This is a genomic window from Paenibacillus sp. VTT E-133280 (assembly GCF_002264385.1).
GTDB lineage: Bacteria > Bacillota > Bacilli > Paenibacillales > Paenibacillaceae > Paenibacillus_AQ > Paenibacillus_AQ nitricinens.
In genome coordinates this window covers 1-115,343 of the sequence record NZ_NFUX01000007.1, presented here as the reverse complement: position 1 = coordinate 115,343, position 115,343 = coordinate 1, and the positions used below count along the sequence as shown (strand labels likewise).

At 45.5% G+C, this 115,343-nt stretch carries 110 protein-coding genes and 1 pseudogene (1 of these 111 running past the window's edge); 73 read left to right on the top strand and 38 right to left on the bottom strand.

The window, feature by feature from the left end; translation table 11 throughout:
* The 16 genes from CA600_RS05355 to CA600_RS05280 form a co-directional block, all read left to right on the top strand.
* Window positions 1-862 carry the 3' portion of a DUF916 domain-containing protein gene (locus CA600_RS05355; protein WP_094869237.1) on the top strand. 83 nt of this gene lie to the left of the window's left edge, so 862 of the gene's 945 nt are visible here — the last part of the coding sequence; its start codon lies beyond the left edge, outside the window; the stop codon is at window positions 860-862.
* 112 nt (window positions 863-974) lie between these two features.
* Window positions 975-2,087, top strand: a complete 1,113-nt coding sequence (locus tag CA600_RS05350) for a copper amine oxidase N-terminal domain-containing protein (protein WP_094869236.1) — start codon at window positions 975-977, stop codon at window positions 2,085-2,087.
* Complete coding sequence (locus tag CA600_RS05345; RefSeq protein ID WP_256989741.1) at window positions 2,088-5,912, top strand: DUF5704 domain-containing protein; 3,825 nt, start codon at window positions 2,088-2,090, stop codon at window positions 5,910-5,912.
* Between the two features lie 30 nt (window positions 5,913-5,942).
* Entirely contained in the window at window positions 5,943-6,428 is a 486-nt protein-coding gene (locus CA600_RS05340; protein ID WP_094869235.1) for a hypothetical protein, read from the top strand.
* Window positions 6,429-6,442: 14 nt separating this feature from the next.
* Window positions 6,443-6,709, top strand: a complete 267-nt coding sequence (locus tag CA600_RS05335) for a helix-turn-helix domain-containing protein (RefSeq protein WP_094869234.1) — start codon at window positions 6,443-6,445, stop codon at window positions 6,707-6,709.
* Between the two features lie 13 nt (window positions 6,710-6,722).
* Window positions 6,723-13,964: a helicase-related protein gene (locus CA600_RS32080; protein WP_441339149.1), complete on the top strand. Its 7,242-nt coding sequence runs from the start codon at window positions 6,723-6,725 to the stop codon at window positions 13,962-13,964.
* Window positions 13,965-14,037: 73 nt separating this feature from the next.
* On the top strand, window positions 14,038-14,322 hold the full coding sequence (locus CA600_RS05325; RefSeq protein WP_094869233.1) for a hypothetical protein: 285 nt from the start codon (window positions 14,038-14,040) through the stop codon (window positions 14,320-14,322).
* Window positions 14,319-15,266, top strand: a complete 948-nt coding sequence (locus tag CA600_RS05320) for a DUF3991 and TOPRIM domain-containing protein (protein ID WP_094869232.1) — start codon at window positions 14,319-14,321, stop codon at window positions 15,264-15,266. Before CA600_RS05325 ends, CA600_RS05320 begins: the two co-directional genes overlap by 4 nt.
* 270 nt (window positions 15,267-15,536) lie before the next feature.
* Complete coding sequence (locus CA600_RS05315) at window positions 15,537-15,902, top strand: plasmid mobilization protein (protein WP_256989739.1); 366 nt, start codon at window positions 15,537-15,539, stop codon at window positions 15,900-15,902.
* Window positions 15,903-15,916: 14 nt separating this feature from the next.
* Complete coding sequence (locus tag CA600_RS05310; protein ID WP_049868198.1) at window positions 15,917-17,308, top strand: relaxase/mobilization nuclease domain-containing protein; 1,392 nt, start codon at window positions 15,917-15,919, stop codon at window positions 17,306-17,308.
* On the top strand, window positions 17,250-18,212 hold the full coding sequence (locus CA600_RS05305; RefSeq protein WP_049868197.1) for a PcfB family protein: 963 nt from the start codon (window positions 17,250-17,252) through the stop codon (window positions 18,210-18,212). The genes CA600_RS05310 and CA600_RS05305 overlap by 59 nt, the downstream gene beginning before the upstream one ends.
* Entirely contained in the window at window positions 18,209-19,123 is a 915-nt protein-coding gene (locus CA600_RS05300) for a hypothetical protein (protein ID WP_049868196.1), read from the top strand. The genes CA600_RS05305 and CA600_RS05300 overlap by 4 nt, the downstream gene beginning before the upstream one ends.
* A gap of 46 nt (window positions 19,124-19,169) precedes the next feature.
* Complete coding sequence (locus tag CA600_RS05295) at window positions 19,170-19,361, top strand: hypothetical protein (RefSeq protein ID WP_021877380.1); 192 nt, start codon at window positions 19,170-19,172, stop codon at window positions 19,359-19,361.
* Window positions 19,348-21,117, top strand: a complete 1,770-nt coding sequence (locus CA600_RS05290; protein ID WP_094869231.1) for a VirD4-like conjugal transfer protein, CD1115 family — start codon at window positions 19,348-19,350, stop codon at window positions 21,115-21,117. Before CA600_RS05295 ends, CA600_RS05290 begins: the two co-directional genes overlap by 14 nt.
* Window positions 21,118-21,128: 11 nt before the next feature.
* Window positions 21,129-21,422, top strand: a complete 294-nt coding sequence (locus CA600_RS05285; RefSeq protein ID WP_256715116.1) for a glutamyl-tRNA amidotransferase — start codon at window positions 21,129-21,131, stop codon at window positions 21,420-21,422.
* Between the two features lie 66 nt (window positions 21,423-21,488).
* A complete protein-coding gene (locus CA600_RS05280; protein WP_094869230.1) occupies window positions 21,489-22,328 on the top strand; it encodes a hypothetical protein in 840 nt (279 codons plus the stop codon).
* Window positions 22,329-22,349: 21 nt separating this feature from the next.
* Here CA600_RS05280 and CA600_RS05275 read toward each other — a convergent pair whose 3' ends face one another.
* Window positions 22,350-22,685, bottom strand: a complete 336-nt coding sequence (locus CA600_RS05275; RefSeq protein ID WP_094869229.1) for a helix-turn-helix domain-containing protein — start codon at window positions 22,683-22,685, stop codon at window positions 22,350-22,352.
* 164 nt (window positions 22,686-22,849) lie between these two features.
* Here CA600_RS05275 and CA600_RS05270 point away from each other — a divergent pair, with 164 nt between their 5' ends.
* The 8 genes from CA600_RS05270 (at window position 22,850) to CA600_RS05235 (ending at window position 30,200) form a co-directional block, all read left to right on the top strand.
* Window positions 22,850-23,035, top strand: coding sequence for a hypothetical protein (locus tag CA600_RS05270; protein ID WP_094869228.1), 186 nt, complete (start codon window positions 22,850-22,852; stop codon window positions 23,033-23,035).
* A 25-nt stretch (window positions 23,036-23,060) separates the two neighbouring features.
* Complete coding sequence (locus tag CA600_RS05265; RefSeq protein WP_094869227.1) at window positions 23,061-23,390, top strand: hypothetical protein; 330 nt, start codon at window positions 23,061-23,063, stop codon at window positions 23,388-23,390.
* Between the two features lie 24 nt (window positions 23,391-23,414).
* Window positions 23,415-23,780, top strand: coding sequence for a PrgI family protein (locus tag CA600_RS05260; RefSeq protein ID WP_076119666.1), 366 nt, complete (start codon window positions 23,415-23,417; stop codon window positions 23,778-23,780).
* The gene (locus CA600_RS05255) at window positions 23,773-26,106 is read left to right on the top strand and encodes a VirB4-like conjugal transfer ATPase, CD1110 family (protein WP_049868192.1); all 2,334 of its coding nucleotides are present in this window, start codon (window positions 23,773-23,775) and stop codon (window positions 26,104-26,106) included. The genes CA600_RS05260 and CA600_RS05255 overlap by 8 nt, the downstream gene beginning before the upstream one ends.
* A 375-nt stretch (window positions 26,107-26,481) precedes the next feature.
* Window positions 26,482-26,997, top strand: coding sequence for a C40 family peptidase (locus CA600_RS05250; RefSeq protein WP_049868191.1), 516 nt, complete (start codon window positions 26,482-26,484; stop codon window positions 26,995-26,997).
* Window positions 26,998-27,263: 266 nt separating this feature from the next.
* Window positions 27,264-28,211 carry a prolipoprotein diacylglyceryl transferase gene (gene lgt / locus CA600_RS05245; protein ID WP_049868190.1) on the top strand — a complete coding sequence of 316 codons (948 nt, stop codon included), beginning with the start codon at window positions 27,264-27,266 and terminating at the stop codon, window positions 28,209-28,211.
* A gap of 221 nt (window positions 28,212-28,432) precedes the next feature.
* Window positions 28,433-29,119, top strand: coding sequence for a response regulator transcription factor (locus tag CA600_RS05240; protein ID WP_049868189.1), 687 nt, complete (start codon window positions 28,433-28,435; stop codon window positions 29,117-29,119).
* Window positions 29,106-30,200 (top strand): sensor histidine kinase, encoded by a 1,095-nt coding sequence (locus CA600_RS05235; RefSeq protein WP_049868188.1) that lies wholly within the window; start codon window positions 29,106-29,108, stop codon window positions 30,198-30,200. The genes CA600_RS05240 and CA600_RS05235 overlap by 14 nt, the downstream gene beginning before the upstream one ends.
* A gap of 42 nt (window positions 30,201-30,242) precedes the next feature.
* On the opposite strand, the gene CA600_RS05230 is transcribed toward CA600_RS05235, so the two are convergent.
* Window positions 30,243-31,676 (bottom strand): bifunctional metallophosphatase/5'-nucleotidase, encoded by a 1,434-nt coding sequence (locus CA600_RS05230; protein WP_049868187.1) that lies wholly within the window; start codon window positions 31,674-31,676, stop codon window positions 30,243-30,245.
* A 136-nt stretch (window positions 31,677-31,812) separates the two neighbouring features.
* Here CA600_RS05230 and CA600_RS05225 point away from each other — a divergent pair, with 136 nt between their 5' ends.
* Entirely contained in the window at window positions 31,813-32,049 is a 237-nt protein-coding gene (locus tag CA600_RS05225) for a hypothetical protein (RefSeq protein ID WP_049868186.1), read from the top strand.
* 18 nt (window positions 32,050-32,067) lie between these two features.
* Here the strand turns inward: CA600_RS05225 and CA600_RS05220 are convergent, their stop codons facing one another.
* On the bottom strand, window positions 32,068-32,829 hold the full coding sequence (locus CA600_RS05220; protein WP_232316914.1) for a C40 family peptidase: 762 nt from the start codon (window positions 32,827-32,829) through the stop codon (window positions 32,068-32,070).
* A 177-nt stretch (window positions 32,830-33,006) separates the two neighbouring features.
* On the opposite strand from CA600_RS05220, the gene CA600_RS05215 reads away from it, so the two are divergent.
* The 16 genes from CA600_RS05215 (at window position 33,007) to CA600_RS05140 (ending at window position 42,518) form a co-directional block, all read left to right on the top strand.
* Entirely contained in the window at window positions 33,007-33,687 is a 681-nt protein-coding gene (locus CA600_RS05215; protein ID WP_049868185.1) for a hypothetical protein, read from the top strand.
* Window positions 33,680-34,402, top strand: coding sequence for a cytochrome c biogenesis CcdA family protein (locus CA600_RS05210; RefSeq protein WP_049868184.1), 723 nt, complete (start codon window positions 33,680-33,682; stop codon window positions 34,400-34,402). The genes CA600_RS05215 and CA600_RS05210 overlap by 8 nt, the downstream gene beginning before the upstream one ends.
* Before the next feature lie 18 nt (window positions 34,403-34,420).
* Window positions 34,421-34,978 carry a TlpA disulfide reductase family protein gene (locus tag CA600_RS05205; protein ID WP_049868183.1) on the top strand — a complete coding sequence of 186 codons (558 nt, stop codon included), beginning with the start codon at window positions 34,421-34,423 and terminating at the stop codon, window positions 34,976-34,978.
* Window positions 34,979-34,997: 19 nt separating this feature from the next.
* Window positions 34,998-35,657, top strand: a complete 660-nt coding sequence (locus CA600_RS05200) for a hypothetical protein (protein ID WP_049868182.1) — start codon at window positions 34,998-35,000, stop codon at window positions 35,655-35,657.
* Between the two features lie 155 nt (window positions 35,658-35,812).
* Window positions 35,813-36,394 (top strand): sulfurtransferase TusA family protein, encoded by a 582-nt coding sequence (locus CA600_RS05195; RefSeq protein WP_084781446.1) that lies wholly within the window; start codon window positions 35,813-35,815, stop codon window positions 36,392-36,394.
* Window positions 36,395-36,419: 25 nt separating this feature from the next.
* Complete coding sequence (locus tag CA600_RS05190) at window positions 36,420-36,815, top strand: DsrE/DsrF/DrsH-like family protein (protein ID WP_049868181.1); 396 nt, start codon at window positions 36,420-36,422, stop codon at window positions 36,813-36,815.
* A gap of 49 nt (window positions 36,816-36,864) precedes the next feature.
* A complete protein-coding gene (locus CA600_RS05185) occupies window positions 36,865-37,986 on the top strand; it encodes an MBL fold metallo-hydrolase (RefSeq protein WP_049869724.1) in 1,122 nt (373 codons plus the stop codon).
* Window positions 37,987-38,000: 14 nt separating this feature from the next.
* Window positions 38,001-38,228 carry a sulfurtransferase TusA family protein gene (locus CA600_RS05180; protein ID WP_084781444.1) on the top strand — a complete coding sequence of 76 codons (228 nt, stop codon included), beginning with the start codon at window positions 38,001-38,003 and terminating at the stop codon, window positions 38,226-38,228.
* 297 nt (window positions 38,229-38,525) lie between these two features.
* Window positions 38,526-39,317 (top strand): sulfite exporter TauE/SafE family protein, encoded by a 792-nt coding sequence (locus CA600_RS05175; protein ID WP_049868180.1) that lies wholly within the window; start codon window positions 38,526-38,528, stop codon window positions 39,315-39,317.
* 124 nt (window positions 39,318-39,441) lie between these two features.
* Entirely contained in the window at window positions 39,442-39,918 is a 477-nt protein-coding gene (locus CA600_RS05170; RefSeq protein ID WP_372490924.1) for a DsrE/DsrF/DrsH-like family protein, read from the top strand.
* A 69-nt stretch (window positions 39,919-39,987) separates the two neighbouring features.
* Window positions 39,988-40,254 (top strand): metal-sensitive transcriptional regulator, encoded by a 267-nt coding sequence (locus tag CA600_RS05165; protein WP_049868178.1) that lies wholly within the window; start codon window positions 39,988-39,990, stop codon window positions 40,252-40,254.
* 33 nt (window positions 40,255-40,287) lie between these two features.
* The gene (locus CA600_RS05160) at window positions 40,288-40,599 is read left to right on the top strand and encodes a rhodanese-like domain-containing protein (protein ID WP_049868177.1); all 312 of its coding nucleotides are present in this window, start codon (window positions 40,288-40,290) and stop codon (window positions 40,597-40,599) included.
* Between the two features lie 80 nt (window positions 40,600-40,679).
* A complete protein-coding gene (locus CA600_RS05155) occupies window positions 40,680-41,096 on the top strand; it encodes a rhodanese-like domain-containing protein (RefSeq protein WP_084781442.1) in 417 nt (138 codons plus the stop codon).
* A complete protein-coding gene (locus CA600_RS05150; RefSeq protein ID WP_310735628.1) occupies window positions 41,065-41,463 on the top strand; it encodes a rhodanese-like domain-containing protein in 399 nt (132 codons plus the stop codon). The genes CA600_RS05155 and CA600_RS05150 overlap by 32 nt, the downstream gene beginning before the upstream one ends.
* Before the next feature lie 75 nt (window positions 41,464-41,538).
* Complete coding sequence (locus CA600_RS05145; RefSeq protein ID WP_049868175.1) at window positions 41,539-42,114, top strand: class I SAM-dependent methyltransferase; 576 nt, start codon at window positions 41,539-41,541, stop codon at window positions 42,112-42,114.
* Window positions 42,115-42,134: 20 nt separating this feature from the next.
* A complete protein-coding gene (locus CA600_RS05140) occupies window positions 42,135-42,518 on the top strand; it encodes a DUF302 domain-containing protein (protein WP_049868174.1) in 384 nt (127 codons plus the stop codon).
* Window positions 42,519-42,702: 184 nt separating this feature from the next.
* Here CA600_RS05140 and CA600_RS30820 read toward each other — a convergent pair whose 3' ends face one another.
* From CA600_RS30820 to CA600_RS31130, 6 genes are all read right to left on the bottom strand, one after another.
* Window positions 42,703-43,026, bottom strand: a complete 324-nt coding sequence (locus CA600_RS30820) for a hypothetical protein (protein ID WP_143812100.1) — start codon at window positions 43,024-43,026, stop codon at window positions 42,703-42,705.
* Between the two features lie 359 nt (window positions 43,027-43,385).
* The gene (locus CA600_RS05135; RefSeq protein ID WP_049868173.1) at window positions 43,386-44,402 is read right to left on the bottom strand and encodes a cytochrome d ubiquinol oxidase subunit II; all 1,017 of its coding nucleotides are present in this window, start codon (window positions 44,400-44,402) and stop codon (window positions 43,386-43,388) included.
* Between the two features lie 12 nt (window positions 44,403-44,414).
* Complete coding sequence (locus CA600_RS05130) at window positions 44,415-45,743, bottom strand: cytochrome ubiquinol oxidase subunit I (RefSeq protein ID WP_049868171.1); 1,329 nt, start codon at window positions 45,741-45,743, stop codon at window positions 44,415-44,417.
* A 163-nt stretch (window positions 45,744-45,906) separates the two neighbouring features.
* Complete coding sequence (locus CA600_RS05125) at window positions 45,907-46,602, bottom strand: carbonic anhydrase (RefSeq protein ID WP_084781440.1); 696 nt, start codon at window positions 46,600-46,602, stop codon at window positions 45,907-45,909.
* 130 nt (window positions 46,603-46,732) lie between these two features.
* Window positions 46,733-47,743 (bottom strand): ketoacyl-ACP synthase III, encoded by a 1,011-nt coding sequence (locus CA600_RS05120; protein ID WP_084781437.1) that lies wholly within the window; start codon window positions 47,741-47,743, stop codon window positions 46,733-46,735.
* Between the two features lie 404 nt (window positions 47,744-48,147).
* Window positions 48,148-48,288 carry a hypothetical protein gene (locus CA600_RS31130; RefSeq protein WP_179281537.1) on the bottom strand — a complete coding sequence of 47 codons (141 nt, stop codon included), beginning with the start codon at window positions 48,286-48,288 and terminating at the stop codon, window positions 48,148-48,150.
* Between the two features lie 308 nt (window positions 48,289-48,596).
* Here CA600_RS31130 and CA600_RS05110 point away from each other — a divergent pair, with 308 nt between their 5' ends.
* From CA600_RS05110 to CA600_RS05095, 4 genes are all read left to right on the top strand, one after another.
* Window positions 48,597-48,926, top strand: a complete 330-nt coding sequence (locus CA600_RS05110) for an ArsR/SmtB family transcription factor (RefSeq protein WP_036684721.1) — start codon at window positions 48,597-48,599, stop codon at window positions 48,924-48,926.
* A 175-nt stretch (window positions 48,927-49,101) separates the two neighbouring features.
* Window positions 49,102-50,862, top strand: coding sequence for a SulP family inorganic anion transporter (locus CA600_RS05105; protein ID WP_049868166.1), 1,761 nt, complete (start codon window positions 49,102-49,104; stop codon window positions 50,860-50,862).
* 48 nt (window positions 50,863-50,910) lie between these two features.
* The gene (locus CA600_RS05100) at window positions 50,911-51,234 is read left to right on the top strand and encodes an ArsR/SmtB family transcription factor (RefSeq protein ID WP_049868165.1); all 324 of its coding nucleotides are present in this window, start codon (window positions 50,911-50,913) and stop codon (window positions 51,232-51,234) included.
* Window positions 51,235-51,264: 30 nt separating this feature from the next.
* Entirely contained in the window at window positions 51,265-51,480 is a 216-nt protein-coding gene (locus CA600_RS05095) for a hypothetical protein (protein ID WP_049868164.1), read from the top strand.
* Between the two features lie 1,297 nt (window positions 51,481-52,777).
* On the opposite strand, the gene CA600_RS05090 is transcribed toward CA600_RS05095, so the two are convergent.
* Genes CA600_RS05090 through CA600_RS05080 form a run of 3 tightly spaced genes read right to left on the bottom strand, consistent with a single transcriptional unit; the run spans window position 52,778 to window position 56,050 of the window.
* Window positions 52,778-54,115 carry an MFS transporter gene (locus tag CA600_RS05090; protein WP_049868163.1) on the bottom strand — a complete coding sequence of 446 codons (1,338 nt, stop codon included), beginning with the start codon at window positions 54,113-54,115 and terminating at the stop codon, window positions 52,778-52,780.
* Between the two features lie 30 nt (window positions 54,116-54,145).
* Window positions 54,146-54,565, bottom strand: a complete 420-nt coding sequence (locus CA600_RS05085; protein ID WP_049868162.1) for a universal stress protein — start codon at window positions 54,563-54,565, stop codon at window positions 54,146-54,148.
* Between the two features lie 18 nt (window positions 54,566-54,583).
* Window positions 54,584-56,050: a SulP family inorganic anion transporter gene (locus CA600_RS05080; RefSeq protein ID WP_094869225.1), complete on the bottom strand. Its 1,467-nt coding sequence runs from the start codon at window positions 56,048-56,050 to the stop codon at window positions 54,584-54,586.
* A gap of 169 nt (window positions 56,051-56,219) precedes the next feature.
* Here CA600_RS05080 and CA600_RS05075 point away from each other — a divergent pair, with 169 nt between their 5' ends.
* Window positions 56,220-56,762 carry a recombinase family protein gene (locus CA600_RS05075; protein WP_049868160.1) on the top strand — a complete coding sequence of 181 codons (543 nt, stop codon included), beginning with the start codon at window positions 56,220-56,222 and terminating at the stop codon, window positions 56,760-56,762.
* A gap of 201 nt (window positions 56,763-56,963) precedes the next feature.
* On the opposite strand, the gene CA600_RS05070 is transcribed toward CA600_RS05075, so the two are convergent.
* The gene (locus CA600_RS05070) at window positions 56,964-57,503 is read right to left on the bottom strand and encodes a cupin domain-containing protein (RefSeq protein WP_084781435.1); all 540 of its coding nucleotides are present in this window, start codon (window positions 57,501-57,503) and stop codon (window positions 56,964-56,966) included.
* A gap of 494 nt (window positions 57,504-57,997) precedes the next feature.
* On the opposite strand from CA600_RS05070, the pseudogene merR1 reads away from it, so the two are divergent.
* The 13 genes and pseudogenes from merR1 (at window position 57,998) to CA600_RS05010 (ending at window position 67,388) form a co-directional block, all read left to right on the top strand.
* Window positions 57,998-58,394 (top strand): annotated as a pseudogene (gene merR1 / locus CA600_RS05065) (mercury resistance transcriptional regulator MerR1).
* A gap of 24 nt (window positions 58,395-58,418) precedes the next feature.
* Complete coding sequence (locus tag CA600_RS05060; RefSeq protein WP_084781433.1) at window positions 58,419-58,871, top strand: putative iron-sulfur cluster-binding metallochaperone; 453 nt, start codon at window positions 58,419-58,421, stop codon at window positions 58,869-58,871.
* A gap of 195 nt (window positions 58,872-59,066) precedes the next feature.
* The gene (locus tag CA600_RS05055; RefSeq protein WP_049868159.1) at window positions 59,067-59,498 is read left to right on the top strand and encodes an arsenate reductase ArsC; all 432 of its coding nucleotides are present in this window, start codon (window positions 59,067-59,069) and stop codon (window positions 59,496-59,498) included.
* A gap of 14 nt (window positions 59,499-59,512) precedes the next feature.
* On the top strand, window positions 59,513-59,836 hold the full coding sequence (locus CA600_RS05050) for an ArsR/SmtB family transcription factor (protein WP_049868158.1): 324 nt from the start codon (window positions 59,513-59,515) through the stop codon (window positions 59,834-59,836).
* A gap of 17 nt (window positions 59,837-59,853) precedes the next feature.
* Entirely contained in the window at window positions 59,854-61,266 is a 1,413-nt protein-coding gene (locus CA600_RS05045; RefSeq protein ID WP_094869224.1) for an arsenic transporter, read from the top strand.
* Window positions 61,267-61,295: 29 nt separating this feature from the next.
* On the top strand, window positions 61,296-61,721 hold the full coding sequence (arsC, locus tag CA600_RS05040; RefSeq protein ID WP_094869223.1) for an arsenate reductase (thioredoxin): 426 nt from the start codon (window positions 61,296-61,298) through the stop codon (window positions 61,719-61,721).
* 10 nt (window positions 61,722-61,731) lie between these two features.
* On the top strand, window positions 61,732-62,202 hold the full coding sequence (locus tag CA600_RS05035) for an ArsI/CadI family heavy metal resistance metalloenzyme (protein ID WP_049869721.1): 471 nt from the start codon (window positions 61,732-61,734) through the stop codon (window positions 62,200-62,202).
* Between the two features lie 3 nt (window positions 62,203-62,205).
* Window positions 62,206-62,649: a protein-tyrosine phosphatase family protein gene (locus CA600_RS05030; RefSeq protein WP_094869222.1), complete on the top strand. Its 444-nt coding sequence runs from the start codon at window positions 62,206-62,208 to the stop codon at window positions 62,647-62,649.
* A 104-nt stretch (window positions 62,650-62,753) separates the two neighbouring features.
* The gene (locus tag CA600_RS05025; protein ID WP_094050813.1) at window positions 62,754-63,203 is read left to right on the top strand and encodes a MarR family winged helix-turn-helix transcriptional regulator; all 450 of its coding nucleotides are present in this window, start codon (window positions 62,754-62,756) and stop codon (window positions 63,201-63,203) included.
* Between the two features lie 51 nt (window positions 63,204-63,254).
* Window positions 63,255-64,310 (top strand): flavin-containing monooxygenase, encoded by a 1,056-nt coding sequence (locus CA600_RS05020; protein ID WP_094869221.1) that lies wholly within the window; start codon window positions 63,255-63,257, stop codon window positions 64,308-64,310.
* Between the two features lie 35 nt (window positions 64,311-64,345).
* A complete protein-coding gene (locus tag CA600_RS31125) occupies window positions 64,346-64,525 on the top strand; it encodes a hypothetical protein (protein ID WP_179281536.1) in 180 nt (59 codons plus the stop codon).
* Between the two features lie 33 nt (window positions 64,526-64,558).
* Entirely contained in the window at window positions 64,559-65,359 is an 801-nt protein-coding gene (locus tag CA600_RS05015) for an arsenite methyltransferase (RefSeq protein WP_094869220.1), read from the top strand.
* A 634-nt stretch (window positions 65,360-65,993) separates the two neighbouring features.
* Complete coding sequence (locus CA600_RS05010; protein ID WP_094869219.1) at window positions 65,994-67,388, top strand: MATE family efflux transporter; 1,395 nt, start codon at window positions 65,994-65,996, stop codon at window positions 67,386-67,388.
* Window positions 67,389-67,442: 54 nt separating this feature from the next.
* Here the strand turns inward: CA600_RS05010 and CA600_RS05005 are convergent, their stop codons facing one another.
* The 4 genes from CA600_RS05005 to CA600_RS04990 all read right to left on the bottom strand — a co-directional run bounded on the left by CA600_RS05005 (window position 67,443) and on the right by CA600_RS04990 (window position 71,954).
* Window positions 67,443-68,783, bottom strand: a complete 1,341-nt coding sequence (locus tag CA600_RS05005) for an FAD-dependent oxidoreductase (protein WP_094869218.1) — start codon at window positions 68,781-68,783, stop codon at window positions 67,443-67,445.
* Window positions 68,784-68,959: 176 nt separating this feature from the next.
* Window positions 68,960-69,715, bottom strand: coding sequence for an SDR family NAD(P)-dependent oxidoreductase (locus CA600_RS05000; protein ID WP_094869217.1), 756 nt, complete (start codon window positions 69,713-69,715; stop codon window positions 68,960-68,962).
* Window positions 69,716-69,868: 153 nt separating this feature from the next.
* The gene (locus tag CA600_RS04995; protein ID WP_094869216.1) at window positions 69,869-71,236 is read right to left on the bottom strand and encodes a sensor histidine kinase; all 1,368 of its coding nucleotides are present in this window, start codon (window positions 71,234-71,236) and stop codon (window positions 69,869-69,871) included.
* Window positions 71,214-71,954, bottom strand: coding sequence for a response regulator transcription factor (locus tag CA600_RS04990; RefSeq protein ID WP_094869215.1), 741 nt, complete (start codon window positions 71,952-71,954; stop codon window positions 71,214-71,216). The genes CA600_RS04995 and CA600_RS04990 overlap by 23 nt, the downstream gene beginning before the upstream one ends.
* A 158-nt stretch (window positions 71,955-72,112) precedes the next feature.
* Between CA600_RS04990 and CA600_RS04985 the strand changes: the two genes are divergently transcribed.
* Entirely contained in the window at window positions 72,113-72,760 is a 648-nt protein-coding gene (locus CA600_RS04985) for a hypothetical protein (RefSeq protein ID WP_094869214.1), read from the top strand.
* A gap of 135 nt (window positions 72,761-72,895) precedes the next feature.
* Here the strand turns inward: CA600_RS04985 and CA600_RS04980 are convergent, their stop codons facing one another.
* Window positions 72,896-73,834 (bottom strand): DMT family transporter, encoded by a 939-nt coding sequence (locus tag CA600_RS04980; protein ID WP_094869213.1) that lies wholly within the window; start codon window positions 73,832-73,834, stop codon window positions 72,896-72,898.
* Between the two features lie 140 nt (window positions 73,835-73,974).
* Between CA600_RS04980 and CA600_RS04975 the strand changes: the two genes are divergently transcribed.
* Entirely contained in the window at window positions 73,975-75,318 is a 1,344-nt protein-coding gene (locus tag CA600_RS04975; RefSeq protein ID WP_094869212.1) for an aminotransferase-like domain-containing protein, read from the top strand.
* A gap of 171 nt (window positions 75,319-75,489) precedes the next feature.
* Window positions 75,490-76,968, top strand: a complete 1,479-nt coding sequence (locus CA600_RS04970; RefSeq protein ID WP_094869211.1) for an alpha/beta hydrolase — start codon at window positions 75,490-75,492, stop codon at window positions 76,966-76,968.
* Here the strand turns inward: CA600_RS04970 and CA600_RS04965 are convergent.
* From CA600_RS04965 to CA600_RS04930, 8 genes are all read right to left on the bottom strand, one after another.
* Window positions 76,950-77,924 (bottom strand): MerR family transcriptional regulator, encoded by a 975-nt coding sequence (locus CA600_RS04965; protein WP_256989738.1) that lies wholly within the window; start codon window positions 77,922-77,924, stop codon window positions 76,950-76,952. The two genes, CA600_RS04970 and CA600_RS04965, sit on opposite strands and share 19 nt — an antisense overlap.
* A gap of 162 nt (window positions 77,925-78,086) precedes the next feature.
* Window positions 78,087-79,184, bottom strand: coding sequence for a polysaccharide deacetylase family protein (locus CA600_RS04960; RefSeq protein WP_094869209.1), 1,098 nt, complete (start codon window positions 79,182-79,184; stop codon window positions 78,087-78,089).
* 15 nt (window positions 79,185-79,199) lie between these two features.
* Window positions 79,200-80,552 (bottom strand): 6-phospho-beta-glucosidase, encoded by a 1,353-nt coding sequence (locus CA600_RS04955; RefSeq protein ID WP_094869208.1) that lies wholly within the window; start codon window positions 80,550-80,552, stop codon window positions 79,200-79,202.
* Window positions 80,500-81,513 carry an N-acetylglucosamine kinase gene (locus CA600_RS04950; RefSeq protein ID WP_094869207.1) on the bottom strand — a complete coding sequence of 338 codons (1,014 nt, stop codon included), beginning with the start codon at window positions 81,511-81,513 and terminating at the stop codon, window positions 80,500-80,502. The genes CA600_RS04955 and CA600_RS04950 overlap by 53 nt, the downstream gene beginning before the upstream one ends.
* Before the next feature lie 30 nt (window positions 81,514-81,543).
* A complete protein-coding gene (locus tag CA600_RS04945) occupies window positions 81,544-82,533 on the bottom strand; it encodes a LacI family DNA-binding transcriptional regulator (protein WP_094869206.1) in 990 nt (329 codons plus the stop codon).
* Window positions 82,534-82,666: 133 nt separating this feature from the next.
* A complete protein-coding gene (locus CA600_RS04940) occupies window positions 82,667-84,052 on the bottom strand; it encodes an ABC transporter substrate-binding protein (protein ID WP_094869205.1) in 1,386 nt (461 codons plus the stop codon).
* A gap of 53 nt (window positions 84,053-84,105) precedes the next feature.
* Window positions 84,106-84,984, bottom strand: coding sequence for a carbohydrate ABC transporter permease (locus tag CA600_RS04935; protein ID WP_094869204.1), 879 nt, complete (start codon window positions 84,982-84,984; stop codon window positions 84,106-84,108).
* A complete protein-coding gene (locus CA600_RS04930; RefSeq protein ID WP_036687229.1) occupies window positions 84,981-85,874 on the bottom strand; it encodes a carbohydrate ABC transporter permease in 894 nt (297 codons plus the stop codon). The genes CA600_RS04935 and CA600_RS04930 overlap by 4 nt, the downstream gene beginning before the upstream one ends.
* A gap of 361 nt (window positions 85,875-86,235) precedes the next feature.
* On the opposite strand from CA600_RS04930, the gene CA600_RS04925 reads away from it, so the two are divergent.
* Window positions 86,236-87,033 carry an ATP-grasp domain-containing protein gene (locus CA600_RS04925; RefSeq protein WP_094869203.1) on the top strand — a complete coding sequence of 266 codons (798 nt, stop codon included), beginning with the start codon at window positions 86,236-86,238 and terminating at the stop codon, window positions 87,031-87,033.
* On the opposite strand, the gene CA600_RS04920 is transcribed toward CA600_RS04925, so the two are convergent.
* The 3 genes from CA600_RS04920 to CA600_RS04910 all read right to left on the bottom strand — a co-directional run bounded on the left by CA600_RS04920 (window position 87,028) and on the right by CA600_RS04910 (window position 90,039).
* The gene (locus CA600_RS04920; RefSeq protein WP_179281535.1) at window positions 87,028-88,377 is read right to left on the bottom strand and encodes a bifunctional folylpolyglutamate synthase/dihydrofolate synthase; all 1,350 of its coding nucleotides are present in this window, start codon (window positions 88,375-88,377) and stop codon (window positions 87,028-87,030) included. The two genes, CA600_RS04925 and CA600_RS04920, sit on opposite strands and share 6 nt — an antisense overlap.
* A gap of 14 nt (window positions 88,378-88,391) precedes the next feature.
* A complete protein-coding gene (locus tag CA600_RS04915; protein ID WP_094869201.1) occupies window positions 88,392-89,438 on the bottom strand; it encodes a hypothetical protein in 1,047 nt (348 codons plus the stop codon).
* Window positions 89,439-89,505: 67 nt separating this feature from the next.
* Complete coding sequence (locus CA600_RS04910) at window positions 89,506-90,039, bottom strand: N-formylglutamate amidohydrolase (protein ID WP_179281534.1); 534 nt, start codon at window positions 90,037-90,039, stop codon at window positions 89,506-89,508.
* 476 nt (window positions 90,040-90,515) lie between these two features.
* Between CA600_RS04910 and CA600_RS04905 the strand changes: the two genes are divergently transcribed.
* The 4 genes from CA600_RS04905 (at window position 90,516) to CA600_RS04890 (ending at window position 94,862) form a co-directional block, all read left to right on the top strand.
* Window positions 90,516-91,898 carry an ABC transporter substrate-binding protein gene (locus tag CA600_RS04905; protein WP_094869199.1) on the top strand — a complete coding sequence of 461 codons (1,383 nt, stop codon included), beginning with the start codon at window positions 90,516-90,518 and terminating at the stop codon, window positions 91,896-91,898.
* Between the two features lie 156 nt (window positions 91,899-92,054).
* Entirely contained in the window at window positions 92,055-92,897 is an 843-nt protein-coding gene (locus CA600_RS04900) for a carbohydrate ABC transporter permease (protein ID WP_094869198.1), read from the top strand.
* Complete coding sequence (locus CA600_RS04895; protein WP_094869197.1) at window positions 92,897-93,730, top strand: carbohydrate ABC transporter permease; 834 nt, start codon at window positions 92,897-92,899, stop codon at window positions 93,728-93,730. Before CA600_RS04900 ends, CA600_RS04895 begins: the two co-directional genes overlap by 1 nt.
* Before the next feature lie 100 nt (window positions 93,731-93,830).
* On the top strand, window positions 93,831-94,862 hold the full coding sequence (locus CA600_RS04890; protein WP_094869196.1) for a LacI family DNA-binding transcriptional regulator: 1,032 nt from the start codon (window positions 93,831-93,833) through the stop codon (window positions 94,860-94,862).
* Window positions 94,863-95,026: 164 nt separating this feature from the next.
* Here CA600_RS04890 and CA600_RS04885 read toward each other — a convergent pair whose 3' ends face one another.
* The 5 genes from CA600_RS04885 to udk form a co-directional block, all read right to left on the bottom strand.
* Window positions 95,027-95,257, bottom strand: coding sequence for a hypothetical protein (locus CA600_RS04885; protein WP_094869195.1), 231 nt, complete (start codon window positions 95,255-95,257; stop codon window positions 95,027-95,029).
* A gap of 24 nt (window positions 95,258-95,281) precedes the next feature.
* Window positions 95,282-96,394, bottom strand: a complete 1,113-nt coding sequence (locus CA600_RS04880; RefSeq protein ID WP_094869194.1) for a GerAB/ArcD/ProY family transporter — start codon at window positions 96,392-96,394, stop codon at window positions 95,282-95,284.
* A gap of 21 nt (window positions 96,395-96,415) precedes the next feature.
* Window positions 96,416-97,615 (bottom strand): Ger(x)C family spore germination protein, encoded by a 1,200-nt coding sequence (locus tag CA600_RS04875; RefSeq protein ID WP_094869193.1) that lies wholly within the window; start codon window positions 97,613-97,615, stop codon window positions 96,416-96,418.
* A 3-nt stretch (window positions 97,616-97,618) separates the two neighbouring features.
* The gene (locus CA600_RS04870; protein WP_094869192.1) at window positions 97,619-99,211 is read right to left on the bottom strand and encodes a spore germination protein; all 1,593 of its coding nucleotides are present in this window, start codon (window positions 99,209-99,211) and stop codon (window positions 97,619-97,621) included.
* A gap of 152 nt (window positions 99,212-99,363) precedes the next feature.
* Window positions 99,364-99,999 (bottom strand): uridine kinase, encoded by a 636-nt coding sequence (udk, locus tag CA600_RS04865; RefSeq protein WP_076116417.1) that lies wholly within the window; start codon window positions 99,997-99,999, stop codon window positions 99,364-99,366.
* Between the two features lie 157 nt (window positions 100,000-100,156).
* On the opposite strand from udk, the gene CA600_RS04860 reads away from it, so the two are divergent.
* Window positions 100,157-101,269, top strand: coding sequence for a threonine aldolase family protein (locus CA600_RS04860; protein ID WP_094869191.1), 1,113 nt, complete (start codon window positions 100,157-100,159; stop codon window positions 101,267-101,269).
* Here the strand turns inward: CA600_RS04860 and CA600_RS04855 are convergent.
* From CA600_RS04855 to CA600_RS04840, 4 genes are read right to left on the bottom strand one after another with little or no spacing between them, the layout of a single operon-like run.
* On the bottom strand, window positions 101,243-102,559 hold the full coding sequence (locus CA600_RS04855; protein WP_094869190.1) for a glycosyltransferase family 2 protein: 1,317 nt from the start codon (window positions 102,557-102,559) through the stop codon (window positions 101,243-101,245). The genes CA600_RS04860 and CA600_RS04855 overlap by 27 nt on opposite strands.
* Before the next feature lie 19 nt (window positions 102,560-102,578).
* Window positions 102,579-104,126: a lipopolysaccharide biosynthesis protein gene (locus tag CA600_RS04850; RefSeq protein WP_094869189.1), complete on the bottom strand. Its 1,548-nt coding sequence runs from the start codon at window positions 104,124-104,126 to the stop codon at window positions 102,579-102,581.
* Entirely contained in the window at window positions 104,101-105,228 is a 1,128-nt protein-coding gene (locus CA600_RS04845) for a polysaccharide pyruvyl transferase family protein (protein WP_094869188.1), read from the bottom strand. Before CA600_RS04845 ends, CA600_RS04850 begins: the two co-directional genes overlap by 26 nt.
* On the bottom strand, window positions 105,225-106,256 hold the full coding sequence (locus tag CA600_RS04840; RefSeq protein ID WP_094869187.1) for a glycosyltransferase family 2 protein: 1,032 nt from the start codon (window positions 106,254-106,256) through the stop codon (window positions 105,225-105,227). The genes CA600_RS04845 and CA600_RS04840 overlap by 4 nt, the downstream gene beginning before the upstream one ends.
* 228 nt (window positions 106,257-106,484) lie before the next feature.
* On the opposite strand from CA600_RS04840, the gene CA600_RS04835 reads away from it, so the two are divergent.
* The 5 genes from CA600_RS04835 to CA600_RS04815 all read left to right on the top strand — a co-directional run.
* Window positions 106,485-107,711, top strand: coding sequence for a Zn-dependent hydrolase (locus CA600_RS04835; RefSeq protein WP_094869186.1), 1,227 nt, complete (start codon window positions 106,485-106,487; stop codon window positions 107,709-107,711).
* 282 nt (window positions 107,712-107,993) lie between these two features.
* Window positions 107,994-109,127 (top strand): alanine dehydrogenase, encoded by a 1,134-nt coding sequence (gene ald, locus CA600_RS04830; RefSeq protein ID WP_094869185.1) that lies wholly within the window; start codon window positions 107,994-107,996, stop codon window positions 109,125-109,127.
* 803 nt (window positions 109,128-109,930) lie between these two features.
* A complete protein-coding gene (locus CA600_RS04825; protein WP_094869184.1) occupies window positions 109,931-111,190 on the top strand; it encodes a PucR family transcriptional regulator in 1,260 nt (419 codons plus the stop codon).
* A gap of 78 nt (window positions 111,191-111,268) precedes the next feature.
* Complete coding sequence (locus CA600_RS04820) at window positions 111,269-111,997, top strand: protein-glutamine gamma-glutamyltransferase (protein ID WP_094869183.1); 729 nt, start codon at window positions 111,269-111,271, stop codon at window positions 111,995-111,997.
* Window positions 111,998-112,353: 356 nt separating this feature from the next.
* On the top strand, window positions 112,354-115,343 hold a 2,990-nt coding region (locus CA600_RS04815; RefSeq protein ID WP_143812098.1), incomplete at its 3' end, for a purple acid phosphatase family protein.

Here is a 115,343-nt window from a genome sequence, read left to right as displayed (position 1 = left end):
CATCAGCGGGAATAGCGGCCGGACCCATTCGGAGTTGGGCGCTTATGTCGAGAACATTGTCCCCGGCGATAAACGAGCGTGCACGGTTCATGTCACGAACCCGACGGATAAGGAAATAACAGCCTTGCTCTACGCGGCAGATGCCATGCCTGCGCTAGGCGGCAGCACGGATTTCGATTTCACCTTGCCGGGCGACCCAGATACCGGTTCGGCTGCGTGGTACACAACGCCGGATCAGAGGTTTACCCTGAAGGCTGGCGAGACGCAAAGCTTTACTATGGACATGCAGATACCTGAAAGTGTGAAGCCGGGTCAGTACGTGTCCGTCATCGGCGTCTACGACGATCATCAAAGAGAGAGGGAATCGGCAGATCGTAAAATCGGGCTGCGGGTCGTACTCAACTACAAGCTGGACGAAGCGAAGCATCCTGAAGCTATTCCGCATGCAGCCGTATATACGCTGGAGAACGGAAAGGCGAGCCTAACGATTTTGCTGGTTAATGAAGGCGGCAGTTTGTCCGAACCGGGGCTAACGGTGCGGATCAAAAGGCAGGACGATCCCGGCGAGCTTCTGTTTGAACGGGAATCAACCGTTAGCTCCATATACGCTGGCACGGTCGGACAATACTGGGCAGAGTTAGTCGGGCCGCTTTCTCCCGGTTCTTACGTGGCGGAGGTCAAGACCACGCTGGACGATCGTATAGAGCAGAAAGAATTAGCTTTTGAGGTAGACAGCGAGAACGGTTCCCCGCTTCATGAAGATTTCTTTGGCTTGCGCCCATCCTACATCTGCGGGGGCTTGCTACTGATTTTTGTCATCATCGTTGTTGTTCTGAGAAAAAGGGCATTACGCAAGAAGTAAGAGCGATCCTGTTTCCTGCGGAGGACAGTGGACAGGCAACAGAAACGGCACTATGATATAGGCAACAGCAGATTTTTCCAGTCCCACATATTTTCTCAAGGGAGTGAGGCATTTGAAAAGAAGGTTCGTATCCCTCCTCATTGTGGCACTATTCGGAAGTTTATTCGGTTTGACGGCAAGCGCGGCCAGCATACAGCCAACCTTTGTCAGCGTCGTCATGGACGGCAAAAAAATCTGGTTTCCCGACGCGCAGGCGTTTATTGATGGGAACGGACGGACGCTCGTCCCGGTGCGCTTTGTCGCCGAATCGCTCGGAGCCAAAGTCGGCTGGGAATCGAAAACACAGACGGTTCCGATTTCCCGTGGTGAGCAGTCGATCAAGCTAACGATAAACGAGCCTGTTGTACAAGTAGATGGTAAATCGGTCACTTTGGATACGAAAGCCATTCTCAGCGGTGGCCGGACATTCGTACCGCTTCGTTTCGTTAGCGAAGTGCTGGGCGCGACGGTGGATTGGGATAATCCGACAGACACCGTGTTTATCCATACGAGTGAAGATAGCGCGGCGCAATCCGACCAATGGGGCCGCTTGATTCGTACGACCAATCTGCCGAGGAATGCGAGCGATTATCCGTACATTCTTGCAGATGTTCCGAACGAAATGTATGAGATGGACTATCCGCATTCGTATCCCAAGGATAGCAGGGTATCTGCCGCTCTATACTCAACAATTCCTGAGTTCAATAAGCATAATGTAGGCATCTGGATGGGGCGGCTCAAAACATTCGGCGCACTCTGGCTAAACGTTGACTACAATACGATTGACGATGCGTGGGTGCAGGCAGTTTTTGCTACCAAAGTTCAAAGTTCCAATTCGGAATTAAAATATATCCAGCGGTATGTGGAATGGGTCAAAGAGAATAAAATCCAGATTGAAGGCTACCTAGATCCTGAGCCTTCTATGATCTACAAGGATGGGTTTGGAGACAATTTTGTACGTTCCAAGTTCAGGATTAAGTTTGTCTCTTATAAGGAAAGCAAGGACTTGCTCTATGATGAATGGTTCCCCAAAAAACAGGTACTTGAAAAAGGAGTTTGGTACGAAGGGTACACAGACATTGCCCTTTCCACCAACGTAGGCGGAGATTGGGGGAGTACACTCAAAGTGAGTCCAGGAGCAAGTTTATTCTACAATCATGTAATCCGAAAGGCGGTTTCGGAATAGATGACCAAAATCAATATTGTCCGAAAGACGTTGAGCGTGCTGCTGGCATGCTCTTTTTTATTCGGTTTCTTTCCAATTTTAGTGTCCGCATCTGCTCCCGACGTCAAGACTGAATTTGGCTCTATTAAATTCAAGATCACGAGTACAGCAGCAACTTCGTCAATCCGTTATAGGACGGTCGGCTGGACAGTGGGGCGTGACCAACTCTGCACGAGCACATCTCCCAAACAGTGTGGTGATCCGCGTAGCGGCAAGCATGCTTCGTTCTTGGATCAACAAGTGCGTCAAATTGATCAATACCCAAGTCCCCCAATTCCCGGCGAACCAGTCACGACCTTCTACGAAGTCAGTGAAGATGTAGTAACGGACGGCATGTGGCAAGCGGGCATGGGCGACATCAAGGACAACGACGACTTGTACCTGTACGCCATCATGGTGTCCATTGATGGCAATGGGAACGTGCGTAAAGGTCCGTTTTACACGCTAAACGAGATCAAAAACGCGGAACCTTGGGCACACGCGGATGATCTGGATGATTACTTTGGGATTCACGTTCCGTATCGCAGTGCGAATTTTCCCGTCGATGTCGTCGTGAAAACGGTAAGCGGAACGACCATTCAGCAGCCGGATGTCACCTTTCATAAGGGTGACTACAAAGTCGGCGAGACGATCAATCACGAGTTTCCTGCGACGATTGAGGATAACGGGAAAACGTACAGTATCGTCCGCTCCTACTTGTCGCCTAAGAAAGATTTAACGAAAAAGGACTATTTGCAAGAAAATCCTGAGACGAACCCCAAGGTGCAAACGCGGAGCTTCACGGTGGCGCTTGGCGGAACGGACGCGATTGCCGAATACGCCGAACATAATCCGGTGAAGGCGATCTATCAGAAGGAAGACGGCACCAAGCTGAAAGAAGTCGATAAAGGTGAATTTGCTACTGGAGATGAAGCGAATCACACCTTCGAGGCGAGCATCACACAAAACGGACAAACATATGAGATCATCCGCTCCTATATTACGAACAACAGCAAGCCTGACGAGAAGCAGTTCATACAGGAGAAAGGAGACGCGAAGCTGCGCGAGCGCTCCATTCTGGTAGGCTCTGGCGGCTCCAACTTTGTCGGGATTTACAAGGTGCCGTCTCCGGTCACGGTAACGTCCCGTATCAATGGACCGACCCAGGCTACATCTTCACAAACGAGCGTCGATGGAACGTTTAGCTTTGAGGTTAAGTCGCAAAGACCGCTCAAGTCTTACGAGATCACCCGCATCGAAAAAGCGACGTTGGCGACAGCAAGCGATAAAACCGGGACACTCAGCGGCACATCCGCCAGCAAGACGGTACCGATCCGCATTCCGCTATCTGGTTCCAGCGTCACCGTAAAAATAACAGTCGTTGCAACGGATGTGGACGGAAATACGGGCGATTCAACTGCGGATCATACCGTTCGAATTGGCGACGGCGACAATCCTCCGCAGTCGGGCGATGTACGACAGGCCGAAGCGATGGATGCCACGGCAACGGCCGTCATCAAGGCGGATTCGCGCGGCGCAGAACGCTTCGACGTGTTGAAGGGCATCCCTACCTCGGAGAGCCTTTATGTCAATGCAAGCGCCAAAGCGTATCTGTATCGAAATACGTTTACTGAAGTCAATGGAGCAAAAACATATCCGATAACGGTTAGTCGCACATACACGCTGCGATGGACAGAGTATGTTCCTGGCCCGCCGGATAGCGCAGGATTTTCGACCACGATTCCTGTACCTCGATCTGACACACAAACCGTAACTCAGAACTATAGCGTGGAACGGAAATACAACTATTGGCTGGTGGACCATCTGGAAGTGTACGGCTTACAAAAAGCGACGGTTACCAACTATGCGTTGCCTTCCGGTTCAGTGACGCTGCAAGCGAATGGCTACACACCGCCATCTGTTTCCGCTTCACATGATGCAGCCGTCACGTACCATATTACCGACCCGGTATATCGCAACGTTGTGCTTTCCGGTCAAACGGTGAATGGTGGTTCGAGTCGCCCCTCCGTTCCGACGGAGAACTGGACATCGGAAGCCGAAAAAGCAATCGGCAAAATCAAGGTGAAAAATGATACGGTCGTGTTTAATGGGCAAACGATCATGGACAATCGCGTTGTCGAGGAAACGGCACCCGCGCCCGGGGCCATTCCTGCTTCTCCCATGATCGGGCAGAATGTATTGTACGGTTCGGGTTTTGTCATTGACCCGAGCAAGATGAATAAGCCAAGCCAGCCAAGCGCAGGCACGATTGATTACACGCTGGTTAAGGGCATCGGCGGTGGTTCGAACCAGAGCTTCCCGATCAGTGGCATCAATCCGGTAACGGTGCATACGCCTGTCGTCAATCTGGCGACTGTATCCGACGATCAGGCGCACAATCAGAAAACGGTGCCGACAGCAGGACGTTCGGCGCTGATTCTGGATCGCCCTTTCACGGTTACCATTCCAACAAATGGGCCGCACCGGGACATCACCGGCTATGGCAACCGGGACTATGCCAAGTATATACGGGACAAGCAAGTAAGGTTCCCGTTTGATGTATATAAGGCCGATCACGCAACGTTGATTCCAAAGGAAACATGGGTATCCATTCCGGTAGGACAGCTTCAAACGACTTTTTATTTGCCCGTGTGGGTTGATGAAGGGAACTACGACGTGTTGTTCCGCACGTTTGCCGAGAACAGCCCGTCCTCCTTTATGTCGCAACCTAACGCCAACCTGGACTTGGCGAACCATGTAGCGACACAGGCCGTGCCGATCGAGGTGATTGGCCGATTGTTCGACTTCCGGATTACCGATATTGCCGACTTCAATTGGGAAACGGTGTTCCGGACGGCGAAGGGTAGCGCAGTGCCGACCGGAAACAGCTATTGGGTGGGCACCAAAGGGATCGACGGCGCGCTGCGCGGCAATACCGCTCCATTCGTGCTGCCGATCCGACCGGGCAGTCATCCGGAAATCGGTAAGAAAAATATCGTGGTCAAAACGGGCTATCACTTCAAATTTGAAGTCAAAACGATTGGCAATATGTTCGGCGCGGGCGACGGCGTGAAGATTTCGCCGACCTTTTATTTTGTCGACAAGCAAGGCAAGAACCGGCAGCAGGTGGATCTCTACTACCATTCAGGCAACAGGCGGTTTATTCGGATTGGCTCATCAGAGGATACCGAGAAGCGACTCCTCATACTGGATACCCGTCTTCGTAATGTGTCGCAGCAGGAGCTAACGAACACAGCCAGCTCGCTCTGGAAGCTGAACGGCTCCTCAGGCAATCAGGCGTCGTATATTCAGCAAGCTATGAAGGATGCCGAGCAAAAACAGATTTATGTGGGTGGTTACGATGCGATGTTGTTGCCTTCGCAGCTTCGGACGTTTATCAGCAGCATGAAGGTACCGTCCGGTATTGATCCTGCGAGAGCCAATGCCTCGGTGCAGCGCTGGTTTGGCGAATACAGTCTTCCCGCTGCTCCTTATGCCGTACCAGTCGGGACGAATCTAGCCGAGTACGGACGCACCCACCGACTGGACGACAATGCGCCGATCTTCCTGCGGGATGGCTATATTGTGGTCAATTTCAACATCGAAACCATTCGCAACAAGGATATCAGTCATCCGCATCTGCAGTACAAAAATGCGCCGCTGGACAATCAGTGGCAGATGGAGGGCTACCAGCGCAGCTTTGTCGATCCTTACGGGGCGGCGTTCGCTCTGTTGGATGGTGACGTTGTGTTTTATCATGCGGATTTGTCCAGCTACGATGATTTTGGTACGGGTGGTACCCACTAATAACAGCTTACCATCTGGGAGGAAGAGATCATGATTGAGAAGCTGACGATTGCCCCATCTGAGGATGAGGTTTATTTTTATTCCGCCTCCATCGAGAAGGATACAGAGCGCGATTGTATCGGATATGTTCGCGGTGATTTCGGCAAAGCTGGGGAGGCATTCTGGGCGACCTGGTTCGAGCATATCTCATCGTTAAGAACTCCTGACTTTCGGGAGGAGCTTGGAGTGGTCATTCAAGCGTTGTCGGAACAGGGGCTGCTTCAAAACCGTAGTGGCATGCACGATTTTTGTATGAAACATCCAGCAGCTCGTCTCCCAAATGCGCGGCACAGCGATGTCTATGGTTTTTGTTTACAGACAGCAAAACATCGTTACTATTTGCGATGCTTTCCGCATGCCGGCGATTATAACTTTTACTTGTATTGTTATGCCCGTCCTGAAAGCCTGATAGAACAAACTCGAGCGCAACCTTCCATTTCCGCCCCACCCAAGAAAAAGCCGGAGACGGAACGATAGGAGGATATACGTCTATGAATGATCTCGCCCGTTATCGGTTATTGGCCGAGGTATCGATTCCCCCTGCTGCGAAGCTGCTGTACAGCTATTTGCTAGACCGTGCGGGCGGACGAAATGGCACCGTATTGCTTTCGTCCAGACGGCTTGCTGCAGAGGTGGGGCTTTCCTCTTCTGCTGTACGTCGGAACCTGCACCGCTTACAAGAGGACGGATTCATTCGGATTACTGCTCGTTATTCGGAGGAAGGCATTCAATTGACGAACCAAATTACCTTCGTATGAGGAGGTGCAACCGTTGACAGCAAAGCTACAGCGAATGGCAGAGCTTGCCGCTAGTACGGCCCGTGCGGTTTCGAATCACCCCGAACGATGGGCAGATTTTTTACGGGCGGCGGCTTGGAACTACAAGTATCCGTTTCAGGATCAGCTATTGATCTACGCGCAGCGTCCAGATGCGACAGCTTGCGCGGCGATTGAAGTTTGGAACAAGCGATTAGACCGCTGGGTTAAGCGCGGTGCAAAAGGCATCGCGCTCATTGAAGATCGGGGCAGTCAGTTTGGACTGCGTCATGTCTTCGATGTGTCCGATACGCAGAGCCGAACAAGGCAATCCGTTTCCCTATGGCGTATAGAGGAAGCAGATGCGGAGGCTGTCATTGAAACGCTGGAAAATGCGTTTGGCAGTGAATCGGGACAGCGGATGGAATTGGCTGACACGTTGTTGTCCGCTGCCCGTAACGCGGTGGAGGATCATAGCGCCGATTACGTTCGGATGCTACTGAACGACCGAGACAACAGCATACTGGAAGAACTGGATGTGCCGCATGTGGAGCTGCTGTTCAGAGAAGCTGCCCAGCATGCGGTCGCTTTTATGGCGTTGACACGCTGTGGTCTGGATCCGTCTCATTATATCAGCGTTGACGATCTGTCCGGCGTCAGTTACTTCAATACGCTTCCTTCGCTGTCTCATTTGGGCGCGGCGATCAGCGACGTAGCGGAAACGATGCTGCGCGAGATTGAATCCACCGTTCGGGCGAAACACCGTGATGAGCAGAGAACAAGTGAGCGTTCAGAATTTCATACAGTTGCACGTTCAGATACCTTGCCGCACAATGAAGCCAATACAAGCGAAAGGGTGATCGCGCATGGAACTGACCTACACGGAGAGCGGGGAATATCTGCTGCCCGACCTGGAGAAACCCGAAACCATGAGCATCGGGAAATATGGGATGTTGCGCAAGACGTTTCTCAGGGAACAACGGAAGGGAACCTACGCCCATCTGATGCTGTCGGAGCAGTTGACTCCGCATCTGGCGGACATCGACAACGCAGCGAGGGAGCAGATGGACCTGATGATGCAGGAGATGACCCGGCAGAACCCAGCCCCGGACAAGGCGACCGATCCGATGGGCTGGACGGGTCACATGAACAGCCTGAAACAACAGGCGGAGGAACTGATTCTCATGGAACTGATCTATCGTTAATCTGGTATGACCGCTCAACGGAGGACAGGAGTCTTCCGTTTTTTCATGACTCGGCAACGATCAATAATATGCTTCGTGCCGCGCCGCTGTCGGAGAGTAAGGCAGAGATCGAGGCTTTTTTCGAAGGGCAGGCGGAGAATCACGAACGAACCTTATATGTACGCAGCTTGTTTCCTCTAGGCGTAACGGAGTTATCGCTAGAGGAAGGTGTAGAAGCTGGGTTTGAACCGTACCAGAATGTACTACATCTTTGGTCAGGTACGGCGGATGAGCGCACGTCGCAGAGCTTTTACGATTGGGGTGTCATCGTCGGGCATATCGCCAGCATGATTATCCTTAACGAGTTTGATCCGGCTCGAAGGTCGCTGCCCTCCATTCAGCAACAAACCATATGGATGGAACAAGCGGAAAGCGAACGTGCCTCCGCTTTTTCATTGCCACAAGCGGTGATCGATGCCATTCTGCAAGGTGGAAGTGGCATTGAGAACGGTAAGCTTCGCATTGCGCTCTTTATCGAGCAGTCGTTATCTGCGAAAGAAAACGCGGACTTTTTGAAACAGGAGTATGGCACAGGTGGGCGTCTCCCTGCTCTGACCGGCACCGATATTCATGAAAATCACGATAGTAAGGGAATTACGCTGACACGCGGTTCCATTATGAACCCCGATGTTCAGATGGTGTTGCCGTGGATCAAGGTGCAGAAGCGTATTGGCGAGTTGATAGCCGCAGGTCGCTACCTGAACCGTCAGGAAAAAGAACGACTGCCCGCCTATGCGGAGCAGCAGGAGGAGCGGCGCAGACAACGAGAGTCGGAAAGGATGAGGAACAATGAGCCGCTATCCGAAGGGCAGTTGGATGAATCACAGCTAGATGAAGCAGAGCAAACGAAGCCGCTGGATCGGGTACATGCGCACTATGCCTATACCGAAGGTAGTAGAATCTTAATCGGTGCGGATGAACACGAAATTGTGCAATTGGAGTCGCGAAAGGTTGTACTGCAGGACATTCAATTTCCGTTGTTCCTACAGGAAATGAATCGCCGGGATTTTGAACGCATGCTGCGTGAGAATCCGCTGAACGATCATCTGATTTCTGGTCAGCGGGAAATGGTGTCGGAAGAAGCCGAATGGGATACGGAGCCGGTGGACGAACCGGAGCAAGCGGAACGATCAACGGATAAGGGCGAGGTTCCCGCTCTTCCTGCCGCTGTCCCCGAGCTTCGGCGCGACTTGGCTCCGGTTAACAACTATCGCATTTTAGATAACGAATTGGGACATGGCGGTGCGAAAACCAAGTACAAATGGAATGTTGAAGCAATCCGTCTGCTCGGGCAAATCGAGAAGGATAACCGTCAGGCGACAGCGGACGAGCAGAGCGTGTTGGCCCGTTATGTAGGCTGGGGCGGGGTTCCACAGGCGTTTGATGATGCGAATTCGCAATGGGGTGCAGAATATTCGGGGCTGCAAGAGTTGCTGGACCCGGAGGCGTATGCGTCTGCGCGTGCCTCCACATTAAATGCCCATTACACCTCTCCGACTGTCATTAAGGCGATGTACGAATGCCTGGAGGGGATGGGCTTTCGCAGCGGTAATATTTTGGAGCCGTCTTGTGGTATCGGTAATTTCTTCGGGCTCGTGCCGGAAACGTTCCAAGATTCGCGGCTATTTGGCGTGGAGCTAGACAGCATTACGGGGCGTATTGCCAAGCAGCTTTATCCGCAGGCATCGATTGTGGTTAGTGGCTACGAACAGACGAATTTGCCGGACAGCTTTTTCGACCTTGCGGTTGGGAACATCCCGTTCGGCGGCTACGGTGTCGCTGACAAAAAATACGATAAACACAAGTTTCTGATTCACGACTACTTCTTTGCGAAGACGCTGGATAAGGTTCGTCCGGGCGGCATTGTCGCCTTCATCACGTCGAAAGGCACAATGGACAAGCAAAACCCAGCCGTCCGCAAATACATCGCGGAGCGAGCCGCGCTGCTCGGCGCGGTGCGCCTGCCGAGCAATGCGTTTCTCGCGAATGCTGGAACCGAAGTGACTGCTGACATTTTGTTTTTGCAAAAACGGGATCGCATGATGGCGGTAAGCGAGCAATCGGAGGAATGGCTCTCGCTCGGCGTTACGAGTGATGGCGTACCGGTGAATAGCTACTTTGCTGCCCGCCCGGATATGGTGCTTGGCACGATGGCCTTTGACGGCCGGATGTACGGCAATCAGCAGGAGACAACTTGTCGGCCCGATCCCGACGCTTCTTTGGAGGAGCTGCTTGGCGAAGCACTCGCCAATATTCACGCCGAATGGGTGGAGCTGGAACGTGACGATCAGCCTGAGGAGGAGGAACCCTCCTTGCCTGCCGATCCGTCCGTTCGAAATTTTAGCTTTGCGTTGGTCGAAGGACGCGTCTATTTTCGGGAAAACAGCCGAATGCGACCGGTTGAAACCTCGACCACTGCGGCGGGCCGCATCAAGGGCATGATACAGCTTCGAGACACGGTTCGTGAGCTCATTGAATATCAGACCGAGGATTACAGCGACGAGATGATTCAAGAACAGCAACGTAAGCTGAACACGCAATATGAACGATTCACTGCACAATACGGCCTGATTAACAGTCGTGCCAATAGCCTCGCCTTTTCGGATGACAGCTCGTACTTCCTTCTATGTTCACTGGAGGTCATAGATGAGGATGGACGGTTGCTGCGCAAGGCAGATATGTTCACGAAGCGTACCATTCGGCAACGAACCAACATTAACCAGGTGGATACGGCTTCAGAGGCGTTGGCAGTTTCCATAGGTACGAAAGCTCGCGTTGATCTGACATATATGGCAGAGTTGACCGAGCTCACACAGGAACAGCTTGTGCAGGAGCTTCGCGGAGTGATCTTCCCGAATCCTGAAAGTCTGGACGCAGAAGGTCAACCGATTTACGAAACAGCAGATGCGTACCTATCTGGCAATGTCCGTGAAAAGCTGCGCGTTGCCAAACAATTCGTCGCTTATGAAGCTGACCGTTACAGTGAAAACGTCAATGCGCTGGAAAGTGTGCAACCAAAGGATTTGGATGCCTCGGAAATTGATGTTCGGCTAGGCGCAACCTGGCTGCCGCCGGAAGTTATTCGGGCATTCATTTTTGAGCTGGTAGATACTCCGTACATGTACCAGTCCTACATCAACGTGATGTATTCCGGCTACACAGCAGCCTGGAACGTCAAGGGCAAAAGCGATGACCGCAGTAGCAATATCAAGGCCAATGTCACTTTCGGTACGAATCGCATCAATGCGTACAAAATTCTCGAAGACACGCTGAATCTCCGGGATGTGCGGATTTTCGATACGGCCGTTGAGAATGGTGTAGAAAAGCGCGTACTGAACAAGCAGGAAACGGCTATTGCACAGCAAAAGCAGGAAGCTATGAAGGAAGCGTTTCGGGACTGGATATGGCAAGATCCGCAGCGCCGGGAGCAGCTCACGCGATTGTACAATGATCGGTTCAATTCCATCCGTCCTCGCGAATATGATGGAAGTCATATTCGCTTCACCGGGATGAACCCGGAAATTCGGTTGAGGCAGCATCAGGTCAACGCAGTTGCCCGAACACTCTACGGCGGCAATTCCTTGTTCGCCCATTGCGTTGGCGCGGGCAAAACCTTTGCGATGACCGCCGCAGCGATGGAAAGCAAGCATCTAGGCTTATGCAGTAAAAGCATGCTGGTCGTACCCAATCATCTGACCGAGCAATGGGCGGCAGAGTTTTTGCAGCTTTATCCTTCCGCGAATGTGCTGGTCGCGACCAAAAAGGACTTTGAAACAAAGAACCGGAAGACGTTTTGCGCTCGGATCGCTACCGGCGATTACGATGCCATTATTATTGGCCACTCGCAGTTTGAAAAAATTCCGATCTCGACGGAGCGCCAGCGGCAGCAATTGTTCGAGCAAATTGCCGAGATTACAAGCGGTATCCGTGAGCTAAAGGAAGCCAAAGGCGAGCGGTACGCCATCAAGCAGTTGGAAAAAACCAAGAAGACGCTGCAGGTCAAGCTGGAGAAACTGAATGACACGAGCCGTAAGGATGATGTGGTCACCTTTGAGGAACTCGGCATCGATCGCTTGTTCGTTGATGAAGCGGACTCGTATAAAAATCTGTTTCTTTACACGAAAATGCGCAACGTCGCTGGACTGTCGCAGACGGAGGCGCAAAAATCGTCGGACATGTTTGCCAAGTGTCGTTATCTTGACGAATTGACCGAGGGCAGGGGCATTATTTTTGCCACGGGTACGCCGATCTCCAACTCCATCACTGAGATGTATACGATGCAGCGCTACTTGCAATACGAGCGGCTGCGAGGGCAAGGCTTGCAGCATTTTGATGCATGGGCTTCAACATTTGGGGAGACGGTCACGGCGATTGAGCTTGCACCGGAAGGAACGGGCTATCGGGCGAAAACCCGGTTTGCCCGTTTTTACAATTTACCGGAGCTAATGAACGTCTTTAAGGAAGTGGCGGACATTCAGACGGCGGATATGCTTCAACTTCCGGTTCCGAAAGCCCACTTCCACAACGTCGCTGTGCCGCCAAGTGAATTTCAGCGCGAGATGGTTTCTGAACTTGCTCATCGCGCCGAGCAGGTCCGAGCGAAGCAAGTAGAACCGAACGAAGACAACATGCTCAAGATCACCAACGACGGACGGAAGCTGGCCCTCGATCAACGGCTTACAAACGCAATGCTTCCCGATGACGAAGGCAGCAAGGTAAGCGCCTGTGCGGATAACGTCTATCGGCAATGGGCAGACAGCCAGGAGCAGCGACTCTCGCAACTGGTCTTTTGCGATTTATCCATTCCGAAACAGGACGGCTCGTTTAACGTGTACGACGAGCTACGGCGCAAAATGACAGAGAAAGGCGTTCCATCTGAGGAGATCGCCTTCATTCATGAGGCCAACACGGAGGTGAAGAAGAAGGAACTGTTTGCTAAAGTACGATCGGGGCAGATTCGGGTTCTGCTTGGATCGACCTTCAAAATGGGCGCAGGGACGAACGTACAAACGAAGCTGATTGCGCTGCACGACCTGGACTGTCCATGGCGTCCGCGCGACCTCGAGCAGCGTAGTGGACGGATTATCCGCCAAGGCAATCAGAACAGCGAGGTTCACATCTACCGTTATGTAACAGAGAACACGTTCGACGCTTATTTGTATCAGACGCTAGAAAACAAGCAACGGTTCATCTCGCAGATCATGACCAGTAAATCGCCGGTGCGTTCTGCTGAAGATATCGACGAGACGGCACTTTCCTACGCCGAGGTCAAAGCGCTGGCGACCGGCAATCCGTACATCAAGGAAAAGATGGATCTCGACATCCAGGTATCCAAACTAAAGCTACTCAAGGCGAATCATCTAAGCCAGCGTTATGCGTTGGAGGATCGGCTGCTCAAAATGCTGCCGCAACAAATCAAGTCTACGGAGGAACGCATTGCTGGGTATGAGCAGGACGTGGCCTTGTTCATGCGTGCTCAAGCATCGGAAAAGGATAGCAACGACGATTCCCGTTTTCCCGGTATGACCATCAAAGACTACACATACTCGGAGCGTACTGCGGCAGGCACAGCTCTGCTGGAAGCCTGCAAGGGCATGACCTCTCCCGATCCGCAGGAAGCAGGCAGCTACATGGGCTTTTCCTTATGGCTATCTTTTGATAGCTTCATGAAGGAATACAAGGCGACGCTGCGCGGTACATTGGGCCATACGATTACGTTAGGACCGGATGCTGGTGGCAATATGACTCGAATAAACAATACATTATCGGATTTGCCGAATAAGCTCGCTTATTGCCGTGACCAACTCGGAACACTCAAGCAGCAAATGGCAACAGCAAAGGAGCAGATCGAGGCTCCGTTCAAACAGGAACAGGAACTGCAAACCAAGTCTGCGCGGTTAGCGGAACTGAATGCTTTGCTGAACATGGATAAAAGGGAAAACGAAGCGGTGGACAGCGTGTCGGATGAGGAACCTGAAGCACCCGAACGGCGGGTTACGAACCGGGAGCGATAACTGCAATGGAACGTTAAAAAACGAAACGGACTCCGGCTTTTGGGGTCCTTTTCGCATTTCTGGAGGAACGCAAATGTTGTATGCCATCCCAAGCGGCGGATGCTTTTGTCCGATTCTACCACCTACTTGTTACGGAAGCAGCCTGACTAAGGAGGGGGAAACTGTGCTCTCATTGGAATTGATTTCAAAGGGGAAGAATGGATTTGGCGACACATATTATTACATTCGTGATTCGAAAGGGGTTACTTGTCAAGTTTTCGAAGGCGAATTAGATGGATTCATGAAAAAGAATGGCGCTACGGGGTTGAAGAGAGGCAGAGCTTATCCATACCCCAAAAAGCGGGGGATGGAACGATGAGTTATGTCACCAAAGAACAAATCGAACGTGCAAAACAGCTGGACCTGCTCACATACCTGCAATGTTTTGAGACCTATGAACTGGTGCGGTGCTCACGCAATACTTATTCGACTCGAACCCACGACAGCCTCAAGATCTCCAACGGGAAGTGGTTCTGGTGGTCAAGAGGGATTGGCGGACGCTCGGCGCTGGATTATCTCATTAAGGTGCGGGGTTTGTCGTTTCCCGATGCTGTATTGCAAATTGACGGAAATTCACCTGTCCAAATACCTTCGACTGCATGCGCCGTTCAGCAGGATTTATCACCCGCACAGTTGGAGCTTCCCGAACCGTATGAGACTTCGAATCGCGTCGTTGCTTATCTTAGCAAACGCGGCATTTCCCGCGACGTAATCGACTTTTGTCTCGACTCGGGGCGACTTTACGAAAGCCGAATGTATCATAATGCGGTATTTGTGGGATTTGATTTGGCGGGTACCCCGCGCTACGCAGCGATACGAGGGACAACGAAGACTCGATATATGGGTGAAGCGCCGGGCAGCGATAAACGGTATTCGTTCGCTATACCAGCCGACGGAAACAGCGCTGAACTGCACGTATTTGAAAGTGCAATTGACCTGTTATCATACTGTAGTTTTACGGCAATTTCCGGGAAGGACTGGCGGCAGTCACATCAATTGTCGCTGGCCGGGGTATACAGCCCAAAAGATAAAAAGGATGAAGGTATTGCATCGGCTGCGCTCACCGACTATTTGCAAAGCTACCCGGAAGTAAAGCGCCTGGTGCTTCATTTGGACAACGACAACCCGGGCCGCTCAGCAGTATCCATGATTCAGCAACTACTTAGCCAAACTTACGAGATTTTCGATGAACCGCCAGTCAGGAAAGACGTTAACGACGACCTTAGGAATTATAGAAAACTACGTGAAGAACTGACTCGATAACATTACTCGGCATTTCGTCTTGTCGATGCCCTTTCCTTTTTCCCGGCAGGTTTCTTTCAGGGCAACGGGAGACGAATGTCTCGTGTTGCAGCAAGCACTGAATTTGGTCTCCCAAATTCGCTTGTTAGGGGCAAACCCCTAATACCCCTACCTCAACAGCACGCTGTTTTATCAAGAATATAGGTTCAACAATGATCGGTATTTTTCAGAAACAGCAGAAACCATTCAGCTATTTCATGCGGGCCATTTCCTTTGAAGAAAGAAGTGAACATGATGAGAAGACGAGCGATTCGGATTCAGGTATGGGTGAACCATACTGAAAACGCAAAACTCCAAGCGAGTGCGAAGACATCGGGACTTTCACAGGAAGGTTATATTCGCTCCTTGATTAACGGCTATGTCCCGAAGGCGATGCCGCCAACGGACTATTTCGCTATGATGCGCGAACTTCATGCCATCGGCAATAACCTTAACCAACTCGCAGCGAAGGCTCATGCGACAGGTCATTTGGATCGGGCGTCTTTTCAGCAGGAAGCAGACCACTTACGCCGTGCTGTCCAGCAGATTCAACAAGCCGTGACAGCACCTGAGCCAAGAACCGAGCCGCAAGGAAATCCGAACGTACATCCACCGTAAAGGGGACAGCGTACATGGCGACAACCGCAATATGGGACGTTACAGACCGCCTCAAGCGTGTGCTGGATTACGCCACCAATCCTGATAAGACCGATCAAGCGCGTGTAGCGCAGGATGATTTACAGCAGGTGCTCGCTTATACCAGCGCGGATGCCAAAACGGAAAAACAGCTTTACGTGAGCGGAATCAATTGCGATCCTCTTACCGCCTACGAACAAATGCAGCGTACCAAACGACAATATCAAAAGACCGATGGCATTGTAGCTTTTCACGGGTACCAGGCGTTTGCACCGGGCGAAACGACGCCGGAAATGGCACATGCCATTGGCGTCAAACTGGCGCGGGAGCTATGGGGGGAACGCTTTGAAGTCGTGGTATCAACCCATTTGGACAAGGAGCATTTGCACAATCACTTCGTCTTAAACTCGGTGTCGTTTCTGGATGGTAAACGCTATTACGATAACAAAGCCTCTTACGCGCTGATGCGGCAAACATCCGATCGACTTTGCCGGGAGCATACCTTATCGGTCATCGAGCAGCCGGAACCGGGCAAGGCCAAGCATTACGGCGAGTGGCGAGCGGAACAGGAAAACAAACCGACCTGGCGCGGCTTGATTCGCGAGGACATCGCCGCCGCTATCGCCGCTGCCATGACGATGACGCAATTCTTCGCGATCCTTCAGAAGCAGGGTTATGAAATGAAGTCGAACGTCAAGCATTTGGCGGTACGCCCGCCGGGCAAAGAGCGGTTTGTTCGATTGCGCAGTCTTGGCGACGAATACACGGAGTCTGCGATAAAAGAGCGTATTCTGCAAAACCAGTTACCGCAGCGTCAGCCACCGTTGCCGTTGCCGCGGCGCAGGCGAGCCGTCATCGTTCGCAGAACCCTGCACATCGGACGTAGATTTAGCGGTCTGCAAGCCTTGTATCTGCGTTACCTATTCAAGATGGGGATTCTGCCCCATTCCCGCGCGTCCTTCAAACGGACGTCTTTTTTATTGCGCGAAGACTTGCGGCATCTGACGGCCATTACGGAGCAGACCAGGCTGCTGTGTCGTCACGGCATTTCCAGCAAAGCACAATTGTTGGCTTACCACGCTGAGCTGCAAACAGAATTGCGGCAAGGATACGGCTCCCGCAAAATGCTGTACAACCGGCTTCGCCGCTGCCAGCATCCTGAGCAAATCGAATCGTACAAGTCGCAAATTGCCGAACTTTCCCGTCAGCTTGCGAAGCTCCGAAAGGAGGTGAGGCTTTGTACGGGCATTCTTGCCCGATCCAACGAACTGGCAAACAAGCTGCAACGTAACGAGGAAGACCAATCGACACGAAGGGAGGCCAATGTCCATGAGCAGCGGAACCGAAGCGGCCGATCAGGTCGTCAGCATGAGTCTTCGTGGCATTGAGGTCATGGCGAAAATCTCCGGCGAAGGCGCGAAGCATCTGGCCGTTTATTTGTTCGCCGCCCTGCAAGGGCAAAAACGAACAAGAGGCCGCATTCGCCTGGAAAGCTTGCTGCGCAGCGGCAAGGAGCTGAAGGTGTTTGCAGTACGAAATGAAGACTTGCCGACTTTTTGCAAAGAAGCGAAGCGGTACGGTGTCCTCTATTGCGCGCTGCGTGACAAGAAAAATGTGGACGGGCTTTGCGATGTCATGGTGCGGGCCGAGGATGCGTCCAAGATCAACCGAATCGTTGAACGCTTCAAGCTGGCGACCGTAGATACGGCCAGCATCAAGCAGGAGATTGTGAAGTCCCGCAGCGAGAAGCAGTCGGACGAGCGTAAAGGAGCGGCGCAACCACCAGAGCAACATGCCGTAACACCCGAAGAAGGAACCAGCGAGCCTCCAGCTTCAAACGAGGGCGCGGCAGTCAGTGAGGATTTTTTGGACGATCTGTTGGGAAAGCCCGAGCCGGCGGCGGAGGTTCAGCCGGTAAACGTGCAGCAGGGAGCCAATCAACCGGCGGCCGAGGCGTGGGAGGTCGAGCGAACGGAACCGGAGCGTCCGCTTCCCCTCCCGCCGACACAGGAGGAGAGGACAACGGAACCATCCTCTCCGTCCGCGCCTACCTCCGAGCGCAGCGCGGCATACGAAAGGGTTACGATTGACCCTGAAAAGCCGAAGGAAAAAGTGTCCGTCCGCCAATTGCTGCGTGAAATTCGGGAGGAAAACCGGGCGGCAGAGAGCAGACGGCGGAAGCAGGTGCAGGAACCGTCGTTGCCTAAGCGCAGAGATCGCGGGAAGTCGGCGTCCGGCAGTAAAGCATCCGTTCCGATGGCCGGGAGTCGAAAGCGAGGGAAATCGAAATGAGCGAACTGGACGAGTTATTCCAGCCCCAAGTCACGACGGCCTCCGGTCAGCGTGAGCAGCCGTTCGACAAAGAAGCATGGGCGCAAAAAAAGCAAGAACTGCGGCAGTGGACGTATGAGACGATTGATACTGCCACAGCCGACATTGCGCAAAACGGCGAACAATTTCAGCATTATCTGGACGTACAAAGCCGTTTTGATCTCTACAGCGTCGCGAATGCGCTGCTTATTCTCGCGCAGCGCCCGGATGCCACTCGCATTGCTGATTTTGATAGCTGGAAAGAACAAGGCGTCTATATCCGTCGCAAGGAAACCGGCCTCTACATCTTGGAGCCAGGCGAGGAATACAAGCGGGAAGATGGGAGTACCGCAATCAGCTACAACCCCAAGAAGATGTTCGATGTTGCGCAAACAACCGCACCGAAAAAGGAATCGCCGATCTACCCGGATGACCGCACGCGCATCAAGGCATTGATGGACCGGTCACCTATTCCGATTACGATTGGAGATAGCTTGCCTGCGGAGGTTCATGCGCTTTATCAGCCGGATACGCGAAGCATCGTGATACGTCGCGGACTTGGGGCTGGTGACATTTTTCGGGCGCTCGCACAGGAGCTGGCGCATGCGGAGATTGATCGCGGCCATAACGACTACAGCCGTTCACATTACAATTTTCAAGCTTACTGTGCTGCGTATATGCTTTGCAAAAAGTTCGGCGTCGAGACGGCTACTTTCCGCTTCGGCCGGGTTCACGAACGGCTCAAGGAGTTGGAGCCGCAGCATATTCGCGCCGAGCTGACGGTGATGAAGGATGCGGCACACGACATATCCCGTCGAATGCACCGTATGCTGGCCCAGCAGCGACAGCAGCAACAGCAGCAACAGAATCGCAGCGATTCCACCACCCGCTAGTCGTGGCATGAATCTGCTTTTCATTTTTCCGTTGGGAGGAGTGGCGATGAAAGAGGAAGAACGCATCCTGAGAATGGATCATTACGAGCATGGCATTGTCATCAACGCCTTAAATGCGCTCCGCAACGACTTGATCGGCCAGCAGCGGCCGACCGATCCTGTTGACGATTTACTGCTCAAAGCGATTGACGCTCCCTATCAAAAAATAAAGCGCCGGAGTCATCATGCGGCGCGCTGAAACCGCAAGGAGTAATCTTTTACTCTTTGCGGTTTTTTTTATTCCGGTCGTGTGGGCGGCGCTGCTTGCCGCCCCTGCTTTGTCAAAGGGATTACCTGCACTTCTGCTGCATCTCAGCGAAGCGATTAACCATCCCTTCCAGATTCAATGGGTCGAGGATACGCCGCGAAGCTTGTTGCTGTTCACGCTGACTTATGGGATTTCGGTCGGCATCTACTTGGCGTCGCCGCGCAATTATCGGCGGCGCGAAGAACACGGCAGCGCAAGATGGGGCAAGGCCAGACGGATTAATGCCAAGTACCGCGACAAGCAACCTGAACAAAACAAAATTTTGACGCAGCAGGTACGAATCGGCTTGGACGGCCGCAAGCATCGCCGGAACTTGAATGTCCTTGTCGTGGGAGGTTCCGGGTCTGGGAAAACAAGGTTTTACGCCAAGCCGAATGTCATGCAGGCGCATACGTCCTTTGTTGTGCTCGATCCAAAGGGCGAGATTTTGCGCGATACCGGGCATCTGCTCAAGTCCAAAGGCTACGACATCAAGGTGCTGGACCTCATCAATCCGCACCGTTCGCATGGCTACAATCCTTTCGCCTATTTGCAAGACGACAAGGATGTTCTCAAGCTGGTCACCAATCTGATCCGCAATACGACACCGAAGGGCAGCAATACCAACGATCCCTTTTGGGAGCGATCCGAGACCGCCTTGCTGGAAGCGCTCGTGCTATACCTCCTATATGAAGCACCGCCCGAGGAGCAAAACTTCCCAATGGTCATGGAAATGATCGCGGCTGCGGAGGTGCGGGAGGAGGACGAAACGTACCAAAGCCCGTTCGATGAACTATTCGAGCGGCTGGCAATGCGCGATCCGGAACACCTTGCCGTCAAGCAGTACAACATTTTCAAGCTGGCGGCGGGCAAGACGGCCAAGTCCATTTTAATTGGCCTCGGCGTTCGATTGGAGAAGTTCAATTTGCATACGATTGCGGGGATGAGCATGGTCGACGAAATGGAATTGCCCGTTATGGGGGAGAAGAAGACGGCGATGTTTGCCGTCATTCCCGATAACGACAGCAGCTTCAACTTCATTGTCGGCATGCTCTACACGCAGCTTTTTCAATGCTTGATGTACGAGGCGGACTATCGGCATGGCGGACGCCTGCCGGTTCATGTTCACTTTGTCATGGACGAGTTCGCCAATGTAGCGCTTCCCGACGAATTTGACAAGCTGCTCTCCACGATGCGCAGCCGGGAAATTTCCGTTTCTATCATTTTGCAAAATTTAGCGCAACTCAAGGCGCTGTACAAGGATGCGTGGGAATCGATTGTGGGCAACTGCGACGAATTTTTGTACTTGGGCGGCAACGAACAGTCTACCCACAAATACGTCTCGGAGCTGCTTGGCAAGGAAACGATTGATACCAATACCTACGGCCAGAGCAAGGGGAGAAACGGCAGCTACTCGATCAACTACCAGCAATCAGGCCGCGAATTGCTCACACCAGACGAGGTGAGGTTGCTGGATAACCGCTTTTGCTTACTCTTTATCCGTGGCGAACATCCAGTCCAGGACGACAAATATGATTTGCTCAGGCATCCTCATGTCTCGCTCACGACGGATGGTAACGGTCTTCCCTATCAGCATGGCGGCACGGATCACGCTTTGGACTGGCAATCCGTGTTCCTTCATGCAGACGGGGATTATGAGCTTCTTTCGGAAGAAGAAGTAGAGTCGTTATTTTTACGAAGGGAATGATGAACTTGAAAATGAAAACGAAACGGCTACTGGCCCTGTACATCGTGCTAATCTTAACGGGAACTGTATTCGTCTCCACTGCTTATGCAGAGGGCGACCCGATGACGACAGTCAACAATCTGTCTACTTTTATCTTCGGTTTAATCCGTGCGATTGGCATGATTATTCTCGGTTTCGGCATTGTTCAAATTGGATTGTCGCTAAAATCCCATGACCCTTCCCAGCGTGCAAACGGGTTTCTGACGCTCGCCGGAGGGGTCATTATTACGTTTACGAAGGAAATTCTTACCCTGATTGCCGGATGAGCTTGTAGCTTTGCATAGGGGGGGCGGACGATTAGTCTGTCCCCTGTTTACGGAAGGGGTGAGAATATGGCAAAAAACAGTTGGGTGATCGACAACCTTGAAAATGCCTTGGATACCTGGAACGATAAGATGAATGAAATCTGGAGCCTCGTTACGCAATCGCCAGCGGATTTTAAGGGTGGCGGCGTATGGCGTGTGATTATTGATATTCATGGTGCGTTGCAAGCTACGGGATTGGCACTCCTGGTCTTATTTTTTGTGATTGGCGTTGTGAAGACGACCGGCAGCTTTGCGGAAGTGAAAAGGCCGGAGATGGCCGTCAAGCTGTTTATCCGCTTTGTGCTCGCCAAGGCGGTCGTAACCTATGGGCTGGAGTTGATGATGGCTCTCTTTACTATTGTACAGGGGATCATCTCAACGATGATGGGACGCTCCGGGTTCGGAACGTCAGAGGCTATGGCCTTGCCGGATACGGTAGCGCAAGCGATTGAAGACGTTGGCTTCTGGCAAAGCATTCCACTGTGGATCGTCACCATTCTCGGCAGTTTGTTCATTACGGTACTATCCTTTGTGATGATCCTTTCGGTGTACGGGCGCTTTTTCCGTATCTATTTGTATACGGCAATAGCCCCCGTTCCGCTGTCCGCATTTGCGGGGGAGCCAAGCCAAAATATCGGCAAGTCGTTCCTGAAAGGGTACGCGGCAGCGTGTCTGGAAGGCGCGATTATTGTACTGGCTTGTATCATCTATTCCGCTTTTGCCACCGCTCCCCCAGCCGTCGATGCTAGTGCGGGCGCGGTTACGATGGTGTGGACGTATATTGGGGAACTCATTTTCAACATGCTCGTTCTTGTCGGTACGGTAAAAATGGCAGATCGCATCGTGCGCGAAATGATGGGACTGTAACCACCTTGTGAATGATGGGTGTTATCGGATTGCGGTCAGAAAAAGCTTCAATAGCGCCAAAGCATCCTTACGCTGCTTTTCTGTGCATTGATTGAGCGCAGCCATAATCAATGCTGTTTCATCGTAAGGTGTGGAGCTCTCCTCTTGACCTAGAAGCAATTCATTAGGAGAAAGCTTGAGCAAATTGCAAATGCTGAACATCGTTTCAATGGACATCCCGGCTTTACCTCGTTCAATATCGGCGCAAAATCTTGGGACCCGTCCAATTCGTTCAGCCAGTTGTTCACGAGAAATTTCCAAAGCCTCTCGTTGCTTCCGAATGCGTTGCCCCACCTTCTTTTTATCGTAACCAATCATCAAGCGTCACCTCTTTAAAGGGGATGAGTTTATAACTCCCATTATGGAGAAGCACACAATTGACATAAATGAGATTAAAACTTACCATCGAAGTAGTCTTCTAACATACACCGTATTTCATTCAAAAATGTCGGCTCTCACAATAAAAACGGGAGGATGGATAAATGAACGAATTGTTAAGAAAGCTGGAAGAGGAGCGGCGAAAGCTGAATACGCTTGGTGAACAGTTAATAAAGCAATCCATTTCTTTATCCGGCCATCAAGCATTTCAAGAGCAAAGTCAGAAGGTCGATCAGCTAGTAGCCTGCTATCATCACATGAAAGCCAAGCAGAAGCAGCAGGTAAGGTAAAAGAGTTGTGGGGGGGAAGCAGGTAATGGAAATTCCACCGTGGTTTCGAACAGCTATTCAAGGTCGATTGGACTACGTTTCTGCACGATTCGAGCATCATCCTGATCTCAAGCGTGTTCGTGCTGAAGAAAAGAAGGCTTTTCAAGTCTTGTTTGTTGGTATGGATATTGGTCGTATGCCTGAATTTGAAGCTTGGGAGGACAGACATCATTTTAAACAATCGATTATCAATGAGTGGTTATATTTGCAAGGGATGAAGGATGGCTTTCAGCTTGCTGTGGAACTATTGAGCAATCCTGTGCCATTTGATGACGACACACTGTTCAAACCTGAATGCAACGAGCCTGAGGCGTAGACTGCTCATCCGGGAGGGATAAAAGTGGAAGTGAAAATCAACCGGGAAATCCGGGATTATACGGAAAGCTTGTTCTTCGGACTGTCCTTGCGGCAGTTCTTTTTTTCTATTCTGGCGGTCGCTGCGGCGATTGGACTGTATTTCGGGCTGCGCAGTCATTTCGGACTGGAAACGCTCAGTTGGATGTGCATATTAGGGGCAGCTCCCTGCGCCGCGCTCGGGTTTATCCGCTATCACGGTATGACGGCGGAGCAACTATTGTGGGCGTATGTGAAGTCGGAGTTTCTGATGCCAAGACGACTTGTCTTCCGCTCGACCAACATATACTACGAAGCGCTGAAAGGAAGCCTGCACAAGCGTGAGCAAGAAAGGATGAAGCGCGATGATTAAGACGCTCAGGCGCACCATGAAGCAGGACAAGGAGCGGTCTGTCATTCCCAAAAGCGTACAACAAGCGATCCCGATCCGCGCCATCTGGCCGGACGGGATTTTTGCTGTCGGCAACAAGTTCTCGAAGTCGTTCCGTTTCGCGGACATCAACTACGCTGTCGCATCGAGAGAGGACAAGGAGACGATGTTCCTTTCCTACTCCGAATTGCTTAATTCGTTTGACAGCGGCGCGACGACGAAGATTACGATTCACAATCGGCGGCTTAATCAGGCAGATGTAGAACGTTCCATTCTTATTCCGCTCCAGCACGACGGGCTGGATGTGTATCGGCAGGAGTACAACGACATGTTGCTTGGTAAAGCGACTGATGGCAACACCAATGGGACGATTCAAGAGAAATACATCACCATCTCCGTGGTTAAAAAGAACGTGGATGAAGCTCGACATTACTTCGCGCGGGTCGGCACGGAGTTGACGGCGCATTTCTCTCGTCTCGGCTCGAAATGTACCGAGCTTGATGCGACTGACCGCCTGCGCATTCTGCATGACTTTTTCCGGATTGACGAGGAAGCCGATTTTCGCTTCGACATGAAGGAGATGATGCGCAAGGGACACGATTTCAAGGATTACATTTGCCCGGATACCTTCGAGTTTGCCAAAGATCATTTTCGGATGGGCGAATACTACGGTCGGGTCATCTTTCTGCGTGATTACGCCAGCTATATCAAGGACAGCATGGTAGCCGAACTTTGCGACTTGAACCGCAACTTGCTGCTGTCGCTCGATGTGATCCCGATTCCGACCGATGAAGCTGTCCGCGAAGTGGAGAATCGACTGCTCGGCGTGGAAACGAACATTACGAATTGGCAGCGACGGCAAAATCGCAACAACAACTTTTCTGCTGTCATCCCTTACGACATGGAGCAGCAGCGCAAAGAGAGCAAGGAATTTCTTACCGACCTCACCACACGCGACCAGCGGATGATGTTCGGACTACTTACGATGGTGCATGTTGCGGACAGCAAAGAACAACTTGATAGCGATACGGAGACATTACTCACTACGGCGCGCAAGCATTTGTGCCAGTTTTCCACGCTCTCCTATCAGCAAATGGACGGTTTGAACACGGTGCTGCCGTATGGGCTGCGAAAGGTTCATGCTTTGCGGACGCTCACGACTGAAAGTACGGCTGTCTTTATCCCGTTTCGAGCGCAGGAGATCATGCATCCAGACGGCATTTATTACGGGCAAAACGTCATCAGCAAAAATATGATCGTCGCCAATCGAAAGCAATTGCTGAATGGAAACAGTTTTATCCTTGGCGTATCCGGTTCCGGTAAAAGCTTCGCCGCGAAACGGGAAATCGTCAATCAGATATTGGCGAGCGATGACGACATCATCCTGATTGACCCGGAGCGGGAGTATTCCGCTCTGGTAAATGCGCTGGGTGGCGAGACGATTCACATTTCTGCTACTTCGTCGAACCATATCAATGCGATGGATATGAACCGGGATTATGGCGACGGAGCCAATCCGATCATTCTTAAATCGGAATTCGTCCTGTCGTTGTGCGAGCAGTTGATCGGAGGACATCAGCTCGGAGCCAAGGAGAAGTCGCTCATCGATCGCTGTACCGCCGCTGTGTACCGCAAGTATTTGCGGAGCAACTATAAGGGACAGCCGCCGACATTGCAGGATTTCCGTGCGGAGCTGCTCAAGCAAGCAGAACCGGAGGCGCAGGATATCGCGCTGGCCATTGAATTATTTACTTCCGGCAGTCTGAATACGTTCGCCCAATCGACCAACGTCAACGTCCACAATCGGCTGATTTGCTACGATATTCTCGATTTGGGCAAGCAGCTTCTTCCCATCGGCATGCTGGTCGTACTCGACAATATCTTGAATCGGATTACGCAAAATCGCGCCAGAGGCAAGAATACGTTTATCTTTATTGATGAAATCTACCTTTTGTTCCAGCACGAATACAGCGCCAACTTTCTGTTCACGCTCTGGAAGCGTGTCCGAAAGTATGGCGCTTTTTGCACAGGTATTACGCAAAATGTGGACGATCTGCTACAAAGTCATACAGCCCGCACCATGCTTGCAAACAGTGAATTCATCGTCATGCTGAATCAGGCCAGTACCGACCGGATGGAGCTTGCCGAGTTGCTCAACATTTCGGACCTGCAACTGTCCTATATTACGAATGTTGACGCCGGGAATGGACTGATGAAGGTCGGCAGTTCCCTTGTACCGTTTAACGATAAGTTCCCGCGGCACACGAAACTGTATAACTTGATGACGACGAAGCCCGGCGAGCGGTAATAATCATTATGATCGTCGCGGCGCTGCTTTCCTCACCGTTCGGCATTTTTGTGGCTGACGAAAATACAGGACCCGACACAAAAAAATGATTCAAATCTTAGAGGAAATGGACGCCCAGTTTGCCGCTCGCATAGAGTGGTTACAATAGATCATCAGAGAGAGGAGTTGCTGCAGGCTGTTTTTTGGGATATGAATCCGATCGACTCGCAGCTCGAAACACTAGAACATACAAGGACTGTCGCCGTCGAACAGAGTGATGGAGTTTGTTGAATAGTCGGTGACGGAATACGAACGCGTCCTGCGACTGTCGATTTCTACCCGAACAGCAGAGCAGAAGCGGCGCTCTATGATTTTTCTACGGAATAGGTCGATTTGATGAATGAACTCCTGTCGGCAGAATTTCGTCCCATGATGTTAGCCATTCTTGGAAAGAACGGTGATACCGGATTAACGTCCGAACAGTCTGCGGCGGTTATATCCGATTTGCCCGCTGGTGTGCTTGGAAGCCAGGCTGTCGAACTGGCATTGACTCGGTTGGGCGATCCGTACAGCCAGCTAAAAGCAGGAAAGGATAACTATACCGATTGTAGTTTTCTTGTACAGTGGGTACATCGGCAATTAGGCGTTGAGGTGCCCCGAACGGCGGCAGAACAGGCGCGATTTATCGCGGAAAACGGACTTTCCCTAACCTCCAATGAGCTAATGGCGGGTGATTTGATTTTCTGGAGCTATGAGGCGAACGGGAGATTTATGAATATTACACATGTTGGCATTTATGCCGGTGAAGGCAAGTTTATCGATGCCTCCTCCAGCCGATTACAGGTTGTTTATCGAAATGTATTTGACGCCGATCTTCAAGTGATGTATGGGAGACCATATTTTCAATCCTAATACGGGGATCGATACAGGAAAGCCGCTGTGCGTGCTGCAAAGATGCACACGGCTTTTTTTATGTACAGTAAGAGACTTCCTTGTCACAGATTCGGCAAGTGTCTATGTCATGTGTTATAATGCTTAAGAGGTAAGGCTTAAGAAACTTCCTTCCACTGTAAAATATTCACGAGAGAAATTAGGCTTGAGCCAAGAAGAACAAATTCTATAAAAAAGCACAACACATTTAAGTATAGGAGAAATAAAGATTAGGAGAATGGTTTCTCATGTTAAACCCGATAGCATTTTCAATAGGTCAGCTTTCTGTTCACTGGTATGGAATCATTATTGGATTGGGTGCTTTACTTGGTTTGATACTGATTTCTCATGAGGGAAAGCGATTTGGCATAAAGTCCGACTTTTTTATGGATCTGGTCTTGTATGGTCTTCCCTCTGCATTAATCGGAGCACGAATCTACTATGTAGCCTTTAAATGGGAAAATTATAAGAACAATCCCTTGGAAATGATTAAAATATGGCATGGAGGCATTGCCATATATGGAGCCTTGATCGCTGCCATTGCGGCTGCTGTCATTTACACACGTAAAAAAGGCTATAATTTCTGGCGTATCGCAGATATATGCGCCCCAGGTTTAATCGTCGGTCAAATGATTGGACGTTGGGGAAACTTCATGAATCAAGAGGCTCACGGCGGTCCAGTATCAGAAAGTTTTCTGAGAAACACACTTCATCTTCCGAACTTTATAGTCAACCAGATGTATATCAACGGTCAATATTACCATCCGACATTTTTGTATGAGTCTGTCTGGAGCTTTGCAGGGCTCTTATTCCTTCTTTGGCTGCGCAGACGGCCGTTTTTGCGAGCTGGCGAGTTGTTTATGAGTTACTTCATTTGGTATTCGCTTGGACGTTTTTACATTGAAGGGGTTCGCACGGATAGCTTGGTTTTTGCCGGACCGGAATGGCTGGCCTCATTCCTTAAGACGACTTGGTCGCCAATGAGCTCGTTTGGTTGGGGGATGATGGAAGCAGGAAAGAACATTCGCATATCTCAGCTAATAGCAGTGCTGATAATTATAGCAGCAGTTGTATTCATCATAATTCGTCGAAATTGGTTCAAAGATAAGGTTAGATATTCCGATCCCATTGTTCCACAAAAGTCCATGAAGCATGCACCATTGACGATTGAAGGGAAACCCACGCCAGAAGGTTGACGTCAAGCATATAAACAAACCGGAACCATGGCAACTTTCGTTGCAAGGTTCCGGTTTGTTTTCTTTTAATTTCCTTGAACAAGGATCTTTAGACTCACCGTAGAGCTATGATTGCGACCCCTGTAGGAAACCGATATCCAAATTGTAGTTCTGGAATGAAACTTTAACGTTTCTTTAAACTATCCTTATAAAATGAAAACCTACTCTAGGGAGGGGAACGCATGCTGGGAAAAAACATATTGATCATCGAAGATGATCCGAAAATAAGAAAGCTGCTTAAACTATATCTGGAAAGAGAAGGGTACGAAGTATTAGAGGCTGAAAATGGAGAAGAAGGAAAGGAGGCTTTTCAAAAGCATGATCCTTGTTTCGTCATTACAGACCTGATGATGCCGAAGCTAAGCGGTGAAGAATTGTGCACGTGGATTCGCTGCGAACTCAAAAGTGATATTCCCATTATTATGTTGACGGCCAAAATTACGGAATCAGAGCGGATTGAAGGACTCCAAATGGGTGCTGATGATTATGTAACAAAGCCTTTCAGCCCTCAAGAAGTGGTCACACGGGTGAATACTGTACTTCGACGAACATCAAATCGATGCAGCAAAATTAGTTTTAAAGGATTGACAATAAAACCTTTGCGTGGAGAAGTCAAATATAACGGGAACATTGTCCCTCTTACTCAGCATGAGTTTAAACTGTTGTACTTTTTTATGAGACATCCCAATCAAATCTTATCGCGTGAGCAAATTTTATGCGAGCTTTATCCGAACGAAGAGAAAAATGTGATCGACCGCACGGTAGATGTTCATGTGGGAAAGCTAAGGGAAAAGATCGAGACATCGAGCGATGTCCCGTGTTTTTTTGAAACGATCCGTGGAATGGGGTATCGCTTTGTCGCAAATTAAGCATATTAGCTCATGGAAGCAGCATATAACTTGGAAATTAATTGCGGTTAACGTTCTGGTCATGCTCATTGTCATCTGGCTAGTAGGTGTTTCAGTCAAGGATTTTGCTTGTGTTCTTGTAGAAAAGTATCGACTCGTCGGTGAAGATAAGAACATTTTCTTTAACAGAACCATGCATTTTTATCTGATTCGGGCAAGTTTGCTAGCAATCGTTGTTGCCGCGCTCATCCATTTTGTGTTTATCAAGAAAATACTTTCTCCTTTAAAAAGATTGACCCAATTGACACGGCAGCTAATGGACGGATCATACCCAGAGCCCATTAAAGTATCGTCAGTGGATGAAATTGGCCAATTGACTCAGTATTTTAACGATTTGACTCAGACTTTAAAGCAGACTGAAGAAAATCGCAAAAGGATGCTAAGCAACATATCTCACGATTTACGAACACCTCTTAGCAATCTAAACGGCTACCTGGAGGCATTAAGCAGCGGTGTGATTGTCGGGGATAGAGACTTGTATCTGTCACTGCTGGAAGAGTCTCAGCATATTACCCGGCTTGTGGAGCAGTTGCATCAGCTTTCTGTATGGGAGGACCGACAAGCTGCAAGCATGACCTACAGCAATATACAAATCGATGACCTGATTACTCGGTGCACGCAGTCTTTTCAATGGGAACTTCAAAGCAACAATATGGAGTTGGAGGTATCTGTTTCACAAGACGTTGTCATCGGTGACGAAGGCGGATTAAGACAGGTGTTAAACAATCTGATACAGAATGCGATAAGCTATAATACGGGACGGATGATTTGGGTGATCGGAGTTATCGAACCTCTTCAGTATCGAATCACCGTCAGTAATGTTGGCGAGCCAATACCTGAAGAGGTGCGTGGACTTGTATTTGAACGTTTTTTTCAAGCGGATCCATCAAGACATCGCGGAGAGAAGGCAAAAGGAAGCGGGCTTGGTTTGGCTATTGTAAAAGAAATTGTGAAGAAGCATGGAGGCAGAGTGGGACTGGAGTCGGAGAATAATAAACATTCGTTTTGGGTAACACTGCCTCGCAACTCGAAAAAAATTTGAAATAACAAAACAGACCGGCATGGATGGCACCGGTTTGTTTTGCTATATGCAAAAGATTTTGGGCGTATCGCTGATTTCAATTTTCTTGTATGTCTTAAAATAGTGTGTGATCACATCATGAGCATGGATCCCTAGCTTCTTCTTAAGTGGATCATAGTGGTATAGAATTTGTTCGCCTGCGCTCACAATTCGATAGGTGGTGTCTAGCTTCAATGGTTTTCCTTGCACAAGAAAATGTTCAATTCGATGGCCAGGCGGATTATAAGGTTTGTAAGCCATGGTGATGCCGCTTGCCCGCATGACATATCCCCCTTTTTGATGGAAAGGATCAGGGGAGAAGACCTGTTCCAGATTAGATTCAAAAGCCTCCAGAATCTGTTTGCCATCCAGTTCTACGGTAAAAAGCTCTGGATTTGTCGGAATGATTTGATACAAGTCCCGCAAGGTTACGAGACCTGGCAGAATAGGGGCTCCGTATCTCCAACCATGTGATAAAGCAATATCGGCTTCGACAGAATGGAGATAAGCATCGGTAATTAGTCGATCCATTGGCGTTTCATTGAGGAACATGCGATGCAGCGGTGTCTGTAGTTCCCCAATGATCTCACTTAAATGCGTTTCATGCCTTTCGTTAATTACTGCAATTAATTTGGAGATTTCCGGATCTTCTTCGAATTCATGTGCAAAAAGCGGAATAAGACGATGTTGAACCTTCGTTATCATGCCGGATTCAAAATTCAGATCAAGCTGCCCAAGAAACGAAGAACTGGCTCCGGATTGAATAATCCATGTTCCGTTTTGTCTAATGGGATGGGTAAGTCGATCATGACTGTGACCGCTTAAAATAATATCGATTCCTTCGATATTGGAAGCGGCTTTCACGTCCAGGGGCAGTCCCATATGGCTCAATACGATGACGAGATCACACTTATCTTCCACCCGTAATTTTCGTATGTTCCGGCTCATCTCAGCTAGATCAAGTGAGAAAGACAATCCCTCGGAAAAAGCAGGTGGCATCGTTTGATCTACAAATGAGTAGGTCCATCCCGTCATACCTATACGAATTCCGCCCATTTCTTTAATCCACTGCGTCTTAAGAGGGGCGGCAGCGGATGAAGATTTCATATTCATTGCCAGGGACGGAAAAGAAACCTGATCCAAGAGAGCAAACAACTGTGATGGGCCATACGCATAATCCCAATTTCCTGGAACGAATGCGTCAAGCGGCATCTTTTTCAATAGTGGGATAATGGCTTCTCCTTTGGACAATACAAGCGGAGCTGTGCCATGAAACAAATCGCCTCCGTCGACAAAAAGGACATAGGGACGTCTTTTTTTTAGTTCTGTTACATATCGATGTATGCGCGAAAACCCTCCACATGTCATATATGAAGGTTGTGTATCATGCCAAAAAAATTCAGGATGGGCATCCAAACAACCATGCGTATCGTTTTGCTGAATTATGGTAAGTTCCATCTTCTCTCCTCTTCTCTGCAAGTGATTCATACCTACATAGTAGTATAGGCAAACCAATCATTGCCAAACCTAGCTTTATTAAAACTTAACACCCCTCCGATAGTATTGAATCACCGTGCTTAGGAGGTCGTTTAAGATGAATGAAGGAGTTCGGACTCTGATCTGTGAAATATTGATATTAACCTATTTAGATATATCCCCCAGACCAAAGAAAGGAGGGAAGAATTTTCAAAACCGACAAGAAGCGCTCGCCTTTTTGAATACGGCTTGGTTTGAGGTGCTTTGTGCAGGTATAGAACTGGAACCTGAAATCGTGAGAAGGAAGATGCTTCAAATTTCCAATTCTAGTCGTTTGAAAAGGAAGGGACAATAGCGTCCCTTCCTTACACATCTATTTTATAGCGCTTCCGCCAAATACAAATCGGTACTCCCAATGCTTCCCTTCAATTTGATCGATTCGAACCCCGCCCGATTTCTCGGAATACGTATGCAGAATTTTCCCATTTCCGAGATAGATTCCATTATGGGTAATTCGCTGCGAGGATTTATTGATTCCGGAGTAGTCACTGCTTTTACTCCCCTCGTAGGACATAAAGAACATAATATCTCCGGGATGCAACTCCCTCCAGTTTGTCGTAGTAGCTCCTATTTTCTTTACATAAGCAGCCTGGGTTCTTGAATTCCCTGGAAGAATAACTCCGGCTCCATCTTTAAAGGCTTGTCTGACGAAATCAGAACAATCGAAGGTTTGGGTATTGGAACGGCTTGAACCGAATACATAAGGCGTTCCCAAGTACTTCATACCCGCGTCAATAATGCTCTTGGGCGTCCCAGATACCGGTTCAGCAGGCTTGTCCGTAATGGAACCATTCGTTTTTATGAACTGACTTTGAGTGGTTACGTACCCAGTTTGACCACGCAGGTCCTTGATTTTAAACCAATACTGATTTACTTGTTCCAATATGTCGACATGTTCACCGGCTTTTAGATAACGAATGCGGTCACCGCTTAGGGAAGGCTTCTCACGAAAGTTAACACTTTTTTCGATGATTCCTTCTTGACCCGCGGCCGAAACCGTAGGTTGTCCCGCTATAATTGAGCCACAAATTAGAGCGGAAGCGAGTAAAGACAAGGTCATTTTTTTCTTCAGCATTGTAATACCTCCTGTAGTTTTGTAATTTACCGTAGCGAAAAGGATGCGCTAACGGTTTAAGCAAAGCCTATCACAGGAGGTTAGTTGGACTTGGAGGTAATTTCCCCCAATGGAGAGCTTTATCATTTCTTTAAAGAAGAAGATTAGGCTTTACGTGAGAAGGAGGGGTGAAGAGAATTGCAAAATATACAGATCGGATCTTTCGTTCTAAATGGGCAACTGATTCTTTATCTGAGTTATGGAGCGGGAGGCTGGTTGATGCTGCAGTATCGGCTTAGAGGCAGCTTGGAGCGTCGGATATACTTGTCCGATGCAGCGAATGCATTCTGGCTGTGGTTGCTCGTTTGGAAAGGAAGCTTTCTGATCTTTTATCCCATAGATGTGATCACACAACCCATGTCTTTACTTTATTTTGATGGTGGGGAACGCGGAAGATGGATAGCAAGTCTGGTTACGGCTTCCTATATCTGGTACAGAACTTCGAAACAAAATTTAAGCGTCAAAATGTGGATCGATATGGGGATTTGGTTTACTTTATCGGGCTGGTTGGTCTATCACTTGTTGTTGCTTATTACAGGCGAGGAGTCTTCCTTGTATCATACAGCAAACGCTGGAATGACTGTTCTTCTCCTGATCTCATTATTGGTTTCTCAAAAAGGATCCGATTCGGGAAGTGGATTAAACCATGCCGTTTGGTTTTCGATCGGAAATGTGTTGCTTTCGTTTCTGGTTGCCGATCGTCCGGTATGGTTGTTGTCCTTCAGTAAACAGCAGATCATTTTTCTATTGGCTGCCGCGTGTTTAACAGGATGGTCCTGGTTGGATGAAAAGCAACAGAAAGGAGGTCCTCATGGATAATCTTACAATCCTGGTAGCCTTTGCAGCGGGGATGCTTTCTTTTTTATCCCCTTGCGTATTTCCGCTTATCCCCGCTTATATTTCCCATTTAACAGGCTCTACCTTTCAAGATGGCAAACTTGTCGTGAATCGGTGGAATCTGAGCCTTCAGGCGTTTAGTTTTATCGTGGGGTTTAGTCTGATTTTTATTACGATGGGTGCGTCTGCAAGCTTCATTGGACGCTTCTTCGCGCAAGAACGCGAGCTGGTACAAAGAATAAGCGGTCTGTTGATTGTTGTGTTTGGTCTGCAAATGGCCGGATTTCTAAATTTTCGTCTGCTGATGTCCGGTAGAACGTGGCAAACCAAACCAACTGCGAGCCGCGGCATAATCCGTTCGCTTCTTACTGGTGTGGCGTTTGGAGCAGGTTGGAGTCCATGCGTTGGGTTGGCGTTATCGTCTATTTTGCTTCTGGCCGGATCTACGGAGACACTGTGGAACGGAATAGGGATGCTGGCCGTGTATTCGTTTGGGTTGGGAGTTCCTTTTCTATTGATTTCGTGGTTGTTGACGTATTCGATGAGCATGATGAAAAAAATGAATCGATGGATGCCTCTTCTGTCGAAAATTAACGGTTGGCTTCTTATTGGAATGGGACTGCTGCTATTTACCGGCCAATTGCAAAAGATCAGTGCTTGGCTTTCTCAATATACATTTTGGGACATTACATTCTAACAAGGGGGATCAATAGAGATGAAGAAAAGTGTGATTGCCATCATTGCCCTCGTTATGCTTGTTGCTTATGGGGCTTATGATTATTATGAAAAAAAATCGTCTGAAGGGACTTCTGTCAGGGAATCCGCAGGCCAGAATATTAAAGTGGGCATTCAAAAGGGACAACAGGCGCCGGATTTTACCTTGAATGATTTGCAAGGCAATCCTGTCAAGCTATCCGATTATAAAGGAAAAACAGTACTTATTAATTTCTGGGCAACCTGGTGTCCGCCTTGCAGAGTAGAGATGCCCCATATGCAGCGGTTTTATGAGGACTATAAGCAACAAGACGTCGTTATTTTAGGGGTTAATTTAACACCGACGGAGGAGAAAACGAACAACGTTATGTCATTTGTTAAGGATTATGGTTTGACATTTCCTATCTTATTAGATTCGGAAGGGACGGTCATGCAGACGTATCAGGTCGTCGCGTATCCAACTACGTATCTGTTAGACTCCAGCGGAGTTATTCGCGAGAAATATCAAGGAGCTATCAATTATGACACCATGAAAGAAGCTGTTTCCAAAATCAAATAATGGAAAAGAGGTGTTCAACATGAATTTGCCCGTTAAAAAAATGATGTTGTTTACGTTGTCGGCGTGCCCATTAGGCAGATCTATGAACAATGTGCTTCGCGAAGTTCAAATATGTCAGGATGAACTTTCTTATGAAGTCGTACATGTGGATGTTCATCCCGACCTCGCGAACCATTACCGGATCAAGACAAATCCGACTACGCTTCTTGTAGACGCAAGCAACCAAGAGTTATATCGGTTCGAGGGCTTCAAAGAGACAGAGGAAACGCTCCGAATCATCGGACAAGTCAATAACAAATCGTTGCGGTCATCAGACGATCTTCCTGAGAACCAGGAAATTACAGAAACCTATGTTATTTATTTATATCAGAACGGTATGGCAGTGCCAGTCGAGACTTTCTATGTGAATAAAACGTCCATTAAGGCACCTCGAATTACAGCTATTGGGCAACTGTTAAATACTCGTATTGATAAATATGATAACCCGTTTCCGCCGTCTTCTGCTCTGGAAGGGGTGCATTTTGAACAAGGGATTGGCGAGGTGACGATTCTAGTTCATCCTTCGGAAGCAGAATTGGATCAGGAAAAGATGAAGATTGTATTGGAACATACCTTAGCGCCATATGGGATCAAGAGTGTAAATATAAAGTGGATAGTCAGCGGGGACTCACAGTCATAACCCTGAAGTTAACTATTCTCCCCTGTTGACAATGCCTTTCTTTAGGATGTAATATACCTATAGGGGTATGAGTAATTATATTATGTGAATCCGTAGGGTAAACTCGTACAGGATATGTAAGCCCCGGCAAAACACCAATATAGGAGGGTTACGATTTGACTGCACATTCAGAAATCAAAGCAGATCAGACGCTCGATTGCAAAGGTTTGGCCTGTCCCATGCCTATCGTCAAAACCAAGAAAGCGATGGATCAGTTGCATTCCGGGCAGGTCATCGAGGTTCAGGCAACCGATAAAGGTTCACTGGCGGACATTCAGGGCTGGGCCAAGAATACCGGCCATCACTATTTGGGCACGATTCAGAATGGCGATGTGCTTAAGCACTTTATCCGTAAATCGAGCGCGGATGAGATCAAGGAAGAGAAAAAATATCCTCACACCGTGACCAATGATGAGCTGGAGAAAAAGCTGGGCAGCGTAACCGTTCTCGATGTTCGCGAGCCTGCCGAATATGCGTTTAACCGGATTCCTGGCGCCGTCTCCATTCCGCTTGGGGAACTGGAAGAGCGCCTAGGCGAGCTGAATACCGAAGATGATATTCATGTTGTATGCCGTACCGGCACACGCAGTGATCTGGCTTGCCAGCTGCTGTCCGAGAAGGGTTTCAAGAACGTAAAAAACGTGGAGCCCGGCATGTCTGGGTGGTCCGGACCGATAGAAAAGAACTTTCAAATCTAATCATGGACCAAGGAGGTCGTTTAAAATGAGCACGAAAGTAGCGATTATCGCAAGCAATGGTGGAATGTTCGATGCCTATAAGGTTTTCAACATCGCGACGGCATCTGCAGCAACCGACGCGGAGGTAGCCATCTTTTTCACCTTCGAAGGACTGAACCTGATTCACAAGCAGGTCCATCACCAGCTTCCGCTGCCGGCAGGCAAAGAATATTTTGCGGAAGGCTTCAAGAACGCCAACATTCCTTCCATCCCGGAACTGGTGAATATGGCGCAGGAAATGGGCGTGAAAATCATCGCCTGCCAAATGACGATGGACGTCATGAACTTAAAGAAAGAGGATTTCATTGAAGGAATCGAAGTCGGCGGCGCCGTCACATTCCTGGATTTCGCGAAGGACGCAAACGTGTCCTTGACGTTCTAATTCATCAAAGGGGGAATCAACATTGACTACTGCAACCGGACTCCGCCCGATGACAGCGGGAGAACTGACGAAAATCGTTCTGAACAAAAAAGAACTCTTCATTCTCGACGTGCGCAATCAAAGTGACTTCGACGATTGGAAAGTGGAAGGAGAGAGCGTCGAGATTATCAACATTCCGTATTTTGATTTGCTTGACGGCGTGGATCCAGTGCTAGACCAAATTCCAAGCGACAAACCTTTGCTTGTGGTATGCGCCAAGGAAGGTTCGTCCAAATTCGTGGCAGAACAATTGGTTGGAGCAGGAAGAACTAACGTCTCTTATCTGGAAGGCGGCATGAAATCTTGGAGCGAGCATTTGGAGCCGGTGAAAATCGGAGATTTGAAAGACGGGGGCTCCCTGTACCAGTTCGTGCGGATCGGAAAAGGCTGTCTTTCCTACATGGTCATTTCCAGCGGTGAAGCAGCTGTAATCGATACGCTCCGAATGACGGATGTATTCGAACGCTTCGCTGAGGAACAGGGAGCGGCCATTAAACATACGCTGGACACGCACTTGCACGCGGACCACATTTCCGGCGGGCGCAAATTGGCGGAGCAAACAGGTGCAACGTACTGGCTGCCGCCCAAGGACGCGACAGAAGTAACGTTCCAATATGAGAAACTGGAAGAAGGTCGTGAGATCTCGGTAGGGAATATCAAGATCAAAATTCAACCTATATACTCGCCGGGTCACACCATCGGAAGCACGTCGTTTATCGTGGATGATCAATATCTGCTTACGGGCGACATCCTGTTCATCGAATCGATCGGCCGCCCGGACTTGGCCGGCAAAGCAGAGGACTGGGTCGGCGATCTTCGCAACACCTTGTACAACCGTTACAAAGGCTTGGCTCAGGATTTGATCGTACTGCCTGCCCACTTCGGCAAAGTGACGGAGCTTGGAGATGGCGGCCGCGTCATGGCCCGATTGTCAGATCTCTACCGCGACAATCCGGGCTTGAACATTAAAGACGAGGAGACGTTCCGGCGGACGGTAACCGTGAATTTGCCGCCTCAACCGAACGCCTATCAGGAGATTCGACAAACGAATATGGGTAAGATTACACCGAACGAAGACGAGCAACGCGAGATGGAAATTGGTCCGAACCGCTGTGCGGTTCATGATAAATAAAGGAGGACATCAAAGTGAATACAGATATCACGGTAGATACGAAAGGTATGGCCTGCCCGATGCCGATCGTTAAGGCGAAGAAAGCCTTGGATAGTCTGCAACAAGGTCAAGTTATGGAGGTCCTGTCTACAGACAAAGGCTCCGTCAATGATTTTCAAGCCTGGGTTAAACAGACGAAACACGAACTCATTCAGCACGTCGAAGAAGACGGCGTTTATAAATTTTACGTTCGCAAAGTATAAAAAAAGCGGGACCCGGAAGGGCCCGCTTATTTCGCCTCGTCATATACGATAGTGATGCCAAGGGAACAGTAACTTTCTTCGGTATAATGGCCATGGGGGCAAGTTTTCGTGCTGCAAGCCATATCGATTTTCGCTTGCAGTCTTTGATTGCACACCGGGCATTTATCTTCGAAAAAGCTTTTTAAATGTTGAAGCAATCGGATCACCTTATTTCTTATAAGTTTACTTGGTTTTAATTATAACCTGTATTCAACTTGATGTCACGCATTAGAGAAAACTTTACGACAGGAGGGTGTCATGGATTTCTTACTGCTCATTGTCATGGTGCTCATCGGTCTGGTCGGCTCTTTCTTTTCAGGGTTGCTTGGTATTGGTGGCGCAATTATTAATTATCCCCTCCTACTGTATATTCCATCCCTTTTCGGTGCGGCACACTTTACAGCCCACGAAGTTTCCTCCATCAGCATGTTTCAGGTCTTTTTCGCTTCACTTGCTGGTGTTATCGCGTTCCGGAAAAAAAGCAAAAAGGGCGGAACGGGCGTCGTCAATAAACAGTTGGTCCTTTATATGGGGAGCAGCATCCTCGTCGGCAGCCTGGTCGGCGGCTTTGTTTCGGGTATGTTGAACGGAGATGTCATCAACCTGATTTACGGCATCCTTGCGGTACTGGCGGTCGTGCTAATGCTAATACCCAACAGGGGGACACAACAAGATACGGATGACCTCCGTTTCAACAAAATCATCGCCATTACTGCGGCATTTGTAGTAGGTATCGTTTCTGGAATCGTAGGGGCCGGCGGCGCGTTTATCTTAATTCCCATTATGCTCACCGTGCTCAAAATTCCCACGCGCACAACGATTGCATCCTCGCTCGCGATCGTTTTTATTTCGGCCGTTGGAGGCGTCATCGGAAAAATCACGGGCGGGGATATCCCTCTGTGGGCGACGGTATATACCGTCATCGGCAGTTTGATCGGAGCACCGATCGGCACGATGATCAGTTCGAAAATCAATGTAAAGGTGCTTCGATATGGTTTGGTCGTCCTGATCGCACTTACGGCCATTAAAGTGTGGTCGTCCATTTTGTGAATGCATTAATCGTATCTGCAAACATTTGCCGCGGCAGAAGGGTTGCATTCTTTATTATTGTCCGTTAATATACCTATAGGGGTATGAGTAAATATTATGAGAGAGAAGGTATGTGACGTTGGAATTGGAAAAAGATAAAACGACAATCGTGCTCTTCAGCGGCGATTTGGATAAAGCAATCGCGGCGTTTATTATTGCGAATGGAGCGGCGGCTTATGATCACGAGGTGACAATCTTCTTCACGTTCTGGGGATTAAACGCGCTTCGCCGGGACGAACCGATAAAGACAAACAAAGGCCTTCTTGAAAAAGCTTTCGGATGGATGATGCCGCGCGGCGCGAAGAAGCTGGGTTTGTCAAAAATGAACTTCGGCGGCCTCGGGCCCCAGATGATCAAGCATGTGATGAAAAAGCACAAAGCATTGTCGTTGCCCGAGCTGGTTGAACTGGCTCAAGAACAAGGCGTTAAGTTAGTCGCTTGTACGATGACGATGGACTTGCTCGGTCTGAAACAGGAAGAATTGATCGATGGTCTGGAGTATGCAGGAGTAGCCGCATATCTGGGTGACGCCGCGAACGGAAAGGTAAACTTATTCATTTGAACAAGCGTATATGAACTTATAATTTTTTCCTTTATACTATACCCATACTCGTATAAGGAGTTGTTGGACATGAACTACGAATACACGGACGAAATCAAAACCCGGCTGCGCAGAATCGAAGGACAAGTCCGCGGGGTGCTGCGTTTGATGGAGGAAGGAAAGAGCTGCAAGGAAGTTGTGGCACAGTTGTCCGCCGTTCGCAACGCATCGGACAAGGCTATCGCGCAGATCGTTGCAGAAAATTTGCAGCAATGCATCATGGCGGAACATGCTGCCGGTAACGATACAGGAAAGATGGTCAAAGAAGCTGTGGAGCTTCTGGTTAAGAGCCGCTAATACAACAACTAACAATCTGAGGGAGTGAAAAACATGGCATTCAAAATTCCGAAAGCAACAACGCCGCAAGAAGTGGCCGCAAGGTTAAAGAATGGCGAGAAGCTGAACCTGCTTGATGTCCGGGAGCCCGACGAATGGGCATCCGGCCATGTCGCAGGCGCCAAGCACATTCCACTTGGACAGCTCACCGAGCGGCTAAAAGAACTTGATCCGTCGAAAGAGACGATCGTCATCTGCCGTAGCGGCAATCGCAGCGGTCTTGCGTGTGAATTGCTAAGCGAGAAGGGCTTCGACGTCGTAAATATGACCGGCGGATTGAACGCCTGGACAGAAAAGCTTGTATGAGGTTTTGCCTCTCTAATAACCATGGTCTGCGGCAGCTGTGTCATTATTCAGCTGTCGCAGTACTGTAGAAAGGACTTCATATGATAACACTCTTGTATATTCTTGCCGGAGCCGTGATCCTGTGGGTCCTGCGCGGCTTTTGGCCCGTTCCTTCTTTCCAATATGTGCCCTGTCATGAATTGGAGAAAGCACGAAATCAGTCAAGTGTGAAAATACTCGATGTCAGGGATGCATCGGACTATCTGCATGGGCATGTTCCCGGCTCGATCAATATATCGCTCGGACGTCTGCCTTATGTGTGGCATAAAGAGCTCTCTAACGACGACTCCGTCATTATTTTGTCCTCAAGTTGCTATCAGAGTAATAAAGCAGCCCGCATCCTGCATAAGCGCGGCTTCCGGCAGTTGTGTGCCGCGCAGGGGGATTTTTTTCAGCCGACAGGCAAACAAGTGAATACGAAAGGATGTGGAATCTTTGGACACAGGTACAATCATTAATATCGGAATCCTTGTGCTAGTCGTGTGGTTTGCATATTCGCGCTTTAAACCGGCCAAAGGACTCCGAAACCTTAACGCAGAGGAATTTAAGAGCCATATGGGCAAACCCGGCAAACCGCTGGTGATCGATGTCCGAGAACCGAATGAATATAAAGGCGGATATATTGCCGATGCGAAGAATATTCCTCTTTCGCAATTGTCCCGAAGGCTTTCCGAGATTCCCCAGGATCGTGACGTGCTGCTCTATTGCCGCAGCGGTATGCGTAGTAAAAGTGCGGCAAAAATATTGTTGAAGAACGGCCATAAGGAGATCGCCCATCTGCAAGGTGGCATCGGGGCTTGGAAAGGTAAACTGGCAAGCAAGTAAACGAGTGGTGAGCGTGGTTTAGGGCAAGGATAAAAACGGTTAAAGTATTTTAGTGAATGAATGGAGGACAATCCCATGCACGAGCGTCGCTTTAATCCTGAAAATATGGCTAAACTCGACAGTCCCGAACGTAAGGCTGTTCTTCCCCCGGAATCTTTGCTAGAGAAGCTGGCCCTGAATGAGAACGAGTCAGCAACTATTCTGGATCTTGGAGCTGGCACGGGGTATTTTTCCATCCCTGTTTCAGAGCGAACAAGTGGGACCATACTTGCCTTGGATATCGAGCCCATGATGCTGGAGGTTATTCGCAGCAAGGCGAAACAGAAGCAGATAAAAAATATTCAGACCATCGAAGGCCGGCTTGAGCAGATTCCTCTGGAGGAAGAGTCGGTGGATCGTGTCATCGCGTCCCTGGTCCTGCATGAAGCGGAGCCGCTTCAACAGGCTTTGTCTGAGATTCACCGGGTCCTTCGCAGAGGCGGCCGATGTGCATGCCTAGAGTGGGAAAAGCAGGAGACGGATCAAGGGCCGCCGCTGCACCATCGAATAGGCTCCGAGGAGTTGACACACTCGTTTGAGCAAGCCGGTTTTACCATACTGGAAACGGATCACCCCACCGGCGCACATTACGTTCTGGTCGTACAGAAATGATGTAAAGGGAGTTGTAAACGATGTTCCATTATACAGTTGAAACTACCAAAACACCTGAGCAGGCGGTTGAAGCACTGACGGAAAATTTGAAGGCGGAGAAGTTCGGCGTCCTATGGCAACTGGATATGAAGGCGAAGCTGAACGAGAAAGGCGTCGAATTCGACATGCCGTATCAGATTCTCGAGGTCTGCAACCCAGTGGAGGCCAGGCGGGTTTTGTCCGAAAATGCGTTGGTCGGATACTTCCTTCCCTGCAAACTGGCTGTGTATGTGGAGAATGAAAGGACCAAGATCGGCATGCCGAAGCCAACGGCTCTCATTGGACTTGTGGAGAATGAGGCCTTGATGAACATTGCTTCCGACATCGAGAAGCGTTTGACTGCTTGTGTTGATAAGAGCATCTGAACCACATCCATACAACTGCTACTGAACGCTTGAGTTAGATGAACAGAAAAGGCTGGGACGGCGGGCCTTCGCCTTGTTGGATCGGTATACGTCTTCGAAGTGAAAGCTGCCGTTAGCCAATTACAAAGCGCTAAACGGGGTAAAGTAAGTATGAATGAACTTCAAAGCAGGAAGGCTAGTCTGGTCAATTGATTGAAAAATGAGCTTCCCCGATCGACGGAGGAAGCTCATTTTTCTCTACACACAATGGATACGGGCAGGGGGGCAGCAAGTCACTGCCTTCGAGCTCCATTGTAAACAGCTCAGGGTTGGTGGGAATGATGCAATACAAATCCTTAATTGTCAGCTTCCATGGCAGCATAGGAGTGCTGTATCCAGTACGGGCACCAGCCGATGCTCGAAGGTGATGAGTCGACCCGATTCGATCGATTCGGCCGACGAATGAAACGCTGGCCCTGATTGAATAATGAAGGCCTGTTCTTGCGAATTGGCCGCTTGATTCAGTCATGGCTGTGCGCACTGAGCAAAATATAGATGCTTGAAACCAGGGAAGCCAGCTTGATGTCTAGCGGCAGTCCCATATGACTATGGATGACAATCAAAGCGAAATTTCTTGCTTATAAAGGAGTATTTCGATGGTTACAGGGAAAACCCGGTGCTCTTGTCTTTAAGATGAGAGTGGCATCGCTGAGCGGACGTATCGCCCCATGACGTGCAGGGAACTGAGCTCTATGCACAATGCACAAAAAAAGTGCCAAACCTATATATTTGCCGGTTAAAATAAATATCGAACCGACGATAAGAAAAGCAAAAAGGCAATTCCAAAACATAACCACATGAGCCATTTGTCTTGTCGATCAAAAAGATTCATCTTATTTTCCCCTTTACATAGTCTGCATTGAATAAAAACAAGCGTAACAGCAATATCAATGCCGGTATCAACAACAGCAGCCCCGCCGTGAATGCTGCAACCAGTGCACGCCCCATCACTGGATTGGTCACGCCGCCGGTTAATGTCAAGATGGGATAGAGAAGATACGGGAGATGTGACTGTCCGTAACCGAAAAAGGCAAAGGCGAACTGGGCCATAACCAAGATAAACGCCCATCCATATCGATGCCTGCGCCAGATGAACCACACCGCAATCGCAAAACAAATAAAAGACAAGCCAAACATCCACCACACATCCAATGTGTTTAGGAAATGGTCTCGGTTATGATTTCGCAACGCCATAAACGTAAATAAGCTGGAGATGATGGTCGGAATGCCTCCCCAGAGTGCAAACCGGCGAAGCCATTCCAGCGCCTTTCGATCTTCAGCACGCGCCGCGTAATAAGTAAGGAAAGAAGAACTTATAAATAGAACGCTTGAAATGGCTAGCAGAACCACCGCCCAGGAATAGGTACTAAAAAACAACTCCTCCATCAACAAGTGGACGGAGTGGCCTTCAAAAGACAAAAAACCTCCTTCCGATATGGTGAAAACTGTTGACAGCGCAGCCGGAATCAGTAATCCCGTGGATCCGTAAGCAAGTAAGTAAAGATTGTTTTTTCTTGCCCCGTAATTCGTAAATGCGTAGAAGGATCCTCGGACCGCAAGCAAGATTAGCGCAATACTTCCGGGGATTAACAAAGCGGTACCATAGTAGTAAGCAGTGTCCGGAAAAAAACCGACAATACCTACGAAGAAAAAGACCAGAAACACATTCGTTACTTCCCAGACGGGAGACAAATATCGGGAAATCAGCGGCCCAATAACGGACTCGATTCCGATGACTCTGCCGTAATAAGCATAAAAACCAGCGCCGAAATCAATCGAAGCAACGATCAAATACCCGTACAAAAACACCCAAAGCACCGTAATTCCAAGCTGCTCCAACGACATCTCCATGCTCCTCTACAAAATAATACGCCTTTCCTCTAGTTCCATTTCCGCAGGCTTGTTTCGGAACAATCGACCAAGGACGAATAAGCAAATGACGCCGAGAAGCGCATACAGTGCGGCAAAAAGCCAAAACGTAACACCAACGTTGGGATTTGTTGTGACCGCATCTGAAACTTTCATATATCCTCTGATAATCCAGGGTTGTCTTCCCACCTCGGCATAAAACCATCCCAGTTCAATGGCAAGAAGGGATAATGGCCCTCCTGCAACAATCCCGGTCAGGAGCCATCGATTATAGGCATTCCAGCGCTTTATTTTGTTGATAGTCAGGAACAGAACAGGAATAGCAAGTAAATAAAAGCCGATGCCGACCATCGAATCGAACAAATAATGGACATATAGCGGCGGCCATTCCGATCTTGGAAAATCGTTCAACCCCACTACGGTTCCATTCGGATCGCCTGTGGCGAGAAAGCTGAGCCCCCATGGGATTTCAATTGCACCGGTTACTTCCAACGTGTCCGGGTTCAAATGACCTCCTACAATCAAAGAAACCCGATTTCCGGTTTCGAAATGCCATTCAGCGGCAGCCAACTTTTCGGGCTGTACCTTAGCCAGAAATTTGGCGGACCCATCTCCGATCCAAATGGTCGCGACAGCCAGAATGAGACCTGTTATCATATTTAGACGGATCGATTTTTTATAATAGACATTTTTTCGTCCCCTTAGCATGGAAAAGGCCGCAAGCATCGCAAGCAAGAAAGCGGCAGTCAAATAAGCGGAAGACAAAACATGAGCAACTTTGGAGGGCATGGCCGGATTGAACATCGCCTCCATCGGATCGATATGCAAAAAGTTTCCGTTGTCAACTGTAAAACCCTGTGGTGTATTCATAAACGCATTCACCATTGTAATAAATAACGCTGAGGCGGAAGAGCCAATGACAATGGGAATAGTCAATAGCCAATGCAGATACGGATTTTTGAATCGGTTCCATGTGTACAAATAGATGCCGAGAAATATTGCCTCGAAAAAAAAGGCAAATGTCTCCAAAAAGAGAGGCAAGCTGATCACGTTCCCTGCCAGTCTCATAAATTCGGGCCATAGTAAACTAAGTTGAAGCCCGATGCATGTGCCTGTTACGACACCTACGGCAACCGTAATGACAAACCCTCTTGTCCATCGCCTTGCCATTAGTGTATAATGAGGGTCTTTCTTGCGTATCCCCATCAACTCCGCAATCGAAATGAAAATGGGAATCCCAACACCTACTGTAGCGAATAATATATGAAAAGCCAGGGTCATTTCAGTTAACCCCCGACTCCACTCCAATGTATTCATCGTATGGTTCCCCCCCTGTTTTTACAATTCACAGCTGTTTTCATATTGGATTACTATTCCACAGTTTCCGATAACTATGCTTGAGGCTCAGGTGTTCTTTAGAAATATGTTATAATCTATGTCCACTGTTTTTCGTTTTATTTAGTGAATATGTATCACCTTTTTATCTAAGCCAAGTTACCTTCCCGGACTCCATATGGTACTCGCCACCGACTATTTTTAAACCGCCATTTACCAACTTCTCGTTTAATGCCGGGTATTCAAGTAGTTCATCCTCAACCATTTTGACATTTTCAATTACAGCCCGGTCAATGATGTCTTTTTCGGATATGCCAGCGGATATCGCCTTTTCAGCAGCCGGTTCAATCTTATTAACAATGGATTGTAAATAAGCTGGATGCCTCCTTCTTTGTAATGCCTCAATAACCGCGCCGCAGTTCTCATGCCCTAAAACTAACACAATCGGAACGTGTAAATGATCCACTGCATATTGGACACTTCCTATGACATCATCATTCACGATATTTCCAGCAACGCGAATCACAAAGAGATCCCCCAGTGATTGATCGAACACAATTTCCGGTGCTACTCGTGAATCGGAGCAGCTTATGATGACAGCGACCGGTTTTTGTTCGGAGATAAGCTGCCTCCGATTTCGAATGACATGTTTTTCTGCTAAATGCCCCGTAACAAATCGTTGATTTCCTTCTTCCAACAGACGAATCGCTTGCACAGGATTCATTTCCTGCTTTATCTTTTCGCTGAAAGCAGGCTGGTTCAATGAACGACATCCTGTGCTGGACAGCAAACACATCCATACAACCAAACAGAGCAGGCTGCGGGACTTCTTTAATGACACAACAACGGCCTCCAATAAATATTTGAATTTTTGAATATTTAACTTATCTGTTCCCTCCCTTCGCAAGATTTATTCCCACTAAAACAAAGAGGCACCTTCATAAGGTGCCACCGCTACATATAATCGTTATTTATAATGGAAGAGGTTCGTTAACGACAGGATCAAGCTGTAACCTTACGAGGACGCCCGCATGCACGAGCCCAGCCCCAAACCCATACAGTAAGGCTTTATCTCCCGCACGGATTTTCCCACTCCGAATCCCTAAATCGAGTGAAAGGGGGATCGTTGAAGACGATGTATTACCGAAGTGAGTTAGACTATGCAACGTACTTTCTATAGGGAACTCCAGTTTCTCACAAAGCGGCTCAATCAGTCGCAAATTCGCGCTATGGGGAATAAACCAGTCCACATCGTTTATTGTCTGACTGCTTTTGTTCATCAATTGATGAATCGAATTGGGTATTGTTCGCATCACCCAACGGAATACTTCCCTTCCGTTTTGGACAATGCAATTGTTGTCGCACAACTTTTGCTCGCCGAGTCTATTGGCAAGCCCTGTCCGATAAATATGGACCCCACCTGTGCCATCGGAGCCAACATGATGACTGACGAATCCCTCAAACTGGTCATCTCTTTCCACGAGAACGGCACCGGCGGCATCGCCAAACAAGACGCAGGTTGTACGATCCGAATAATCTGTAATTTTGGACAGCGTTTCACCGGCAATGACCAGAACCTTCCTATGCAATCCAGAAGCAATCAAGCCATGAGCCATGATAAGTCCATAAGTAAATCCAGCACAAGCGGCACTAATATCAATCGCACCAGCGTTTTGAATTTGAAAATGGGCTTCAATTAAGCAGGATACTGTAGGAAAAGGAAAATCTGGTGTAGTGGTGCAAACAATAATAAAATCCACATCCTCGATTGTCTTGTTATACCGAGAGACGAGATTCCTGACTGCACTTATACAGAGATCGCTGGTAAATTCGTCTCGCTCAGCAATACGTCGTTCATGAATGCCTGTCCGCTGTACGATCCATTCATGACTGGTATCCACCATCTTTTCCAAATCATCATTTGTCAGTTTTCGTTGGGGTACATACGTTCCAATGGCTGTAATACGCGAATGAAACACCAATATTCCCACCCTTCATCCTTATTGAAATTGCTACGAAATCGGAAATTTTTGTCGATATTCATGAAGTTCTTTTTGAAAACGGTGGAAAGGACTGGATAACATTTTTATATTCCGTTTTATTTTGGTTTTCCTTTTCCGATTATGCTGACACTTGTGGAGTTGATCAATCTGTTTATCGATTTTTTCCCGTAGGGTTAGGATAAACCCGATCGCAATGTGAGATTTAGCCAGTTCATGAAGATCAGTAGCAAGAGCCTCACTCAAATTGCGAAGATCCGGAAGGTATAACGACTTTGTCACATAAAAGACCTCTGGCGTAAAGTCCTCACGGTAATCTTGTCCCGGGACTTGCTCCCAAAAGTCATTCCATTCTCGTAGTAGACCAGTTTCATACAAAAAGAACTTTAAAAACCCGCATAACCATGCCGTACAACTTGTATTTCGTTTTTGGCATCCAATACCTTTGACAAGATGTCGACACCCTTGACAACAGGAACCTCCATTGGCGATACAAACGTTACAAATGGAATTGGACCCAATCTCATGTAACGCATGAATCCCCATTGTTATGACGGTTTGTCTGCTTACCTGCATGAAAGGTGTAGTCAATTCGTGAGAGGATGACGAATCTTGATGTGATGAGTTATTACTCGTAGAGTCCGGCATTCGTACCCACTCCTTATGTTCTTTTAATCAAATAATCAGATATTTGAATATAGTGTGTATTATATAGGAGTTGCAACCAAATCACAATCCATGCTCCGGTATGCCCTTCTTTCCAGAATGTTTTTGGGTGAAGTTGTGTTATGATATTCATATATTCAAAAGTATAGTGATTAAGGAGGCGTTAGCCATGAATCAAAATATCCAACAGTTTAAAGCCGATTTTTTTAAGGCGCTGGCGCATCCCATGCGGATTCGAATCCTGGAGGTTCTGAGTGAAGGAGATAAAAACGTAAATGAGATACAGAGTATTTTAGGCTCAGAAGGTTCAGCCGTTTCTCAGCAGTTGGCAGTATTGCGAAATAAAAATGTGGTGACGGGCTTAAAAGATGGTACTTCTGTCATTTATTCGTTACGTGACCCGCTGATTAAAGACCTGCTCGCAGTCACAAAGCAGATCTTTGATAATCATCTCGTTGATGCCATTTCATTACTTGAGGTCATTCGAAATGAATCTTAAACTGAAAAACAAGGGTATCCATGAGCAACATCAAGGATCACCTTGTTTTTTCGTTTTGCAGCCGGAAACATGCGAAGCGACACGAGATTATTACGATTGACATTATTCGATGACAGGAGTAACATTTCACATATATTCAAATAATCAAATATATGAAGAAGAGAAGGTAGTTCAGATGAAATGGATGGGAAGATTTGAAGGATACCATGCAGCCGCATTCCGCAAGGATCTCATTTCAGGCCTCATTGTTGGCATTATCGCCATTCCATTAGGGATGGCGTTTGCTATTGCGGCTGGTGTAAAACCGGAATATGGAATTTATACCACCATCGTTGCCGGTATCTGTATTTCCTTGTTCGGAGGTTCTAAATTTCAAATTGGCGGACCGACCGGTGCATTTATTCCGATCCTTTTCGCAATTGTCATGGAATATGGATACGAAAATTTATTGCTTGCGGGATTTTTGGCGGGAATTATTCTCGTTCTCATGGGGCTATTTAAACTCGGTGCATTGATAAAATTTATTCCTCGCCCTGTAACCATCGGATTTACCGCTGGAATTGCCGTCATAATCTTCAGCGGACAAATTGCCAACTTTTTAGGTTTGAGCGGTATCGAGAAGCATGAGAATTTTCTACCAAATATGAAGGAAATTGTAATGCGTCTCACAACTACAAATCTCTACAGTGTTATCACAGCGGTGGTTTGCTTGGCTGTCATCCTCCTAACGCCGAAGTTTCTACCGAAGGTCCCTGGTTCCTTGGTAGGGCTCGTCGTATCCACTATAGTGGCGACCGTATTTTTTAAAGGGGAAGTTGCAACGATTGGATCGTCATTTGGAGCTATTCCAAGCACCCTACCCCATTTTCATTTCCCTGATCTAACCTGGGATCGCATTGAAAACTTGATTCGCCCCGCCTTTATTATTGCCATGTTGGGCGGCATCGAATCTTTATTATCGGCGGTTGTTGCCGACGGCATGACCGGCAGTCGTCATAACAGCAATCGTGAGCTGATTGGGCAAGGTGTCGCCAATATGGTAACCCCTCTCTTTGGAGGCATTCCAGCGACAGGAGCCATTGCACGAACAGCAACCAATATCAAAAACGGTGCGGTCTCACCTCTGTCGGGTATTATACATGGCATTGTTGTATTGCTGGTGCTCATTTTGTTTGCACCTTATGCATCGGAGATCCCACTTGCTAGTATGGCACCGATTCTGATGCTGGTTGCTTGGAACATGAGCGAACGAAAAGAATTCGCTCACGTCTTAAAAACCAAAACGAGCGATTCCGTTGTCCTTCTCATTACCTTTTTGCTTACGGTCTTTACAAATTTAACGACTGCCGTTGAAGTCGGATTAATCTTGGCCGTAATTCTGTTTGTGAAACGAATGAGTGATGGCTTACTGGTTTCCAAGGTATTGCCTGACCCAACAGCTAAACATGAAAAAGTGAAAGCCCACATGGTAACCGAAGGCCACGATTGTCCACAAATCGGGATCTATACCATCGAAGGCCCTCTCTTTTTCGGCGCCGCGAACATGTTTGAAAAGTCCATTATGGATACGATTCATCTTAGGCCGAAAGTATTGCTGCTGCGCATGGGAAAAGTACCTTTTATGGATACGACAGGTGAATCGAATCTGTCCAGTTTGGTGAAACATTTCGAGAAGTTTGGCGGGATTATTCTTGTATCCGGAATTCAAGCTCAGCCTTTGGATGTATTGAAGAGAACAGGGTTGTATACGCTGATTGGGGCTGAACATTTTTTTGGACATACCGGTGAGGCACTTAACTTCGCGCTATTGCAACTGGATTTGAATAAATGTCTAGGTTGTAAACATTTCGCTTTCCGTGAATGCGCGGCGTTATCAAACAAGGAGTCTCAAAAAGAAGTAATCACCAGCTTGAAGCCAGATCCATCAAGGACCTAACCTATTCTCACTCGGAGTCGCCCCAAAGACGAAATGAGGTGAATGGGAATGCAACTTGCACTTCAGCAGTACAGAGTAGATGTTTTTAAGGTCATGGCTCATCCGCTGCGATTGCAGATTTTGGAGTTATTATGTGAAGGACCGAAAGGTGTCAATGAGCTTCAAACGCGTTTACAAAGTCAAGGTTCTGCGGTTTCCCAACATTTAGGTATTTTAAAAGCGAAGCATCTCGTAATAGGAATGAAGGTTGGAACTCGCGTCGTCTATTCGGTGCAAGATCCTCTTATATGTGATCTGCTCTTCATGACCAAAAACATGTTTAACAACCAATTAATGAGCGTGATTGACATACTTGATACCAGGACTCATTGAACAGCAAGGGTCAGATCGGAAGTGTATGAAATGAGTCAAATTCATATTCAGCAAAAGGGAGAGGGGTTCTCGATCATTCTTTTGAAGCAAACGACCGGCATTCGTCAAGAATTTGGATACTGTACGGGTTATTGCGAGAGCGTCGTATTTGCTTTGGAAAAGGCGAAACAACTACACATTCCAGAACAAAACATTTTATATCAGGGGAGAAAAATTGGTTTTTTTGCTTATAGAGATCCTCTTTAAGATGAAACAATGAGCTGCTTGATATGGTTACCCGTTCGTTTCGACTACAGGAGTATATGGAAGTTTCGACCTTGCTTGAAACAACCTTTCGGCTATCTTCTTGGAAAAAACGATAACGGTTTTCGCTAAACAACTTAAGCGAGAGGAGAAGATTATGAACGATTTAAAAAATAAAGTTTTTTGTTTGACTTGTCAGAAGGTCACGTGTATCTCAAAGGCTATTCATATTCTTTCGACAACAACGGTTTCTGGACAATATCGGAAATCAAAAGGTTGCCATGATTGTCGGGCGGATAATAGAAAAGTGTTCCAACAATCGTATCCTCTATTTAAGCAAACAAGCTTGTGATGTCTTTTTGATCTTCAACTTTATTATTACCTTTATTGCACTGGGAATTATAGTGTATTTATTTATCAAGTCGTAGTCAAACCGATGGTATTAATCTGGAGGTGTCAGTATGTTGCTTGTTTATATCGCGGTTTTTGGAGTAGCCGCCTTTATTATATGGATTACCATATGGGCAACTAGTAAAGCGTATTCTAAAAAATGGGATCGACCAGATGAATAGTTAGCTATTCATGTGAAGGATGTAATGTAAGCGGTTGGGTGTGATTGCCTTGTCCAGTAGCATAAGGAGTTCGAATGACTACCCTGAGAAAAGTGGTGGGACGCTGACCTTCGAATCATTTATTCAATATAGAAAGGAGGTCGATTTTGAGCTCCAATGGATTTGGAATTTTGATGGTTAGTGTTGTTTATTTTGGTTTAATCATCTGTTCTTTTGTTATCTTGAAGACAAACAAGACTCATTCTAAGAAGCGAAAAGAAGAGGAACATTCTGATAAATGAAAGTTTTGTATCTAATTATGAACTCCGATCGCGCGATTTACGAATTATGCGTATTGCGTTCACTTAAACAACAGGTAGTTGAGTTTGGTCCGGGTTCCACCGTCCGGGCAACTTTATCTCACGTAAGGAAAGCGCCGATACAATGTTGACACTTGCCCCAGTATGGCTCTTATAGGCATAACCCCGTGAATATTTTCTTTAAGTTTCCGAATCTGTTTTTTGGTATTAGAACTTAGAGTTCTATTTTAATTTTACCGGTAAATAATAAGGGGAATAAGCATTAATTGAACACCATTGTTCCGGTTCTGCCCATTTTAGGAACCAACGATTACGTCTTACATTAAATACATGTAAACAAAGTGGAAGCCCTTATTTAACAAGGGATTCCACTTTTGGAGTTTGGATAACTGACACTTCGCTGGTACTACCCCTAGAAATAAGAAGGGCTTATATCTTTCCTTCGGGTACAGTGTCCGCGGTACGATCTTTGATAAAAAATGTAGTAAGTAGGGCAATCATACTTCCGATCAATCCGTACAAAAATATGTGATGGATTCCGCTCATAAAATCTTCTGATCTCGTCAGAATTGCCCCCATGATCGTTACGCCTATTGCTGTTCCTATGTTACGAGCAAACATCATAAATGAAGTTGAAATTCCTTTTTCATGCGGTTCAACAAGCTGCTGGGCTCCGATAACGCCTGTTGTCGATAATAAACCGAAAGCGAAACCTTGAATCATCAAAACAAAAAATACATACCAAAATCCATTTCCATCGTGCAAAAAAGCTAGGAAGACTCCGGAAGTCACGAGCAGAATACTTCCAATAATAAACAGACGGCGATAACCAAATTTCAAAATCCATTTTCCCGCCGGAACAGATGCAGAAATCCAACCAAGGGCAGTTCCTAGTAATGCGATGCCACTTTGGAAAACGGAGAGTTTGGTTATGTCCTGTAGAAACAATGGGATATAGCTTGCGGTTCCAAATAAGGCCGCCCAACCAAGGAAACCGTTAATGTTCATCCAGCGAATCGTTTTATCTTTAACAATGGAAAGGGGAACGAGTGGTGATGCTTGCTTTTTTTCAAAGAAGTAAAAGGCAATGATGAATATTGCGCCAACACTGACATAGAGGATTTGATTGCTTTCAACGACAGTTGCCAGAAGCAATACACTGACTCCAATAATAAACAAAAGTGCACCAATATAATCGATACGTGCTTTTTTGGGTGTATACTCCTCATTATATGGTAATAAAGTGAGCAACGTTAGAATGCAAATCGGGATATTTATAAAGAAAATCCATCTCCATGTCATATACTCCACGAAAAATGCGCCTAACAGCGGTGCGATGACTGCGGACAGTCCCCACATTGACGTCCCCAAGGCTTGAATTTTTCCGCGCTGTTGAATGGAAAATAGATCGCCTGCAATAATAGCTGGAAAAGGCATCATGAAGCCAGCACCGATACCTTGAATTCCACGGAAAATAACAAGCTGTACCATCGTTTGCGACACACCGCACAGTATAGAACCAATTAAAAATAAAACAATGCCAAAGGCAAAGACTCGTTTCCGGCCAAACAAGTCTGATAATCGACCTGCGACTGGAGCGAACACGGTGGTCGCGATCATATAAGAGGCAAACGGCCACGCAAAAAATTCAAACCCACCAAGACTCTTTGCTATGATTGGCATTGTTGTATTCATAATCGTTGTATCCATTGATGCAACTAATAGGGCGAGTACAATACTTATCAATACTGTTGTTCTGCTTTTCAATCAAACACCCTCCCAACATCTTGGGATCAATTATTTTACAACAATAACTGGACACTGTACTCTCTTAACCACTTTATGACTTACGCTACCCAAAACAAATTCCTGTAAGGCATTTAACCCGCGGCTTCCTATAATGACCAAGTCCACTTTTTCATTATTTGCATATTCCACAATAGCTGGACCAGGATCTCCAGTAATAATCTTTGTTTCATGATTAACATTTTTAGCAGAAAGTTGTTCTGCAATAGGAAGCAATTTTTGATGTCGTTTCAACTCTATTTCCTCATGATTTTGAGAATGCAAGACTTCACTTTTAATTTTGGATAAGTCTGCTACAAATAAGATTTCAATGGTGGAATCTGGAATCAAGGATGCAATTTTTGCAGCCTCCTGGGCTGCCCGAATCGAGTTTTTTGACCCATCAGCAGCGAGTAAAATACGTTGATACATATTCATCTCTCCCCTACATTAGTGTGCTTTTAATTGAGCATTTGCATCTTGGTATACGGCTAACTTATCTATAATTTTTTTACTAGATGCATTTAGTCCTTTAATCGTGACATGATTATTGTTTTCACGATATTTGATGACTACTTTATCTACTGCGCCTACGCCAGAATCGTCCCAAATGTGTGCATGAGAGAAATCAATAACAATATTTACATCCTCAGCGATATTAAAGTCAAAGGCTTTTATGAAGCCTTCCACAGAAGCAAAGAACAATTGCCCCGTTACATCAAATATGATTTCTTTGCTGGTCTGTCGTCTTCTAACCTCTAGTTTTGAAATCTTGGCCACAAAGAAGATCGCGCTAAGAATAACACCGGCTATAACGCCTTTGGAGAGGTCATGAGTTGCCACAACGATAATGACCGTAGTCAACATTACAAGAGCATCCGTCTTTGGAGCTTTACGCAGATACGAAAATGATGTCCAATCAAATGTGCCAATCGATACCATAATCATAATCCCAACCAAAACAGGCATCGGTATTTGTACAACCAATCCGCCTAATACAAGAATCAGAAATATTAAGAACAGACCTGCAACTAACGTGGACAACCTGCCGCGGCCCCCTGATTTGACGTTGATTACAGATTGACCGATCATGGCACATCCAGCCATACCGCCAAAGAAACCTGTAATAATATTTGCGATACCCTGTCCTCTGGATTCTCTGTTCTTGTTGCTTTCTGTTCCTGTCATATCATCAACGATAGAGGATGTAAGCAACGATTCCAGTAATCCGACAATGGCTAAAGCGACAGAGTAAGGAAAGATGATTTGAAGTGTTTCAAAATTAAATGGAATGTCCGGGATAAAGAAAGAAGGCAGGGTTTGAGTGATTCTTCCTAAATCCCCAACCGTTCCTAAATCTAAATGTCCCCAGATGGCAACCGATGTAAGGATGATAATAGCGATTAATGGGGCTGGTATGGCTTTGAAAAAACGAGGCAATACATATACAATAATCAAAGTAATAGCAACAAACACATAAGTCAGAGTTGATATGCCAACAAAATGAGGGACCTGCGCCATAAATATCAGGATTGCGAGTGCGTTAACAAAACCGATCATGACGGCTCTAGGAATAAATTTCATTAGCTTTGCAATCTTGAATAATCCCAAAATAAGTTGTATGATCCCGGTGAGTATAGTGGCGGCTAATAAATATTGTAATCCGTAATCTTTAACTAGAGGTACCATCAGCAAAGCCATCGCGCCAGTAGCGGCGGAAATCATACCTGGACGACCGCCTACAAAGGCTATAATGACTGCGATACAAAAAGAGGCATATAAACCAACCATAGGATCGACACCGGCAATAATGGAAAAGGCAATCGCTTCTGGAATGAGAGCCAAAGCGACAACAATTCCAGCAAGTATGTCGCCCCTTATGTTTGAAAACCACTCTCTTTTTATTCTTTCAACCACGTTTACTTCCACTCCTTATTTATTTTTAGTGTGACTTTTAACTCTCATAAAAGTCAGGTTCCGTATTAGGCTCATTCATTTTATCACCAAAAGGACCAAAATGGAACCTTTTAGGTCCCTTTTTTGTGGTATGCTTTCAAAAGGGCTTCTGCAGTAAGGAGGGCACGTTATGTTAATTGGTTATATGAGACCCTATCAAGATGATTTAAATTGTAAAATCCAAATAGAGACTTTGAAAGAACTGAATTGTGACCAATTCTTCACTGAGGAGCATTCATCCCCTAAAAAAAGAGTAATGTTAATAAAAATGATGAATGAACTTCAACCAGGGGATACAGTTGTTGTTGCAAGGCTATTTTCATTTGCGGATTCTACCCGGCATCTAGCAGAGCTATTAAATCAATTAAATGAAAAAAGGTCATATCTCTATACTGTTGGCGAAGGGATAAATACGAATCAATCATCAGGATACTCATTTCATGACAGCGTAAATTATTTATTGAATTTTCAAAGTGATGTCATTAGTGAGAATACTAAAAAGGGATTGTATGAGGCGAAACAAAAAGGAATGAGTCCTGGCCGTCCGCGAAAGCCTGATGAGAATGTGAAACGAGCCATTCATATGTATCAGAGTCAAAAGTATAGTCTTGCACAGATAAAGGAAGAGACGGGAATTAGTAAAACTACACTATATCGCTATTTGGAGAGTTGATCTAGTCCAATATAGACTGCCTTAGGGGGAGTACCAGCGAAGCTGATACCACCCGGCCTTCTTGGAAATTTATGAGTCATATTCAACAAACTATTTTGTTCCATACTTTTGGACTTCGTGACAGTGACGCTGGTAATACCCCAATTAACCCGGCCTGGGTTCCGGACCGGGACGAAATAAAGTTGGAATAATTGGATTTAACTAACCTTCAGCAGACAGTGCAATTGCTTTTGTTTCATGAACTGTACCATATGGATGCTCAGGAGGCGCATAGATAACGTAAACTTTAAGGGGGGTATTGCCTGTGTTGGTTACATTGTGCCATTTTCCAGCAGGTATCATAATTGCATAGTCATCATAGGCCATTACTTGAAAATCCAATTTGTCCTTCCTATCACCCATTTGAACAAGTCCCTGACCTTCTTCAATACGTATGAATTGATCAGTTGTCGGATGGACTTCTAAACCGATATCATCGCCAACATTAATACTCATCAGAGTTACTTGAAAATGTTTTCCTGTCCATAAAGCGGTACGGTAAGTTTTGTTTTGCTTTGCTGCCTGGTCAATATTCACTACAAGTGGACTTTGTCCATAATCTCTTAATTTCATTTTTCCGTAGGGATTACTATCAGTATTATACCAATTGTAATAGTGAGGATTATAATCCCGATAGTTGTTATTCCAGCTGTTATGCATCGGATTATGCCATTGATAGTGATGGCATGATTTATGGAACATACTCATTCTCCTCTTATGATTCAGTGTTTACTTTTTTATCATATGCAACTGCCTATATAAAGGAGTGCAAAACCTGCAGTAATGGGCAAGAGCCTAAATAATCACAAGACAAATACAAACTATTTACAAATGGTCCTCGATGCCCAACTCCTGGAACTTGACGAACTGTCGTTCCGGTTTTTGATCTTTAGCCGACACACGGCCATATCCCAGCTTCATGTGTACTTTCTCCCCCATATTAGTTCCACCCGCAAAGTCAATGTAATAAAATATAATTGAAAGTGCTTACGTCCTTGAAGCGAAAGGCGAAGCGTATATATGGTAACGCCAACATTTCGGAAATTCTGTACGCTAAGGACTTCCCAAAAAGCGATGTAAAAAAATGTGGGTGCACAAACATTCTCGGTAATGAATTCTTTTTAATTAAAGAGGAAGAATATCTATTTGACCCTGTACTTAAGTACAGGGTTTATACTACGTGTGAGGTGAAGCAAATGCAGTTTCGTATCGGAGAACTTGCTGATAAATGTAACGTTAACAAAGAAACTATCCGGTATTATGAACGAATCGGTTTAATTACAGAACCTTCTCGTACCGATTCAGGCTACCGAATATATCCAGAACAAACAGCCGATCGTATAACATTTATTAAACGCATGCAGGAATTGGGATTCGTATTAAATGAAATTGACAAATTGTTAGGTGTTGTTGATCGGGATGAAGTAAAGTGCCGCGATATGTATGATTTCACTGTTCAAAAAATAGAGGACATCCAGCGTAAAATTGAAGGCCTCCGAAGAATTGAACGGATGTTGGTAGACCTTAAAGAAAGATGCCCCGAAAACAAAGATATTTAGTGAATGCCCCATTATTAAAACAGTGATGAATTAAAGACTGCACAAGGAGTGATACAAAATGCATAGCTGCTGTCAAACTTCCACTGATAATCCAACAAAATCAATTCAATGCCCTGTTTGTTACCAAAAGGGCAAAACTATTCAATTGATTACGCTCAAATCATTGCTTCAACCAACCGCGTTAGAAACAATATACCCTGAATTAACTTACACTTTTTGCGCGAATTCATCTTGCGAAGTTGTCTATTTTAGTGATGAGCAGACATTTGGCAAAGATATGCTCAAAGTTTCGGTGTTCCAAAAAGACGCTGCATTGGAAGTACCCGTTTGTTACTGCTTCGGATGGACAAGAGAACGCTTAATACAAGCCGTTCAGGAAAATCAGAATCCAATTGACCATATAAGAGAACAAATTCAAGCTGGTCGCTGTGGGTGTGAGGTTAATAACCCACAAGGAGCCTGCTGTTTGGGCAATGTCACGTCATTCATCCGGAGCCTTGACAAGATCTAATTTCTTGTCAATCTTACGAACCTCTATATCGTTTCACCCGGTGAAAATTAATCGAAAACATCGCAGTTCCTTCCCCGGCGGCTGCTTTTTTCTTTTTCAACGTTAATACTGCGATAACAATTGGCATGTAAAATCATATTTGAAATAAGCAAATAATTATATGGCTATTTACAAGGGGTAGGGGAGTGTGGGAGAATGAAACGGGATGTTACGCGGATTTATTTCCTTTGCGGGCAAAATCGGTGCCGAAGTCAGATGGCCGAAGCCTTTGCTAAGTTTTATGGCGGGGATCATGTGGTGGTGGAGAGTGCCGGATTAGAACCATCGAAAGAAGTGCATCCTTACACCGTTGAAGCTATGCGCGAGGTAGGCATCGATCTTTCCCAGCATGTTTGCAAAAAAATCGATATGAAATTTTTTCTAGCGTCGAATGCCATCGTCAAGTTGTGCGAACAAATTGTAGAACGCTGTCCTATCGTACCGTTTAAGATCATGAACGTCGAGTGGAACATCCCCGACCCGTTGGCTGTAGACGGCGGCAACCTGGAAGACGTGAAGAGAGCGCGTGACGAGATTCGGGAGAAAGTAATCGGGTTGTTAAAAGGGATGGACATTCCCGTCGCTTAAAAGGAGTGAAGCAGTTGAGCAAACTAGAAGAAGTAGCGGATGCCTTGAAGCTATTGGGGGACCGGAACAGACTCACTATCGTAGCCTTGTTGCAGGTGAAGGAACTGTGCGTGTGCGAGATCGTGGACATTTTGAAAACGAGCCAGCCCAATATCAGTCAGCATATGCGCAAGCTGCGGGACGGGGGCCTGGTCAAAGAGTCTCGCAGGGGACAGTGGGTTTATTATTCGCTCTGCCTGGAAGACAAGCCTTATATTTTGGATATTCTAAAAGAAATTCCTTCGCAAGCGGCGCTGATTGAGCCTGCCGTTTGCGAAACCAATGATTGCTGTACGTAGTTCAGGAGGAAGCATAAATGGTTTATGTGGCGATTTTCATTTTCTTGGTAACGTTGCTTTTTGTCATTTGGCAACCGAAAGGATTAAATATCGGCTGGTCGGCAAGTGCCGGAGCGATCCTAGCTTTGCTCTTTGGTGTGGTCAGCTTCGCGGACGTCGGCACCGTAACCGGTATCGTGTGGAACGCTACCTTGGCGTTTGTGGCCATTATTTTAATCTCACTGGTGCTGGATGAAATCGGATTTTTTGAGTGGGCTGCATTGCATATGGCGCGGCTGGCACGCGGAAACGGCCTGCTCATGTTTGTATTTATCATCCTGCTGGGATCGGCGGTTGCCGCCCTGTTTGCCAATGATGGCGGGGCCTTGATTATTACCCCGATTGTACTCGCCATGGTCCGGGCACTTAAGTTTGATGAAAAGATGATCCTGCCGTTTATTATGGCCAGTGGGTTCATTGCGGATACGGCATCTTTACCGCTTGTCGTCAGCAACTTGGTTAACATCGTATCTGCGGATTATTTCAACATCGGTTTTGCGGAATACGCGAGCCGCATGATTGTTCCGAATTTCTTTTCCGTCATTGCGAGCCTCATTGTGTTGTATCTGTATTTCCGGAAGAGTATCCCGAACACTTACAATCTTAAGCAACTGAAAAAGCCGAAGGAAGCCATCAAGGATATGCGGCTATTTAAGTTATCTTGGGTCATTTTAGCCGCGCTGCTTGTTGCGTATTTTATCAGCGAATTTTTCTCGATCCCTGTATCCATTATTGCCGGGGTTGCCGCGATTGCCTTTTTGTTCGCGGCGAGAAAAAGCCCTGCGATTCATACCTGGAAACTGGTAAAAGGCGCTCCCTGGGCTGTCGTGATCTTCTCTATCGGCATGTATGTGGTCGTTTATGGCTTGCGCAATGCCGGACTTACGGATGCACTGGGCAGCGTCATTCAAGCGGTCGCAGACCAAGGGTTATTTGTGGCTACCGTAGGTATGGGTTTTATTGCAGCCATCCTGTCGTCCATTATGAACAACATGCCCACGGTCATGATCGATGCGCTGGCCATCCAAGGCACGCAAACCGATGGGTTCATTCGTGAGGCGCTGATCTATGCGAATGTGATCGGTTCGGACTTAGGACCGAAAATTACGCCAATCGGCTCACTGGCAACGCTGCTTTGGCTGCATGTCCTATCCACGAAAAACGTGAAAATCAGATGGGGCTATTATTTTAAAGTCGGCATTTTGTTAACCATTCCTACGCTGTTCATTACGCTCACCGGTCTATATGTATGGCTTTATCTTATCCAGACGCTACAGGTGAATGTATGGTTATGTATCGCGGTGATCGTGATCGTCCTAGTGGTAGTTGCAATGATCATGAAGACTTTTATGAGAAGTAAACAAGCGAAAAGAGTTCATCAAGGCGATTAACGAATTGAAATCAAAGGAGATTGTTCACCATGGAGAAAAAACCGTTAATTTATTTTTTGTGCACCGGAAATTCTTGCAGAAGCCAAATCGCGGACGGGTTTTTAAACGCACTTGGCAGCGACAAATATGAAGTCAAAAGCGCAGGTCTTGAAGCACACGGACTAAATCCGCGTGCGGTGCAGGTCATGCAAGAAGCTGGCGTAGATATTAGCAAAAACACCTCCGATGTGATCGATCCGGACATTTTGAATCGCGCCGATTATGTCATTACCTTGTGTGGCCATGCCGACGAGCATTGTCCTGTGATCTCCAACAAGAACGTAACGAAATGGCATTGGGGTTTTGATGATCCGGCAAAAGCAACCGGAACGGAAGACGAAATCATGAACCAGTTCCGCACCGTTCGCGATTCGATTAAGAGCCGGATTGAACAATTCGTCAAAGAAGGGAAATGAGGTGGCGACGATGATCAAACGAATGCATGTTGCTTTAAACTGTACGGAGCTGAACAAGTCTTTGGAGTTCTATCGCGCTTTTTTTGGGGCAGAACCGAGTAAGGTTAAAGATAACTACGCCAAATTCGAGTTAGAAGAACCGGCGCTTCATTTTTCGCTCAATGTACGTCCCTTCGAACAAAAGGGTGTACTGAACCACTTGGGATTTCAAGTGAATAATACGGAAGAAGTGCTGGCCATGGGGGAGAGGCTTCGTCAAAGCGGACTGCTACTGATTGACGAGATGAATACCACATGCTGCTATGCGGTGCAGGATAAAGTTTGGGTGTATGATCCGGACGGCAACGCTTGGGAGATTTTCTACACAAAAGAAGATTCAGAATTCGAATCCGCCGGAGAAGCCAGGGATTTGTCCCTGTGCTGCGCGCCGCCAGCGGCCCCGGTTCCGATTGAGTTTGGATCGTTTAAAAAAGGAGTATAGTCCATGGCGTCTGAAAAAACCTACCATGCTTTGATTCCTGATAAAATTTTTATGGGCGCGGCAGCCGATGTTGAATCGATGGTAAAAAATGAAGGTATCGACGTGATCGTGGATCTGCGCGGCGAAGCGACGGATTGCGCCTATCCAGCGGCGAGTGCGGAATGGATTCAAATTCCGTTAGCAGATCATGCTGCTATGCCGCAAGAAAAAGCCTTCGAGCAAGCGATCCAGGCCGTCACCGAAGCTTTTCATCAAAATAAGAAAGTGGCTTTTCATTGTGGCGGAGGAAAAGGACGGACAGGTACGGTAGCCGCTGGCACCTTACTTGCTTTGGGATTAAGCGATACGCTTGACGAAGCCGAGGCCAAGGCAAAGAGCATTCGCAACATCATTGATATTAAGCCATCACAGAGAGAATCTTTGCACCAACTATATCCCGGTAAATAAGCAAGCAAGAGACCACTCAGCCGAGTGGTTTTCTTTTTGTGTGATTAAAAACATTTGCATTTTGCAAATAAATATTGTATAACTAAAACATGAGGTGAATCACAGTGGAAAATGTTCGCGAACTATTTCAGATCATGACACGCCGTTTTGGGTTTCTCAATAAAAATTGCTGCTCCGCCGGTGGCTGCGATATTTCCTTAGTGCAAAGCCATATTCTTTACGAGATCGATCGTCAGCATCAACCGTCCATTCAGCAGGTAGCCGAGGCGTTAGGAACCGATATAACGACCTTTAGCCGACAAATCCAATCGTTAATCAAAATGAACTTAGTGAAAAAATCGCCCGATCCCAACGACCGAAGGGTATATGTGCTTTCTCTCACGACAGAAGGCAAATATGTAGCCACAACGATTGACCAGCAATGTAACGCTTATTTAGCAGAGATTTTCTCTCACATGAACGATTTTGAAAAAGAAACGGTCATTCGCTCCATTAAGCTTTTGAATGAAGCGATGTCAAAATCCAGCTTATGCTGTTCCACCCCCATCGGGTGATTTCTTTTCTCTTATACTTGCAAATTGCAAATAATTAGGAGGGTAATGGGTATGAATGAGGTATTGGATACGATTGTCATTGGAGGGGGGCAGGCGGGTCTTGCTTCCGGTTATCATCTACAGAAGAAAGGACTTCGATTTCTGATTTTGGACGCGAGTGACGAGGCGGGCGGTTCGTGGCCGCGTTATTACGATAGTCTCAAACTATTCTCCCCGGCACGCTTTTCGTCGATGCCAGGTATGAAGTTCCCCGGCGATCCGAATGGCTATCCCAAGCGTGATGAAGTCATTAGTTATTTACAGGATTACCGGGCAAATTTTCAATTGCCGGTCCGAACCAATCAACGCATTGCATCGGTCGAAAGGGATGGAGAAGGGTTTGCGGTCCGTACGACGGCAGGGGATACCTTTCGGGCGCGCACCATCATTAATGCGACCGGCACCTTTCACAATCCCTATACGCCAGTTTTGCCGGGGCAGGAGGCGTTTCAAGGCCGCACGCTTCATTCCTCCGAATACCGAAATCCGGAGCCATTTCGCAGTCAGCGTGTAGTGGTGGTCGGGCGCGGCAATTCTGCCGTACAGATCGGTGTTGAACTGGCCGAGGTGAGCAAGACGTCTTTAGCTGTACTCCGGCCGGTCCAGTTCGTGAAACAAAAGGTATGGGGCCAGGATGTGCATTTTTGGATCAAACTGATTGGGTTTGACACCTTTCCATTTTGGCGGTTCGGGAAAACCGCGCCGAGTTCAAGTGCGGTGAACGATTCGGGCGGGTACAAAGAAAAAGTAGCGGCAGGAAAACCGGATCAACAACCGATGTTCACGTCCTTTTACAAGGATGGCGTCATTTGGCCGAACGGGACAAAAGAGCCGGTGGATACGGTGATCTTTGCGACAGGCTACCGGCCGCATCTTCCCTACCTTCAAGCGATTGGCGCGCTGGATGCGGAAGGAAGGCCGTTACATCAAGCAGGCATAAGCGACGTTCCGGGGCTTTATTATGTTGGGCTGGAAGGGCAGCGTTCCTTTGCTTCTGCTACCTTAAGGGGGGTGGGGCCGGACGCGCAGTTTGTTGTTAAAAAGCTTTTGCATCATCTTAAACACTGAATGCTTACATTTTTTGATAAAAGGATGGGACCGACTTGAACCTCAATTGGTTTGCTGCGGAAATGCTCATGAAACAACACCAAAGGGAAATCGAACGATCTGCTAGAGAAGCGTGGAAATGGTCAGAAGCTATGCCAAAGCAATCGGCCCGATTCTTTAACCGACGGCCAATCATTCGTGCAACACCAACGACCTGCTGCGCTGCGAGCTGCTGATGAATGTATAAAAAAACTAAGGAGTGATCTTTCATGAATCAAGTGAGTAATGATCAAATTCGTCAAAACGTTCGGAATCGGTATAAGGAGATCGCCTTACAGGACGTAGGGGCGGGGTCCTGTTGTACGCCAGCGTCAGCTAATGCTTGCTGTGAGTCGCCCGCGGCCGTTTCCGCTAAAATAGGCTACTCGTCAGAAGAACTGACAGCCGTTCCGGATGGGGCGAACCTTGGCCTCGGCTGTGGCAATCCGCAAGCTATTGCCGCTTTGCAACCGGGAGAAGTCGTGCTGGACCTGGGCAGCGGCGGCGGGTTTGATTGCTTTCTTGCCTCCCGTCAGGTGGGCGCTTCTGGCCGCGTCATTGGTGTAGATATGACACCGGAAATGGTTAGCCGCGCTCGCGAAAATGCCAGTAAAAGCGGATTTACCAATACGGAATTTCGGCTGGGAGAGATCGAGCATCTGCCGGTTAGGGACCACTCGGTGGACGTGATTATTTCGAACTGTGTCATTAATCTGTCCCCGTCGAAGCAGCAGGTGTTTGACGAGGCGTTCCGTGCGCTGCGTAACGGGGGCCGACTGGCCATATCGGATGTCGTGGCAACGGCCGATTTTCCGGAAGAAATCAAGCAGGATATCGACCGTATCTATTCGGGGTGTATTTCCGGAGCTTCTTCCATAGGCGAATTGGAGGCCATGCTTGCGCAAAGTGGTTTTACCCATATTGAGATCGAACCAAAAGACGAATCCCGGACGTTCATCAAGGATTGGATTCCTGGCGCAAATGTCGAACAATACCTGGTGTCCGCCGCGATACGTGCCATCAAGCCTTGAGCCATGACGGGCCGAACTGTTGCAGCTCAAGTTGAGCGAACATGTTCGGCATAAATAATAAGGCGCTGTCGGTTAGCTGGCAGCGCCTTCGCCTTTGCGCGGGATTGTGAGTTACTATTAAATGTCTTGTGGAATGTGGCTGATCAGAGAGTCAAGTATTGTTTAGTAGATCATAAAAGGGACCGTCACAATTAGCGGCCCCTTGAGTAATTAACTGTGGTTTTAATTGCTCCGCTAAAATTTGCCGATGGTAGTGGAGCAGGGCTAATTCGAGTGTCGTTCTCTCCGAGTTCTCTCAAACGTCCAATTTTGCTCACTTTTTGATGAATTCCCGAGACGCGATGTGGCACTAGAGAAAGGCGATGTGAAACGCCGAAACCTCTTGATTTTATAGGCTTTTCGCGGTTCTTTGGTTCCCCTGAATGGACATGATTTCCGTTTGGTTCCCTTTAGCGTGCGCGATTCAGGTCCGTGTGGGTTAATCCCCGTGGAGGTTCGAGTCCTCTCGACCGCATACCTAAGTGCTTATAAATTAGCTGTACTTTTGAATTGCTCTTCAACCTGAAGAGCCTTTTTCTATTTATAAGGATATTTCAAATTTGGATAACTCTAATGTAAAAGAAGTGAAGCGAAGATGGAACCTATTGTAAATGTCAATACGAAGCGAAGTGTGCGGTTTCTTGAAAAATATTTTTCAGGAGAATCGTTAGATTATCGCCATATGATTGCTTTATTTATCCCTATTCTGGTAGATCAGGCCTTTATAGTGGGGCTAAATCTAGTGAATACGGCCATGATCAGTTCGTCCGGTGTGGCGGCTATCAGTGCGGTGAACATGATTGATTCCCTTAATCTTTTTCTCATTAGTGTGTTTATCGCGGTATCAACAGGTGGTACGGTTGTCGTAGCGCAGTATAAAGGAAGCGGCAATAGTCTTATGGTATCAAAAGCTACCGCAGGCGCCACTTCATCGGTTTCCCTTATGGCTTTTGTTATTGGTATGTTTGGCATTCTTTTTCACAATCCGCTGCTCAACTTACTATTTGGAGCGGCCTCGCCAGAGGTAATGCACAACGCCCGAATCTATTTAATTGGGAGCTGCATCTCCTATCTTGGAATAGCTGTGGTAGAGGCAGTTTGTGGTGCTCTTCGAGGAATCGGAAGGACGAGAGCCTCGCTTGCGCTATCGCTCATTATGAATTTAGTTTACGTCCTCTTGAATCTCGTATTTATTAACCTTTTGCATATGGGCGTTCTTGGGATGACCATTTCTATAAATATAGCCCGATATTTGGGTGCGATATGCGCTCTTTATTATTTGTTCCGGATGGACAATGAATTGCATATTCGAATTCGTGACTTATTGGTTGTTCAATTCTCTATGCTCAAAAAAATAATGTTCATCGGTATGCCTTTTGCGGCAGAGCAGATGTTCTTTAATGGTGGTAAGATTCTGACGCAAGTCTTTATCGTCAGTCTCGGTACTTACGCGCTTGCTACAAACGCTATTGCCTCTTCCTTTGCGGGGATTATGCAAATTCCGGGTAATGCGCTGTCTTTGACGATTATTACAGTGGTCGGACAATGTATGGGAAGCAATAATGTTAAGGATGCCCGGAAATTTATTAAATCGTTTCTCGTAGCATCTTCCCTTTCCTTTGTGGTGATGGGATTGTTAGTTATGCCTTTCTTCCATCCGCTAGTGTCGATGTTCCATCCACCTGCAGAGATTGTGAGGGATATCTTCATAATTGTACTTATTAATACAATCGTACAAATACCGCTGTGGTCTGTTAGCTTCATAACACCGTCAGCGCTTAGAGCAGCGGGGGATTCCAAGTTCACATCTATGGTGTCTATGTTGAGTATGTGGTTGTTCCGTGTAGTACTCGGATACCTCTTAGGGATTGTTCTCGATTTCGGTCTACTTGGGGTTTGGTTAGCTATGAACTGTGAGTGGGGAATTAGAGGATTCATATTTCTACGGCGCTTCATGGGTAAGAAGTGGGTTCAGCATCGTGTGATATAGTAAAAGTAAAAGACACCCCGTGTGGGTGTCTTTTTGTTTGCCATGCATGTAGTATTATTCTTCGATCTGTGAGAACAAATCATTCAAAGCTTCACTCATTGTAGGGTGAGTAAAGATATGATCTCTCAGAAAGGTAAAATCTTGCCCTGTTTGTATTGCCATGCTCACGATATTAATCACTTCGCTGGATTCCGCACAGAACAATGTAGCTCCTAGGATTTTATTGGTTTTTGCATCTACAATTGCTTTTAGGAAGCCCTCGGTTTCATTGATTAAGCGGGCACGGGGGATAGCTGCTGAAGGTAACTTAGCGACTTTGATTTCAAGTCCTTGTTCCACGGCGGCTTCTTCACTTATTCCTACTCTGGATAGTGGGGGATCAATAAATACGCTATATGGAACAACGTCACGGTCATTTGTGGTATGGGAATGATCCCCGAAGAGATCATTTCTTACAATTCTATAATCATCTAGTGAGATATAGGTAAACTGTAAACCGCCTTTGACATCGCCGAGAGCCCAAATATGGGGAACAGTGGTTTTTAGAGAAGGGTCTACCTTAATGGCCCCCCGATCGGTCACTTCAACACCGGCGGCTTCTAAATTTAAACCCTCAATGTTTGGTTTTCTCCCCGTTGCAACTAACACAGCATCGACTTCCAACTCTTGAATAGTACCGTCTATAGTATAGGAGATGATGGTTCCGTCATTTACATCCTTCAGTCCTATAATCTTTGCATTCAGTTTGACCTCAATGTTCTTCTTGGTAAAGGTTTGGAGGACGGCGTCCGCGACATCGCGGTCTTCTTTAGGAATGAATTTCGAGGAACCCTCCAGCACCGTAACCTGTGAGCCGAATTGACTGTAGATCGAAGCGAATTCCAATCCAATATAACCACCACCAATGATGGCTAGTTTAGTTGGGAGCTCCTTAAGATCCATAATAGATGTGCTGGTATATACGAACTTACTATCTTGTATCCCATCAATAGTAGGGATAATGGTTTCAGCGCCCGTATTAATGAAGATTTTATCGGCGGTTAAGATTTTCGTCTCACCTGCATCCTTTACTTGGACTTCGTGATCCGATAAGAAGGAAGCTTCACCATTGATAACTTCTATATTCTCGTTCTGATTTAGATTATCGTAATTTTTTTGGCGTAGACTTGAAATAAGCTGATCCTTATTATGGACCGCTTCTATATAATCTTCCCCTTGATGGGCTTGATAAGCTAAGGATTTCGTAGGGATACAGGCGATGTTAATGCAAGTTCCACCGTACATTTTCTTAGAGCGTTCAATCACGGCTACTTTCCATTTTCGATTAGCTAGTTCTGTGGCAAGGGTCTTTCCACCTTTACCGAAACCAATAATAATAGCGTCAAACTTGTTCATTTTAATACCTCCGGGTCACACAGGATGTTTTAGATTATGCATATGCATAAATAGCATGTTACTTTATTATTACCCTAAATCCGAAGGTCATTAAACGAATAATAAGGAGAATTGAAGGCAAAAAAGAGATCTCCAAAAAAGGAAATCTCTTAGTCATTCATAGGATAGAGTATAATTTATCGTAATTTAATCGATCCCCCATCGACCATGATCGTTTGACCCGTAATATAGTCGGAATCTTCGCTAGCTAGGAATACTGCAACACGGCCGATATCACTTTCCAGCTCGCCCAGTCTTCTCAAAGGGATCTTCGAAATCATGCTTTGGTAGTACTCTGGGTTCGCTTCTGCCCACTCCATCATGCCAGGTGAATTAGCGATAGGAGAGATGAGGTTTACATTGATCCCGAATGGGCCAAATTCATTGGCGGCTACACGAGTAATTCCGCGGATGGCTTCTTTTGCGGCCGCATAGGAACCTTGATTGACATCGCCATTAATCCCAGCGCCCGATGAAAAGTTTATGATTTTCCCTTTAGTTTCTTTTAAATAAGGTAGTGCGGCTTGCATGAAATAGAAGGTAGGATAGAATCCGGTGTTAAAAGATAAATCCAAATCCTCCTGTGTCATTTCTTCGATCGAACTCATTCTAGATGCATGTGCATTGTTGACCAAAACATCTATTTTTCCAAACTTCTCAGCCACCTGCTGTGTAATACCTGAAAGTTTATCGTGCTCCATTAGATTGGCTTGAATGAAGATTGATTCAGGTTGATATGCTTGTAATTGCTTAATGGTTTGGTTACCAGCTTCTTCGTTGAGATCGATAATAACTACCTTGGCGCCTTCTTTAACAAATGCCATGGCCATTCCTTTACCGATACCGCCAGCTCCACCTGTAATGATTGCAACTTTCCCTTCGAGTCTATTCATGTTGACATCTCCTTATTTGAAAAAAATGTTGCCGCATGTCCAAACCCTTATCTGTATTAAGGGATAATTGTTCTTCTCCATACTTTACCCAAATTAGTAACTAACTTTACTATGAAGTGAAATTTATATCATTCCCACCTCATGAGTTTAAAATTAATTATGGATAAATAAAGGGAAGCCTATGGAAATTATCGCTCCACCATCTCTACGGTTCCCCGCCGTGATCAGACCTCCGGAGCGCTCGACGATCGCACGGGATATGGCTAGGCCTAATCCTGATTCCCCATCTTTTCCTTTAACAAATCGGTGGAACAGGTACGGAAGCAGGTCTTCTGAAATGCCAGGACCATCATCACTAACGGATAGTTGAACTTGTTCATCTTTAATAAAAGCATGAATGTAGATATGTTTGTTGGCATAACGAGTGGCATTGGAAACTACATTCAGAAGGGCTTGCAGCAGCTTATCTCTATCAGCCCGGATCGTAAGTGGCTTACAATCATCGTAGGCTACATGTAGAGTCAGCCCTTTTTTCATCAAAAGAGGGTTCATACGTTCAATCGTTTCTACGACTAAATCATCCAGAGAGATCTCGCTAGATCTAAATATATCCTCTTCACTATCCAGCTTGGCAAGTAGGGTCATCTCCGTAACGAGTTTCTTCAGACGACTACTCTCACTCATAATAATATCCAGACCTTTATCGATGCCTTCCCCTTCGAAGACGCCATCCTTGATCCCTTCAGCATAACCAGAAATAGACATCAGGGGGGTTTTTAATTCATGGGAGGCATTCTGGAAAAATTGCTTCTGCACGTGGTTAAATCGATTCAATTCGCCAGCCATGTCATATACAGATTTAGCAACAGCGCCAATCTCTCCACCAGCTTTAATCAGCTTAACTTCTGAGAAGTGGCGTTCTTTTACCTTTTTCAGCTCTTGCTGTAGCTTCATTAGAGGTTGGATTAGTTTTTTTGTGATAAATAGAGCAAATAGGAACATAAATGCGCCTGCTGCACCGAAAACGATCAGTAGTCTTTTGAGCAACGCTTGTTCAATCGTTGTAACTGCGCTCATGGGTGTTAGCAGAGTTAGCGTACCTATCGGCGTGGCTTTCACTTCTGTTATATATCTGGTATCTGTTCCATTCCAAATGCTCTGGAGATCAGAGGTCTGACCTGCGACAAACTGCGAAGTGGAGTCTAACGTGATCGAACTCATATTCGATGAGGTGGACAATACTTTTCCTGTCTCATCGCTAAGAATGGCTTCGACGTTTGCTGCGCCTACAGAGGAGGGCATGAACGCAGGCAATGTACGGATTTCAGTCTCTATATCGGCCCTTTGTGCACTCTCTTGAATCATAGTGGCTGACATGGCTGTACCAAGGGTTCGTAATTCCGCCTTTTGTGTTCCAACGAAATGATTGAGCAGCACGAAGTGGATCACGAAAGCGGTAATAGACAGGAGTAACACCAATACAATGCTAAAAGCTAAATTAATCTGATGAGCTAGCTTCATTGATTTCCACTCCTTCCTCAATACGCATGCGATAGCCATGTCCCCACACGGCTTCAATCGGCAGCAGATCCAGCTTTTTTCGCATTCGTTTAATTAAATGGTCTACGGCACGGTCGCTCCCGAAATAGTCATCGCCCCATACATGAGTTAGTAGCTCATCTCTTGTAAATGCGCGATTCGGAGAAGTTGCGAACACTTTTAGAAGGGTGAATTCTTTGCTAGTGAGTTCAATCTCCTTTCCATGCCAGAACACTCGTCTTTCATCCAATAATAACTGTAGGTGGCTAACCTCAATTTGCGTAGATAGGTGTGGGCTACTAATTGCGGGTTCCACAGGATTACTCATTTTATACCAGCGTTGTAACTGGCGTTTAATGCGAGCAACTAGCTCCCGGGGGCTAAATGGCTTGACCAGATAATCATCACTGCCAAGCTCTAAGCCTAATATTTTATCCACTTCATTATCTCTTGCGGAGATCATAATAATGGGTACCTCGGCTTCATTGCGAATCCGCCGACAAAACTCGTACCCGTCCATGCCAGGCAACATTACGTCGAGCACCCACATATCGGGTGGGCTTGTCTGCCATAAGGTCCATGCTTCCTCAGCGCTGCCAAGGCCAATCGTGCGGTAATTTTCTTTTTGTAAATAAGCTTCTACAAGATTACGTATATGTTGATCATCGTCTACTACGGCAATGAGATAGTTGGTATTCATTTCGTTACCTCCAGATTATTCTTCTACAAGTATATCAATCTGCAGGTGGGTATAGGGGTCTGCCATCGTTTTTCCACAAATTAACCAATGTTATGCCACACCCCTTTTGTATGCTTGGACTTGTAAGATCATTCAAATCGACGAGGAGTGTTGTATTTATGAATCAACAGATGTTATTTAAAAAGTTAGCGTTGTCCGCCCTACTAGTGTCCGCAGTTGCCGCACCGACTGCAGTGAACGCAGCTAGTGAAGCTAAGGATCAAAGCGCGAAATCAACAAAAGCAGCGGTGGTTACTCCAGCAACGAGTGGAGCACTTTCTGTAACCTTAACTAAGATGGATTGGGTAGATCCTTTGGAGCTAGCTAAGACCTATGCACCTAATACCCTAGAAGATTGGAAGAAAACTTTGGACGAATATTATAAGAATGCTGGATTCAGTGTGACCGGAGCTACCGGGCTTGTGCCTGCGCAACCGGTGGAGGGAGTTCAATTCACAAAAGAAATTTTATCCGACGATGCTCTGCCAGTGAGTTATATTGAAGCGGGCCACAGTGCTCAATTAGTATTGCCTGATGATATGGAGCGGGATACCGAATTCACTACTACTTCCATTAAAGCTGTAGCAGCGACTTCAATAGCAATTTCCATGGCAGACCTTAGTGAAGCTGATAAAGCCTTTTTCAAAGCTCAAGAAGATCTGAATAGTGCAGCTAAATCCAAGGATGCCACCGTGATTAAGGAAGCTCTGGCTAATCTGTTGGACCATTATAAAGAGAAGATCAAGGATCTAGAAACAGCTAAGTAACAGCAATTAACGCGGCTGGGTACAAAGTTGAGATATTGAAAAGGTAAAAGTATAAAAAGACACCTCGAGGGGTGTCTTTTTTTCATGATACGAAGAATGGCTAAGCAATAATTCCTGCAAATCTGCAGGTTCCCTCTAATCCAACTCAATTCCACTCTTTACTTGAAGCCTAGCCTTTTTGCGCCAATTCACTCCGATTACCCCGGCGATAATCATCACGGTGCCGGTCCAATGGTACCATTCCAGTTGTTCATTCAGCAGAAGCACACCGCCGAGAATAGAGACAACCGTCGAAAGACTGCCGAAGATACTCACGCGGGATGCTTCCATTCGAGATAATGCGTAGTTGGAAAGGAAGGAGGTCACGAGGGAGGAGAGTACCCCAAGATAGATCATGGAGAATATGAATTTAGGCTCCTGAAAAGGTGTGAAATATTGATTCAAGGTTCCTGCCGAACCATGCTTAATGATGGAAAGTCCATTGAAGAATATAAACCCGAATAAAGTGATCATATAGGTAAGTTCCTTGGGACTCCAGGTACGTGTTAGCTTTCGGGCTGCGACGTTATAACCGGCAAGGGATAATGCTGAGATCAGTATGAGTAAAACTCCCCAAAGACTAGAGGAAGATATACTGACACCCGGAATGGCAAAGATAAGAATAATGCCCGCAACCGAGATTAGTGTAGAGATCTTCTGAAAGCCGCTCGTAGTTTCCTTCAAGAACAACGTCGCCAAAATGATGGTGAAGATAGGCATGGTCGCCTGAATAATGCCTGCTACAGATGAGGTTGTATGCAGAAGCCCGAAGGCTTGAAGCGTAAAATACAACGAAGGGTATAGTAGAGCAAGTGGGATTACCACTGCTGCCTTGGATATTCCGAACTTCACCCGCCGCCACCCTGGAAATGTAAATAACGAAGCGGCAAGGAAAGATAATGTGAAACGGTGAGCTAATGTATCGAATGGGTCAGAGACGGTTAAGGCCATTTTTACAAATATAAAAGAAAATCCGACAATAACAGCATTCAAGACCGCAGCTATGATCGCTTTTTGAGTAGAAGATTTATTCATCAGTATGACCTCCAAAGTGTTGCGCGCATTTAGGACCGGTCCTGTTATGCTCTTTATTCTAAGGCTAGAATAGCTATGCTACAATGTAATTATTGTTCATCTGTACCGGTACAAATTAGATTCGGAGGAAGGTGAAGAGGATGTATAAGTATTCGGAAATAATCAATGATCTAGAATTACAAATCGTTGAAGACACGTATCGAGAAGGCGACAAGCTACCCTCTATTCGGGAACTAGCACTTCGTTATGATTGCAATAAGAGCACGGTGATTCGTGCACTCCAGGACCTTCAAGATAAACATCTAATCTACGCAGCTTCAAAGAGCGGATATTATGTCATGAAACGCAGTGGACAGCGGAAAGAGGAAGGTTCGCACTGGATCGATTTTACGGCATCTGCACCAGACCCTGATATTTTTCCATATCTGGATTTTCAACATTGCATCAATAAAGCGATTGATATGTACCGTAAGGATCTGTTTATCTATGGAACACCGCAGGGGCTGCCGTCTCTTATCCGTGAAATGCAGCGACAACTGGCTTCTTATCAGGTATTCGCTGATCCAAAGCAGATTTTTATCACCTCTGGTGTGCAGCAGGCCCTTGGACTCTTGACCCGTATTCCTTTTCCGAATGGTAAGGAGCGAGTATTGATTGAACAGCCGAGTTATCCTTTGTTTATGGAGTATTTGAAGACATATGAAATCGAGGCAGAGGGGATACGGCGTTCGGATGATGGGGTGGATTTGGATGAATTAGAGCGGTTATTTAAAACTGGTGAATTTAAGTTCTTTTATACCGTTCCACGGTTCCATAATCCGCTGGGCGTTTCCTTTACACGAAATCAGAAGAAGGCGATTGCCCAGCTTGCAGCTAAATACGATGTGTATATCGTAGAGGATGACTACATGGCAGATTTGGAGCAGGATGCGAAGCAAGATCCGATCTATGCCTATGATAATACATCACATGTTATTTATTTAAAAAGCTTCTCCAAGATTATATTCCCAGGTCTGCGCGTTGGTGTGGCCGTACTTCCCGAGGTGCTCTGTGGGTCCTTTAACCGATTCAAAAGACTGATGGATATAGATAGCTCTATGTTGTCGCAAGCTGCGCTGGAGTTGTATTTGAAAAGCGGGATGTTCGAGCGTCACCGAAAAAAAATGCGTTCCTGCTACGGAAAAAGATCAATGCTCCTCCACGATTCGATTATGAAGGAGGCAAATGCAGCGTCTGAAGAGCATTATTCCTATGTTCCAGCCAGTCAGCTAGGTGTTCATACTTATCTGAAATTGGAGGATAACCTTAGAGCAGAGCAGATGATCAAACGGCTGCAAAAAAAGTCCATTCGAGTGGAATTGGCGGATAGCGGTTACCTTTCCTATTTTGCAAAAAAAGAGAGGATTCTAAAGCTCAATGTATCTAGTGTAAAAGAGCCTGATATTTCTTCTGGCATTGCCCAGGTCATTCGAGAAATACGCTGAAGTAGCATCTTATGGATGCTATAAGCCTTCAATATCATCAGAGACAATCTTTCCCTCAGTCCTGCCCCAATCCTCCATTCGAATTAATTTTTTTGATTCTCCTCTAACAGGAGGTTTTATACTTGGTTCAGGTCGACAGCCAGTAGAGAAATCCAAGGAGGATTATAGATTATGAGATGGATTGAAATCATGCTTGTCTTATTTAATGTATTGATTTTGAGTGGGTTAATACTAGGACGCCCCAAATCACAACGCGGGTGGCTGATAGGCGGCGGAATTTCTGCTGCTTTACTGCTTGTCCACGCTTTCGTGGAAGGCTTGCGGTGGCCGATGATCCCAATGTATCTGGTCACACTATGGGCGATTGTAGGAGGGGTAAGGCCTTTCTTCCGATCCACAGCAAGGGCAGAAAGAAAGCCGCGACAGCGCTGGAGGGCGCTAATTCTCGGAGGAGTTGGAGTGGTTTATGCTGCTGTGTCCATTGCGCTGCCGATCCTATTCCCTGTATTTTCTTTTGCGGAGCCCACAGGTCCTTACGCGATAGGGACCGTCACCTACCATTGGACCGATTCTGCAAGAGAAGAGAAATTTACGAAAACATCCGGTGATTCCCGCGAATTAATGGTACAAATCTGGTATCCGGCAAGTTCGGAGGCTACTGGAAAAAAGGTGCCATATTTATCTGATCCTGCTCCGTATATAGAAGGACTGCATGAATTTTTGCACTTGCCGGAGTTTTTATTCTCAGGATTTAAGCTAGTCAATACCCATGCTATTGCGAATGCCGGATTAGCCGATACAGAATCTAAATATCCTGTGCTGCTCTTCTCGCATGGATTTATGGGCTACAAGAATCAGAACACGTTTCAAGTCGAGCAATTGGCAAGTCACGGCTATATTGTCGTTGGGATTGAACATGCTTATAGCAGTGTAGCTTCAGCATTTCCAGATAAGCCTGTGGTGGAGTTTGATTCAGAGGGGAAAATGGGCTATGAGCAAATGAAGTATTCTTTTATGGATCGGCGTAATGAAGTCTGGGTAGAAGATGCGAAGTTTGTGCTTGATCGAATGGAGGCCTTGTCTGCGAACGACCCTAGCGGTCTGTTTACTGACCGGATCGATCTTGAACATATGGGCATGTTCGGACATTCCTTTGGGGGAGCCACGACGGTGCAAATGCTGCTGGATGATCAGAGAATACAAGCAGGCATCGATATGGATGGGGTACTTTACGGTGAAAAGCGGATTCCTGCAGACGGCCTAAAGAAGCCTTTTCTGCTCATGAGTGCCGATGACACATTAAAAGGAGTAGACCAAACCACTGATGAAGAGATCGCCGCATTGGGAACGAACAGAGACGAAATCACAGCCTACTATAATGAGCTGTTTGCCCGGTATGAGCCGGTAACCGTTGGCGGAAACTATTGGATGACATTCAAAAACAGTACACATATGAGCTTCTCCGATCTATATCTGCTCACCCCTTTGTTTAAATGGATGGAGGGTGTGGATGTGCGTGGAACGCATGAGCTGATTAATGAGTACACGCTCGATTTTTTTGACCATTATTTGAAAGGGCAGCCCTTGCAATATTTGAACATCAACCTGGGGGACCATCCGAAGTTCACACTTCAACAAGGCGCGGAATGAGCGTTCTCCTGCTCGAGTTTCCATTGTAGTCCTTGCATCAGCAAGGCATTTCCTCTTACAATAACATCCCATTTGGGGTTGAGGAGCAGGCACAGTTTATTAAAGCGTTCTATCCGTTTGGAAGGAGCAGTTTGCATGCATTGAGCATATTGGCGGAAAAAGGCAGCCTTATCGCGGAACTGCTCTGGACCTGCATACATCATCACAAAATCTTCAACAATTGCCTGTACAACAGCGCTGTCTGCTGATAATTTGTGTTGCAGGGCTGCCTCCACCCGGATTCGGATACTCTCCAGCGTTCTGATCCAGGATGCAGCGGGAACACGAGGGTGCTTGACCATATTTAAGAAGGGTAGTTCGAATCGGACGAGCTCCTCCATGTACTGCGCATCATTCATTAGCGCTTGCAGCTCATTCCAAGCTACGGTTTGCCCGGCCGTCACTTTGACTTCATTGATAATATATTTATTGAACAAATACAAAAAAGTATTCTGCCATTCGGACGGCAATTGACCGAGCGGCTGTATTTCTTCTATTTTGCTGGAAATGAACTCGCTTCGTTTAGCAGCATTCATGGACAAGGAGTCAGCCAGCTCATTCATGTAATCCATGGAATTGCCTGATGAATGATGCTCTTGAGCTTGGCGTAGAATCGAAATCATATTAGTCAGTGTACTAACCTGCGTCTCCAGTGCTTCGATTTGCCAGTTGAGTGCTGTATTGAGCTGAATCTCTCCAGCGATGACTTGGCGAATCTCGTCAATGCCGAAGCTCAAATAACGCAGTGTTGTGATCAGCCGCAGGCGGGAAATATCTTCGGGCGTATATAACCGATGTCCACCTTCGCTATGACTCGATGGCTTCAAAAGATCAATGTCGTCATAATAACGGATGGTTTTAATGGTTGTGCCCAGCAGCTTAGCCGCCTCGCCGATGGTTTTGGTGTCTTTACGCAAGAAATCACCCCTTCTGATGGAATCATACGATGTTAGAATTGATTGTACCGAAAGGAACGACAACTTACAATTTGCCATTCCCACAACGCAAAACAGCGATCCACCAATAATGGGGGACCGCTGTTTTTTAGCGCAACTATTTATCAGTATGGATGATGTCTCTTATTGATCTTCTAGAATCTCTGACTGCCAGCCTATCTGTCTGCACATTTCGCTCATCTTGCGGATATTCAGCCTTGCCTCAATCCGGGTTAAGCCCAGTCTGATCGAAGTATCAGCAGCCCAGCGAAGTAAGTACACTAAGGTATCGGCTTGCGCTTCTTTAGCCGCATAATCTAATAATATGAGGGTATTGTCTACGACACCGGCGCGTACATATCCCCAATAGCTGCCGTCAAATTGCCGTAGGGTAAACAACTCGCGATCCTCTGTCACTCCAACCTCTACTAGTGGACTCTCCAGATGCTCCAGCCACTCCTTTTCAGAAGTGAAATGCAGTGTATATTGCGGAATGTTCCACTCAGTTGTCTGGGCCGCGAGATCGGCAAGCTGCTTACAATTTTCTAAAGGGACCCAATTTTCCGCGGAATGATCTAACTCCGCCGGAACTTCTACGGCTATTTTCCAAGGTCTATAGTTTACTTCTACGCCAATGGACTCTAGGATCTCAGGTACGCCGACACTCTCCAAGCCTCTTTGCTTGGCGATCCGAATAAGTGCTCTTAATGCATCCGGTGAACCCTTTGCAACATCATTGCTATGCATAACCACAATGGTTCCATTCTCTAGCTTAGGTTCAACGTTGGCAACGATTTCTTCTGCAGAAATACCTGCCCAGTCTCCGCAATCAACGCCCTCAATATCCAGATAATCGCCCCATTCTGTCAGCCAATCGAGATTCTCATCCCGGTAGGAGCAGTATGGAAAACGCATAAAATTGGGAGACGGAAGACCCGTTGCGTCCTGATATGCCAGCTCAGTCAGCTTCAATTGCTCTAAGAATACCGTCTTTGGTACTTGGGCCATTCGCCGATGATGATACGTATGCGGAGCAAGCACATGACCCCGGGAGAGAATTAATCTCGCCTTCTCTGGATGCTGATCCATCCATTCTCCAGTGAAGAAGAAGGTACCAACCGCCCCTTCCTCCTCTAGAGCATCCAGCCATAATTCAACGGGAAGCTGGGAAGGCCCATCATCAAATGTAAACGCGCATAATGCTTGGTTGACATCGCCTTTCCAAACCGCTTTAGCTGACATATTGACGCCTCTTTTCTATGATTGTTTGCCAAAAAAGTTCGGCAAGAACTCTTTATTGGCTTCCAGCATTTCATCCAGCATCCGAACCGCCACATCTACAGATGGAACGAGTGGATGATGTACCATTGCCTGAAGGGCAAGCGCACGATCACCTGTTACAGCGGCATCAATGGCTAGCTGCTCGTAGGTTTTGACAGCATGAATAAGCCCTTTGGCCATCGGTGGAATCTTAGTCAACGGTAAAGGTAGTGGTCCGTTCTTGGTGACAACACAGTTAACTTCAATACTTGCATCATCTGGCAAGAAGTCCAGTATGCCACGGTTAGCAACATTTAAGGTCTGGATATCGTTTGAACCGTTATGGAGCGATCTCATGAGATTAACTGCTGCTTCTGAATAGAAAGCACCACCGCGTTGTTCTAGCTGTTTCGGTTTCTCGCTCAGCTCTAAGTTGGCGTATAGCTCAAATAGCTCTTCTTCTACGCGTTTGACGACTTCAGCACGGTTGATACCTTGCTTAAACGATTCCATCTGCTCTTCGAGCATGGCATCTGTCATATAGAAATATTTCAAATAGTAGGAAGGCACGGCGCGAAGAGATTGTAGGAATTCTGGATTCCACTCTCGGGCGGGCACGTTCTTGGCACTGTAGCCCTCTGTGAGCATGTCATCCAGTTTATCTTCACCATCAACGTCGATTCGAGTAATCCAGTGCAAGTGATTCAGACCCACAAACTCAGCATATACACGGTCGGCAGCTACGTTATATTTGGAAGATACTTGCTTGATTAGGCCGATAGGTGCATTACAGAGACCGATACTCTTTACTTTGGAGTATTTAAGAACAGCCTCAGTGACCATTCCTGCAGGATTGGTGAAATTGAGCAGCCATGCGTTAGGAGCCAGCTCTTCAATATCCCGGCATACATCCAGAATGACAGGGATCGTACGCAGTGCCTTCATCATTCCGCCAGGACCTGTCGTTTCTTGACCAATGACACCATATTTAAGAGGAATCGATTCATCACGTGCGCGGGCATCAAGCATACCGACACGCATCTGTGTGCTGACGAAGTCTGCGCCTTCGATAGCCTTCCGGCGGTCTGTTGTAAGATGAACTTCAATCGGTAGCCCGGATTTCTCAACCATACGTTTAGCGAGATTTCCAACAATGTTCAGCTTGCGAAGTCCAGGTTCGATGTCTACGAGCCATAGTTCACGAACAGGAAGCTCCTTGTAATGAAGAATAAATCCCTCTACCAATTCGGGTGTATACGAAGAACCCCCACCGATAACTGCGATCTTTAATCCTTGATTAGTTGCCAAGATCAACCACTCCTGTCTTTTTTGTTTGTTGGATCGATTCATAATCTTGAAATTGCCGCATACTCTCATACACTTCACTACTAAGGGTCAAACCATCTTGATCCATCGCGGACCATACGGCACCTACTACAGGCTCTGTGGCAAGAGTCACCACAGTTGCATGTGGGGCTGCGGCTTGTACAGCTTTCTCAATAGGTCCGCGAATCCAGCCGCGATCCCCACGGGTTAGCAGACTTCCCGCCAGAACCACATCGAAAGTATCCTGCTCCATCCCAAGCTTGTGGATGACTGCAGCAGCGGACTTCCCTAACTCAACGCCTTGCCGATTTAGAATCTCTAAGGCTACAGCATCTCCTTCAGCTGCTGCTTCGAAGAGCAAGCGTGCAGCATGAACAGGGACCCTTTTCCAATGATTGAGGAAATCATTAAACATATCTGCAACTTCCTCATAACCTAGCAAGTTGAGTAGAAGTCCGGTTAAGAGGGTAGGTTGTTCCCGTCCATCCCAAGCTCTTATGACAGAACGAAAGACTTCAATGTTGAGTGCACCGCCACCGCCGAAGTCACCATACATGTAGTCAAAACCACCACACTGATAGTGCTCTCCTTGCGTGTTTCTGCCAGCCGAATTGGTGCCTGTGCCGCAGATTAGTGCAACTCCATAAGGGCGAGTCGTCCCTGCACGTAATCCGATCATGGTGTCACAGTTAATGGTGTAATTGATAAATCCGATCTCGCGAATCATTGGATGGAGAATAGCATAATCGGCCTCGCGGTCAGCGCCGGCAAGCCCAAGATAAGTATGTTGGATGTCCTCCAATCGGAGTCCGGCCTCATTTAGTGCCCCGAATGTGGCCTCTCGAATACTGTTGGCTGCCTCAAGGGCGCCTGTCTGGTGGTTGCCGTTACCGCTCCTGCCCTTACCGAGAACATTGCCATGTTCATCGCATAGCAGAGCATAGGTTTTGGTGCCTCCACCATCGATTCCCAAGTAGTAAGTCAATGGTTGTCACTCCTTGTTTATATTATTTAATTACTTGGAAGTAGTAGATTCCCGTACTATTAACTCTGGGTCAATCTTTACACCAGCTCCGCGCTTCATCTTTCCGGAGATACGCTTTAAGAGCATTTCGGCAGCTGCTAATCCAATTTTGTCCGAGGGCTGACGGATCGTTGTTAAATATGGATGAAGCTGTGAAGCGATATAATGATCATCATAGCCAATCACAGCTACCTGTTCGGGTACCCGGATGCCAGCTTCCATCAGCGCGTTGATGACGCCAAGAGCGATATTGTCATCGCCAGCGAATACTGCAGTAGGTAACTGTCCTTCGTTCAGCCAACGCTTACAGGTATCGTATCCCATTTCAATTTCGAATTCGCCATGTACAATTTCAAATGGAGTAAGATCTTTTTCCTCAAGCGCTTGTAGGAATCCGGCACGCCGCTCCCGTGTACTACGGAACATTTCCTGTCCACAGAGATGAGCGATTGATGTATGGCCGAGCGCTAACAGATGACGGGTAGCCATATATCCGCCTTTGAAGTTGTCGATTGTAATAGAGTAGGTGTCATTCTCAGGCTTTTGGTTATCGATTAGTACATAAGGGATGCCTCGTCGTTTCATTTCCACAATATAATTGTCCTCTTCTATCGGAGAGAGCAGAATCAAACCATCTACACGATCTTCTTGGATCAAATAATGGCTATCATCCGATTCGATGCCTGTTGAGATGGATATGGCTGAAAAATAACCATGCATCGCTAATACTTCATTCAGCTCTTTGACCACTGCGTCAAAAAAGGAATCCTGCAGCGTGGTGACAATAATACCGATAATTCCCGTCTTACCGCTTGCCAGACTGCGTGCCGCTGCATTAGGGCGATAATCCAGCTCTTTAATGGCCTCCAGCACCTTCTGGCGATTATTCTCGCGTACCGATTCGGCCCCGTTTAAGACCCGGGATACGGTTACAACGGATAATCCCGACTTTTTGGCTACATCAAAAATACTCACTTTCATCTCAAGCTCTCCTCGCGGCAGATTTTCCGATCCTGTTTTCTACCTTCAGTATACAGGGTTGGCAGACTGTCCGCTGAACGTATGATTTCAAACAGGCATACCGTCCCTAAAGGGACGGCATACTTGCCAAATATTAACGATGAATGATCTCCGTAACTTTTTTCTGAATCGTCGTCATCACCTCTTCCACCGTCTTATGTCCAGTTTCTACTGGCTGCAATTCATTAATGAACATGTCATTAATTTGCGAGTAGTTGGTGATCAAATGGTTGTAGGATTCGAAGCCATAGTTCACAGCACCCTCGTAGACATTTTTGATATCTTGTGGATCGATGCCGTCAAAATGTTTATAGTAAGCTTCAGCAGCTTCGGTGTTGACGGGTGGGTTACCGCCACTAAGCTCAATGGATTTCTCCTGCACTTCGGTAGTGATCAAATATTTGATCCATTCCAAAGCTTCCTTCGGATGTTTGGAGTCCTTCAAGATCAGCAGCGGATCGACGTAAAGTGTGCTGCGCACCTTATCGTTTCCTCCCCATGGTACAGCGGCTACGCCGATTTTGAAGGGAAAGTCATTCGCACCTGCAAGGTTCCATGAGCCACCGATAGACATCCCGATTTTACCTGCAACGAAGGGATCGCCGTTCTGTCCGGCTACGCTTTTGCTCCACTCAGAGGAAGGGGAGACCTTATCCTTGAAGACGAGATCAAAGAGCTTGTTATAGGCGGCAATCACTTCAGGGGAATCAAAATAAGTCTCAGAAGGCACACCGCCATTAGTCCATGTATCCTCTGAATAAGGCTGCGCTCCAAAATATAATGGCCGCATATCGCGTTCAGACCAGGTAAAGTCTACGCCATATTGTGTTTTGGCAATATCATCGGAGACGAGAGTCATTTGTTTAGCTTGGTCGACCATCTTTTCAAACGTCCAGCTCTTATCTTCATAATCGCTTGTTGGGTAAGTCAGCTTGGCAGCATCAAACATGTCTTTGTTATAGAGCATTAAGGTGACATACATATTAACTGGGATACCATATGTGTGATCTTTAACCTTATAGATATTCATGAGGTTCTCTGGGATGTTGTAATCCGCTGGCTTGAAACCATCCTCTTTAATTAGGTCGGTCAAATCGAGCAGCATATCCTTGTTGTAGTATTCTGCGAAACCTCCATAACCCCAGTGACTTGTCACATCTGGTGATTTGCCACCGGCAATTAGCGTTTGCAGCTTGCTGTCGAACTGCTCATAAGGTGCTTTTTCCACTTTCACTTTAATGTTAGGGTGCTGCTTTTCGAAATCAGGAATTAATTTCTCAACAAATGTCCGGTCCTCTGAATCTATTGTGTAATGGGTGATGGTTACCGTTTCTGCCTTGCCTCCTGAATTGGTCGAGCCGCCATTTCCTTCGGATAGAGTGTTACCAGCCGATTTACCTCCGCTACAGCCTGACAATGCCAGAACAACTAGCATGGTTGTTGCAAGTAAAAGCGCACTACTTTTCCTGTTCTTGTTCATTAGCTAAACCCTCCATGATTTCAAGTATATTTGGCCGCCCTGTTGGCGGATTATTACTTAATCCCTGTAAGTACAATCCCTTCGACGAACTGTTTCTGTGCTACAGCGAACAGCGTAACGATTGGAACCATAGCCAGAACTGAAGCGACCATCAGCAGATGCCATGGTGGAATGCGGAATCTCGATGAGGTGAGAGAAGCCATCCCGACGGGTAGCGTGAACTTCTCTGAAGAGCTTAGGTATAGCACCGGTGTAAGCAGATCGTTCCAGTTGTAGATAAAAGCAAAGATAGCTACAGTGGCTAGGGCAGGCTTGGAGAGTGGGAGTGCTATAGTAGCCCACATCCGTATTTCGCCGCAGCCATCAATGCGTCCGGCATCAAACAGCTCTTCAGGCAACGTGGAGAAGAATTGGCGCAGCAGGAAAATGTTATAAGCTGAGCCGAAGAAAGCAGGCACAATCAAGGGTAGAAAGGTGTCGATCCAGTTCATTTGTGAAAAGAGTACGAATTGCGGAATCATAATGGCTGGATAAGGCAACATCATTGTGCTCAATAATAGAATGAACCATATCTGATTCCCTTTACCTCTAAATCTGGCGAATCCATAGGCGACCAGCGCCGAAGAAATTAATGTACCTACAACGCTGAGACCGGCGATAATTAAACTGTTTTTGTAAAGCGTACCGAACTGCAGGGTATCAAAAATTTCTGTGTAATTGCTCCACTGCCAGCTCTCCGGTAGAAAGGTGGGCGGGAACTTCAGCATCTCGCGTTTGGACTTAAGTGAAGTGGAGACCATGAAGAACAAAGGAAGCAGCATCAGAAATGTTGTAACTACTAAAGTGATAAAGCTGAAAATCTTAACAGGTTCCACTTTCCGGCGGCGTCTTGTTCCTTTAGTCTGGGGGCTTAGCGCTCTTACTGTACTCATTTGCGTCCGCCTCCTTCGTAGTGAACATAACGGTTAGATAATTTCATAATTAGTGCGGTGCACAGCATAACTACGATGAGGAGTACCCAGGCCAAGGCTGAGGAATAACCGGCACGATATTCTTTGAAAGCACTGGTATAGAGATTATAGACATAGAACCAGGTTGAGTAATTTGGACCCCCTTGAGTCATGACAAAAGCTTGGGTAAAGACTTGGAAAGAATCAATCAGCCCCATAATTAGTTGAAAGAGCAGGACAGGAGAGATCATTGGTAAGGTAATGTTCAAGAAAATTCTAAAGCGTCCAGCACCGTCAAGATTGGCTGCTTCGATCAAACTGGCCGGTACGCCTTGCAGTCCTGCGAGGAATAAAATCATTCCTGAGCCTGCTGTCCAGAAAGTCATGATGATTAAGGCGTATAGCGCAGTGTCGGGGTTCATCAGCCAAGCCGGTCCATGAATGCCGAACCAGGAAAGAATGTAATTGAAGAGCCCGATTTGCGGGTTGAAGATCCAGTACCATAGCAGGGACATAGCCACGCCGGATACCATACTTGGAAAATACATTGCTGTTCGGAAAAAGCCGCGGAGAGGAATGGTCTGGTGGAGCAATAGCGCAAAACCAAGACCAAGTGCAAGCTGGATGGGAACACCGATGAAGGTATATCTCAGCGTGACAACCACCGATTTCCAGAACAGGTCATTGTGAAACATCTCTGTGTAGTTAGCGAGCCCGATGAACTTAGGCGGGTGTATGATGTCATAATCAGTGAAGCTGAAGTAAAGCGATGACAAAATAGGATAAAGGGCGAATACAAGGAAGCCGATAATCCAAGGAGAAATGAACAGATACATATAAAACGTCTGCCGCCTGTTCTCGCGATTGATCATGACACATCAACCTTTCAGTTTTAAAGTATAAGCGCTTTAACTTTTGATCATGACAACACTATTTAATAGCAATAATACTAGAAACTCAAAATCAAAAGTTTAACCGCTTTAACTTTTTGGTTCGCTTGCTAAGCTTATCATAGAGGATGATTAATAAATAATCAACACTTATTTTTTCTGTAAAAGCGTTATCAGTCATAAAACATAACATCAATTCTATTGGTTTTGTAAAAAAGAGCCTATTAATCATGGTTTTGAAAATATGTATGTAAATAAATATAACATATAAATATGTTTTCGATTGATATTTCTCATGCTATGATTAGGTTTGGTATTATTTTGTTGGAAATGAGGAAACTGAATGACGACTAGGCCTTACTTAAAAATGATCCAGCATTCTGTTACAACCTCAGGGATTACCTTTGAGGAAGTTACACCGAATTTCGTATATAGAGCGTCGGATGGATTGAAATCCTTTGTGATGGTAGACGCTGAAATAGGTCTGAATAGTAGTGCCTCTACAATTATTGCTATGAGTAAATCTCTAACTTATGACGTTCTGCACAAAGGGGATGTTGCGGCTGTAGAACATACCTATTTAGCACATCCCGACGCAAAATTTAATCATTCAGATCCTTATGAATTAGCCAAGCGTTCTTTTTATAAGTTCAATAAGCAGGTAGTTGTGAAGCAGGATAACGGGGCGCAGGGAAATCATGTTTATAAAATTAATGAGATAGCCGATCTGCACGAAAAGCTGGATTTATTATTTTCTTTGCAGCTTAATGGGGCGATAGGTCCTTATTATGAAGCGGAGATTGAGTATAGAATCGTAACTTTTAATCATCAAGCGCGTGTATTCCTTGGCAAAAAAAGAGTGCATTCCTGGAAGCATAATTTGATTAATGGGGCTCTTGCGATTGAAGTTAACGATCATGCCAAACGAGTGGCGCTAGCGGAGCTTGCTTCCCGGGCTTCTAAAGCACTAGGCCTTGATTTCTGCTCCGTAGATATTTTAGAGACAAATCAAGGCCTCATGGTTATTGAAGTCAATCATAAGGTGATGTTAGATGAGTATTGTAAGCAGAATCCAAGTGAGGTGCCAGCTCTATCTGATCTTTATAGGGAAGTAATTCTCCAGCGCTTGGATCAGTTATAATCCGATATCGAGCAGCGATTGCCCGAATAATCGTTTGGCGTTTCCGATAAAGGTTTGCGTGCCGACAATAACAATAATTTCGGAGGAAGAGCTTGCTTTTAGGTGTGAGAGAGCATCCTCCAAATAAGGGAACTCGTAGCTTTTTTCGATAAAATGTTTGGCGATATGAAGTGCATCTGTAGGAAAAGAAAGATGACTTATATCAGGCTTTGTGACGATGATTTGCTCCGAGACCGTACTCATCATTTCAATAACTCCTGTATAATCCTTATCTTTAGGGACACCGATGATTGAAGTTACAGAGCGGCTGCGGTCAGGATTAACGAGTTGAATAAGTTCAGCCAAATAGCTTGCAGATTGTTTATGAATCGCCCCATCAATAATCGTTAATGGATCATGAGAGATCACTTCACAGCGCCCCGGCCACTGCAGTTTTGCAAAACAATTGCCAACGAGTTCCCTATTGAGGGAACCTCCTGTAATATCCTCACATAGTGCGACTGCAGTAGCTGCATTGAGTGCTTGAAACTGCCCTAATAACGGAATCGTTAAGGATGGATAAATCGCTTGTTTTGTCCGAATATCAAAAGTAGTTCCAACCGGTCCAATCGCAATAGAATCAGTCCCAAATTGCTCCTCATAATACTGTGCAGAATGGGCGCTAAGGTTCTCCTTTATAGTCGCGAGTACGCTCGGTTTCTGTTTGCTGATATATACGTTTGTTGCTTTATTTTTGACGATGCCCAGCTTATGAAGCGTAATACTGTTTAGGTCAGGTCCCAAATTAGCTACATGCTCTTCCATAATCGGAGTGATGACAGCCCAGTCATTCTTCAGAACATTGGTGTCATCAAATCTTCCACCTCTTCCGCATTCAATCACATTGAAGTCAGTAAGATTCTCCTTGAAGTACAACGCCGCAATCGCTAGACCTACACCAACAGGACCTTGATACTCATCTGTGGCAAGCTGATCTTCAATCCTTTGGAATTCCTTGCCAACTATATTTCCTAATCGTACAAAATCGTCCGTGGATATGGCCTTCCCGTCAATCCGTATTCTTTCGTTGAAATCAACCAGATGGGGTGAGGTGAATAAGCCCACTTTATATCCTAAGTGACTTAACAAAGAGGAGATAAATCTAGAGGTGGAGCCCTTACCTTTACTGCCTGTGACTAGTATGTATTGTTGATCTCGATCCGGATTTCCGACTAGATCCAGCAATGCTCTGGTGAATTCCGGTCGTCTAACTTGTTCATCCAAAGATTCTGTGATGTTGTTAATGGCTCTCAGATAAGAGCTGTAGATCATATCTTCTACCTGGGATTGTGAAGTGAATTTCACGATCATCGCTCCATTTAGTTAATTTTTGCTCGTTCTTCGGATAGTGTTGTATAGATGATGATCGGAAGTAGTACAACGGAAATACCAACAGTCAGAGCGATGCTCCAGTTCAAATCCTTATACAGCTGCACTACTGTAAACAATAAAGCGATTACGGGCAAGACCAGCTTATTTAAGTGTTTTAAAAATAGAGAGTTCATGCTTCTTTTTACAGTAACCGATGTGCCGATGTTGGGGATTTCTAATTCATTTCGTGACAAAGCAGTGATTCCGATAAATAAGTGGCTGTCGATAAATTTAAGCTGCTCATTCTCCTCATTTAGCTTGATTAGCTGGGCAATATGCTCCGTATCTATGTCTAAGATGGGGACGGCGATTTCTTTATGGTTGTAGGAAATGACGATTTTATCGGTCTCTTCCATGCCCAGCAGTTTTCTAACATTGGGGTGAATTCGGCATAAGTTTTGGTGCTCATCAAAAGGGTAGGGATGTCCTACTCTTAGCGTAAGCTCTCTTTTGCCAATAAAAAGATTTCCTAATGCGGTTAAGGGCCGTTTGATTCCCAGATGTATAAGTTTATGTATGCCTGGCTTGGATTGAGGACTTGTTCTTGCACGGGTAATGATTAGTTGATCATCCTCAGTGGCCTGAGTCTCAAGCAACAACATGATGTACCTGTTGAAATACAGCGTATTCGGCTTGGCTGTGTGATCCTCTTTTAGAGTGATGTTTATGCGAAAGCCATTCTTAGGATTAATCAGCTCGACATGATTCGAATATTTACGGACGAGTGTTGGACATGCTTTGACATAAGGTTTGGCAATCTCGTTCACTTTAGGAATTCCCCGAAGGATTGTGTTGTACTCCGGTTTAGTGATGGTTAATCCTGTTAAGGGGCAGTCTCCTAGCTTGTCCTTTGCTCTTTTAGATAATTGTATACTCCCTCTTGGGATATCACCTTTTGATAAAAGTAAACAGCTAACCTGAGTGCCATTCTCTGCTGTAAGCTCGACAAAAATATGGTGAACTAAGCCTAAATCAACCAGCTCATCGGGATTCATCGTAATTTCTTCTCTAGCAGTATAGCTTTGTTTGTCTAATATGGTGAAGGTCTGCTCGATGTTTATGTTAGGCGCCTCCCAATTGATTGATAATTTGTTCGAGGGAATGAATGGTTTTTTGGAATAAATCGAAGGATTTCGGGTTACGATAATTTCGATTAATTTCAATTTGAACACTTTGAACTAACAATTCTTTGGCTGAATATGAAGTGATCGTTCCGGGATGAGATGCAGAAAATGTATGGTTTTGATGAACATTGGTAATACCATTATTGAAAAAAATACGTACAACCTCATTTATATTATTTGCTTGTATGGATGTTCCGTGTAATGTGCCTAAATCCATATCGAATTCTCTATCTTTAGAAGCCCCATGCAGGTCTATAACGAATTTAATTTGATGTTCTTTGACAATTGTTCCAAGTGCAGCTTTATATTCTCCGCCAAGGATGTAATTGGGATCTTCTTTGGAGAAGCTATTGGAATAGATACAATGACAACCTGTGAGCTTTTGTAATAGCAGAGCAAGTGAACCTGTATACATATCCGCAGGTTTTAAAGCATTTTCTCTATAGTGGTTAATGGCATGCGGAGCTGACACAAGTACCGGGAGAGCGCCTTTTACAATGGTGTAGGAGGGCTCCACTCCAATATCGCCAAAATAATTATTATTAGAGAATTGTAACTCATACTTCTCGATCAGAGATAAGATATGCCATCACCTATTCCTATTTACTATTGTGAAATACAAGAAAGTATAAGTTTCACGTTTTATCTTATATTTTTACATTTCACGCTTAAACGATCACCGTCCTTACTTAGGACGCCGAAGGCGTTTATACTTATCTATTATAGCGTTCGAAGATTTCAGATGGCTAGTTTTACCAATAAAAAGGCTATTGTAATGTGGAAAACGGTGTGCTAATATTTCAATTGAAAACGTTACCGATAAGGATACCGGAAAAATAAAGAAGATTATTTAAGTCAATTGTAACCGCTGACATTATTTCGGTAGCGCTACTCGGAGAAACGTCTTCAAATGAAATCATTAAATAAAAAGTATGAGGGGGAAGAAAAATGAAGAACATCAAAAAATACTTAGGGCTCATGTTGGTAATGTCTATGGTTGTAGTCTTGGCAGCAGGATGCGGTAATAAAGAGAACAATACAGCAACAAATAATGGAAACGCTTCATCTGGAAAAAAAGGATCGGTTTACTTTTTAAACTTCAAGCCTGAAATTGCAGAAATATATGAAAAAATCGCTAAGGATTACGAAGCAGAGACAGGAGTTAAAGTGAAAGTCGTAACGGCTGCTGCAGGTACTTACGAAACGAAATTGAAATCGGAAATTTCTAAGTCCGAAGCACCTACGATTTTCCAAATCAACGGACCTGTTGGTTTTCAATCTTGGAAAGATTACACCTTAGATTTGAAAGATACTAAGCTGTACAGCTATCTATCCGACAAAAGCCTGGCTGTAACTGAAGGTGAAGGTGTATATGGTATCCCTTACGTAGTTGAAGGATACGGTATTATTTACAACGACGCGATTATGAAGAAATACTTTGCGCTACCTGATAAAGCTGTGTCGATCTCTTCCACCACTGAAATCAATAACTTCGACACTTTGAAAGCAGTAGTAGAAGATATGACCGCTAAAAAAGATCAACTGGGTATTAAAGGCGTATTCGCTTCCACTTCCCTCGCTGCTGGTGAGCAATGGAGATGGCAGACTCACTTGGCTAACTTGCCACTGTACTATGAATTCAAGGACAACACTGAGTTTGATAACACAGTTCTTGCCGGTTTAGCCTCTAAAGAAGTTGAATTCAAATACAATGATAAATTTAAAAATATCTTCGATCTTTACATCAAGAACTCTGTGACTAAAGAATCTTTGCTAGGCAGTAAGTCTGTAGCTGATTCCATGGCTGAATTCGCACTCGGTAACGCAGCTATGGTTCAAAACGGTAACTGGGCTTGGTCACAAATCAATGATGTTGACGGTAACGTAGTGAAAGCAGATGAGATTAAATTCTTGCCTATCTACACAGGTATGGAAGGCGAAGAGAAACAAGGTCTGGCTGTAGGTACAGAAAACTATTTTGCAATCAACAGCAAAGCATCTGCTGAGAACCAACAAGCTTCTATCGCTTTCTTGGAATGGTTGTTCTCCAGTGAAAAAGGTAAAGCTTATGTAACGAACGATCTAGGTTTCATCGCTCCATTCAATACCTTTGAAGAAAATGAAAAACCAGCAGATCCACTGGCTAAAGAAGTCTCCGCTTGGATGGAAAAAGATTTGACCTCCGTAGCTTGGACATTTGCAGCATTCCCAAGTGAAGAATTCAAAAATGTCTTTGGTGATGCACTCTTGCAATATGCTCAAGGGAATAAAACCTGGGATGAAGTTGTAACCATCTTTAAGGATACTTGGAAGGCTGAAAAAGCAAAATAAAAAAGGCGTGGAAAGATGATTGAATAATTCTCAGTTGTCATACAGATATAAGCTTAGTGCCACTGGAGTCGAGACGGATTTCAGTGGCACTAAGCAACAATTCGAGTAAATTACATCTAGTTCATCATTTTCCATACTGAGATAGGAGAAGACTCCATGGAAAAATCGATAAGAAAATATTTTGCTCTTTTTGCGTTACCGACCATGATAGCCTTTGGGATCGCGTTTGTTGTACCTTTTCTGCTGGGGATATATTTATCCTTTACAGAGTTTACTACCGTCAATGATGCAAAATGGATCGGGTTTGGCAATTACATTAAAGCATTTTCAAATCAAGAATTTCTAAATGCACTGGGTTTTACGGTTAAGTTTACAGTTCTATCGGTTCTTACGATTAATGTATTCGCCTTCATACTGGCGATGTTGTTAACTAGAAAGCTAAAAGGGACTAATGTATTTAGAACTATTTTTTTCATGCCTAACTTGATAGGTGGTATCGTATTAGGATACATCTGGCAGCTGATTTTCAATGGTATTTTGTACAAATTTGGAGTTACTTTAACCTCTGACGCAACTTATGGATTTTGGGGATTAATCATCCTTATGAATTGGCAATTGATAGGTTACATGATGATTATCTATGTTGCAGGTATTCAAAATGTGCCTAAGGATATAGTAGAAGCGGCAAGAATTGATGGAGCTTCACGTTCGAAGATTCTACGTAATGTGACGATTCCACTCGTAATGCCGTCCATTACCATTTGTTTATTCTTAACGTTATCGAATTCATTCAAATTGTTTGACCAAAACTTAGCGTTGACTGCGGGTGCTCCTTCTAAGCAGACCTCGATGTTAGCACTCGACATCTACAATACGTTCTACGGAAAAACAGGATGGGAAGGTGTCGGTCAAGCGAAAGCCGTCGTATTTTTTGCACTGGTAGCCTTAATCGCCTTAATACAACTTGTCATTACTAGAAGAAAGGAGGTTGAGAACTAATGCAACAGACTAGAGCAAAAGATTACTCCATTTTTACCATTTTGTTGGTCTTGGCCATTGCGTTCTTATCTCCGATCTTTATTGTTCTGATGAACTCCTTTAAAGGTAAGTTTTACATTAGTGATACACCTTTCTTACTCCCTAATGGAACTACTTTTGTTGGTTTGAAGAACTATACTAGCGGTATAGCGAAGATTGATTTCTTCAGTGCTTTCGGAATGTCCTTGTTTATCACGGTGTGTTCGGTTGCTGTAATCGTGTTATTCACTTCCATGACCGCATGGTATATTACTCGGGTCAAATCAAAATTTACAGGTATGATGTATTATGCTTTTGTGTTCTCAATGATCGTACCGTTCCAAATGGTTATGTTCACAATGACTAAAACGGCTAACGTTCTACATCTGGACAATCCAATCGGGATTATCTTGATCTATTTAGGATTTGGATCAGGGCTGTCTGTGTTTATGTTTAGTGGATTTGTGAAGTCTATCCCTCTTGAGGTTGAAGAAGCGGTTATGATCGATGGATGTAATCCGCCACAAGCCTTCTTTAAAGTGGTATTGCCGATCCTGAAGCCGATTGCTGTAACTGTAGCTATTCTTAATGTAATGTGGGTGTGGAACGACTTTCTATTGCCAGACCTGCTGATTGGTACAGAATATAAAACGATTCCTATTGCGATTCAGTACCTAAAAGGTGGATATGGATCGATTGACATGGGAGCTATGATGGCGATGCTGGTCTTAGCGATTGTGCCAATCATTATTTTCTACCTGACTTGTCAAAAGTACATCATCGAAGGTGTCGTTGCAGGAGCCGTTAAGGGTTAAATAGAATATGTATGTAGAAGCGAGTAGGGTGCTTTTCTTGTTGAGTCTTTTCTTCAAGAATCCCCTACTTTCTTATTTAACGTGTAAAGGAAAGATAGAGATGGAGAGACTGACTATTATAGATATCGCTAAATTATGTGGGGTTGGCGTGACTACAGTATCTAGAGCTATAAACAATCATCCGGATATTAATGAAGAAACAAAAGCGATGGTTATGAAAGTCATCAAAGAAAATCATTATGTTCCGAATAACAGTGCCAGAAATTTAAAACGTTCCGATTCGAAAACGATTGCGGTATTGATCAAAGGGATATCTAATCCATTTTTCAGCCCAATGATTAAAGTATTTGAAAAAGAGATCCAGCGAAAGAAATACTCCTTCATCCTACAACGTGTCGATGAGAATCAGGATGAGATCGAAGTGGCGATTGAGCTGGAGAAAGAAAAACGCCTGAAGGGAATTGTGTTTCTGGGGGGATTATTCTCACACTCTCAAGAAAAATTACAGCAATTGACGGTTCCATTTGTCCTGAGTACGATTGGAATGACGGAAGAGTTTGATCTAAGTGACTATTCTTCTGTATCTGTAGATGACTTTAATGAGAGCTATAAAATTGTAGACTATTTATGTAATCTAGGGCATGAGAAAATCGCAGTCATTACCGCGCCTGAAGATGATGTGAGTATCGGTAAATTGAGATATGAAGGGTATAAGAAGGCTCTTTCTGATCATGGAATAGCCTATAATGAACGGTTAGTACGCCGGATGAAAGAGAATATTGACAGCTATAGTATGGAAAATGGGTATGCGGTTACAAAAGAACTGCTGGAGTCAGGGGAAGAGTTTACTGCTATCTTCACCTCATCAGATAGTATGGCCATCGGTGCTTGTAAAGCAATATTTGAAGCAGGTAAGCGAGTTCCAGAAGAGTACTCTGTGGCAGGTTATGACGGACTGGATATTTCCTTCTATTATAATCCTTCCATTACTACCATCAAACAGCCTGTAGTAGAAATTGCGGAAGCAACGATTAAGATTTTGTTTGATCTCATTAATAAGAAGGTAAATCATGCGCATCAGATTTTCCCTGCAGAATTAATGGTTAGAGAATCTACGAGGTCTATATTGTAGTGTCAAACAGTTCATATGTTTAAGTTTATTTACGAATCGGGGTGGGGAGATAAAACCGCAAGAGATTAAAACTAACGATATTAATAGCATCACACGGTTTCTCACCGCATTCGGTGACCCTGCTCGGATTCGGATTGTTACATTATATGAGTTTAGTACCATTGTTAAGATAACCAAGCACTTACCATGTCGGCTACAGGTTTATAGATGAATATCATCCAACCTAAAGGGTTAGAGACTGGGATATGCAATGCGTTAATAATGCCAAAAAAGGTGCCCAATAACAGAAGAAATGAGAACGCCCACAGCTCCTTGATTAATTTTTTCCTCCACATAAGGGGTACTTCAACGGCTATAATAACAGCCACAACGATGAGGATCACTACTAAATCCAATGTTTACGACCTCCCAAACCATCTTTAGTTTTGAGATTTCAAGTCTTTACTCAATGTTCTTCGAAACATCGCCACACCTAACAACACCAAGGGGAGAAATAATCCGAAGGTTATAACATAATACACCCAATAATTATCGAAAGCTGTATTGTAATAAGTGAAATTGGGGGCAATAATAGGTGCTAATGCCACCAAAATCAACCCTGTAGGTAAGGTTAACACGCGATACTCTTTTAATTTTAATAATTGGGATAACCCCAGAATGAAAGCATAGAAGAACAAAGTTACTTTTATAAACAGGGTTAACATCCACTGTAGAGCTATCAGGGCTTCCACCCGCTCGAAGAATCCACCAATGGATATACGTCTTGCTATGTTGTAACTGGGGTATATATCTCTGGTCGTCAGATCCGGACCTAGCACTAGTACGGAAACAGTCAGTGTCAGGAAGATGATAGTACCACCTAGGAAACAGCCTAGTAGTAAGCCTTTTGTTATCTTCTGTTGTTGGCTTACATAAGGGAGTACCATTAGAAAGACAACCGGTTCTAAAAAGGTGTAAGCCGTAATGGAGATAGACCCTCTCAGTACAGGCTTTATTCCGTCCTCCAAAATGGGCAGGATTCTGGTAATATCCATCTGAGGAACAATTGCGACCGTCAGGATCAGGAATAGGACAATAATCATTGGAGTAAAGATCTCACCAGTTCGTCCTAAGACCTCAATACCGAGTCGCGTTGCCATAATCACGATAAGTATAAATAAAGTTAGAATGGCCGGAATAGGGGTTCCTGGTAACATTTCTGAAATCACAAAATCACTGATCTCACGCATACTTCCAACGGTAACGATAAGAAAAAACATTAAAGTCATAAGCGATAAAATCGTCCCTAACCATTTTCCAAAAGCCTTTTGAATCGCCTGAATAAGCGTTAATTTGGGATATAACTTTGTGAACCTGCTGTACATATAGATGGCTAGCAAACCTGTTACCATCCCTATTAAAGTGGAAATCCAGGCATTTTGTCTGGCGTAGTGTGTAGTGGAAGGGGGGATTACGAGAATGGAATCCCCGATGGTAAGAAGCATAACCAGTATGGTTAGCTGACGAATACTTAGTTTCCCTTTTTCGAGCATAACTTCGTTCCCTCCAATGCATCACTTCATCTCTTCTAAGAAAGAGTTAGTCACTTTCCCTAATAGGCGAATCTTAATGTCCGCCTTTACGCTTACTGGTAGGTTTAAAAAGGTTTGATCCCAATTGTCCTGAAGTTTCTTCCATGCCTGTGGGTTAGAGCGATGGATGACCTCGCCGAAGCCAAAAATATCGGATTTATATTCTTGTTGTACTTTTTTAATTGTAGTTTCGAATAAATCTACTACTTTCTGGTTAGCGATTTGTTCTAATTCGGTGATGGTCTTTGGCTCGGTCAGGTCTAGATTTCTACATTGAACCTCTCCTAAATCTGATTCTATATGTTGCTCAATACTGATTTCTGGTTTGTCATTATGCATGCTGCCTTTTATTTTGGAACGGGCATCAAATACATCAAGCGAAACCTTTTTTCCTTCGGGACATTGGATATAGAAAACCGTGCTCTTTACCTTATTGGTTAAATAGTTATACACTTTTGATTCCTCTGGATTTAGCCAACCAATCAATTTGTCCTTTTTGAATACGGCCAATCCGGAGTATTTCAATTCTGTTGGAGAGTCTACCGTTTCAACATTCTTTTGAGTTTGTCCTACTTCTACATTTCCATTGATGACAACCCCTGTTAGGACTGGGTTTTTACCCTTACTCACAAGTTCTGTAACTAGTGTTCCTAATGTCACAGTGGATGTGGGTGCCCATTGCTTCTCCGATGTTTCCAGACTAGAAAACAATCGCACAGCAGGGATCTTTTCGAGGCTGGTTAATATTTTTAGAGCATCTTCTGCTTTGGCATCCTTTGCCACCACTATAAAGTAATCATTCCGCGTATCCGTATCTCTTGACATAAAATCAAGAACATCACTGATTCCTTCTTTAGCCAATGCTTCACCGAGGACCAAAATCCGCAGATGAGAGATGTAAATTTTACGTGGACTAAGGGTTGTGATTTTCCTGAGAGCCTCATATACGGTGTGTCCAGTTGCTTTATAAAGATTTACGGGTGATTGAGGAGAACCCCCCTTTGAGCCTGCGATTTGACTCGGTAATACCACTTGTGCAGAAATTTGATATTGATCTCCGATTTTGTCGATTCCGATTCCTACAGCAATCGCAAGATCGTTTAATTCCCGGCGACTCCAGCAGCCTGTTACGAATACTTGTACGAGTATAACCATACACAGCAGAAGTGCTCTTCGTTTCATGATTTATTCCTCCGTTAAATCTCCCGGTTTTTCCGGTGGTGTACTCTTCACCCGAACCATATTTTTTTGATTGATTAGCTTAGGGCGGGTAAACATAGCCCAACGGGGCATTCGGAAAAAGGTGTCCTTTTGATCAGCAAGATTAAACGGAGCTAACGGGCTCATATAAGGAACTCCAAAGGAGCGTAAGCTACACATATGAAGCACTATCGCGATAACACCAATAATGATTCCGAACAATCCAAAGGAAGCGGCTAGAAACATCATTGGGAAACGAAGCATTCTGATTGTCAAGGCGAGATCAAAGGCTGGCAGAACAAAGCTGGAGATCGCGGTAACAGCAACGACAATGAGCATGGCGGCAGAAACAATGCCAGCATCTACTGCAGCTGTTCCAATAACTAATGTCCCTACTATAGAGACAGATTGAGCTATGGTTTGAGGCATACGCACACTGGCTTCCCTTAGAATCTCAAAAGCAAGCTCCATTAGAAGTGCTTCAATAAACGCTGGAAGCGGCACGCCTTCCCGTTGAGCAGCTAAGCTAATGAGCAGCGTTGTGGGCAACATCTCTTGATGGAAGGTAGTAATAGCTACATATAAAGATGGGGCTAGTAATGAAATGAATATACAGAGATAACGGAGCATCCGAACTAAGGTACCAACATCCGCACGTTGATAATAATCCTCAGCGGTCTGCATGAAGGAAACAAAGGTAGTAGGAACGGTCATGACTATAGGCGTTCCATCTACTAATATAGCTACTTTTCCTTCCATAAGCGCAGCGGCAATAACATCAGGACGTTCGGTATGATGAACGGTTGGAAATGGAGTATAGGTTTCATCCTCGATTAATTCCTCAATATAACCACTCTCCAAGATGCCATCAATATCGATCCGATCTAAACGCGTATGTACTTCTTGTACAATCCCGTCATCTACAATTCCTTTGATATACATAATGGCTACATCGGTTTGGGTGACGCGTCCGATTTGTTGTGTTTCTAACCACAAATTAGGGTCTTTTATTTTCCGCCTTATTAAGGCGGTATTAGTACGCAAGCTTTCTGTGAAGGCTTCCTTAGGTCCGCGGATCACCGTTTCGGTGGCACTTTCCGATACACCACGATCTTTCCAGCCACGCATGCCAATCGTGAAACCCTTGGCGTATCCATCTAGTAAGAGGATCACATCTCCGGATAATAGGGAGGTTAACAAAGCATGGAACTCCATCGCATCTTTGATATCACCTACGGTAAGCATGTGATTTCTTAATAAGGAATAGTTGTCTTTCTCAGGTTCTAAGCTCAAATCTGGAATTTCTAAGACAAGAGACTCCAGAATGAAATCCTGAATAGCTTTACTGTCAGCAAGTCCATCCGTATAGAAAATAGCTGCTTTCATCTGTTGCTTGGAGCCGATGAAGAAATCTCTGACCACAAGGTCTGTGCTATTTCCGAGCGTTGTCTTTATATGTTCAATATTATCTTGGAGGTTTTCCTTGAGAGGCTCTTTAGGTAATTCTTTAGTGGGGTTCGGGTGCCCTATTGTAGGGTTTTTGAATATTTTGGTTATTGTTCTGTTCAGAAATCCCATGGTTGTTATCCCTCTTCCGCAAGCTGCTGTAATTTAGCTATTACCATAATGCGGAGGGATTATTCTTTGAATAATCCATGGTGGGATTGGGGATGAGCTCGCAAAAAAAAGGCCATCGAGATTCTCTCGACAGCCAGGGTAGAACTAGATATTTAAGAACTAGAGGATGTCCAATCATTCGTCAGGTGTTTCTCAGTTAATATAGACAGCAACTGGATACCGACCTCATTATGGCCACCTTCTGGGATGATCAAATCGGCGTATTTCTTGGACGGTTCAATAAAAGCTTCATGCATTGGCTTAACCGTACTCAAATATTGGTGATGGATCGATTGGATGCTCCGGCCACGTTCTTCGATATCGCGGAGTACCCGGCGGAGGATGCGTACATCAGGATCAGCATCAACAAAGACTTTGATATCAAGCATATCGCGGAGGTTCTCGTCGGAAAGAACATGGAGTCCCTCGATGATTACAATGTTGTTTGGTTTCAGTTCTACAGTCTCCGTAGTGGAGCGGGCATGAACTGTGAAGTCGTACACCGGTGCATATGCGGTCTGATCTTCACGCAGACATTTAAGATGCTCAATAAGCAGCTCATTGTCGAAAGCGAAAGGATGATCGTAATTGATGGATTCACGTTCAGCGAAGCTGAGGTGTGAATGATCTTTATAGTAGTTATCTTGAGATATGAAAGTTACCTTTCCCGTTCCAAGACGGTCAATGACGGAGCGGGCTACGGTTGTTTTTCCCGAGCCGGTGCCGCCGGCGATACCAATGATAAGCATGTGATTCAATAACCCTCCCTAAGATTGCCGTTGCAATTCCAATATTGTAGCACAGCGCTCATGTTTTTTCACCTTAGATCGGGTAAAATTAAGATGGGATTTTTTGAAATTCGTCTATATTAGGGACAAGGCAAACACGGAAGGGGCAATTCTACCAATGAACGGAAAAAAATCAGTGCAAGAGGCCTTTAATGAAACGACGTATCGGATCGTAGGACATGGAAATCGAGAGGTTCAAGTCTTGAAGGAAGCCTTTGAAGCTGTAGAAAATAGTACACCGTCTGATATTTATGGATCGGGGAAGGTTATTGAGGATTTTCAATCGGAGATGGCGAAGCTTCTGGGTAAAGAGACAGCGGTCTTCTTTCCGAGTGGAACAATGGCACAGCAAATCGCTTTAAGAATATGGTGTGATGAAAAAGGACTCAAGAGCGTCGCCTATCATCCTTTATGTCATTTGGAGATCCATGAGCAGGATGGGTTGAAGGAACTGCATCATATTGAGCCTGTCCTACTTGCGAACAAGGATCGACTAATCACCTTGGATGATGTATTACATATGAAGGAAGATATTGCTTGTCTGCTGCTCGAATTGCCGCAGCGCGAGATTGGTGGACAGTTACCGGAGTATAAGGAGCTTGAAGCGATTTCTGCACATTGCCGTGCTCGGGGAATTAAGCTGCATTTGGATGGCGCAAGATTGCTTGAGACGCTTCCCTATTATGGCAAGACAGCTGCTGAGATCTGCGCCCTCTTTGATAGTGTCTATATCTCACTGTATAAAGGAATCGGAGGAATTGCAGGCGCGATTCTTGCAGGCGGTGAGGCGTTTACGAAGCAATCGAAGATATGGAAACGGCGGCATGGTGGCGACCTAATCAGTCTGTATCCATACATTATTTCCTCTGATTATTACTACCAGCAAAGAGTAGATAAGATGCAGCAGTATTACGAAGGGGCTAAGGAGCTTGCTGCTTTAGTTAATCAATGTCACGGGGTGACTACGTTACCTGCTGAGCCTGTCTCCAACATGTTTCATATGCATTTTCAAATGTCTAGGGAGAGCATTGAACCGATCCTGTCTTCTGTATATGAGTCAACAGGAATCGGTTTAAGCGCAGCGATAAGACCAACGGGAGAAGATACTTCTTATTGTGAGATCAGTATTGGAGACAAGTACGCCGACATTCCTAAAGAAGAGGTAAAAGGATTCTTGTTGCTACTCGATAAGCTAATGCGCGAGTCATCTTCCGAGCAGTGTTCGAAGTAACGAGATCCGTAATAATTGCTTTTTAATAAGCTTCGTACGGAATTCATTTCTTAACTGATTGTAAATAGGCGGGCAATGGTTAAGAGCCCAATGATACATGAATTTAAAGTCTGTAGCGTCTTTTGCAGAATTTAATAAATAGTAGGAGATCGTATCATAAGCATTATGGTTAAACCATTCCGCCATTTCTGGCTCGCTATATCCATATTTCTGAACGGCCATATTCTTAATCAACAGCTTCTCCTCCAGATTCTCAATTAAGAATCCCTGACTCAGATTAAAGGTGATATTGTCCCCGTGTAATCTGTATACACCGGCAAGTGTATCTATGAAGCCGGCATCACCGACCAACAAGGAACGCAGATAAATAGAAGCATCATTAACCATGTTCATATTTAGGATATCCATAGCTATTAAAGCCTCACGCTTAAAGACAGTTGTTAAGGTGGAGGAGGGCTTCGGATATCCTTTTTTCTCGAAATTCATGAAATAATCCTGCTTCTTAATAATCTTGCTTAGCTGTAAGCTGCTGATCTTCAGTTGCTTGGCCTTTGAAAATTCAAGAAAAACATTAGCAGCCACAAATGATATTTCGGGATGGTGATTGTGAAACTCTACAGCCTTACTTAAATAATTCATGTCAATCAGATAGTCATCATCATCGAGAAAAAGAACATACTCACCATTACCATGAGCAGCAAAAGCTATACGGCGATTATTTCCCGGCCCGCTGTTCTTTTCGTTTCGCATGTAGATTACCTGTGACTCGCCTCCGAAGCTTTGATGCATTAACTCTTCCGTGCCATCTGTAGAGCAATCATCAATAACTGTAATCTCTTTATGCGGATAGTCCTGCATTAAGATGCTTTGGATCGCTTGATTTAGGAATGCCTTTCTATTGTAGGTAGTGATAATGACACTGACCTTAGGATAATCGGCAAAGGAAAGGAGAGCTGAGTCTGAAATAGCCATATCTGAGGACTGATGTTTGATTGCGACGATCCCATGGATTAACCCATCTATCTCTTCGTTTACGATACTGAATTGCTCTGACAGATAGAATCTTATTGCATCTTCTGAAGCTCTCCCTGTGAGATAAGCACGGATCACTTCGGATAGGGTTTCTAGAAAGGTTTTGATTTGCGGATTTTGTTCTTTATCTAGGATCAGGCGGCATCGTTGAAAGATTTCCTGATCATCCATTTGAAGGGCAGATGAATGGTTTATTTCATCATTCAGGTCATTTAGAAAGACGTAACAGGCTTGCTGCAAAACCTCGCTATGATCCATTTCGAGTCCTCCTGATGTGTTATTTAGATACACCACTTACCTTAGGTCTAGCCAGAACCTTATGCTTGAGCTTCGCCCGATATCCTCTGAGATGCTCCCATGTATACAGGAAAACTTCCCGTTCCACTAAGGAGGCGATCACGAAATATATAGGCAGGATTACAAGCCCTAGCAGTACACCCCACAACATAAGCCCCACATAGGAATGGATTCGGATAGGGATGGCGCTAGAGATCAGAATAATGCCCGCAAAAACCACTGCATTCGTTAGCCATCTTCTAAAGGTGACCCAAGGGCTCCGATTCAGCAGATGTTTGCTAGCATAGACCACAATATCTACGGAGCGGTATAAGAGGGCGGCTATGGTTCCCATCAGTACACCGTAAATTCCCATAAAGATTACAAAGACAATAGAAGCGACTAGATTGATTACGGATTCTAGAATGGAACGGTTCTGTGTTTTCTTGAAATGTCCGGCAATTGTAATCACATTATTGGAAGAAGCTCTGGCATTGGTTAATAATTTGATGACTACGAACAAGACCGGCAGCCACATATCGATATAATTCACGTCGTTTACCCCTGCGGTATACAATTTCATAAAAGGTAGAATCAGAATATAGGCCACTGTTAGTATCGAGAAGATGAGCCCCATAAAATACACTTCGTAAGCATCATAAAATTTAATAAAGGCCTCTTTACTCTCATGAAAGCTCTGACCGAGAGCAGCTTTCACGCTTCCGTTTATGGTTTGGACGATGTTATCAACAATCGTAAAAATCATGTTGTACATGACATAAATGCTGACGATCTTTAGGTTCGTAAATATAGTCAGGATCAGCACGTCGGTATTTCTAAACACCAAGTAGGAGATCTCATGGACTAACACGGAATTTTTTTGACCAATGGCTTCATAGTCTGGTTTGAGAGTTAGGTTGATCCATTTGTAATGTTTATTGATATAGATATAGAAGACGACGATTTGAAGTACGGTTAATATGAAATAGGAAGCTTGCACAGCGATGATGTTAACCCCTTGAAGCAATAACAGAATCCGAATCACATTGTTCAGAATGTTAGCTACAGTGACTATAGATGTCTCTACATAGCTTTTTCCCTCTGCAGCAAGCAGAACTTTGAATTTTCCTTGAAAATAATAATTGATCGCCCCGCCCATTCCTGTGAGTAAAATAATGAGCATAATCGATAATTTATCGATTTCAGAAGTAATCACTAATGGATACAGGGTGGCGATTAGAAGGACGGCGAAAAAATAATAAATGCCTGTTTTTTTATAATAGCTGGAGGTGGCGGCCAGAATAGAGTTGATATGGTTCTTATCATCCGAAGCTACTGGCTTATATAGGGCTTGTATCGAAGCGGCTCCTACTCCGGCTTCCAGCAGGGCCAAATAACTAATGATCTGTACAATAGAAGCGATTAAACCATTGGCTTCAGAGCCATAGTTGACCATAATCAGTCGGGGGATAAAAAAACCAAGGATGATCGTGATGAGCTGACTCCCGAGTCCAAAGGATAAGTTAAGAATGCTCCGCTTGGCTCTCATAACGTATCCTCCTTTCGTAAAGCGATAAATACTTATCCAGCTGCTCGAAATGTTCTTCGGCATGTTTGACTTGCGGCGTGACATCCATGCAGTGGGTAATCATACTATCAAACACCTGTACAGGCTGGAGCTGCTCCAGTGTAGTGAAATCAGCATATAATCCTTTGAACTGGACATCTTCCATTACGTTGATCATTTTTTGGCTGTAAGCCACAGGAAACACAGGTTTGCCCAATACCCAGCCCAGGATCATCGCATGGAATCTTGAAGCAACTATAAAGCTGGAATTGGCTAGAACGGACAAAATCTCTTCCATATTTGTTTTATATAAATGCACTTGGATGGCATCCTCATAGGAGGGCCCCATAAGATTCTGGATCTCTTCAATCGCCAGCTGGTCCCCTTCATGTTCACAAAAGGACATGAAATGAACAGCGTAGCCTTTTTCAATGAAATAAATTGCGAGTTCTTTCATTTTTTCATAATAGAGGTTGTCAAAGCCGTTCAGACCTTTAATAGAAGGCTTAATGACGGATAAGACAATGTAATCCTCGGGTTCGGCTTGAGGATCTGGTGGATCAAGCTGAAAAATAATATCTGGCGCTAAACGGACATTATCCAGATCCTCAAATAAATCATAAGAATATTTTTCTCTAAAGCAGATGTCGGTATAGTCCTTGAAAATGCGCTTGTGTTCCTCGTAATATTCTTTATCTGTATAAGGGCCGAAATTCGATCCTAATAAATAGTAGGGCTTATTCTTATTCCAAATGGTTTCTGCGTTCTTGAAATGCTCTGACCAATGCTCTGCCTGCATAAAGATCGAGCCGCCGATATGAACGACACCATCGGAGTGATCGGCCATATATTTTTGCGCCAGATTATGTATCTTTAACCTTCTGCAAATAAAGGCAATGCCTCTAAAGAAGAATGAATCGGAAGGATACACTCTGAGGTTCTTGATCTCTTTGAAGACCAGCTTGTATAAGCGTGGAGCGCAGATTCTGAATTCGGTATCCGGATACCTCTCACATAACACCTTTATGAATAAATCATCGCCCAAATTAAATTCGGTATAGGCATAGATCAGCAGCTTTTTCATATTCTAAATTCCTTTCGCTTGAACCTGGATAAGCTTTTCTCCACAGAAATGAATCTGTGATATAGAAGCGGGGAGATTAAGAATGTTCGGATATAAAGGGCTAATCTTCGATCATTACCTCTATAACGTCTTATGAGTTCATACATTTCTTGGTTTAGTTCCGGATAGGTATGATCGATGTCGCGAAGTAACTTCTGAATGCTTTCGCCTTCTGTCTCATTTAGACAGGTTTTTAGGTTGAAAAAGTAATTCTCGATCAATTCGCGATTTCTTATATAAGGAGATATCATATCCAGGTTCTCAAAGGGATGGGCCTCGAAATAAGCATCGACCCGTTTGAATACATCAACGACATCAAATTTATTCACATTATAGCTATTGGAAATCGACGTATTTCTTTGTAAATAAAACGATAATATATCCGGTAATGTGATGACTCTAGTAGCTCTGGATAAAGCTTTGTAGATAAATTCCTGATCTTCTCCATTCACACAGCGTTCCGTATATTGGAGTTCGTGAAGGAGTAATAATTCCCGTTTGTACGCAATGCTCCCTGTCCATATTCGCAAGCTTTTGTTCACGAAAATATGAGTCAGCGCTTCACTGCCTGTGATGTCGCTATATGCAGAGGCGTAGCTCAAAGTAGCAACTCCATCCTCTGTGACATGGCTATATCCCCAGCAGATAATTTCGGGGTCAGATGGTTGAGTATAGGTATGAACGGTCCTTACTAAATCTGTAGAGATATAATCATCTCCATCCAGAAACAGCACATAGTTGCCTGTGGCTTCTGCTAAGCCTCTATTTCTAGCCGCACTAACCCCTTGATTCTCTGTTCGAATGACTTTGCAAGAAAGCTCGGGATGAAGTGAGAGGATCTTTTCTATCACATTGTAGGTGTGATCCGTAGATCCGTCATCCACGATAATGACCTCAAAATGCGGTTCACTTTGGGCAAGGAGTGTATCAAACATAGGGGTCATATAATGTTCAATATTGTATACAGGGACCACAATGCTTAGATTCATGTGCTGGCTCCTTTCCTTGGTAGAACTGGATAAACAGCTATCTTAAGCTTACCCTTCGTATCAAAAGATTGTATATACTACTTTAGTTTACTTATGGCTACCTCTAATTCGTTGTAACATCACGTGAATAATAATTATTACAGTATGTAAAATGACAATCATATCGATTGGTATAACATATATAGAAAGTCTATAAAATCATGAACGCTCGAAGCGGAGGGACCTGCGATGCAGCTGCAAAAAATATTCGCGAACGGAGAAAGATTAAAGAATACGATAGAGGCATTTGCGGATTATGGGCGTACAGATAACAACGGCGTGACCCGGTTATCGCTGACGGAAGAGGACGTGAAGGTTCGAAATTATTTTCGTACCTGTTGTGAAGAATTGGGCATGTCTGTGAAGGTGGACGATATGGGCACGATGTACGCCACGCTTGCGGGTGTAGAGTCTGGGCCGCCTATTGTGATTGGCTCGCATATGGATACTGTGAAAAAAGGTGGAAGATTCGATGGCGTTCTTGGGGTAATCGCTGGACTAGAGGTAGTTCGCACACTCGAGGATCACGGGATAAAGCCGAAGCTGCCGGTGACCATTATGAATTTCACAAATGAAGAAGGGGCTCGCTTTGAGCCATCGATGATGGCCTCTGGTGTGCTGGCCGGTAAGTTCGATAAGGCAGAAATGTTGAATAAAAAAGATCCGGAGGGCATTACCTTTGGCGAAGCGCTGGAGGAAAGTGGATATAAGGGGGAAGCGAGTAATCGAATTACCGAAGCCACTGCTTATTTGGAGCTTCATATCGAGCAAGGTCCTGTGCTAGAACAAGAAGAACTGTCGATTGGTCTGGTAGACTGTGTAGTTGGTATGGCCTGTTATGAAATTGAGGTGACGGGAGAATCGGATCATGCGGGCACCACGCCTATGGCAATGCGCAAGGATGCCTTGTTCGCTGCCACGGATTTGATCACGGAGCTTAGAAGCAAGCTTAGTGCGCTCGACTCTGAACTGGTGTATACCATGGGCAGAATGAATGTGCTTCCTAATATTCATACCGTTATTCCTAATAAAGTGATCTTTACGATTGAGGCAAGACATAAAGATATGGAGATTGTCCGTAAGGTGGAAGCCATTATTCATAGCTTGCCGGAGATGCTACTGGACTGTGTAGTAAGTAAGACCAAGCTTTGGGGCAGAGAGACGGTTTGGTTTGACCGGGGAATATGTAATTTAGTGGAGCAAGCGGCACAAGCCTTGGACTATTCTAACCGGAAGATCGCAAGTGGCGCAGGGCATGATGCTCAGTTCGTAGCAAGCTTTCTGCCATCCGCGATGGTGTTTGTACCTAGTGTGAAGGGGAAAAGTCATTGTGAAGAGGAGTTTACCTCCTATGATGATTGTGAAAAAGGGGTAAATGTAATCCTAGAAACAGTGTTGTTATTACTGTCAAATTAATACGCGTTACTAAATATAACATTACATGATGGTAGTAGTGCTTTAATTTCATACAAAATCGTCAAAAAGGCACTCTAAGCAGTGTCTTTTTTTATGAGATAATGATTAGGGTTGTGTTGGGTACCAAATGAACCTGAAGTTGATAGGCAGTTTAAGACGAATCCTTTGTGTAAAAACACAATGATGATAGATAATATTTTAATTTTTTACCAAATTGGAAATACTAAACGTATGTTATTATTCTTTACATAAGGGATCTACATTAGACGGGAGAGATGAATGATGATTATCGGAGTGCCTAAAGAAATTAAAAATAATGAGAATCGTGTAGCCATAACACCTGCGGGTGTAGTTAGCCTTATTAAAGAAGGACATCAAGTGCTGGTGGAAGCTGGGGCTGGTGTGGGAAGCGGATTTCCAAACGAAGAGTATGCTTCTGCCGGGGCAGAGCTGATTCAGGACGCAGCCACCGTCTGGAGCTCTGCCGAAATGGTGATGAAAGTGAAAGAACCGCTGGAAAGCGAGTACCCCTATTTCCGTCCAGGCCTTATCTTGTTCACGTATCTGCATCTTGCGCCTGAACCTTCTCTGGCCGCTGCGCTCAAAGATAAGGGTGTGTTTGCCATCGGGTATGAGACGGTTGTTCATGAACGTACCTTGCCGCTATTAACACCGATGAGTGAAGTGGCGGGCCGGATGTCCGTTCAGCTTGGCGCTCAGTTCTTGCAAAAGAACTATGGCGGACAAGGGATTCTTCTCTCCGGTGTTCCCGGGGTTAGTCGTGGCAAAGTTAGCATTATCGGCGGCGGTGTAGTAGGTACTAATGCCGCGAAAATGGCTATCGGATTGGGTGCCGATGTTACAATTGTTGACCTCAGTGCAGAAAGATTACGTCAATTAGATGATATTTTTGGTGCACAGATCAACACGCTAATCTCGAACCCTTACAATATTGCCAAAGTGGTAGCTGAGGCAGATTTGTTGGTAGGTGCGGTGCTGATTCCGGGTGCGAAAGCACCGAAGCTGGTGACAGAAGAAATGGTCAAGACCATGAAGCCGGGTTCGGTGATTGTTGATGTGGCGATTGACCAAGGTGGTATCGTGGAGACGATCGACAGAGTGACCACACATGATAATCCTGTATTTATTAAGCATGGCGTACTGCATTATTCTGTTGCTAATATGCCGGGTGCTGTGGCCAAAACTTCGACGATTGCTTTAACCAATGTGACTGTTCCATACGCCTTGCAAATTGCCAATAAAGGCGTGATCAAAGCGATTCAAGATAATGCCGGTTTAAGAAGCGGTGTAAATGTGGCTAATGGTAAAATCACTTGCCAAGCCGTGGCTGAAGCACTTGGTGAGAAACATTTTTCGGTAGAACAAGCCATGGAGCAGACGTTCACAATGAGCTAAATAGAGCTAAATAGAGCTAAATAGATGCGTTCATAGTGCTTGAAAATATTTGGAAACCAATAGACAGCAAATTTCCGTTATGGGAGTTTGCTGTTTATTGTTCTGGAAGTAATATTTTCGGCTCAGTTCGGTGTGGGGAGGATCTGGCAGAAGTCTGCTAGTTTGATCTAGGAGGTAGCTAGGAGTGGCTTCAGTGTGCTAGATCCAGCAGAAATCTACTAGTTCGGTGTTAAAGGTTGTAGGACTGCGTTATGAAGATCGTTGGATCGGGTGGATGTTTGTTGGTGATGATTTTTAGGGAAATCCTCCCTATAAATTACGCAAAAAAGCTTGAAATGCTATTTTTAGGGAATTTATCCCTATAAATACGAAGAATATCCCCGATTGTGCCTGAATTGGAGGAGTTATAGGGAGGTTTTCCCTGATTAGTAGCAGGCAAACCTAAAGAGACACAATTACAGGGAGGAATTCCCTAAAAACTATAAGGGGGCTCTCTCAAGTAGCGGTTTAAGTATTGTCGCGCCACTCCGTCACCTCGCTTCTCGTCACCCGCATCAACGTAACCTGCAACTCCGTCCCACGCCACTCCATAATCCCGCCATTCCGCAACCAACGTAACCTGTACTCAGCAACTCCGCCCCCACGGAAATCTATAACCCCGTAGCTCCTTCACCCGGCGATCTCAAGGTCCCAGCCATCGCGCCCCCATCCCATTATCTTATAGTCAGCGGGGAGCACGCATACTATAATAAAATCACTCTAAAGTACAAGGTTCGGCTATTTTTCAGGCAGGGGTGGGGCTAGTGACGGAAAAGGATCCATTGTTTGATCGTTTCTTCGATAGTATGGAATCGTTGGCGGATGCGATTAGTGAATCTCTTCAATCTCAAGTTACCATTGAGGACAGCAATCACCATGTGATCGGATACAGCTCCCATCAATTTGAGAGTGATTCTGCAAGAATTTCAACCATTATTGGAAAACGCGTACCTAACGCTGTCATTATTGGTTTGCGTAAGAAGGGGATTATGCAGCAGCTTGAGAACGCTACACGTCCGATTCGGATTCCTGCGGTGATGGAGGTAGGTCTTGGACCCCGACTCGCTATTTGCATCAAACATCAGAAGGAAATTCTCGGGTACATATGGGTAGTGGATGCAGGCAATCTAGTTGAGGGACACGCGGAGAATATCGTTGAGAAAGCGGCGGGCATCGTAGGGCGCTACTTATTGAAGCAGCGGGGGTGGAAGACGAAGCAGGAGAAGACTCAGGAGGATTTTTTCTGGAAGCTGCTCACCTCCCATTATGACAATGAAGCGAACATCAAGCAGGATGCGGAAGTTTGGTCAATTCTTTTGCCGGAGAAATATTATATTAGCGTGTTAGAGAGTGACAAAGTCATCAATGATCATTTTGTACTTCGGTTTCGGCAAACTATGGCTTCCTATGCAGGCATGCAATTATTATTTCTGACTGCAGAGCATAATCGGTTGATTATATTGTTTTCATTCAGCTTTCGTATGGAAGGGACGGGGGGACTGTCTTCTTTTATGCGAAAAATTATTGAAGATATGCGTAAGAGTGAGGGCTGTATGCTAAGCGCAGGCTGTAGCCTGGATTACACCGAATATATGTCGGCAGCCATTGCGTATTGGGAAGCGGGGTCCATTCTGGAGATCAAGAAGCTGCTGCCTTTTCATGGCCGAGAGTTATTATTGTATGAGGATATTGGATTTTGGGCGTATGTTCCGGCTATTATAGAGCAAAAACGTAGTCGAACCCGTAAAAGTCCTTTGCTGTATCCGCTAAAAGAGCATGATCGCGAGCATAAAAGTGATTTTTTAAAAACGATCGCCGTTTATTTATCACTCAGTGGAAACTTGAAGGAATCCGCCGTTTTTTTACATATTCATACCAACACATTGCTGTACAGATTAAATCGCATAGCAGAGATAACGGGAAAAAGCTTAAAGGATACGGGATACCGCACTTCTATATATTTGGATATTTTGACGGAAGAGACAAGGCAGCTTAATCAGTGGTTTGTTGAGTCACGGGAATAAAATGAATTAAGCACCAACTGGGCAGCGAACACGTACAATAACCTATATTTAGAACCTATAATATTGGAGGGACTAAGCATGGTGAAGGAAGTTCGTTCACCCGATGCCCTTGACTTTGAACGGAAAATGAGAGACAGCATCGTGGAATCGGCCGAAGCTTTAAATAACAGTGGAGCGGATTTTGCAACATTTGATGAGTCGCGCTGCAACCCGCAGTTTTGGACGCGTACAGATATTGGAGGACTACAGCTGAACGCTGGTGTGGCGCCTTCGGTAGGGATTAAAGACATTTTTCAGAATGGACATTTATATGCCTTCGAATGCGCGACAGCCATGGTCATTGTTATGTACAGGGCGACAATTGAAGCTATAGGAGAAGAAGCCTTTAATAGGTATTTTAAGGATTTGTTCTTATGGGATTGGAATTACGACGAGAATCTACGCTTAATTACGAACTATAATAAGGATCAGATGCTGCGGGGAGATATTGTGTATTTCAGGAATCCAGATCATGCACCTAGCAAGCCAGAATGGCAGGGTGAGAATGCGGTTAAGCTTGAAGAAGACCTGTTCTATGGCCACGGTATTGGGATAACTACTGCGGAAATCATTATAGACTCTCTTAATGAGGAAAGAGTGCCCGGAAGTAATACCTCAGCGTTTCTTACGAATGAATCCATTCATCCTGATTTTAACTATTTACAGAGATTATCTTCAGGTTCGGTCTTACCCGGAGCGGAAAATAGAGGCTCTGAGTGCACTGTGTTCTCAAGAATAGGGACTAGAAGTTACATTTATAAGATCTAAAAGCTAAGAGGGTACCAAGAAGAGTAATCTTCCTGAAAAAAGAGGCTGTCTCATAAGTAGATATTCTACAAAAGAAACAGCCCATACTTATTCAATAGGCATTCTGGAATCAGTTCCCATCCGTTTGTCCGTCATACGTAGATTCAGTAAAGACACCATCTAGGGTGTCTTTTTTTTCGTGGATTCAATAGTTTTAGTTCGTAATCATTGAAGCTTGAGTAGCTATTTATGCGTCAAGAAAGAAATTTCAGTGCATACAATCTAAATCTTTAATAGTAGCAAAGGTTTAAATTTACATTGAACTGTTATAGTTCTCATTGATCAATACTTTACTAATAGGGGGAAGGATAAGCGCTATGAATACATTACGTAAGACAATAGTGATTGCATCAGCAATAACGTTGCTAGTAGGAGGGTTGAATACAGGTTTTAGTCAAAATAATTATGCCTACGCAGCAGATGATGCTAAGCCATCCGTCGTGGTCGAAGATTTTGAAGATGGAATCAATGATGTGAAATTTAATCCTAAACGTATGTATAACGCTACGCTGCACTTAGAAGATAACAAGAAGCTTGTAAGAAATGGACAATATTCGGCTAGAATTGATTACGATATGATCGGCATAGTAGATAATCCCTCTCAAATTGAAGTCGGGTATAAAACGGGGAATATCCCAGTAACAGGTTACCCTACTAAAGTAGGCATGTGGGTTTATGCAAACAATGAAGGACATTTGCTGACGACAAAATTTAGAGATATAGGCGGATCTTCTTTCCAAGCAGAATTTTATGATGTAAATCAAGTGGGTATCAACTGGTCCGGCTGGAAATATATCGAGGCAGATGTTCCGCAAGGTAAACCGGGCCCGATTGTTCTTGAATTGTTTTTCCAATTGAAACAATCGGATATGAGCAAGAAAAACAAGGGCTCTATTTGGGTAGATGATATTACCTTTATCTATGATGAGGTTGAAGAGGATAAGGATGTTCCTGCCATTAAACCTATAGCCCCTGTTGAAAATGAAGTATTAAATACTCCACTTGATGAAGTGAAGGTTGAGCTGACTGATAACGGATCAGGCCTGGATTTGAGTACCTTATCTGTTCAGTTAGATGATACGGATATTACGGATGAAGTGCAATATTCTCCAGATACAAATGTATTAACTTACCCGGGAGAATATGTAGATGGTGGTTATCATGAGCTTGCTATTGAAGTGAAGGACAAGAAAGGTAACCCGGCAGCAAAAACATTCACCTTCACAATAAATGCAGGAGAGCGTTTGTTCATGGCTGCGGACGAAGAAGCAGTAAGTAATGAAATCTATCCTGTTCATATTAATATCAAAGACTACTTGAAAGCAGAACAGGCAAAATTCACCTTAAATTATGATGCAAGCACCCTTCAAGTTGAAAGCATTACTCAGGCGTCTGGAGTTTCCCTAACCTCAGATATTGATAATGAGCACGGTATGGTTCAAGTAGCACTTGATAATGTAATAGCGGCAGCTCATGATGCCGTTACTGTTAACTTCAAAGTGAGCTCTCATGCCGTCTTAGAGCGTGGCGAAGCGTATAAAACCATAACAATGAGCAATGCGAGTCTTACTGCTGGCGGCGTTCAGACGAGTACACCCTTAGCCGCGCCTATTCATTATACAATCGGTTTCCCCTATCAGCTGAAAATGACGGGAGTTGGTTTGGGTACACCTTCTACATTTACAGTGTTAGACCATGGAGGCAAGCCGTATGAAGGTGCGGGTATTATTTTTACTGGATTATTAAAACAAAGCTCAGTCGTGACAGTTAACACTGTTACGTCTAGTGTATATGAGGATGATGATACATCTTCTAATGTAATCATGGTTGCAAATGCTGGTGAACGTTACTATGCTTCAACAGCAGCTAAGAATGGATTTTACGAGGTTATTCTCGCAGACGGACAAACAACAGGTTATATCTCGGAAGCTGATGTTAGTAGTCAGTTATTGAACAGCAGCCTAGGCAAAACAGATGCTAAAGGACAGTTAACAACAGATCTCACTACATTGGCACTTGGTACCTATCAAGTTCAAGCTGTCATCGGTGATCAGAACAGTAAGGTTGTCAATTATGAAGTTGTGGAGCAGTATGGTACGAATGAAGCGCAATATATTCAAACCTATGTGACAGAGGATATGTCTTCACAACTAAGTGCTGCCTGGCAAACAAAACCAGATCAAACCTCTACTTATATTCAATACATTGAAGCTGGTGAATGGGAAGCAGGAGTAAGCCCAGACGTTAATATGGTAAGGCAACAGCAAGCCGAGAGTGAGCTGCAGGTGCTTAGCATGAAGGAAAATGGAACGAAAGGCGAAATCCGGTTTCATAATGTCCTGGTTAAGGGCTTGAAAGCAGATACTACTTACAAATATCGTGTAGGCTATGAGGACCATTGGTCAGAATGGAATGAATATTCTACTGTTGATCAGGATAAAAAAACACCGACCTCATTCTTATTCATTACGGATTCCCATACGAATCAATTACAAGGATTAGAAACCTATCAAGCGCTAATGACTAACGCATTGACACAATATCCATCAACACAGTTTATTATGCACGGTGGAGATATGGTTGATGTAGGCGGCGCATTCGAAGAATGGCAAAAGTTCTGGCTAGCATCTTCTATTTATGCAACAAAACTTCCGACTGCACTAGCACTGGGCAACCATGATGTGAAGAGTGAAGGAAAAGATGTGTTCACCAAAGGTGCGAATTTCCCAGAGAACGGACCAGAATCCCAACTGCAATATGCTTACTCTTATGAAGTCGATGATACTCATTTTGTCGTATTGAACTCAGAAGGCGTAGAGGAACAGATGATTGCTCAAGCAGCATGGTTAAAAGAAGATTTGGATCAGAATGATAAAAAGTGGACTGTCGTTATGTTCCATCGTCCAGCTTATCATACAGAGAATGGTCGGGAATCCCTTGTTGAGTATACCCAAACCTACTTTGCACCCATATTAGAAAAGAAAAATGTCGATTTGGTTCTGGTTGGTCATGATCATGTATATGCACGGACCTATCCAATGAAGGATGGAAAGCCAAATAAAGCTACCAATGAGGGGACTGTATACCTTGATGGTGGTGCTTCAGGCTGGAAATTCTATGATGGCACGCAATATAATTATTTGAATTATATTTTTGATGAAGACGTTCCTGTGTACTCCGCTATTGAAATTACAGAAGATGCGATTCATGTGAAGGCACGTACAATTGCGGGTACATTGATCGATGAGTTTTCTGTCAAGAAAACAACGGAAACTGAGACACCAACACCAACACCAACACCAACACC

Bases quoted from the DNA above. Each gene is read 5' to 3' on its own strand.
- CA600_RS05345 (WP_256989741.1), top strand. From the start codon at position 2,088: ATGACCAAAATCAATATTGTCCGAAAGACGTTGAGCGTGCTGCTGGCA.
- CA600_RS05340 (WP_094869235.1), top strand. From the start codon at position 5,943: ATGATTGAGAAGCTGACGATTGCCCCATCTGAGGATGAGGTTTATTTT.
- CA600_RS05335 (WP_094869234.1), top strand. From the start codon at position 6,443: ATGAATGATCTCGCCCGTTATCGGTTATTGGCCGAGGTATCGATTCCC.
- CA600_RS05325 (WP_094869233.1), top strand. From the start codon at position 14,038: ATGTTGTATGCCATCCCAAGCGGCGGATGCTTTTGTCCGATTCTACCA.
- CA600_RS05320 (WP_094869232.1), top strand. From the start codon at position 14,319: ATGAGTTATGTCACCAAAGAACAAATCGAACGTGCAAAACAGCTGGAC.
- CA600_RS05315 (WP_256989739.1), top strand. From the start codon at position 15,537: ATGATGAGAAGACGAGCGATTCGGATTCAGGTATGGGTGAACCATACT.
- CA600_RS05310 (WP_049868198.1), top strand. From the start codon at position 15,917: ATGGCGACAACCGCAATATGGGACGTTACAGACCGCCTCAAGCGTGTG.
- CA600_RS05305 (WP_049868197.1), top strand. From the start codon at position 17,250: ATGAGCAGCGGAACCGAAGCGGCCGATCAGGTCGTCAGCATGAGTCTT.
- CA600_RS05300 (WP_049868196.1), top strand. From the start codon at position 18,209: ATGAGCGAACTGGACGAGTTATTCCAGCCCCAAGTCACGACGGCCTCC.
- CA600_RS05295 (WP_021877380.1), top strand. From the start codon at position 19,170: ATGAAAGAGGAAGAACGCATCCTGAGAATGGATCATTACGAGCATGGC.
- CA600_RS05290 (WP_094869231.1), top strand. From the start codon at position 19,348: ATGCGGCGCGCTGAAACCGCAAGGAGTAATCTTTTACTCTTTGCGGTT.
- CA600_RS05285 (WP_256715116.1), top strand. From the start codon at position 21,129: ATGAAAACGAAACGGCTACTGGCCCTGTACATCGTGCTAATCTTAACG.
- CA600_RS05280 (WP_094869230.1), top strand. From the start codon at position 21,489: ATGGCAAAAAACAGTTGGGTGATCGACAACCTTGAAAATGCCTTGGAT.
- CA600_RS05275 (WP_094869229.1), bottom strand. From the start codon at position 22,685: ATGATTGGTTACGATAAAAAGAAGGTGGGGCAACGCATTCGGAAGCAA.
- CA600_RS05270 (WP_094869228.1), top strand. From the start codon at position 22,850: ATGAACGAATTGTTAAGAAAGCTGGAAGAGGAGCGGCGAAAGCTGAAT.
- CA600_RS05265 (WP_094869227.1), top strand. From the start codon at position 23,061: ATGGAAATTCCACCGTGGTTTCGAACAGCTATTCAAGGTCGATTGGAC.
- CA600_RS05255 (WP_049868192.1), top strand. From the start codon at position 23,773: ATGATTAAGACGCTCAGGCGCACCATGAAGCAGGACAAGGAGCGGTCT.
- CA600_RS05250 (WP_049868191.1), top strand. From the start codon at position 26,482: ATGAATGAACTCCTGTCGGCAGAATTTCGTCCCATGATGTTAGCCATT.
- lgt (WP_049868190.1), top strand. From the start codon at position 27,264: ATGTTAAACCCGATAGCATTTTCAATAGGTCAGCTTTCTGTTCACTGG.
- CA600_RS05240 (WP_049868189.1), top strand. From the start codon at position 28,433: ATGCTGGGAAAAAACATATTGATCATCGAAGATGATCCGAAAATAAGA.
- CA600_RS05230 (WP_049868187.1), bottom strand. From the start codon at position 31,676: ATGGAACTTACCATAATTCAGCAAAACGATACGCATGGTTGTTTGGAT.
- CA600_RS05225 (WP_049868186.1), top strand. From the start codon at position 31,813: ATGAATGAAGGAGTTCGGACTCTGATCTGTGAAATATTGATATTAACC.
- CA600_RS05220 (WP_232316914.1), bottom strand. From the start codon at position 32,829: ATGCTGAAGAAAAAAATGACCTTGTCTTTACTCGCTTCCGCTCTAATT.
- CA600_RS05210 (WP_049868184.1), top strand. From the start codon at position 33,680: ATGGATAATCTTACAATCCTGGTAGCCTTTGCAGCGGGGATGCTTTCT.
- CA600_RS05205 (WP_049868183.1), top strand. From the start codon at position 34,421: ATGAAGAAAAGTGTGATTGCCATCATTGCCCTCGTTATGCTTGTTGCT.
- CA600_RS05200 (WP_049868182.1), top strand. From the start codon at position 34,998: ATGAATTTGCCCGTTAAAAAAATGATGTTGTTTACGTTGTCGGCGTGC.
- CA600_RS05190 (WP_049868181.1), top strand. From the start codon at position 36,420: ATGAGCACGAAAGTAGCGATTATCGCAAGCAATGGTGGAATGTTCGAT.
- CA600_RS05185 (WP_049869724.1), top strand. From the start codon at position 36,865: ATGACAGCGGGAGAACTGACGAAAATCGTTCTGAACAAAAAAGAACTC.
- CA600_RS05175 (WP_049868180.1), top strand. From the start codon at position 38,526: ATGGATTTCTTACTGCTCATTGTCATGGTGCTCATCGGTCTGGTCGGC.
- CA600_RS05165 (WP_049868178.1), top strand. From the start codon at position 39,988: ATGAACTACGAATACACGGACGAAATCAAAACCCGGCTGCGCAGAATC.
- CA600_RS05160 (WP_049868177.1), top strand. From the start codon at position 40,288: ATGGCATTCAAAATTCCGAAAGCAACAACGCCGCAAGAAGTGGCCGCA.
- CA600_RS05155 (WP_084781442.1), top strand. From the start codon at position 40,680: ATGATAACACTCTTGTATATTCTTGCCGGAGCCGTGATCCTGTGGGTC.
- CA600_RS05145 (WP_049868175.1), top strand. From the start codon at position 41,539: ATGCACGAGCGTCGCTTTAATCCTGAAAATATGGCTAAACTCGACAGT.
- CA600_RS05140 (WP_049868174.1), top strand. From the start codon at position 42,135: ATGTTCCATTATACAGTTGAAACTACCAAAACACCTGAGCAGGCGGTT.
- CA600_RS30820 (WP_143812100.1), bottom strand. From the start codon at position 43,026: ATGACTGAATCAAGCGGCCAATTCGCAAGAACAGGCCTTCATTATTCA.
- CA600_RS05135 (WP_049868173.1), bottom strand. From the start codon at position 44,402: ATGTCGTTGGAGCAGCTTGGAATTACGGTGCTTTGGGTGTTTTTGTAC.
- CA600_RS05130 (WP_049868171.1), bottom strand. From the start codon at position 45,743: ATGAATACATTGGAGTGGAGTCGGGGGTTAACTGAAATGACCCTGGCT.
- CA600_RS31130 (WP_179281537.1), bottom strand. From the start codon at position 48,288: ATGAGATTGGGTCCAATTCCATTTGTAACGTTTGTATCGCCAATGGAG.
- CA600_RS05110 (WP_036684721.1), top strand. From the start codon at position 48,597: ATGAATCAAAATATCCAACAGTTTAAAGCCGATTTTTTTAAGGCGCTG.
- CA600_RS05105 (WP_049868166.1), top strand. From the start codon at position 49,102: ATGAAATGGATGGGAAGATTTGAAGGATACCATGCAGCCGCATTCCGC.
- CA600_RS05100 (WP_049868165.1), top strand. From the start codon at position 50,911: ATGCAACTTGCACTTCAGCAGTACAGAGTAGATGTTTTTAAGGTCATG.
- CA600_RS05095 (WP_049868164.1), top strand. From the start codon at position 51,265: ATGAGTCAAATTCATATTCAGCAAAAGGGAGAGGGGTTCTCGATCATT.
- CA600_RS05085 (WP_049868162.1), bottom strand. From the start codon at position 54,565: ATGTATCAACGTATTTTACTCGCTGCTGATGGGTCAAAAAACTCGATT.
- CA600_RS05075 (WP_049868160.1), top strand. From the start codon at position 56,220: ATGTTAATTGGTTATATGAGACCCTATCAAGATGATTTAAATTGTAAA.
- CA600_RS05070 (WP_084781435.1), bottom strand. From the start codon at position 57,503: ATGTTCCATAAATCATGCCATCACTATCAATGGCATAATCCGATGCAT.
- CA600_RS05060 (WP_084781433.1), top strand. From the start codon at position 58,419: ATGCATAGCTGCTGTCAAACTTCCACTGATAATCCAACAAAATCAATT.
- CA600_RS05055 (WP_049868159.1), top strand. From the start codon at position 59,067: ATGAAACGGGATGTTACGCGGATTTATTTCCTTTGCGGGCAAAATCGG.
- CA600_RS05045 (WP_094869224.1), top strand. From the start codon at position 59,854: ATGGTTTATGTGGCGATTTTCATTTTCTTGGTAACGTTGCTTTTTGTC.
- arsC (WP_094869223.1), top strand. From the start codon at position 61,296: ATGGAGAAAAAACCGTTAATTTATTTTTTGTGCACCGGAAATTCTTGC.
- CA600_RS05035 (WP_049869721.1), top strand. From the start codon at position 61,732: ATGATCAAACGAATGCATGTTGCTTTAAACTGTACGGAGCTGAACAAG.
- CA600_RS05030 (WP_094869222.1), top strand. From the start codon at position 62,206: ATGGCGTCTGAAAAAACCTACCATGCTTTGATTCCTGATAAAATTTTT.
- CA600_RS05020 (WP_094869221.1), top strand. From the start codon at position 63,255: ATGAATGAGGTATTGGATACGATTGTCATTGGAGGGGGGCAGGCGGGT.
- CA600_RS05015 (WP_094869220.1), top strand. From the start codon at position 64,559: ATGAATCAAGTGAGTAATGATCAAATTCGTCAAAACGTTCGGAATCGG.
- CA600_RS05010 (WP_094869219.1), top strand. From the start codon at position 65,994: ATGGAACCTATTGTAAATGTCAATACGAAGCGAAGTGTGCGGTTTCTT.
- CA600_RS05005 (WP_094869218.1), bottom strand. From the start codon at position 68,783: ATGAACAAGTTTGACGCTATTATTATTGGTTTCGGTAAAGGTGGAAAG.
- CA600_RS05000 (WP_094869217.1), bottom strand. From the start codon at position 69,715: ATGAATAGACTCGAAGGGAAAGTTGCAATCATTACAGGTGGAGCTGGC.
- CA600_RS04995 (WP_094869216.1), bottom strand. From the start codon at position 71,236: ATGAAGCTAGCTCATCAGATTAATTTAGCTTTTAGCATTGTATTGGTG.
- CA600_RS04990 (WP_094869215.1), bottom strand. From the start codon at position 71,954: ATGAATACCAACTATCTCATTGCCGTAGTAGACGATGATCAACATATA.
- CA600_RS04985 (WP_094869214.1), top strand. From the start codon at position 72,113: ATGAATCAACAGATGTTATTTAAAAAGTTAGCGTTGTCCGCCCTACTA.
- CA600_RS04980 (WP_094869213.1), bottom strand. From the start codon at position 73,834: ATGAATAAATCTTCTACTCAAAAAGCGATCATAGCTGCGGTCTTGAAT.
- CA600_RS04975 (WP_094869212.1), top strand. From the start codon at position 73,975: ATGTATAAGTATTCGGAAATAATCAATGATCTAGAATTACAAATCGTT.
- CA600_RS04970 (WP_094869211.1), top strand. From the start codon at position 75,490: ATGAGATGGATTGAAATCATGCTTGTCTTATTTAATGTATTGATTTTG.
- CA600_RS04960 (WP_094869209.1), bottom strand. From the start codon at position 79,184: ATGTCAGCTAAAGCGGTTTGGAAAGGCGATGTCAACCAAGCATTATGC.
- CA600_RS04955 (WP_094869208.1), bottom strand. From the start codon at position 80,552: ATGAATCGATCCAACAAACAAAAAAGACAGGAGTGGTTGATCTTGGCA.
- CA600_RS04945 (WP_094869206.1), bottom strand. From the start codon at position 82,533: ATGAAAGTGAGTATTTTTGATGTAGCCAAAAAGTCGGGATTATCCGTT.
- CA600_RS04940 (WP_094869205.1), bottom strand. From the start codon at position 84,052: ATGAACAAGAACAGGAAAAGTAGTGCGCTTTTACTTGCAACAACCATG.
- CA600_RS04935 (WP_094869204.1), bottom strand. From the start codon at position 84,984: ATGAGTACAGTAAGAGCGCTAAGCCCCCAGACTAAAGGAACAAGACGC.
- CA600_RS04930 (WP_036687229.1), bottom strand. From the start codon at position 85,874: ATGATCAATCGCGAGAACAGGCGGCAGACGTTTTATATGTATCTGTTC.
- CA600_RS04925 (WP_094869203.1), top strand. From the start codon at position 86,236: ATGACGACTAGGCCTTACTTAAAAATGATCCAGCATTCTGTTACAACC.
- CA600_RS04915 (WP_094869201.1), bottom strand. From the start codon at position 89,438: ATGAATCCCGATGAGCTGGTTGATTTAGGCTTAGTTCACCATATTTTT.
- CA600_RS04905 (WP_094869199.1), top strand. From the start codon at position 90,516: ATGAAGAACATCAAAAAATACTTAGGGCTCATGTTGGTAATGTCTATG.
- CA600_RS04900 (WP_094869198.1), top strand. From the start codon at position 92,055: ATGGAAAAATCGATAAGAAAATATTTTGCTCTTTTTGCGTTACCGACC.
- CA600_RS04895 (WP_094869197.1), top strand. From the start codon at position 92,897: ATGCAACAGACTAGAGCAAAAGATTACTCCATTTTTACCATTTTGTTG.
- CA600_RS04890 (WP_094869196.1), top strand. From the start codon at position 93,831: ATGGAGAGACTGACTATTATAGATATCGCTAAATTATGTGGGGTTGGC.
- CA600_RS04880 (WP_094869194.1), bottom strand. From the start codon at position 96,394: ATGCTCGAAAAAGGGAAACTAAGTATTCGTCAGCTAACCATACTGGTT.
- CA600_RS04875 (WP_094869193.1), bottom strand. From the start codon at position 97,615: ATGAAACGAAGAGCACTTCTGCTGTGTATGGTTATACTCGTACAAGTA.
- CA600_RS04870 (WP_094869192.1), bottom strand. From the start codon at position 99,211: ATGGGATTTCTGAACAGAACAATAACCAAAATATTCAAAAACCCTACA.
- udk (WP_076116417.1), bottom strand. From the start codon at position 99,999: ATGCTTATCATTGGTATCGCCGGCGGCACCGGCTCGGGAAAAACAACC.
- CA600_RS04860 (WP_094869191.1), top strand. From the start codon at position 100,157: ATGAACGGAAAAAAATCAGTGCAAGAGGCCTTTAATGAAACGACGTAT.
- CA600_RS04855 (WP_094869190.1), bottom strand. From the start codon at position 102,559: ATGGATCATAGCGAGGTTTTGCAGCAAGCCTGTTACGTCTTTCTAAAT.
- CA600_RS04850 (WP_094869189.1), bottom strand. From the start codon at position 104,126: ATGAGAGCCAAGCGGAGCATTCTTAACTTATCCTTTGGACTCGGGAGT.
- CA600_RS04845 (WP_094869188.1), bottom strand. From the start codon at position 105,228: ATGAAAAAGCTGCTGATCTATGCCTATACCGAATTTAATTTGGGCGAT.
- CA600_RS04840 (WP_094869187.1), bottom strand. From the start codon at position 106,256: ATGAATCTAAGCATTGTGGTCCCTGTATACAATATTGAACATTATATG.
- CA600_RS04835 (WP_094869186.1), top strand. From the start codon at position 106,485: ATGCAGCTGCAAAAAATATTCGCGAACGGAGAAAGATTAAAGAATACG.
- ald (WP_094869185.1), top strand. From the start codon at position 107,994: ATGATTATCGGAGTGCCTAAAGAAATTAAAAATAATGAGAATCGTGTA.
- CA600_RS04820 (WP_094869183.1), top strand. From the start codon at position 111,269: ATGGTGAAGGAAGTTCGTTCACCCGATGCCCTTGACTTTGAACGGAAA.